This is a genomic window from Hyalangium ruber (assembly GCF_034259325.1).
Classification (GTDB): domain Bacteria; phylum Myxococcota; class Myxococcia; order Myxococcales; family Myxococcaceae; genus Hyalangium_A; species Hyalangium_A rubrum.
Window position 1 is genome coordinate 341,782 of the sequence record NZ_JAXIVS010000006.1, and the last position, 115,343, is coordinate 457,124.

Here is a 115,343-nt window from a genome sequence, read left to right on the forward strand (position 1 = left end):
GGAGGGCGTTCCGTTCCCGCCGTTCGAAGAGGCGGGAGGCGGGGGCGGAGTGCCACCGCCGGAGGAGGAAGGCTCGGTGCCGCCCGTGGGCTGCTGGGGCGGACGCTGGGACTGCTCACCCCGGCGCTCCTCGCCACGGCGGTCATCCCGGCGCTCGCCACCCCGGTTGCGGTCACCCCGGTTCTGGTCGCGGTCCGGGCGACGGCCCTCGCGCCGGTCACGGTCACCGCCCCGGTCACGCTCGCCGCGTTCCCCACGCTCGCCGCGCTCAGCCCGTTCACCGCGCTCACCGCGCTCACCGCGCTCGCGGTCGCCGCCCCGGTCACGCTCGCCGCCCCGGTCGCGGTCGCCGCCGCCCCGGTCACGGTCACCACCCCGGTCACGGTCGCCGCCCCGGTCACGGTCACCACCCCGGTCGCGGTCCCTGCCACCCCGGCGGCCCTGATCCTGACGGTAGCGATCGCCCTGGCCTCCGCCGCTCTCGGGCCGCCGCTGCATCGACAGCTCGCCGTCACCGGAGCCAGGAGACGAGGCCACCTTGTGCTCGGGGCCCAGGCCGGAGCGGCCGTAGATGTCGTACTGCTCGCGGTGGTAGTTCTGCTGCGCCTTGACCTGGATGGACTTGTTGTAGCGGTCCATCAGGTGACGAAGCTCCTGGCGCTCCTCGCCCTGGAGCAGCCGCGCCACCTCCGCGCTGCAGTTGATGACCAGCGTGGAGTCCTTGTAGCCCGGCGCCTCGCGGCGGATCTCCCGGAAGATCTCGTAGCAGACCGTGGTGGCGGTCTTCACGAAGCCCTTGCCGTCGCAGTACGGGCAGTCCTCGTGCAGCACGCGGCCGATGGACTCGCGCACGCGCTTGCGCGTCATCTCCACCAGGCCCAGCTCGGAGATGCGCAGCACGTTCGTCTTCGCCTTGTCGCGGCCCAGCGCCTCCTGCAGCGACTTGAAGACCTTGTCCCGGTTCTGCGCCTTCTCCATGTCGATGAAGTCGCAGATGATGATGCCGCCGATGTTGCGCAGCCGCAGCTGGTAGACGATCTCCTTGGCCGCCTCGACGTTGATCTTGGTGATCGTCTCCTCGAGGCTCTTCTTGCCGACGTAGCGGCCCGAGTTGACGTCGATGGCGGTGAGCGCCTCGGCCTGGTCGATGATCAGGTAGCCGCCGCTCTTGAGCCACACCTTGCGCTGGGTGGCGCGGTGCATCTCCTGCTCAATCCCGTAGGCGTCGAAGACGGGCTCGTCGCTCTCGTGCAGCACCACCCGGTCCTTGAGCGCCGGGTCCTGGGCGATGACGAAGGCCTGGATGCGCTCGTACTCCTCGCGGTCGTCGACGACGAGCTTCTCCACGTCGTGGGCGAACAAGTCGCGCGTGGCGCGCAGGATGAGGTCCAGGTCCGGGTGCAGCAGGCCCGGGCCGCCGCGCTTCTCATTGCGGCGCACCACCTGGTTCCACACCTCGATGAGGAAGCGGATGTCGGTCTCGAGCTTCTCCTGCGGGACGTTCTCCGCCACGGTGCGGACGATGAAGCCCGTTCCGGGTGGGCGCAGCCGGTCGACGATTTCACGCAGCCGCTTGCGCTCCTTCTCGTTGGAGATGCGGCGGCTGATGCCCACGTGGTCCACCGTGGGCATGAACACCAGGTGACGGCCGGGGATGGAGATGTGCGAGGTGAGGCGGGCGCCCTTGGTGCCGATGGGATCCTTGGAGATCTGGACCACCACCTCCTGGCCCACCTTGAGCAAGTCCTCGATGCGCGAGCTCTTGCGGACCTTGGACTTCTCCTCCTTGTCGCGGCGCTGCTGCTCATCGCGCTGGCGCCGGGCCTTGTCCTTGTCGCGCTGCTCCCGCTCCTTCTCGCGCTCCTTCTGGCGGGCCTCACGCGCCTCGCGGCCCTCGCGCGGGGCGCGGCGCTCACCGGTGGTGACCTCGGGACGCGGCGTCGCGGCGGAGGCCTCGGCCGACGGGGCAGGGATGATCTCGCCCAGCGCGGTGGCGGCGTGCGGCGGGGGCTCGGGCTGAGCGGTGAGGTCGGGCGTGGGCTCGGCGGTCTCCGTCGAGACAGCCGCCTCGGGAGCGACAGCCGAAGCCTCGGTCGAAGCGGGGGGAGCGGCCTCGGAAGCCGTGGCCACGGGAGCCGACTCCGTGGTGGGCTCGAACGCGGCGGCCGGAGGCGGGGGAGGCGTCACGGCCTCCGCCGCCGGAGCCGCGTCAACCACCGGGCTCTCCACGGCCGGAGCGGCGACGACACTCGGCGACTCGGTGGCCACGGCGGGCTCCGTGCTCGCGGGGGCCGCCACGGCGGCGGGCTCCTGGGAGGGCGCGGCGGCGGGCTCACCTTGGGGAGGAGCCAGCTCACCGGGGGCCAGCTCCTGCACTTCCAGCTCGACTTCGGCGGCGGCGACCGGACCGTCACCCGCCGCGGCCTCGGCGGCCTCGGCCTCCGTTTCGGAGGGGACGTCCGGGAAGTCCTCGTGCTCGCCCTCGGTCAGCTCGAACTGGGCGCGCGCGAAGTCCGGGTCGTAGACGACGTCGCTGACATAAAGGAAAGCGGCCTTTTCGAGCCCGATGTCCACGAAGGCCGCCTGCATGCCCGGGAGCACCCGGACGACGCGGCCCTTGTAGATGTTACCGACGACGCCTTTGTCCTTCTTACGCTCGAGATAGAACTCCGCGATGTGCCCACCCTCGACGAGGGCGACTCGGGTCTCTCGACCCGCGGAGTTGATGACAAGGATGCTGCCCATGGGCGAATCCTGGACGCGCGCGCGGACGGGCGTGCCCCACCGGACGGGAGGCGACGAGGCCTCGCGCTTCCACGCGCGCTGCGAGGGGAGAGGGGACCCAGGACCCTCCCGCATGGGCGGACCAGACTCTGGCTCGCGTCTCGCGGGTGGGGGTTGAGGGCACCGCCTGCTCCTCCGAGTTCATGACGCCTCGCGACCACCGGCACCGTGCCGGGCGAGGCCTTTAACCGACAGCGTTCAAGGTTCCCCCACTCGCGCGGGCCGCCCGCTCCTTCATTCCACACCCGGTCGGAGCCCATCCGCGGGCGCCTTGGGGGGGTGAAAGGAGACTCGGTGCAACCGGCACGCCCAGGGGAGCCTGGGAACGCAACCCGTCTCAAAAAGTCACCTGGACATGACGACCCACCAACGCGGGGCGTCATACAACTGCCCAGAAACACATGGAGTTTTTCACGCCTTTAACGGGCATGTAAAGGCGAGAAGTAGCGAATGTTGTCCCAACGTCAGAGATTGCCCCCCGCTTTCCTGGTTTCAGGCCTGGGCGGTAGGGGCTTGCTTGCGCGACTCGGGCTTGTCCAGGCGGCCGCGCGGCCGGCGCACCAGCCGCAGCCCGGTCCACGTCGGGTCGATGAGGCAGATCTTGTTGTCCACCATGCCGATGTCGAGCGCGGCCTGGCGGATGAAGTCCTCGGACAGCGAGCTCTTGATGCCCTCGCCGCTGGGCCAGCACACCCAGATGCCGCCGGTGAGCGCCATGGCGCGCGAGAGGGCAGGCAGGCGCTGGACGAGCTCGTGCGCATCCGAGGTGAAGAAGAGGATGACGTCCAACCCGGACTGGGCGGTGATGAGGAACTCCACGCCCTCGGGCAGCGGGTTGAGGCGCTGGACGAAGCCGCGCGGGGGGTTGATGACGGAGACCTTGTGACCGGCCCGGATGCCGAGCATCGCGGGCAGGGAGGCCATCGTGTACGGCGTCATGACGTGCGCTCCACGGTGAAGGTGCGGAACTCTCCGGTGGGCTCGCTGTCCGCGCGCTCGACGTCCGTCACGCGCGCGGAAACGGGGCCCCGGTGGCACCAGCGGATGAAGTCCTCGAGCGCGGCGGGCTCGCCCTCGGCCACGGCCTCCACGGAGCCGTCGTCGCGGTTGCGCACCCAGCCGGTGAGGCCCAGTCGGGCGGCCTCGACGCGGGTGCTCTCCCGGAAGAAGACGCCCTGCACCTTGCCCCGTATCCGCAGGCTCACGCGCTGGATGCCCATTGTGCCCGCCTCCTCGACTCTCAGCTCCGGGCCTCGCCCTTGAGCAGTGACAGGAAGGCCTGCTCGTCGAGGATCCTTACCCCGAGTTCCTGAGCCTTCTTCAGCTTGCTACCTGCGTCCTCGCCCGCCACCACGAAATCGGTCTTGCGCGAGACACTTCCCGCCACCTTGCCGCCCCGCCGTTCGATTTCCTCCTTGGCCTGCTCGCGGCTCATGCCGGACATGCCGCCGGTGAGCACCACCGTCTTGCCCGCGAAGGGGCCGCCCGTGGCCACCTGGGGAGGGGCGGGGGTGACGCCGGCGGAGAGCAGCGCGTCGATGGCGGCGCGGTTCTGCGGCTCCTGGAAGAAGGCGTAGATGACCTGGGCCATGGTGGGGCCCACGTCCTTGACGCGGGTGACGGAGTCCTGGTCGGCCGTGTAGAGCTGCCGCACGTCCGGGAAGGCCTCGGCCAGGGCCTTGGCCGTCGCTTCGCCCACGTGCCGGATGCCCAGCGCGTAGAGGAAGCGGCGCTGCGTGGTCTGCTTGGAGCGCTCGATGGCGGCCAGCAGGTTCTCGGCGCTCTTCTCGCCCATGCGCTCCAGGCTCATGAGCTTCGTCTTGTCGAGCGCGTACAGGTCCGCGAACGTCTTCACCAGCCCGCTGGAGACCAGCGCCGAGGCCAGCTTGTCGCCCACCCCGTCGACGTCCATGGCGGTGCGCGAGGCGAAGTGGCGGATCTTCTCCACGAGCTGCGCGGGACACGAGGCGCTGGTGCAGCGGATGATGGCGCCCTCCTCGTCCTTGGCCGTCTGGGCGCCGCACACCGGGCAGTTCTTGGGGAATTCGTAGGGCTTGGAGTCCGCCGGGCGCTTGGAGAGCACCACCGAGACGATTTCCGGGATGACGTCGCCCGCGCGGCGGACGAAGACGGTGTCGCCCTGGCGCACGTCCTTGCGGCGCAGCTCGTCCTCGTTGTGCAGGGTGGCGCGCGACACGGTGACGCCGCCGACCTTCACCGGCTTGAGGTGGGCCACGGGAGTCAGGGCGCCCGTGCGGCCCACCTGCACCTCGATGGCATCCACCCGGGTGGACTCCTCCTCGGGCGGGAACTTGTAGGCCACCGCCCAGCGGGGGCTCTTGGAGACCTGACCGAGCCGCAGGCGCAGGTCCTCGTCGTCCACCTTCACCACCATGCCGTCGACTTCGAAGGGCAGGGCGTGGCGGCCCTTCTGCGAGGCCTCGTACTGCTTGCGTACGCCGTCCAGGCCCTTGGCATGCTCGTGGCGGTTGACGGGCAGCCCGAGCTTCTTGAGGTACTCGAGCTTCTCGGTGTGCGTCTTGAAGGCGGGCAGGCCCTCGGTGGCCACGTACTCGTAGAGGTAGATGGAGAGCGGGCGGCTCGCGGTCATCTTCGGATCGAGCTGGCGCAGGCTGCCGGCCGCCGCGTTGCGCGGGTTGGCGAAGAGCGGCTCGCCCTCCTCCTCGCGCTTCTCATTGAGCTTCTTGAAGTCCTCCTTGCGGATGAAGACCTCGCCGCGCACCTCGAGCACGGGAGGCACCTTCACGCCGTCCTGGGGCAAGAGCTCCAGCGGCAGGCTGCGCACGGTGCGCAGGTTGCCCGTCACGTCCTCGCCCGTGGTGCCATCGCCACGCGTGGCGCCCTGGAGGAACTTGCCCTGCTCGTAGCGCAGGGTGATGGCCAGGCCGTCGAGCTTGGGCTCGCAGACGTAGGTGACCTCGGAGACGCCAGCCAGCTTGCGGATGCGCTCGTCGAAGTCGGAGAACTCCTCGTCATTGAAGACGTTGGCCAGCGAGAGCATGGGCGCCCGGTGGACGACCTTCTCGAACTTCTCGGCGGCCTCGCCGCCCACGCGCTGGGTGGGCGAGTCGGGAGTGGCCAGCTGGGGGTGCTTCGCCTCGAGCTCCTGCAGCTCGCGCATCAGCCGGTCGTACTGCGCGTCGCTCACCTCCGGCGAGTCGAGGACGTAGTAGCGATAGTTGTGGTGAGCCAGCTCCTGACGGAGCTCGCGGGCGCGTTTCTCGGCGGTCTTCAAATCCACGGATGGAGCCTCGCCGGGGGAGGGGAAGGGGATGTCCCCGGTCCGATCGGACGCGAGGATGGCGACCTTCCCCGACTCTCCGCAAGCCGGGCGTAGCGAGGTGAAACGCGAGGCGAGCGCCCGGGGGCGCTGAGAGGCAGGACGCTGGAGGTTGGAGAGAAGAGTCGCTGCCATCTGCACACCCGGCTCCGTGGTGGCGACTTCTCTATCACGGAGACGCCCTACCCATGAAGTAGTCCTCCAACTTCGACCCATCGGCGGAAGGGGAGCGGATTCGGGAAATGGGCCCGTTGTCGGGAAGGAACGGGTGGCCGGCGCGGTTCCTACCTCTTGAGAAGGGCCTGCCGGGCGACAGTTTCAGTGGGCAGGCAAGGCAGCGATGCCTTGACAGCCCTGGGGGTCGTCAATAACCTGCCCGGCGGTTCAAGGCGTCAGGGTTCCCCTGGTGCCCTTTCTTCCCAACCACCCCTTCGGCTCTGCCACGGTCCCGTGAGGGGACTTGGGCGGGTCGGCCAGTGTGTCGCCTGGGCGGTGCTCTCCGGCACCCCGCGAAATCTCCCGACAACAGACGCGCGCTCGGTCCACGGGCGCCCCAGCAACGCAATCACCCCCATCATGCGCAAAGCCCGTTCAACCAAAGAGAAGGCCCCGGACATCGAGGTCGAGGCCGAAGAGCGCCCCAAGCGCCGCCGCACCACCACCGCCAAGGCCGCCCCCGAGCGGGAGGAGCCCGAGAAGCCCGCTCGTCGCCGCACCCGCCGCGCGGACGAGGGCGAGGCCGAGGCCGCTGACGCCGGTGAGCAGGCCGCCGAGCCGCCTCGCCCCGTGCTCACGCCCATGCCGCGCCCCGTGCGCGACGAGGAGTTCCAGGAGGCCCGCGCCGTCGCCGCCGCCGAGCCCCCCGCCGCTCCCGCCGCTCCCGAGCCCGCCGAGACGCCCTCCATCACCGAGGTGACGCGCGATGGCGCCCCGATGCAGGTCATCAAGCTCAATGACCTGAAGCGGATGAAGATCACCGAGCTGTCGAAGATGGCCCACGACTTCAACATCGAGGGCTACCAGGGTCTGAAGAAGCAGGACCTCATCTTCGCGCTGCTGTCGGGCATCGCCGACAAGCGCTTCGAGGTCCACGCGGAAGGGGTGCTGGAACTGCTCAGCGACGGCTTCGGCTTCCTGCGCAGCTCCGACAGCGACTACCAGCCCAGCCCGGACGACATCTACGTGTCCCCCTCGCAGGTGCGCCGCTTCAACCTGCGCCCCGGCGATACGGTGACGGGCCCCATCCGCCAGCCCCGCGAGGGCGAGCGCTTCTTCGCGCTGCAGAAGGTGGACCGGGTCAACTTCGTGGATCCGCTGTCCGAGGCGGCGCGCGAGCGCATCCTCTTCGACAACCTCACGCCGCTCTACCCCACGCGCAAGCTGAAGCTGGAGCACGAGGGGTCGGAGATGACGACCCGCATCATCGACATGTTCTGCCCCATCGGCATGGGCCAGCGCTGCCTCATCGTGGCGCCTCCCAAGGCCGGTAAGACGGTGCTGCTGCAGAACATCGCCCACGCCATTGCCAAGAACCACCCGGATGTCTACCTCATGGTGCTGCTGGTGGATGAGCGCCCGGAAGAGGTGACGGACATGGAGCGCAGCGTGCGCGGCGAGGTGGTGTCCTCCACCTTCGACGAGCCGGCCACGCGCCACGTTCAGGTGGCGGAGATGGTCATCGACAAGGCCAAGCGCCTGGTCGAGCAGAAGTACGACGTCTGCATCCTCCTGGACTCCATCACCCGTCTGGCGCGCGCCTACAACACGGTGGTGCCGGCCTCCGGCAAGATTCTCTCCGGTGGTGTGGACGCCAACGCGCTGCACAAGCCCAAGCGCTTCTTCGGCGCCGCGCGCAACATCGAGGAGGGTGGCAGCCTCACCATCATCGGCACCGCGCTCATCGACACCGGCAGCCGCATGGACGAAGTGATTTTCGAGGAGTTCAAGGGCACCGGTAACTCGGAAATCGTCCTGGACCGCAAGCTCTTCGAGAAGCGCATCTTCCCGTGCCTCGACATCAACAAGTCGGGCACGCGCAAGGAAGAGCTGCTGCTGGGCCAGTCGGACCTCATCCGCATCACCGCGCTGCGCCAGGTGCTGCACCCCTTCACGCCGATCGACGCGATGGAGTTCGTGCTCAAGCACATGCGCCCCACCGCTTCCAACCCCGAGTTCCTCGGGTCGATGAACCGCTAGCAAGGAGCCCTGTATGCGCCGCACCCGCTTCGGACGACTGGCCACCCTCGCCTTGGGGGTGGTTTTGGGATTCGGAGTGGGGTGCGAGCCCATCGATCCAGAGCTCGGAGAGATCCCCATCGGGCTCTCCGACGCGATCTGCTACCGCGACAGCGACTGCGCCCCCAACGGGTGCTGCGGCGAGGCCACCAACCCCACGCATGTCTCCGAGGCGCCCAGCTGTGTCAACGTGCGCTGTGACGGGACCTGCACGCCCAACAGCATCGACTGCGGGCGCTGCATCGCCGTGTGCCGCGACTCGCGCTGCGCCGCGGCCTGCCAGTAGAACGTCTCAGGGGTTCGGCGGAGCGATGACCGGCGCCGGCTGGGCCTTGAGGCGCGCGTAGTCGAAGCACGCCACGAAGACGGCGGCGATGGGCACCGCGAACAGCGCGCCCACCAGCCCGAAGAGGCGCTCCCCGGCAATCAGGCTGAAGGCCACGATGACCGGGTGGATGCGCGCCGCCGAGCCCATGATCTTCGGGTTGAGGAAGTAGGCCTCCAGCGCGTGGATGCCGATGATCCACACCAGGATGGCAAACGCCTTCTGGAACCCGTCCGCCAGCGCGATGACGACGATGGGCACCGAGCTGAGGATGCTGCCAAAGATGGGGATGAGGCTCAGCAGCGTGGCGATGGTGGCCAGCAGGAAGGCGAACTTCACCCCGAACACCAGCAGGCCGATGCCCGTGAGCACCCCGTTCACCAGGCAGATGGTCACCTGGCCGCGGACGACACCCGACAGCGAGCGGTCGATGCGATCCACCAGCACGCGCGCGTCAGCGGCGTACTCGGGCGGGATGAGGGTGCCGAAGTAGCTGCGGATGCCCTGCGCGTCGATGGAGAAGAACGCGCCCACCATCAGGATGAAGAACACCATGAAGACGCCGGCGACCACGCCGCCGATGATGGTGCGGGAGATGGTGACGATGTTGCCCAGGTTCTCGCGCACCAGCACCGCCAGCCGGGCCGCGGAGTCCTTGAGCATCTGCGCCAGGTCCACCGCGAAGCTGAAGTGCGGCCCGCTCGCCGAAGGGTCGGCGCCCTCCACCGCCCGGTTGGACAGCGCGATGGGGATGCCGTAGCCGCTCAGCCACGCCTCGGCGCGCTGGGCGACCGACTGGAGGTACTCCGGGGTGAGCGAGTTGGCGAAGGCCAGCGCGTCACGGCTGATGCGCGCCAGCTCGCGGTAGAGCTGCGGCACCAGCGCGATGAAGAACAGGTACACGCCCACGAAGAACAGGGCGTAGATGAGCAGGATGGCCACCCACCGGGGGATTTGCCTGCCGCCTACGCGGAGGCGGGTGATGCGGGCCACCAATGGCTGCACGAGGTAGGCGATGAGGGCCGCGCCCGCGAAGGGCATCACCACCGAGCGGAAGGTGATGAGCACCGCCGCGATGGCCAACCACAGGCACGCGAGGATGATGAGTCGCTTGCGGCGCTCCTCGGGAGGCGTGATATCGGCGGGCTGCAACATGGCGCGGCTTATGGCAGAGCCGCCCCCCCGTCACAAGTCCTCTACCCCCCTTAGACGATGAGGCCGGAGGGCGGGGGCTGCACCAACCGCAGCTTCGCCTCCACCTTGTCGAGCACCTGGCTCATCAGCGGCCGCTTCACCCGGCCCTCGGTGGCCTCGCCCAATCCCAACATTTGCTCCACCAACCAGCGGTTGAGAAAGAGCAGCGTCAGCCGGTCCGTCGGCGCCAGCCCTCGCTCGAGGTAGCGCTTGTTGCGCATGTAGTCGTCATACGCGTCGAACTCGCGCGCCAGCTCCCAGCGCGAGAGCCGCAGCGCCTCGGTGTAGACGGCCGGGCCCGGCCGGGGCGTGGGCTCCAGGAAGAGCGGCGCGAAGGTGCCGCCCACGTCCAGGTCGATCTCCTGGATGGGCGGCGGCCACTGGGTCAGGTCCTTCGCCAGCAGCTTCGCCACCTCCTCCAGGAGGTGGTCCATCATGGGGATGGGCTTGGTCTCGAAGAGGTAGTCCCAGCGCGAAGGCATCGTGCCAACCTAGCTCAGCGTCCGCCGTCCGTGGAGGTGCCGCCGTCGGGAGTGGAGGTGCCCCCGTCCGGAGTGCCTCCATCCGTCGGCTCGCCCTGGCAGCAGGCGGTGTTGGAGAAGTAGAGGCCCGCCTGCGTACACGAGGCGCGGATGACGCGCTTGTACTCGCTGCAGCCGCTGATGATGCCCTGGGCCCCCTGGCCATCACAGGTGGGCGCGCCCGAGGTCGTCGGATCACACGAGGCGCTGCCCTCCTGCACGCACAGCGCGCGGGAGCGGAAGAAGCGCTGCGAGTTGATGTCTCCGGGGACGATGCTGCACATGGCGCTCTCGCCACACGGCAGGATGTTCGGGCCGTTGGAGCAGGGCCCCACGGTACAGGACGGCTCGCAGTTGACGGCGCGGTTCTCCTCGCAGAGGGGGGACTCGGCGCACAGGTCTCGGTCGTTGCAGGCCAGCAGCCACAGCAGGGGAGCAAGGGGAAGGAGGCGGTACACAGGGGGGCTCCAGTCAGGGAAAGCGTTCCAGGAAGTTCACCAGGATCTGTCGTCCGGCGGGAGTGGGAGCGATGGCCGACAGCAGCCGGGGCACGCGCTCTCCGGGCGGCACGCCGCGCGCGGTGGCCTCCGCCTCCAGCCGCTCCGCCCGCGCCTGGATGAGCGCCTGCATGGCGGCTGGCTGCACCTCCGGGTGGAACTGCACGCCGCGCGTATGCGGACGGAAGGCCAGCGCCTGCACCGCCGTGTTGGTGTTGCCCGCCAGCACCACCGCGCCCGCGGGAGGCTCCGGGACGATGTCCTCGTGGGTGGCCTGCACGGCGATGGTCTCGGACAAGCCCTGGAAGAGCGGGTCGGCTCGGCCGTGCTCCGTCAGGCGGACCTCCACCGTGCCAATCTCCCGGCCCTGGGGGTTTCGCACCACCCGGCCGCCATAGGCATGCGCCAGCAGTTGGTGGCCAAAGCACACCCCCAGCACCGGGATGCCCCGCTCCTCCGCGCCCACCATGAGCTCCGCGGCACGCTCCATCCACGGCTCCAGTCGGGTGACGGACAGTGGTGAGCCCGTCATCATCACCGCGTCATAGCCCGAGATGTCCGTCGGCAGCTTCGCTCCCTGGTGGGCGGCCACGATGTCGAATCGATAACCGGACAGTCCAAGCGTCTGGAGGAACCACCGGTCGTAGTCGCCCACCGAGAGGCGGACCGAGGCCGCGGCTTCTCCCGCTTTCAGCAACAGAACGTTCTTCACCGCACGCCTCCCGGCCCTGGGTTGCCGCACTCGGCGGGCATCCCTACCGTTTTACGCCGATCTTGATCGGCGCCCGAGCCCGCGAGTCCTCGCGTCCGGGCCCTCCTAGGAGTCTCCATGACCGACGCTCGTTCGCTCACGCCCCAGCTCCCCGCGGCCAAGCTGCTCATCGACGGCCAGCTTGTGGACCCCGTGGAAGCGGGAACCCTTACCGTGACGAACCCCGCTACCGGGGAGAAGATTTGTGACGTGCCCTCCGCCACGGGCGCCGATGTGGACAAGGCGGTGAAGGCCGCGCGCCGCGCGTTCGAGTCCGGACCGTGGAGCAAGATGAACCCCAGCGAGCGCGGCAAGCTCATCCGCAAGCTGTCGGATCTGCTCTGGCAGCGCCGCGAGGAGTTCGCCCTCGTCGAGTCGATGAACAACGGCAAGACGTTCCGTCAGGCCATCACCGGCGATGTGGCGCCCGGCGCCGCCACGCTGTCCTACTTCGCCGACTGGGCCAACAAGATCACCGGCGAGGTGCTGCCGGTGGACGGCCCCTTCCTCACCTACTGCCTCAAGGAGCCGGTGGGCGTGGTGGGCGCCATCGTTCCGTGGAACTACCCCACGTGCCTGCTGTGCTGGAAGCTGGGCCCGGCGCTCGCGTCCGGCTGCACCGTGGTGGTGAAGCCCTCGGAACTCACCCCGCTCACCGCCCTCAAGCTGGGCGCGCTCGCCCTGGAGGCGGGCTTCCCGCCGGGCGTGCTCAACGTGGTGACGGGCTACGGCGACCCCGCGGGCGAGGCGCTCGCGCGGCACCCGGACGTGGACAAGATCTCCTTCACCGGCTCGGGGCGCACCGCGCGCCGGCTGCTTCAGGCCTCGGCCAACAGCAACCTCAAGAAGCTGACGCTGGAGCTGGGCGGCAAGAGCCCGCAGATCGTCCTCCCGGACGCCGACTTCGCCACCGCCGTGGAGGCGTGCTTCTGGGGCATTTTCAGCAACAAGGGGGAGATCTGCAACGCGGGCAGCCGCGTGCTCGTGCATGAGAAGGCCTATGACGCGTTCGTCGGCCAGCTCACCGAGCGCGCCAAGAAGATGCGCGTGGGTGACCCGCTGGATGCCGCCACGGAGATGGGCGCGCAGATCAGCCCTCGCCAGCTCGAGACCATTCTCAGCTACGTGGACAGCGGCAAGCGCCAGGGCGCGAAGCTGCTGGTGGGCGGCGAGCGCGACACGCAGGGCACCAAGGCCAAGGGCCTCTTCATGCAGCCCACCATCTTCGGAGACGTGCAGCCGGAGATGAAGATCGCCCAGGAGGAGATCTTCGGTCCGGTGCTGAGCTGCATCCGCTTCCGGGACGAGGCACACGCGCTGGAGATCGCCAACGGCACCCAGTACGGCCTGGCCGCCTCCATCTGGACACGCGACGTGGCCAAGGCGCACGCCATGGCGCGCAAGGTGAAGAGCGGCGTGGTGTGGATCAACTGCTTCAACGAGTTCGACGATGCCGCGCCCTTCGGTGGCTACAAGGAGTCGGGCTGGGGCCGGGACCTTTCACATCACGCCCTGGAGGGTTACCTCCAGTACAAGGCCGTGTGGACGAAGCTGCCCGCGGACCTCTGATTTCTCTCAAGGACAAGGACGCGTACCGATGGCAATCCGTCCCAAGGCAAAGGTCATCTCCCACCCGGTCATGGCGCGTCGCGCGCGCGCCAAGGAGAAGGTGGATGCGGCGCGCACCGTCATGCGAGAGCCGGGCGGGGTGGACTTCCTTCGCAAGTGGTTCGAGGAGAAGGGCGTCCGCAAGGTGAAGCTGGGCGCGGTGGACATCGACGGGGTATGGCGCGGCAAGTACATCTCCCTCGACAAGTTCTTCTCCGCGGCCAAGGGCGGCCTGGGCTTCTGCGACGTCGTGTTCGGCTGGGACCTGGCCGACGAGCTGCTCGACAACACGCAGGTGACGGGCTGGCACACGGGCTACCCGGACGCGAACGCGCGGGTGGACGTGTCCACCGGCCGCATCATCCCCTGGGAGCCGGACACCGCGGCCTTCCTGCTCGACTTCGTCAACAAGGACGGCTCGCCCTTCGGCGCCAGCCCACGCCAGCTCCTGCAGAAGATCGGCCGGCGCGCGCGGGACATGGGGTACCTGCCCAAGTTCGGCGCCGAGTACGAGTTCTTCATCTTCAAGGAGACGCCGCAGTCGCTGAAGGAGAAGGGGTTCCAGAACCTCACCCCGCTCACCCCGGGCATGTTCGGCTACTCGTGGCTGCGTACCTCGCTCAGCGCTCCGCTGGTGCATGCCATCATCGACGGGTGCAACGCCTTCGGGGTGGACATCGAGGGCTTCCACACCGAGACGGGCCCCGGCGTGTTCGAGGCCGCCATCCGCTACGACGACCTGGAGAAGTCGGCGGACAAGGCGGTGCTCTTCAAGACGGTGGTGAAGGAGATCTGCGCCCGCCACGGGCTCACCGCCTGCTTCATGGCCAAGGTGAACGCGAAGCTGCCGGGATGCTCGGGGCACGTGCATCAGTCGCTGTGGAACATGAAGGGCGACCGGAACACCTTCCATGACGAGAGCGTGCCAGATGGCATGAGCCAGACGATGCGGCACTACATCGGCGGGCAGGTGTCGCTGATGCCGGAGTTCACCGCGCTCTACTGGCCCACGGTGAACAGCTACAAGCGCAGCGTGGAGAACACGTGGGCGCCCACCACCGCCACGTGGGGTCAGGAGAACCGCACCACGGCCATCCGCGTCATCGGCGACAGCCCCAAGTCCATGCGGCTGGAGTACCGCCAGCTCGCCGCGGACATGAACGCCTATATCGGCATGGCGGCGAGCCTCGCCGCGGGCCTGTGGGGCGTGGAGAACAAGGTGGAGCCGCCGCCCATGTGCTCGGGCAACGGCTACGAGGCCAACGCCCAGCCGCTGCCGCGCAACCTCAAGGAGGCGGTGGAGCTGCTGGAGCGCTCCGACCGGGCGCGCGAGCTGCTCGGCGAGGACTTCGTGGACCACTACGTGCGCACGCGCAAGTGGGAGGTGCGCCAGTACGAGCGCGCCGTCACCAACTGGGAGCTCGAACGCTACATGGAGCTCATCTGAGCCACACGGGAAGGACCGGGTCCATTACGATGCATCCATTCGATATGCCGACCGAAGCGCGCGTCACGGAGATGTCCTGGCCCACGAAGATCGTCTTCGGCGTGGGAGCCCTCAAGCGTCTGCCGGCGCAGGTCGAGCGGCTGAAGATGAAGCGCCCGCTCGTCGTCACCGACGCGGGCGTGGTGAAGGCGGGGCTCGCCCAGCGCATCTACGACGTGCTCAAGGGCGCGGGCGTGGAGTACGCGGTGTTCGACCGCGTGGAGCCCAACCCCACCGAGAAGGACGTCTTCGCCGGCCTGGAGGCGTACCGGCGCGGCGGGTGCGATGGAATCGTCGCGCTCGGGGGCGGCAGCCCGCTGGATGCGGCCAAGCTGGTGCAGTTGCTCACCACGCACGAGCCGCCGCTGTCGCGCTACGACGACGCCAAGGGCGGTGACCAGTACGTGCGCGACGACCTGCCGCCGCTCATCGCCATTCCCACCACGGCCGGGACGGGCTCGGAGGTGAGCCGCTCGGGCGTGGCCACGCTGGAGGACACGGGCCGCAAGACGGTCATCTTCAGCCCGCACCTGCTGCCCAAGGCGGCCATCTGCGATCCCGAGCTGACGCTGGGGCTGCCGCCGGGAGCCACCGCCGCCACGGGCATGGACGCCTTCACGCACTGCCTGGAGGCTTATCTCTCCAACGGCTTCCACCCACTGGCGGACGCGGTGGCCATCGACGGCATCATCCGCGTGGGGCGCTCGCTGCTCACCGCCGTGAAGGAGGGCAGCAACGTCTCGGCCCGCGCCGACATGATGGTGGCGGCGATGCAGGGCGCCATGGCCTTCCAGAAGGGCCTGGGCGCCTGCCACGCGCTGGCGCACGCGCTCACGCCCATCTCCGGGGTACACCACGGCCTGGCCAACGCCATCGTCCTGCCCGTGGTGATGGAGTTCAACCGCCCCATGTGTACCGCGCGGCTGGCGCGCGTGGCGGTGGCCATGGGCGAGTTCGCCAACATGCGCGAGGACGTGCTCGCCGGTAACGCCATCGAGCGGGTGCGCAAGCTCAACGCGGCCATCGGCATCCCCGCGCGGCTGCGCGACGCGGGCGTACAGGAGAAGGACTTGTCGCGCATCGCCGCCAAGGCCTTCGAGGACGCCTCGCACCTGAGCAACCCGCGCAAGTGTACCGAGGCGGATCTGCTCGCCATGGCGCGCGAGGCGTTCTGAGCACCTGAGTCCGTCACGCACTCGCGGAGAACCGACGCCGGTACTCCGCGGGCGTGACTCCGAGCGAGCGCCGGAACACGCGGTGCAGCGTCTCCAGCGTGCCGAAGCCGACCTCGGTGGCGATCTCCTTCACCGTCCGCCGCGTCGCCTCCAGGGAGGACCGAGCCGCCTCCACGCGCAGCTTCTCGACGTACTTCGCGGGCGTCAGCCCGACCTGCTCGCGGAACGCGCGCGCGAAGTTGCGGGGGCTCATCGCCGCGCGCCGGGAGAGCGACTCCACCGTCAGGTCCTCCCGCAGGTGCTCCGGCAGCCACTCCTGCACCTCGCGGATGGGCGCCCTGTCGGCCCACTGCGAGGCGAGCTGCACGCTGAACTGGCTCTGGCCTCCGGGGCGGTGGCGGTACATCACCAGCCAGCGCGCCACGCCGCGGGCCACCTCTCGGCCGAGGTCCTCTTCCACCAGCGCGAGGGCGAGGTCCATTCCGCTCGTCACTCCCGCCGAGCTCCAGGTGCGGCCGTCCTGGACGAAGATCCGATCCGCGAGCACCTCACAGCAGGGAAATTGTCGTTGCAGGTCCTCGCTGGCGGCCCAGTGGGTCGTGGCGCGCTTGCCATCCAGCAGCCCTGCCCGGGCCAGCAGGAAGCTGCCCGTGCAGACGGAGGTCACGCGTCGGCTGCGTCCGGCCAGTCGGCGCAGGTGCGGCGAGAGCGCGGGTTCCGCGTCGGGTGACGTGGCCACCAGTCCACCGGGGACCACCAGCGTATCCACCGGCTCGCGCACCCGGTCCAGCCGCGTGGTGGCGTGGAGCATCATGCCCCCCATCGTCGGCACCGGGCCCTTGCGGAGGGCCGCGATCTCGACGCGGTAGCCCCGCTGGTTCGGCCCCACCAGGGAGGCGGCGGTGGTGAACACCGAGGCCGGGCCCGTGATGTCGAGGATCTGCACCTCCGGGTACGCCACGATCAGCACCAGTCGGTCCCGCCGGCTTCGCGTGGGTCTTCTCAAGCGCTCATTCATGTCAGGACCCGACCTAGCCCGGGTTGGCGGAAATCGTCAAATCAATGGCAGTCCTGCCAGCGCCGCTCGCGCGTAGGGTGTCATCCGCAGCCCCCCTTCGTCGGAGGACACGCCATGGACATTGCCTTCCTGCTCTACGAGAACATGACCTCGCTGGACTTCATTGGCCCGTACCAGGTCTTCACGCTGGTCCCGGGAGCGCGCATCCACCTGGTCGCCGCCGAGCCGGGGCCGCTGCGGACGGACGCGGGCGTACGGATGCACGCGGACCGGCGGCTGGAGGAAGTACCCCGCGCCGACATCGTCGTCGTCCCCGGCAGCTCGGATCCTTCCAAGACGATGGGAGATGAGCGGGTGCTCGCGTGGCTGCGGGAGATGGACAGGTCCACGAAGTGGACGACATCCGTGTGTACCGGCGCGCTCATCCTGGGCGCGGCGGGCCTGCTCCAGGGCAAGCGCGCCACCACGCACTGGACGGCCACCGAGATGCTCCGGCAGTTCGGCGCCACGCCCGTGGCCGAGCGAGTCGTGTTCGACGGAAAGCTGGTGATCGCCGCCGGAGTGTCCGCGGGCATCGACATGGCGTTGACGCTGGTGGCGCGGGAGTTCGGCGAGCTGGTGTCTCAGTCCATCCAGCTCGGCATCGAGTACGACCCCGCGCCTCCCTTCGCCACCGGCTCGCTGCGCACCGCCTCGCCCGCCCTCATCGAGGCGTCCAAGGCCTTGCTCCAGGCGAGCCTTCAGCGCTGAGCACGCTCAGGGGCCGGCGTCCGTGGCAGGCACGCCCGCGTCCATGCCTTCGGGCATGGCGCCGGTCATGTCCAGGGTGGTGCCCTCCGGGGTCTCCTCGGTGGCCTCGGTCTCTCCGTTGGCCACCTCGCCCCCCGCGCCAATCACTCCGCCGGTGACGGGGGCGCCTCCCTCCTCGGGAGTGAACTCCAACTGCTCGATGAACGCCTGGCCCGGCAGTCGGAAGTCCATGCCGGTGACGCGCGGCCGGTCTCGCAGCTCATAGAGCTGCTGCGCCACCGAGCCCGCCTGGATGCGCTCGTTCGAGAAGATGACGTACACCTTCACCGTGCCTTCTATATATGTAGGAGAATGTTCAACGTATAGGCTTAATTCCTCCTTTGCGCTTCAAGCCAAATCCGACACGATAAACGTCTGGCATGTTAATACGCCCATCGGGCATTTGCTCGAATACGCCGAGTTCGAGCAAGTCTTCACGCACTCCTGCAAAGCCACGATCAAGCCTCTTGGGGCGAATATCGCGATGCCGCTGAAGTTCTGAGATGACATCTGCTTCTTTCCACCGCCGGTACACGTCAGTGAAGTCACAAGGAATGACCAAGTCCCTGAGTGGCTTCATTGCTATACCAATCCACTTGTGATCTTCCTGGATCTCCTTGACGCGAATTTTGGAGGCTTCTTGGACTCCAAGTTTGATAGCTTCGTAGAAGATGGGAACGTCCTTGTTAGAATTGGTATCGCTTAATGCTGCTGTGCGAATGGCCGATAGAAAACTTCGTGGGCTGACTTTTTTATGTGCGTCAGCGAGATGGTTGGGAAGCCAAGTGTAGGCTGCCCCGCGCCTCTGATCTTTACCCATGTAGGGACTTGCAATGGCATGAAATACAGAACGCTGGGTTTCTTCATTCTTCCGAAGTTCGGAAGGAACCCGCCATACTCCCATGAATTCTCGCCATGTTAATCCAAAGATGTTGTTGCAACGGTCGCGAAACGCGCGGCCAAATCTTTGTCCATTAGAGAGATGTTGCCAGAGTAGCCCATAAAGATCGGCTCTTGGCCAGTCCAAGCTTACTCGGCTCGATAGGACTTTAGAGGCATCAGGAAAGCTACTGACCTCCGGATCGTCTAGCATGTCTGGACGGACAAATGCTTTGGCTCGTAGTGAATAGAACGATCTGAAGTCGAGCGCAGCTTGTAATAGCCCGCGCAGAAGAGACTTGAGATCATTCCAAGTGCTTGCAGTGCGGTCCAGTGCATCAAATACGATGAGGTGCTGCTGCTTCTTATCGGCGAGTTTTCGATCAGCATCAAAAAGTGCATGAGAAGTTTCTTCGGGGTGCTGGAGAATCCACCCAACGCGCTCTTCCCATGCTTTCGTGTGTCTCAATAGGCCGTCTTCCTTGCCGGTGACGTGCCAAGTGATGATGGTGCGCCAAATAAGTTCTGGCTCGTAGATTCCAATAAGCTTCCGGAAAATTTCCTTGTCGGGGTAGTCGCGGGGATTCTTCCGAACACCAAAGCCAGGGCTAACGATGGTGTTGTCATCAAAAGGTGCTGTGCGAGTAGTCTGAGCAACAACCAGTTTGCGGTAGTCGGGATCTTGTAGTGCTGCCCACCATACACTCTTCCCGGCACCACGTGTGCCTACTACAAGCATGCTGTCAGGATGTAGCGCACGGACATGAGCAGTAGGAACATAGAGAAAGCCATATTTGGGAGGCTCACCATGAGTGTCGGTTTCCTCAGGCAGGGTCTCCTGAATAAGCCTTCTGATTTCTCTTGGAGGGAAAAAGTTGGTTTGGACCCTACGCTGAATCATGCTTCTTCTCCGAGAAGCAATCTGCTTGCCTCGGCTAAGAAGTGGCCAAAAGCTGCATCGACTTGTTCTTGGCCCAGCGTTTCTACTCCTCGAACTGGGTCAAATTCGAGGAATGCACGAGACCAGCGAATACGAATAGGGTGGTGCGGGGCATCTTCATCCCCAATATCGTAATTGAAGGCGTCGAGATCGGTTGCTTCCGCTTCTTCATAAAGAAAGTCCTGGAAGAGGCGATAAGCAGAAAGGCTGAATCGCTCTATGTATGCATCAGCCCCAATCTCTGGAATAAGAGCAGCAACCATTTTTAGGTTTTCCCGAATCGCTACAGCACGTTCAGGATGTGCTCTCCACTTTTGGAATAGCAGTTCGTAGTCAGCCCAGGTTTGGCGGCTGTTTCCTGCGAAGAGTAGACACAGTGCGCCGAGTCGAGTAATGGCGGCTGCCGCGATGTCGTGCATCCCGGCTCTGCTGTCAATAATGGTTACGTCGGGCTTGTATGTATCCTCTGCTTGAGAGACGAATCGCTCTATGCGATCTCCAAACTCTAGCATTCGTTTCTCGGTTTGGATTGGCATGTAGGCGCGAGATAGTTTTGCGAGGTAGTCGTAACTGGCTCGGGCACGCCCTCCTGCTGGGACAACGAGTACTTCGCCTTGAGTTCCTTCGGCGAGCGTGCTTCTTGCGACCATGTCTTGGAACAGAAGCCGGTCTGATTGCCCCACCGCATCCTCAACTAGCCAGTCAATGACGCCGAAGTCGGGATGGGATTCATGTGGCAACAAAGAGGATCCAACTCCTGGCGACTCCAAGTCTAGATCTATGACGAGAACACGCCTGTCTTTCTGCGCTAGGTGTCGTGCCCACACAGCTGTGGCAGTTGAGCGGCCGACTCCTCCCTTGATACCGAACATGGTTGCTCGGTGCGTCTGCGCAGGAGTTGCCGTACTGGGCTGACGCAGCCAGTCTGAGCCGATAACCTGACGTTCAACAAGATGGATATAGGTAGGCTCAGTGCTCAGCAGAAGGTTGTCAGGGGAGTCGAAAAGGGATTTCGGATCAATAAGATTCGATGCAAGCAGGAGGTCTGTCTCTGGATCTGGGGCAAACGCACCAAGCTCTGTGCCCAATGCTTGGAGAAGCTTCTTGATAGTGTCTTCTGGCGGTGCTGCATATGGAGGTCTGTCGTCAAGTGCTAGGTGAATGCGACCATAGAGATCGCGGATCAGCACTATTCGTGAATTCGGCAGTTCGGTGCGACGGATGATTGCCACCGCAAGGTTGAGTGCTTGATCAAAGCGAACGGCATGCTTGGTTGGTGTGGCGTTCACTTGAGAATCCCGTCTTGGATGGCCAGTTGGAAAACTTCTTTGGCTTTAAAAGCCCCTGCGCGATGAGCTTGAACTGTTGCTGCCGTAAAGTGCTCATCACCGAAATATCGCTGGATGACGTGCCAGTCTTTAAAAGGATTGATGCTGCCCAACTTGGCGGCGTATCTAGCCCCATGGGGGCCTTGGGCAAATATGCGGAAATTAGACCATAGCGTGTTGATGTGTTTTTGATGGTCTGCGTTGCTCAGATCACCGTCGCTATTGGTCGGTGCGCCGAGAGCGATCATAACGGCCTTAAGCGCGCACTCTGCTGAGATGCCGAAAAGATGGTCTGCATTGGCTAGTCGTTTGGCTCGGTCTAAACTGTCTGCGTCGGTCCAATGACGATCAAGTGCTTTTCGAAAATTGATAGCCATGTGCTGCCTTTGCAGATTGCGCGAAGAAGCTTCTTCCTGCCGAATATGGGTGCATTTGGGTCCGCCATGCGAGCGAAAATGCTAACCGGAATGAAACTATTGCTACTTTCTAGTGGGTCATGTTGGCCTGTGTGAAGTAGAAAAATGAAGCCCGATGGCGCTTACTCAAGAGTGGAGAAAGCGCCTACGCAAGAAGCGACCTTAGCCCTGTAGTGCAGTTCAGGTTAGTGGAAGCCGAGAATAGGCTGCACGCTCAGGGGCCGGCGTCCGTGGCAGGCACGCCCGCGTCCATGCCTTCGGGCATGGCGCCCGTCATGTCCAGGGTGGTGCCCTCCGGGGTCTCCTCGGTGGCCTCGGTCTCTCCGTTGGCCACCTCGCCCCCCGCGCCAATCACTCCGCCGGTGACGGGGGCGCCTCCCTCCTCGGGAGTGAACTCCAACTGCTCGATGAACGCCTGGCCCGGCAGTCGGAAGTCCATGCCAGTGACGCGCGGCCGGTCTCGCAGCTCATAGAGCTGCTGCGCCACCGAGCCCGCCTGGATGCGCTCGTTCGAGAAGATGACGTACACCTTCACCGTGCCTTCCTGCACCGGCACGCGGAAGCTCGTGTTGGCCACGGGCCGGCCCGCGTCGCATTTGATGGACCGGTTCTCCCGAGTCATCGTCAGCTGCCGGATGATGCCCTTCTGCGACACCGTGTAGAGCAGGCAGTAGGGCAGCTGTCCCTCGCTGGGGACGACCTCCATCGTGGAGCCGCTGACCTTGCGTACCTGCGCCCGACGTGGCGCCTCGTCCTTGTCTCCCTTGGTACAGCCCGCTCCCAGCGCCAGCACCGCCACGGCCCATGGCCACCGCGTCATGTGTCCTCCCTCAGGCGTGAAACGTACGTCTGCCCGGCCAGCCTAGCCGGCCCTTACACGTGGGGGCAGTCGGTTCGTCCGCTGGAGAACGGTGCGGTGCTCAGTAGGCGCCACTGCGCCGCAGCACGGCGGGCACCGTCTTGAGGAGGATCTCCAGGTCCAGCCATAGCGACCAGCGGTGGATGTACTCGGTGTCCAGCCGCACCACCTCCTCGAAGTCGGTGATGGAGCTGCGGCCGCTGACCTGCCACAGGCCGGTGATGCCCGGGCGGGCGCCCAGCCGGCCGAAGTGGTGCTCGCGGTAGGTGGCCAGGTCCGCCTCGAAGAAGGGGCGCGGCCCCACCAGCGACATCTCTCCGATGAACACGTTCCAGAGCTGGGGCAGCTCGTCCAGGCTCCACTTGCGCAGGAAGGTGCCCACGCGGGTGACGCGCGGATCATTCGGAATCTTGAACAGGCGCGCGTCGCCGCTGGCGTTGAGGTGGGCCAGATGCGCCTTCTCCGCGTCCGCGCCCACGCGCATGGTGCGGAACTTGAGCATGCGGAAGGTACGGCCCCCGAGCCCCGCGCGCTCCTGGGCGAAGAAGACGGGCCCGCGCGAGTCCAGCTTGATGAGCAGCGCCAGGAACCCCAGCAGGGGAGAGATGGCCAGCAGGCCCATGCCCGCGCCCAGCAGGTCCACCGCGCGCTTGACCCACAGCTGCTGCCCGCGCAGCGAGGGCACCGTCAGCTCCATGAAGGAGATGGGGTGGTAGGAGACCTCCGAGGGACGGATCCACCCCATGCGCTCGTAGCGGGACACGGCCAGCAGCCGGCCGCCGCCCGAGACCACCGCCTCCATCAGCGTCTGGAGCTGGGCATCGCCCACGTAGCCACTGAGCACCACGGTGTCCACCGACTGGCCCTGCATCACCTTCCAGAGATCCTCCAGGGAGCCGAGGACCCCCTTCTGAGCAGGCGCGGACGCCGGGGTCGGCTGGAGCGTGACCCACCCCAGCACCTCCATGGTGTCCAGGTGCGAGAGGCGCTCGAAGACCTTCTGGGAGGCCGGGTCGTCCGGATTGCCCAGCAGCAGCACGCGCTCACGCGTCTGGATGAGGTGTCGCAGGGGAATGGAGAGCCGCTCGAGCGCGACCCGCGCGAACAGGGTGGTGACGCCCAGGCCGACGATGGCCGGCGCGGCGTAGAACAGCACCGGGAGCAGGCCGCGTATCCACATGTCGTTCCAGAGCATGAGGCTCACGGCCAGGGTGACGCCGCTGAGGATGTGCCGGGGCGAGCGCCACGCGTCTCCCGAGTGATAGGCGCCCGCGACCACCAGCCCCACCAGCAGGGCGACCGCCATCTCCCACTCGGAGTAGATGCTGGAGCTGGCGCCTCGCCAGCCGGTCATGTCGGCCAGGCGCTCCAGCCAGCTCACATCTCGCAAGAGGGACAGGATGGTGCGGCTGAGGACGAAGGCGGTGGCATCCGCGGCAAACAACGCCAGCACGCGACCGATGCCGCGCAGGGCATGCTGGCTCAAAGTACGGGAGGCGCGACGCTGTAGGATGACTCGGGGAGAGCTCAGCCACACAAGCTTGCCCGCGGGAGCGCTCTCCGGTGCGGAGGACGCCTCCGGGGAGGGCGGCAGAGGGGTGGCGGGTTGACTCACCTGCCCAGTTTGACAGCCCCCGTATCCATGAGTCCATGCCCCGCCAAAAGCCGGAATACCGGCTCTGGCGCCCATCAACTATCCTCTGGCACCCGAGGAGGATGGAGGATGACGGGCAACCCTGCCCCTACCCTGGAAGCCCGAGCGCGGGGCTTCCTCACGCTGCACGAGCGCATTCGTTGCGTCGATGACGCGAGCGCTCAGGAGGCCCTCCTGGAGGAGCTGAAGCACCCCTCGCGTCCCTACATTGTCTCCTTCGTCAACGCGCACGCCGCCAACCTGGGGTGGAATACACCCAGCATGCTGGAGAGCCTGCTGCGCTCGGATCTGCTGTTGCGGGACGGTATCGGCGTGAAGTTGGGGCTCCGGGCCTTCGGCCGACCGCAGGGGCTGAACATGGTCGGCACCGACTTCATCCCCAAGATTGCCCGCGCCTACCGAGGCCGCCGGGTGGCCCTGTTCGGCACGCGCTCGCCCTGGCTGGACACCGCCCGCCAGAGGCTGGAGGCGGACGGGCTGCAGGTGGTGGCCTGCCATGACGGCTTCGCCCCGCCCGAGACGTACCTGGAGCTGGCCGCCGAGGCGAAGCCGGAGCTCATCCTCCTGGCCATGGGCATGCCCAAGCAGGAGGAGGTGGCGGTGCGGTTGCGCGAGCGGCTCTCCCATCCCGTGCTCATCGTCAACGGCGGCGCCATCCTGGACTACCTCGGGGACAAGGTGACGCGCGCCCCCGAGTTCATGCGCAACCACGGCATGGAGTGGGTGTACCGCCTCTATCTGGAGCCCAAGCGCCTGGCCAGCCGCTACCTTGTCGGCATCCCCGCCTTCTTCTCTCATGTCGCGGTTGCTCGGCTGGTGAGCCCTCGGGGAAGCGCCGGAGGCTCCGAGCCCTTGTGAGTGGCGGGGCGCTACGCGTTTCGCATGCGCCGCGCGAACACCAGGTCCAGCAGGCTGACGCCGAGGACCATGCCGAGGGAGAAGACCACCCGGTCCCGTCGCAGGTTCTTGGCCAGCGCCACCCCGAGCAGGCCGATGTCGATGACGTCACCGGCGACGCGCGCCCAGAGCGAGGCCTTGGGCTTGTCCTCGGTGAGCACGCCGATGCCGGACACCAGCTCCCGAGCCCCCATCATCCGCATCAGGACAGGGTGCTCCCCCGTGCCCGTCTTCTGCCCCAGCCAGTTCGGAGCCACGAGCTGCGTCAGCCCCAGCGCCACGCTGAAGACACCCAGGCCCCTGGCCACTTGCACATCGGTCATGACACTCCTCCTGTGCTCAGAAGCTGGGCGCGCGCCCGGAGCCGGGCGAGGGCAGGGCCAGGGCCCCTCCTAGGGGGAGCGAGGAGTCGTCCGCTTGCTCAGCGGATCCGGCACACCCCGTCCACCAGCCGGGGCTGAGGCTTGCGCGTCAGGCCGCAGTTGGACATGACCCCGGCTTCCCGCTGCCAGGACTGCTCGGCTTGCTGGAGCGCGGCGAGCTTGCTCTCGAGCGCTGGCACATCCGTCGTCCGCGAGCAGTAGGCGATGTACTCGCGCGGCCCGCCACAGGCCTTGTTGCCGAACCCGGCGACCGCGCACTCCTCCTGCTGCTCGCAGCCTTCCGTCTTCGCCAGCGCCCGCGCCTCTTGAGCGAGCCGCTCGGCCTGCTGCTTCAGCGCCTGCTCCTTCTTGGCCGGGCCCGCCGACAACAACAGCGCCGCCGTCCACGCGCCCAGGTGTCCTGGCAGGAACGTCATTGGGTGCCTCCTCCATAAAAGAAACGCGCCGGCGGGAGAGCTCCACGCCGGCGCGTTCTTGTCAGTTGCTCGACTCCGAAGCGAGCGGGCGGAATGCGCTTCTCCGCCCGTTCCAACCCGGGGGACTGGCTTCAGTCCCCCGGAGTCACGTCAGCCTTCAGGCCGCCTTCGCCCGACGCCGACGGTGCGCGTACCGCGCCAGGGCGAGCAGGCCGAAGTAGATGCTGGCATCCGCACCGGAGGTGGCGCCGCAGCCGCAGCCGCTGTCGCCGCCGCCGTCGCCATCACCGTCGCCATCGCCGTCGCCGTCGCCGTCACCGTTGGTCTGCGTGGTGACGCTCACCGCGGCGGAGGTGGCCGTGTTGCCCGCGCCATCGGTGATGATGGCGGTGATGGTGTGCGCCGAGCCGGGGGCAACCTTCGTGCTGTCCCAGCTGACCGTCAGCGGCGACTGGGTGCCGCTGCCGATCTCCGTGCCGTCCACGAGGATGGCGATCTTCACCAGCGTGGTGCCGGAGGCCACCGCGCCCGCGGCGGTGATGCTCACCGTCCCGGAGACAGTGTTGCCGTTGACCGGGCTGACCACCGCCACCGTCGGCTGAGCGAACGCCGAGACGTTGGTCTCCGCCGAGCCCGTAACGGTCGCGTTGGCCGCGTCCGTCAGGGTGATGCTCTTCTGGCCCTGCGTCTTGAACGTCACCGCGAAGCCCTGGAGCCGGCCCTCCGCGAACGTCGCGGTAGGCTCGAAGGTCGCCGCCGAGTCCGAGCTCGTCACATTGACCGTGCCGGTGTAGGGCGAGGCCAGGTTGCCGTAGCCGTCGAAGGCCTCGGCCGAGAGCGTCGTCTCCTGACCCGCGGACACGCTCTCCGGCAGCACCACCGCGAAGAGGGTGGCCGGGCCCGGCGTCACCGCGAACGCCGCGCTCGTCGCACCCGCGGCGCCCTGGATGCTCGCCGCCAGCGTGTAGCCATTGCCCGCCTTGCGCAGGGTCAGGCCGGTGAACGTCGCCACGCCGTTGACCGAGGCGGCCGTGGTGGTGCCCTGCAGCGTGCCGTTCGCCGGGTTCGTGGCAAGCACCAGCGTCACGTCACCCGTGCCGGTGGGGATGCGCACGCCCAGGGAGTCCTGCAGCTCCACTTCGATGGTGGGCAGCGACTCGCTGGCCTGGACGCTGGTGGGCAGGGCGCGGAAGGCCAGCCGAGCCACCGGGCCCTGGGCGATGTCGAACGCCGTGCTCGTCGCCGAGGTGAGCGCGCCCGCGCTGGCCTGGAGCGTGTAGCCCACGCCCGCGGGGCTGACGCTCAGGTCCGCGAAGGAGGCGATGCCACCGACCGCCGCCGCCGTGGTGGTACCCGAGAGCGTACCGTTGGAGGGGTTGTTGCCCAGGGCGAGCGTGATGGCGTTCGTGGCGTTGGTGACGAGGTTGCCGAAGGCATCCTCCACCGCGACCTGGATCGCCGGGGTAATCGTCGTGCCCTGCTGAGCGGTGGACGGCTGGACTCGGAAGGCCAGCGCCGTCGCGGCGGCAGGAGAGACGTCGAACGCGTCGCTGGTGGCATCCGTCAGCCCGTCCGTGTGAGCCGTCAGCCGGTAGCCCACCGCCGCGCGGGCGATGGACAGGTCGGTGAAGGTCGCCACGCCGTTGACGGCGGCCACCGTGGTGGTGCCGGCCAGCGCGCCACCCAGGCTCTGCAGAGACAGGGTGATGCTGGCGGTGGAGCTCGTCCGGTTGCCGTTGGCGTCGCGGATCTCCACGGAGACGGTGCCCAGGCTGGCGCCCGCCGTGGTGGAGGTGGGCTGCTGCGAGAAGGCCAGCTGGGTGGGAGCACCCGTGCTGACGTCGAACGCAGCGCTGGTCGCGCCCTGGAGCGTGCCGGAGGTCGCGGTCAGCGTGTAGCCCACGCCTGTGTGGCTGATGCTCAGGTTGGCGAAGGAGGCGATGCCGCCGACCGCCGCCACCGTCGTCGTGCCCGAGAGCGTGCCGTTGGAGGGGTTGTTGCCCAGGGCGAGCGTGATGGTGTTCGTGGCGTTGGTGACGAGGTTACCGAAGGCATCCTCCACCGCGACCTGGATCGCCGGGGTGATGGTCGTGCCCTGCTGAGCGGTGGACGGCTGGACCCGGAAGGCCAGCGCCGACGCGGCGGCAGGAGAGACGTCGAACGCGTCACTGGTGGCATCCGTCAGCCCGTTCGTGTGAGCCGTCAGCCGGTAGCCCACCGCCGCGCGGGCGATGGACAGGTCGGTGAAGGTCGCCACACCGTCGACGGCGGCCACCGTGGTGGTGCCGGCCAGCGCGCCGCTCTGCAGAGACAGGGTGATGCTGGCGGTGGAGCCCGTCCGGTCGCCGTTGGCGTCGCGGATCTCCACGGAGACGGTGCCCAGGCTGGCGCCCGCCGTGGTGGAGGTAGGCTGCTGCGAGAAGGCCAGCTGGGTGGCGGCACCCGTGCGGACGTTGAACGCAGCGCTGGTCGCGCCCTGGAGCGTGCCGGAGGTCGCGGCCAGCGTGTAGCCCGTGCCAGCGCGGCTGACGCTCAGGTTGGTGAAGGTGGCCACGCCACTGACGGCGGCCACCGTGGTGGTGCCGCCCAGCGTGGCTCCCGTCGGGTTGGCGCCGAGGGCCAGGGTGATGCTGTTCGTGGCGGTCGTGACCGTGTTGCCCTGGGCATCCAGGACGGTCACCTTGACCGCCGGAGAGATGTTCGTGCCCGCGGCGGCCTCGCTCGGCTGGACGGTGAAGGACAGCCGCGCCGGAGCACCCGCGCCGACGTTGAAGCTGGAGCTGGTCGCGCTCAGCAGATCGGTCGCGCTCAGCACCAGGGTGTAGCCGGTGCCCACGCGATCGATCGACAGATCCGCGAAGTCAGCCACGCCGTTCACCGCGTTGACGGTGGTGGTGCCACTCAGCGTGGCGCCGCTCGGGTTGTTGCCGAACGCCACCGACACCGCCGTGGTGGCCCCCGTCACCGTGTTCCCGCCCTGGTCGACGATGGTGGCCTGGAGGGACGGGGTGATGGTGCCGCCAGCCGAGGTGTTGGTCGGCTGCCGGGTGATGGTCACGCGGTAGGGAGGACCCGCGACGATGTTGAACGCGTTGCTGACCACCGCGGTGAGCGTGCCCGACGTGCTCCTCAGCGTGTAGCCCGTGCCGGGACGGTTGATCGACAGGTTGCTGAAGGTGGCCACACCGGCGACGGCCGCCACCGTGGTGGTGCCCGTCAGCGTGCCGCCCGAGGGGTTGGTGCCCAGCGCCATGACGACGTTGGACGTGGAGGTCGTCTGGTTGCCGAACCGGTCCTGGATGGCCACTCGCACCGCGGGGGCGAGGGGCGTGCCTGCCGTGCCGTTGGCGGGCTGGGTGAGGATGGCCAGCCTGTTGGCCGCGGCCGGGTTGATCTGGAACGCCGAGCTGGTGGCGCCCGTGAGGCCCGTGGAGCTGGCGGTCAGGGTGTAACCCGCGCTGGTCTTGTCGAGGGACAGGTTGGTGAAGCTGGCCACACCGTTGACGGCGGCCACCGTGGTGGTGCCGGACAGCGTGCTGCCACCCGGGTTGTTGCCCAGGGCGACGGTGATGCTGTTGGTGCCCGTCGTCACCGGGTTGCCAAAGGCGTCCACCAGACCCACGCGCACGGCCGGGGTGAGGGAGGCGCCCGCGACGGCGGTAGCGGGGGGCTGCACGGTGAAGGTGAGGCTGGCGGCGGGGCCCGCGGTGACCGTGGTGCTGGCGCTCGCGTTCATGCTCGCGTCCGTGGTGTCCGTCGCGGTGACCGACTGCGCGCCCAGGGTGCGGAAGGTGATGGGCACGTTGTTCGCCACACCCGCCGTGAACGTCGTGCTGGGAGGCAGCGTGGCCTGCGCGTCCGTGCTGGTGAACGTCGCGGTGCCGTTGTAGCTGGTCGCCGTCGCGCCGATGGCGTCCACCGCCGTGACGGTGAAGGTGACCGGCGAGCCGGCAGCCGCCGAGGCGGGCAGCCCCGTGACGCGGTAGGCGACGGCCGGGCCGGGCGGAGGCGTCTGCGTGGTGCAGCTGGCGAACGAGTCCGCGGTGATGCGGACGTCGTCCACGTAGAAGCCTTCCACGACGTCGCTGCTGTCGGTGTGGATGCGGAACCCGAACCACACCTTCTGGCCGGCCAGGGCACCCAGGTTGACGGTGACGGGCTTCAGCGAGCCGTTGGCGCCCAGGTTCGCGCTGGTCCAGATGCGCGTGGTGGCGCTGCTGACCAGCGTGTTGTCGTAGCCGCCCGACGAGATGTACGGCTGCGTCGTCGAGACCACATCGCCCACGTTGGTCCAAGGACCGGTGGCGCTCGTGGTGCTGTAGACCAGCCAGGCACCGTCGTAGCGGGGCTCGATGTTGTACCAGACGTTGAACGTCATCTGCGGGCCGATGGTGGAGGCCGGCAGGGTGAAGCCGTTGATGGCGGAGGACACCGAGCCGTTACCGCCCAGCGAGAGGACGAGCTGCTGGCTGCTGGGGTAGGTGCCGCCGCAGGTGGTGTTGGCCGCGCCGAAGCGGTACGACTTGTTGGGCGACTGGTAGTGGCAGCCGGTGACGATGTTCAGCGTGTTCGCGTTGCCCGCCTGCGCCGTGGGGATCCAGTACGCGGCGGCGTCCGCCGGCCGGTTGGCGTCCAGGTCATCGAAGTAATTCAGGCCCGGCGTGACCGCGCCGGTGGCCCGCGAGGAACGCTGGACGGTGTTCGACTCCTGGAGGGTGGCGTTGCTCGTCTCGGTGGCGCGGACCACGTAGTAGTACGCGGCACCCGAGGTCAGGTTCAGGTCATCCGAGAAGCTGGTGCCCGTCACGCCCGTGGCGATGCGGTTGCTCGCCGACGGGGTGAAGCCCGGGGCGGTGCTCCGGTAGATGGAGTAGCTCAGGGTGCCCGCGCAGCTCGGGGTGGCCGCGGACCAGGCCAGGTTGTTGGCGCAGGTGGAGGCCTGGGAGTTGCTGGCGGTGGTGAGGCCCGCGAAGGTGGGCGCCAGCGTACACGTGCCGGAGGTCGCCGCGGAAACCTCGGTGGACGGCGCCGACTCGGCGCAGTCCACGGCGCGCACCACGTAGTAGTACGTCGTGATGCCAGACACGCCGCTGTTCACGAACGGCGGGGCCGCCGCCGAGCCCACGCGCTCGTACGGACCGCCCGGGGTGATGGCGCGGTAGATGTTGTACGAGGGGGCGCCGGTGGGCGTCCAGCTCACGTCGATGCGGTTGTCGCCATTGGCCGCGGCGGTGATGCCGGTGGGCGCCGTGGGCGCCGACGCGCAGCTGTTGTAGGCGACGAGCGCGAAGTCCTGGTCGAGCGCGGTGCCGCTGTTCGGCACGCCGTCCGAGTTGATGTTGGTGGCCGTCACCGTGACGGTGTACGCACCCTCGGCGCCCGCGGGCAGGAAGACGCTCTCCACGTTGTTGGCCGCGTCCGCCGAGCCGCCGGTGACGGAGTTGGCGCCGGTGAAGACGTTGCCGCGGTAGGTGTTCGCGCCCAGGGTGACCGTGAGGTCCAGGTTGTTGCGCCAGGCGTTGCCCGAGGTGGAGCCGGGCGCGTCCGTCCACGCCAGCGTCACGCGGAAGGGCTTGGTCGAGTCGGACACCACGCCGCTGAAGGTCCGCGTCTGGCCGGTGGCGGTGAAGAGGCTGGCCGGGCTCTGGTCATCCAGCAGGCGCCGGGCGCCGTCGAACGCCATGCCCAGGTCCATCAGGCCCATGCCCTGGTTGTTGGAGAAGAGCGAGTCGTTGGCCCCCACGCCCGTCATGTAGCGGGTGGAGTTCATCAGGTAGGCCTTCGTCATCGCCGCGCTGGGCGGAGTGAAGCCCTGGTTGATGAAGTACTGGCGCACGAGCGCCGCGCCACCAGCCACCGCCGGGGTGGAGTGGCTGGTACCGGAGGAGGCCGTGAACCACTGCTGGCCGACCGGGTAGAAGTTGTTGTTGGGACCGCCGCACACGCCGTCGGCGTTGAAGCACGAGAGCGCCTGCCCGGTGGGGTTGCCCGGGGTGGGGCTGCGCTGGCCGGCTGCCTGGGCCACGCCGCCGGAGACGTGCGTGCCGGGCGCCATGATGTCCGGCTTCTTGCGACCGTCGGAGGCGGGGCCGCGGCTGGAGAAGGCGACGATGTCGTAGAGGCTGTTGGCCTCGGTGTCCGTGGTGTTGCAGAGGTCCGGCGCGCCGAAGGCCCGCACGTTCTCGGAGGCGCCCACGGTGATGATGTTCTTCGCCGTGCCGGGAGTGCCCACCGTGTTCGCGCTCGCGCCGTCGTTGCCCGCCGCGAAGAGGATGACCATCTCCTGGTTGCCCGCGTTGGGCACCGCGGAGCCCGTGGGCTGCGCGTCACGCACCAGCGCGTCGTAGCGCTGCGCGTCGGCGTCATAGAGGTTGGAGGAGGCGCCCCAGCTGTTGGAGCTGATGCGCATGCTGTCGCGGTACGCGCGCGACTGCAGGTCCTCGTAGTCCGGGTCGGTGAAGCTGGCGGGGTCGAACACCACCGAGGAGCCCACCTTCACGAAGGGCGCCACGCCCAGGCCGTGGGTGAAGCCCGACTCGTCCGTGAAGGGCGCGCCGGTCTGGTTGGCATAGCCCGCGACGATGTGGGCGTTCAGGGTGCCGTGGCCATCGCAGCCCTGGATGGTGCTGCCGGAGTTGGCCGTACCCTCGAGGCGGGCGTAGGCCACGCGGCTGGTGCCGGTGACGTCGCCGCCCACGTAGAGGCCGAAGTGGTTGGGCGCCAGCGTGGCGTTGTCCAGGCCGCTGTCGCTCACGTCCACGCCGAAGTTGGAGGCGGTGAACTGCGCCTGGGTGAAGCCCTTGGAGGCCAGCCACCCGAGGTAGCCCGGCCCGGTGGGGCCGTTGCCGGTGATCTGCCCGGCGAGGATGACGTTCTGCCGCTCGTCGACCTTCTTCGGGGCGAGGCGCGGCATGATGGAGACCACGTCCGGACGGGTGGCGATCTCGTAGAGCTGCTCGCGCGTCAGGTGCGCCACTACGTTGATGTAGCCCAGGGCCTCCTGGAGGGTGCCGTCGCGCGACTGCAGGGTGCGGATGAGCGCCAGCGTCTCCGCGTTGGCCTCGGCATCCTGGATGAGCTGGATGGCGTAGGTCGGCGTCTTGACGGTCTGGATGGCCCGGTGCAGCTTGTAGTCATCCAGGAAGTCGCTGTTCCACTGGATGCTCGCGGTGGCAGCGGAGATGTGGTTGCGCAGCGCGCTCAGCTCGGTGGCGCTGCCGTAGACGAGATAGGCGTTGTTGGGGATGTACGTGACCACCTTGACGCCAGTGGCCTCGAGCGCCTGGTACCACTCGGTCTTGATGGGACCGGCGAACTGCACCAGGTGCAGGCGCTTGCCGCTGGAGGGCAGCTTCATGCCGCGCAGCGACTGGCCGTGCTCCGAGGCGGTGTTGATGACGCCCGCGTTCAGCAGCAGGTCGTCATAGTCATCGCGCAGCTCCACGCCGGCCTCTTCCGGCAGGGAGGCCAGCGCCTTGTCATCGACCTGAACCAGCTTGTAGGCGCCGTAGTCGGCGATCAGCTGGACGCTGGCGCCGCGCTGCTCGAGCTGCGCGGCCTGCTCCGCGGTGAGCTGCACCTTGTGAGAGGCCGGGTTCGGGCGGTAGCCCTCGGGCTCCGGAGTCCCGGACGCGCTGCCCGAGCCCTCGCAAGCCACCATCGCCAATAGCCAAAGCGCCCCGAGCACACGCGTGCCCATGGCGCGACCGCCCGTTCCGGGAGGCCGGGTCGAAGAAATCCTCATCTATGTCCCCGAGTTGCGAACGCTCCTCCGCGTGCGGGAGAAGAGCGCTGCTGTGAATTCGGCGCCGTGGGAGATCTCGGAAAGAGAAATCCGCAAGGTCGCACGCAAAAAACCAGTAACACGAAAAGCGTCGAATTTTCAAATGGTCAACATTTGCCAGCAACATCAAATCGCGCAGCGCGGCATGGCTTGAAAAAGGAAAAACATGTCTTGGCTGATAACCCTGTCACCTAAGCGGTTGAACTCGCTCAACCTCACGGGTTTTGCTGGGATGAACGAGTGGGCAGTCGGGTGCATTCGGGCATCGACGCCACGGGGCTGAAGCGCCTATGCATCGAGGCATGAAGCCCGTCGGCGCGCACTTGCGCGGCCCATACCTCGCCTGGGGGCTTGGCCTGGCGCTGCTGGGAGTGGTGGCCGGCGCCGCGCTCCGGGCCACCGTCGCCGAGGTGCGTACGCCCGTGGCGCTCGCGGACGTGGCGTATACGGGCTCCGCGTCGTGCCGGCCGTGCCACCCGGACCACTACGCGAGCTGGCGGCGCACCTTCCACCGGACGATGACGCAGGAGGCCTCGCCCACCGCGGTGCTGGGGGACTTCAGCGGCGTGAGCTTCACGTACGCGGGGGTCACCTCGCGCTTCCTGCGCGAGGGCGAGGGCTTCGTCATCGAGACGCTGGACGGGCAGGGCCAGCTGCGCCGGCAGGCCGTGGCGCGTACCGTGGGCTCCCGGCGCGTGCAGCAGTACCTGGTACGTGAGGACGACCGCTTCATCCGCCTGCCGGTGGCCTGGGACATCGCGCAGCGGCGTTGGTTCCACCTCACGGGTGGTTTCCTGGATCCAGATGGCACGGACTTCAACGCGCACCGCGCGCTGTGGAATGCCAACTGTATCTTCTGTCACAACGTGAAGGCGCAGCCCGGCTACGACTGGGAGCGATCCCGGTTCGACAGCCACGTGGCGGAGCTCGGCATCGCCTGTGAGGCCTGCCATGGGCCCGGCACCGAGCACGTGGCCCGCAACGCCTCGCCGCTGCGCCGTTATTACCTGCATGCCTCCGAGAAGGAGGACCGGTCGATCGTCAACCCGCTGCGCCTGGATGCGCTGCGGCGCATTCAGGTCTGTGGCCACTGCCACGGCCAGCGCCTGCCGTCTCCGGTCAGTCGCATCCGCCAGTTTCTCTCCGAGGGCGATCCGTACACCGCGGGGGAGGACCTCTCCACGTACACCCGGCCGCTCTACCGCGAGAGCCACTTGGAGGGAGTGAATGTGGCGCTGCGCTTCTGGAAGGACGGGACGCCGCGACTCACCGCCTATGAGTACCAGGGGCTGCTGCTGACCAAGGACTTCCAGCGCGGCGGGCTGACGTGCCAGCACTGCCACACCATGCATGGAGGCGACCCCAAGGGGATGATCACCCAGGCCATGCGCGGGCCCGCGGCCTGCCAGAGCTGTCATCCGGCCATCGTCGCGCGCGCCGCCGAGCACAGCCGGCACCGCGAGGGCTCCTCGGGCACGGACTGCTACGCCTGTCACATGCCGAAGGTGACCTACGGAATCCTGGAGGTGCATCCCACGCATCGGATCCAGGTGCCGGACCCCGCGCGCGCCTGGTGGCACGAGATGCCGGAGGCCTGCACGCTCTGCCACACCGACCGGAGCGCGCGGTGGGCGGAGCAGACCCTGCGCGAGCAGCAGGGGCGGGCGCCCGCCGAGGATCTGCCGACGGATCCAGCCTTCGAGGTGGCCGAGAGCGTGCGCACGCTCCTCTCGGGGGATGTGGTGCAGCGCGCGGTGGCGGCGTCGGCGCTCGGGGATGAGCGCAGCGCCATGACGCAGCCGGTGGCGCGGCTGTGGGCCGTTCCGTTCCTCGTGCAGGCGCTCGAAGACAACTATCCCTCGATCCGCCGCATGGCGTGGCGCTCGATCGAGACGCTCGTGGCCCGCGCCGGAGAGGCACGGCCCGAGCTCACGAGCTCCGCCGCGCGGCTTCCGCGCTTCGATCCCCAGGCCTCCGCCGAGGAGCGCGCCCGCGTGGTGCAAGCCTGGCGGCAGTGGTGGGCGGCACTGGACACGCGTGATATTCCGCGCCCCGATGCGGCGGTCCCACTGGATGCCTCGTTGGAGCCGCTCCCCACGGTCATCGAGCAGCTCCTGCGCAGGCGCGCGGCGCAACCTCCCATCCAGATAGGCGAGTGACGTGACTCCTCAGACAAAGACGGAGGCTCCCCAAGTCGAGGGCCGCGCCCGAATCCACGCCCGCTTCGGCTGGACGCTGCTGCTCCTCTCGCTGGTGTTCGGCACTGGCCTGGAAGGGCTGGAGGGCTTTCGCTGGGCGCCGCTGGTGGGCGACGCGTTGACGCAGCGGCTGTGGTCGCTCGCCCACTTCCACGGGGCGGCGCTGGGGCTGCTCAATCTCATCTATGTGCAGTGGGCGGATACGCAGGCGCTCGGAGCGGCGACCCTTACGCGGGCATCCCGGACGCTGTTGCTGGGCAGCGCCGCGCTGCCGCTGGGCTTCCTGCTCGGAGGCTTCGCCCATCCCGAGGGAGACCCTTCCTTCGGCATCTTCCTGGCGCCGGTGGGGGCCTTGCTCGTGCTCTACACCGTGGCCGCACAGACCGTGGCGGCGTGGCGCGGCCCTCAGGGGCGCTGATAGACGATGATCTGCGGCGTCTCGTCCAGGTAGAGCCCTGTCACGGGCGTCCGCGTGCCGAACGCCTGCCAGATGTTCATCTCGTGCTCGCGGAACTCCTGGTGGTACTGGTACGCCACGAGGTCCGCGTCGGCGGGGCTCCACACCATCCGCAGGTCCTTCCGCAGCATGCCGTTCTGCTGGTAGTGCCCGAAGGAGTGGCCCGTCACCTCGTGCAGGTACACGCGCGAGTTGGGCTTCGCGTGCTCGTTGATCCACGGCAGCACGCCCGTCACGTGGCTGGACCAGAACTGTCGCTGCATCCCTAGGGACGCCGCGCCGGGAATCCCGCCCGCCAGCTCCGAGTAGAACGCGGTGCCGTAGGGGAAGCTGCGCACCAGCCCGATGAGCGCTGGCGCCATCAGCAGCGCGAACACCGGCGCCGCCACCGCCGCGAAGGGCAGGGTGGGGCGATGGACGCGCAGGCGCTCCACCACCGCCGCGCAGCCGCGCGTCACCGCCACTCCCGCGAGGATTCCCAGGAAGGGCATGGACGGCAGCCAGTGCTTCACCCCTCCGAAGTGGGGCACCTGGGGGTGGCTGATGATGAGGATCGACGCCACCGCGTTCACCGCCACCAGCACCTCGACCATGGACGGTCTGCTCACCCACGCGCGCGTGCGCGCCGGCAGGCTCAGCAACCCGCGCCCCACCAGGGCGAGCCAGCCCGTCACCATGGGGACGAAGAGGCTCGTGGGCACCGTGAGCGCCGTCTTCACCACCACGTAGGACCAGGGGAACGGTGGCGCCCGCATGAGATCGCCCAGGTAGAACCAGGCGTAGTGCTCGTGCTTGGCGTGGAAGGCCAGGTACCACGCCACCCGCTCCACCGGGTGGTGCCAGAGGTAGGGCCAGTGCAGATAGAAGAGCACCGGTCCGAATACCGCCATCGTCGCCACCGGAGTCAGCGCCCGTGCCGTGGGCTCGCTGGCGCGCCGCAGCTCCCCGAGTACCCAGTAGGCGCCCGCCGCGAGCCCCACGAAGAGCAGCACGTGCGGGCTGAGCAGCAGGAACTTCCGCTGGAACTTCTCCGGCCCCAGCGCCACGAAGAGCAGCCCGTAGAGGAGCGACACCGCCGCGAACAGGCCCACGAAGCGCCACAGCCCCTCGCGCGCCGCGGGCTGCCCGACGCTCTCCTTCCACGCGCGCCACAGCGCGAAGGGCACGAGCACGAAGGGCATGAAGAGCGCGTTGTGCTTGGTGGCGATGGCCACTCCGAACGCCACGCCGCACAGCACGCCCCAGCGCCGCTCCTCCATCGCCCGCCAGAAGGCGTAGACGACGAGCAGCCACATGGCCGCCACCGGCATGTCGAAGGCGGCCAGCTCCGCGTTGAAGGAGTGGCGCGGCACCAGCAAGAAGGAGAGGGCGGCGAAGAGGCCCACCGCGCGCCCGTAGAGCGCGCTGCCCAGCAGGAACGTCAGCGCCGGCACCAGCGCCGCCATCAGCAGGGCCGGGAGCCGCAGGGCCGAAGCCGGCCGCAGCCACCCCAGCCCCTTGTGGAACAGCAGGTGCGAGAGCCCGTAGAGCTCCTTCATCAACGCCGGGTGCTCGTGGTTGACGTCGTACGCGCGGACGATGGCAGCGTCCGTGAGCGCCGTCGCGGGCGACCGGAAGAGCTGCTGGAACCAGCCCGCGTAGCTCTCCGCGGCGACGAAGTAGATGCCCTCGTCCCGCACGAAGCCCACCGCCGGCTCGGTGAGGAAGAGCGCGACGAATGCGAGAATCGCCAGCGCCCACGCGATGCGCCGCTCGTCCCGTGTCGGGGCTCTCCCGCGCATCACGCTCCCTCTCCCGGCGCCCCGAGCGCGAACACGTCCAGGCACACGTGCCGCGCCTCCGAGTTGTCCGCCTGCGTCCACACCTTCACCGTGCGCGGCGCTCCTGGCGGTAGCGGGCGCTCCGCCTTCTGCCACCCGCTCAGCCCCTGCGGCACTGCCACGTCCAGCAGCCGCTCGCCGGTGCTCGCATCGTCCACGCCCATGTGGACGGTGCTCAGGTGGGGGCGCCCGAAGGCGTACTCGAAGGTGATGCCGCCCTCGAGCCGCAGCCCCGTCCCGCCGGGCACTCCGTCGAACTCCGCCACCAGGCGCTCGTTTCCTCCCGGTGGGTGCATCCACAGGCAGCGGCGCGGCTCATAGAGGCTCTCGTGCCACTCCGGCGCCATATAAAGGTGCGGGGGGCCCGGGCACCGGTGCGCCGTCCCATCGAAGGGGCAGGGCCGCCGAACGCCCTCCGGAGACTCCAGGTAGACGCGGGCGCGCGCATACGCCTCGGAGGCCACGAAGCGGTGCGGGCGGTAGCGACCGTTCTGGTACAGCGTGAGCGTGAGCGTGCCCGCCCGCAGCGGAGCTCCCTGCACGGTCCGGTACGGCAGGAAGGCCGAGAGGAACTCCGCCTCGTGCGCGTTGGGCAGCTCCGGCTGGCCCAGCACCCAGACGCGCGGGTGCGCCTTCAGGTCGTCCCGGTCCGAGCCGTAGTAGCCGTAGATGGGGACCTGGGGCGGCAGGAGCAGCCGCGCGCGCTCCGTCCACCAGGGGAAGAGCAGCACCGCGTCCCCTGGCCGAAGCTGCGCCTGGAGGTGCTCCCGGACGGCCTGGTAGTTCGCCTCCGTAGGCAGGCGCCCCGGCAGCCGCAGGTAGAAGACGAGGCACAGCAGCGCCACGAGGAGCAGCAGCCCCAGTTCGACGAAGGGCAGGGCGCGCGGGAGCGGACTGGGAGCACCGTGCTCGGGCTTCAGGTGCTCCACGGCCAGCTCCTCAACGGCTCAGGACTTGGCCAGGCGGATCTTCTGCTCGCTCTTCTCACGGCAGAACGTACAGAAGGTGGGCTCTCCCCCGGCGAACGAGGGCGTCCACGGCGGGTACATGGAGCAGCGCGGATCCAGGCAGTGGTGCAGCTCCCACAGGTGGCCGAGCTGGTGCAGCGCCAGCCGCGCCACGTGCTTGTAGCCCGTCTCCAGGTCCTTGTACGGGTTGCTGGAGATGATCGCCTTGTCCTTGCCGAAGCGCGAGAAGCCGTTGGTGGGCGCCTTCCCACTGGGCAGCTCCCGCTCCTTCAGCTTGCGCGATGTCAGGTAGAGGACCTTGTCGTCCTTGTAGGCCCGCACGGCCTTCACCTGGTCCAGCACCTTCTCACTGTCCAGCGGCTCGGAGAAGCCCGCGGGCAGCTCCGCGCTGCCCGAGTGCTCGCTGCCCACGCCGAACGCCGTGTAGAGCGTCCGGCTGAACTTGGCCAGCTGCTTGTCGTCGTACTCGTCCAGCGTCACCACGCGAATCACGGGGCATCACCTCGGTCGGCTCGGGCTACTCGGTCTCTCCCTCGGGCTTCTTCTTGGGCGGACGGCCCCGCTTCTTCGGCGCCGCCGGTGCCGCGGCCTCACCCTCGGGCTTCGGCTTGGGCGGGCGGCCTCGCTTCTTCGGTGCCGCCGGCGCCGCCGCGGCCTCACCCTCGGGCTTCGGCTTGGGCGGACGGCCGCGCTTGCGCTTCGGGGCCTCGCCCTCCGCGCCTGCCTCCGCGGCCGGGGCCTCGTCCGACTTGGCGGCCTTCTTGCGACCCTTGGGCGCACCTTCCTCGTCGCCGCCCTCCTCCTCGCCACCCTCCTCCTCGGCGGGAGCCTCTTCCTCTTCGGCGGGAGCCTCCTCGTCCGGCGGCAGGTCCAGGTCGCCGTCGAGCCCGAGCAGGTCGCCCTCCAGGCCCAGGTCCTCGTCCTCGCCGCGCTGCTTGAACTCCTCCGCGGTGCGCTTGGGCCGCTCGCGGCCCGGCGGGAAGAGGACGATGTCGATCGAGTCCTCGGCGTTGACCTCGGGGATGTTCAGCGCGGCGGCCACCTCGGACACCAGCAGGTGGCGCGCGTTGTCGTACAGCTCGCGCTCCTTGGTGGGCAGCGGCCGCAGCTCGCTGAGCACCTGCAGGCCCTTGACGACCTCGGCCAGGCCGAGGATTCCGCCAGCGGTCATCCGGTCCTGGTTGGTGCGCGCGCGCAGCTTCCAGTCCAGGTCCGCCTTGTCACTGTCGGAGCGGAGGAACGAGTAGATGGCCTCCACCTCCTCGGCGGTGGCGACCTTGCGCACCCCGATGGCCGTCACCTTGGCCTGGGGCACCATCACCACCGCGCCATCTTCTTCCCGGCGCATGGTGACGAAGGTCAGCTTCTGACCCGCCACCTCCTTCACATCGATGGCAGAGACGAGGCAGACACCCTGGTTGGGGTAGACCACCCGGTCGCCGACCGCGAGCTGGAGTCCTTCTGGCATGTCCCCCTCGTGAGCGAGAGCAACGAGCGCGAGCGCCGGTCGTAGCACGAGCGGCGCCAGAAGCCACGAGATTACCTGCCAAGTGCCGCCGTGCGCGCATCCGCGGCCTGGGCCTTCAGCAAGCTATGCATCACTTCGGCGAGCCGCGAGTCCACGTGGGCGTTGACCTCGGAGTCGCTCGGCACGCTCTCCGGCTGGGCCGCCACGCGAGAGGACAACCCCACCGTCGCCGCCACCGCCACCCCGAGCACCATGAGCGTCAGCCACTTCTTCATGTGAAGTCTCCCGTCGCGCCGCGCCAAGGGGCGGGCCTCATGCGCGACAGGGTAGGGAAGCTGCGGGGTTGATCAATTTTTCGGCTACAGGATGCGCCATGGCGCTACAGGCGGCCACACGACTGCCTGGGTGCTTCAGCAGCCTTCCGGACGAGGGCCAGCCACCAGGCGCACCTCGACCGGGAGGCCCCCGGCATTGTCCTCCAGGTCATCATCCGGGAAGGTGAAGCGCAGCGAAGTCACCCCGCTGAAGCGGGTGGCCCGCCCCGTCTCCACCACCTGCGCCGGAGGCCCCTTCTTCCAGGCCCCCCCTTCCGGCGCGACGCACCCCTTGTCCTGGAGGACGAGCACCCGGCCCACGGCCTCTCCTTCCACGCCTCGGGTCTGCGCGGGGCGCGCCGTGTCGCGCAGGCGGACCTCATAGGTGGTGGCGGCATCCAGGCCGGTCAGGGTGAAGCTCTCCTCGAGGCGCGGCGTCACCGCGTGCTGGCGCGCGTCCACCATCACGGTGACGCCCGTGTCGCTCTGCGTCTCGCGCACGTGGACGCGGATGCTGCCCGTGTTGTCCGCCGTGGTGGCGTCCGGCACGAAGAGGTAGAGGGCGAACGCGTTGCGCACGCGGATCTCCTCGGGCCCCACGAGGCCGAAGGACTCTCGCGCCCGCAGCGCGGTGCCGCCCTCCAGGTAATAGGCCACCGTGGAGAGGGTGGCCCCCGCCGGGTGGCCATGCTTCAGCGTCCCCTCGGTGCGCAGCGAGTACGTGCGCGAGGGGTCCAGGCGCAGCCGGGCGGCGGAGGAGGGTGGCACGCGGAAGGCGTGCCCCGCCGCGCGGAGCTCGAAGTTGGGCAGGGGGAAGCGGCCCTCGTAGGCCAGGCGCTGGGCGGAGGCCTGGGTGGTGGTGCCCGTGGAGGACTTCAGGGAGGCGGGAGGCCGCGCGGGGCGAAGCTGGGCGCGCACGGCCAGGGTGGTGCCCTCTTCGGCCTGGACGCGCTGGCTCCAGGACTCCATGCCGATGGCGTGAACCTCCAGCAGGTGCTCGCGGTCCGCCGACAGGGGGATGAGCGTGGGCGTGTGGGCGGGCTGCAACTGGCCATCCACCCAGACGGAGGCCCCTTGGGGCGTGGAGGTGATCTCCACGTCGAACGTCGCATCCTCCTCATTCGAGAGGAGGATGCCCGTGGCCACCAGCAGGGCGAGGGCGGGAACGCCCAGCACCACCCAGGGCGGCAGCCAGGAGCGCTTGCGGGGGGGCTCTGGCCGCACAGGGGGCGGCGGCGCGAGCGTGGGGATGCGCGAGAGCGAGGGCGGCCGGGGCGGGGGCTCGAGCGGGCCCTTGCCCCACAGGTCGAGCTGCGCCAGGAAGTCAGGCGGCAGGCGGATGGGCCGACCCTCGGACACGAGCTCCGACTCGAAGAGGTAGGCCATGAAGTGCGCCAGGGCGCTGCCGGGGAAGTCTGGCACCACCGTGTGCAGGTACTTCTCGAGCGCCTCGCTGAAGGCCTGCGCCGTGGGGTAGCGCTGCTCGCGCTCCACCGCCATGGCCGTGAGGATGATGCGCTCCAGCTCCACGGGCAGGCCCGGGTTCACGGCGCGTGGGGGCGGAAAGTCACCCCGGGCGATGCGCTCGAGCACCTCCATGCGCTCGCCCTGCCAGGGCAGCTTCCCGCAGAGCATCTCGTAGAGCACCACGCCCGCGGCGAAGATGTCGGTGCGCGAGTCCAGCTCGCGGCCTCGCGCCTGCTCCGGCGCGAAGTACAGGTACTTGCCCTGGGCGGCCGTCTCCTCGGACTCGAGCCGGCTGGCCATCCGCGCCCGGGCGATGCCGAAGTCCACCAGCTTGACCTGGCCCTCGTAGCCGAGCAGCACGTTCTGCGGGCTGACGTCCCGGTGGATGATGTGGAGCGGTCGCCCGCTCTCGTCCAGCCGGTTGTGCGCGTACGCCAGGCCCTGGAGCATGTCGATGGCCACGCGCAGCGCCAGCGGCACCGGCAGCACCCGCAGCTCCTTGTTCCGCGCGCGGCGCATGACGCGCGACAGCGTCTGGCCGTGCACGAACTCCAGGGCCAGGTAGTACTCGCCGTCCACCTCTCCGAAGTCGAGCACCTGGGCGATGTTGCCGTGGCTCAGCCCCACGGCGATGCGCGCCTCGTTGATGAACATCGAGACGAAGTCGCTGTTGCCCGCGTAGTGGGGGAGGATCTTCTTGATGACCACGTGCCGGGTGACGCCGGCGGCCGCCGTCATTCGCGCACGGTAGAGCTCCGCCATCCCGCCCACCGCGATGCGGTCGAGCAGTTGGTACTTGCCGAACTCCTGGCCCTCGGCCGGCAGCAGCACGTTCTTCCTGGCTCCTTTGGGGACCCCCCCCGGGGTACTCCGCCCACTGGATGCCATCACATGGGCGGGCAGAAGGTATCATGCGGAGACGAACGTTCTGTCCCGAGAGCTTCCTTGAACTTGCCTGCTCGCTGTCTCGCCCTCGCCGCCCTGCTCACGTCCTCCCTGGCCTTGGCGGGTCCCGCCGTCCTCCTGTCTCCCGTCATCGGACGGACTGACAGTGTGGTGCTCCAAGGACGGGTATTGAAGGAGGCGCCCACGAAGGGCAGCTCCGTGCTCTCGCGCAACCTGCGCCGCCTCACCGCGCCCAACTGGAAGGGTGCCAAGGTGGAGGTGTCCTTCCTGGGGGTCACCACCGTGGTGACGAGCGGGCACGACGGCGCCTTCGAGGTGAACCTCCAGCCGCCCCAGGGCACCCCGTTCCCCTCTGGCTTCTATGTGGCGGAGGCGAAGGTGGCCGGCGCCAGCGCCCGCGCGCGCGTGGAGGTCGTCGCCGACACTGCCCCGTTCCTCGTCATCTCCGACTTCGATGACACGCTGGCCATCAGCCATGTCATCCGGCCGACGAAGCTGATGGAGAACGCGCTTCTCAAGGACTCGGACACGCAGGAGGTGGTGCCCGGCATGTCGGCCTTCTACGGGTGCTTGAAGGCTCCGACGTCGCCCTCCTTCGCCCTGGTGAGCGGCTCGCCCGTGCAGTACGGCGCGCGCATCGGTGATTTCCTCGGTCGCCACAGCTTCCCCGCCTTCGGCCTGTACTTGAGGGATCTGGGCCCGAGCACGTTGTCCAACTACAAGCAGCCCGTCATCCGCCGGCTGCTGCGCCAGTTCTCCCAGCCCGTGGTGCTGGTGGGAGACTCGGGCGAGAAGGACCCGGAGATCTACGCGCAGATCCGCGAGGAGTTCCCCGGGCGCGTGAAGGCCATCTACATCCGCAACGCCGGCCGCACGGAGAACGCGAGCCGCTTCACGGACATGATCCTCTTCGGAGAGGCGCGCGAGGCCGCCGAGCACGCCGCGAAGAACGGGCTGGCCGACGCCGCCTGTGTCGCCGGGGCCTTCCCCGCGCCGGTGCCCTCCACCGCCGAGAGCACCACGCCATGAGGAGGGCCGCGCCGGGGCTGCTCCTGGCGGGGATGCTCCTGGGGGCCGGGTGTCGGGAGGAGAAGCCGGCCGAACCGCTCTCCTCGCTGGCGCCTCCTCCGCTGGCTCCGCTCACCGCGAGCCCGAACGACGCGGGGAGCGAGGACGATGCCCTGTTCCGCGTGGCGCACGCGGAGGTGTTCGGCGAGGAGGTGCCGAAGGAGGCGCTGCGGCTGGAACTGGCGGGAGAGTCCGCCCGGCTCGCCGCGGAGGACTTCACGGCCTCCAAGCCCGAGGAGGCCGCGCGGCTGGCCGAGCGCGTGAAGGACAAGGCCGTGCTCGTGGTGCCGGACGCGGACACCTTCCTCGCGCAGACCTCGGAGCTGCTGCAGGCCCTGAGGGACTCGGCGGGCGAGGTGTGGCTGAAGCACCCGGACGCGCCGGTGGCCTACCGGCTCGTGCTGCGAGATGAGGAGGGCTTCCGCGAGTGGCTCGCCGAGGTGGCGCCCGGAAAGCTGCGCATCATCCAGCGCGCAGACGGCTTCGAGCTGTCCACCAGCGTGGGCAAGCTGCCCGGAGGAGACCCCAACGGGCCCTCCGTGCCCGTGCGCGGCGGCAAGCAGGACATCGCCACGCTGCGCCGAGGGCTGGAGCGGCTCAAGGGGCGCTTCAAGACGGCCGAGGACATCTGCCTGGTGCCCTCCTTCGGCACCGAGGTGGCTCAAGCGGCGCGGGCACTCAGCGGCGTGTACACCGCGCCCGGCGAGCCCCTCTTCGAGACGCTCTGTCTGGTGTACCCCACGCCCCCACACCGCTGAGGCACAGGGGAGGAGGCGAGGGCTCCTCCGGCCAAGGGTTGGGTTGTGAAGGGGCGGGGTAGCCGGTACTACCGCTATGCCGCGACGCGCCGTACCTTGCCCGCGCCAGGGAGGTTGAATTCGATGGTTGCCATTCCCGAGTCCTCGCCGTCGTCGGAGCTGCCCACGGGCGGAGCGTTCCTCCTGCAGGAGGTGGGCTCCACCCGCATCGTCAGCCCGGAGACGTTCACCGAGGAGCAGCGCCTCTATCTGAAGACGGCCCTGCAATTCAGCCGCGAGCAGGTGATGCCCCAGTCGGACCGCATCGAGGCGAAGGACAACGCGCTCCTCAGGGAGCTGCTGCGGCGCGCCGGGGAGCTGGGGCTGTTGATGACCGACATCCCCGAGGCCTACGGGGGCATGGGGCTCGACAAGACGACGTCCCTGCTGCTGGCCGAGTGCATGAGCCTGCAGGGCTCGTGGTCGGTCACCTTCGGTGCGCACGTGGGCATCGGCACGCTGCCCATCGTCTGGTTCGGCAACGAGGCGCAGAAGGCGAAGTACCTGCCGCAGCTCGCCACGGGAGAGAAGGTGGCGGCGTACGCCCTCACCGAGCAGGGCAGCGGCAGCGACGCGCTGGGGGCGAAGACCAAGGCGGTGCTGTCGGCGGACGGCACGCATTACGTGCTCAACGGCTCGAAGCTCTACATCACCAACGCGGGCTTCGCGGACGTGTTCGTGGTGTTCGCCAAGGTGAACGGCGACAAGTTCACCGGCTTCATCGTGGAGCGCGACACGCCTGGGTTCACCGTGGGGCCCGAGGAGCACAAGATGGGCATCCGCGGCTCCTCCACGTGCCCGCTCTTCTTCGAGGACGCGCGTGTGCCGGTGGAGAACGTGCTGGGCGAGGTGGGGCGCGGGCACAAGATCGCCTTCAACATCCTCAACTACGGGCGGCTGAAGCTGGGCGCGGGCGTAGTGGGCGGGATGAAGCTCGCCATCGAGGACACGGTGCGCTTCGCCCAGGAGCGCAAGCAGTTCAACACGCCCATCGTGCGCTTCCCGCTCTTGCGGGAGAAGTTCGCGCGCATGGCCACGCTCACCTACGCGCTGGAGTCGATGACGTACCGCACTGCGGGCCTGGTGGACGCGAAGCTGTCCGGGAAGGAGCGGCAGGCGAAGGACTACGACGCGCACGTCATCGCCGCCATCGAGGAGTACGCCATCGAGTCGTCCATCATGAAGGTGTTCGGCTCGGAGGCGCTCGGCCACGTGGTGGACGACGCGGTGCAGATCCACGGCGGCGCGGGCTACATCGAGGAGTACCCCATCGAGCGTGCCTACCGCGACGCGCGCATCAACCGCATCTTCGAGGGCACCAACGAGATCAACCGCATGTTGATCAGCGGGCTGCTGCTCAAGCGCGCGGTGAAGGGCGAGCTGCCGCTGCTCGCGGTGGCGCAGTCGGTGGAGGACGAGCTCACCCACGGCACGTTGCCCCGGGCGCGGCACGAGGACGCGCTGTCGGCGGAGGAGCGGGCCGCCGAGTGCCTCAAGCGCATGGCCCTCTACGGCCTGAAGACGGCGGCGGAGACGTTCGGCACCGAGCTGGAGCAGCACCAGGAGGTGCTCGCGGGGCTCTCGGACGTGGTGATGGACGCGTTCGCGCTCGACACGATGGTGACGCGCACGCGCCAGGGCGTCGATGCCAAGGGGGCGATGGACCCGGCCCGGGTGGCGATGACACGGCTGTTCGGCATGGAGGCGATGACGCGCTCGTTCGATCGGACCCGGCGGGCGCTGTGCGCCTCGGCGCAGGGCGAGGCGCTCCAGGCACACCTGGCGAAGCTGGCCCCGCTGCAGGTCTTCACCCCGTACAACCCCGCGGAGCTGCGCGAGGCGGTGGTGACGGCGGTGGAGCAGGCCGGCGGCTATCCGCGTTCGGCGGCCTAGCGGTCCACCTCAGGGCATGCGCGAGAGGGCTTCCTGGCCGAAGCTCACCCGGGCCCACCAGGGGCCCGGCGGCAGCGCGTCCAGGGACAGCAGCGCCTCCAGCCGCTCAGCGGAGTCCTTCGGCAGATCCTTGAAGCTGACCCCGAAGACGGGCGTGACCGGCGAGTGCGCCCGGAACGCCGTGGACGTCCACATCACCTCGCCCGGCAGCAGCAGCGGCCCCGGCGCCAGCTCCATCTCCAGCAGGAACGGCGTGCCCACCTTCACCATGGCGGGCAGGGCCGGCGCATCCACCTCCATGCCCACGCCGCCGCGCGAGATGTCCCGCACATAGAAGGCCGGCGAGAAGGGCGTGGCCTCGATGGCGCGCACGTTGAGCGGCACGCGCGGGTGGCGACGCAGCTTCTCGTGCTCCTGCGCGAAGATGCGCTGCAGCACCGCGTCCAGGGCCGCCCGGTCCACGCTCGTGGCGTACTTCACCGTCAGGTGGTAGCGCCCGCCGGGGCGCGGGGTGACATTCACCACCTCGCCCACCACCTCCACGGACTCGGCTACCCCCTCGGCCTGCATCTCGAACACGAAGCGCGTGCCCCGCGTCAGGCTGCGCCGCGTCTCCAGGGTGACGCTGCCCTGCCCGACACTTCGGGTGTACTCATCGATGAGGGCCTCGGGCGTCTTGTAGGACACCTTCAGGCGAACGCTGGAGTCGTGCGGCGAAATCTGCATGTGTGGGCTCGCTCGATACTCTCTGGCGGGTCGCCAAAAAAAACAAGGCCGGGCCCCCCTCACGGGTAGCCCGGCCTTTTCCTGTTGGGCCGTCAGGCCCGGTTCATCACGAGTTACCGTCGTCCTCTTCGGCCACGGGCAGCTCCGCGCCCGCGGTGATGGTGATGGACTCGTTGGCGTAGGCGTAGCTGCCGGAGCCGGTGGAGATCTTGCCGTCGAGCTTGATCGTCACCGAGCCCGAGGTGGCGTTCGTGGCCGACACGTCGATGGTCTGGGTCACGTCCGCGTCGAGGAAGTCGTCGATCTCACCGCTGATCTCGATCTTGCCCTTCATCTTCAGCTCGACCTTGGCGGAGGTGAAGCCATCGGAGACGGCCTTGAACTCCATGGTCATCTTGCCGTCGAACTCGTTGACGCCGTCCTCGTTGCAGCTGTTGTACTCGAGGTCGTACTTGAAGCTGAGGTCGGTGCCGCCGCCCGTGCCGTTCGTGTCCAGGTCGAGCTTGAGCTTGACCGAGCCGCTCTTGGCGCAGTCGACCTCGACCTCGGCGTTGATGGTGTCCGCGGCGCTGGCGAGCGCGCGCAGCAGGTTGCCGTTACCGCCCTGGGCGGCCGGCTGGCTGGCCTCGAACAGGGCCTGGGCGGCGCCCTGCTTGCCGCCACCGATCTTGGCGCCGCTACCACCACAAGCCACCAGGGCCGTGGTGGCCGCGGCGAGAAGCGAAAGACGAATGAAGCGCGTCATGTACTGAGCCTCCTGAAGGGGCGGTGCGCTGGCACGGCCCCGGTCGACTCGCCCCCCCGGCGGGACGAGATTCCTGCCCACCCAATGGGCGGGTGTTGACGGGTTAGCAGAGCGTGCGACCCAGGGTCAACGCGTACACCGCTCCCGGTGTGCCCACTCGGGCCGCGCGTCAGCTCGTTCCATGCCTGTTGCATTTCTTGACCCGGTGGGAGGCGGCGCGTATTTTCCGCGGCCCGGTGGCAAGAAGTGGCAAGCAGTGGCGAGAAATCCCATGCCGGGGTGGGGCGGTGGCTCGCTCTGAGGGGAAGCGCTCCGCGTGTTCCGAGGCGTCTATGAGCACCAGATCGACGCGAAGGGGCGCACCAGCCTCCCGGCCCGGCTGCGCGAGACGCTGGTGGGCGCCTACGACGAGCGGCTCATCCTCACCACGGCGTTGGATCCGTGCCTGCACGCCTACCCGGTGCGGGAGTGGGAGGCGCTGGAGAACGCGCTGGGCAAGCGCAACCCCATGGAGCCAGGGGTGAAGACGCTGATGCGCCTCTACGTGGCCAGCGCCCAGGAGTGCCCGCTCGACAAGATGGGGCGGGTGCTCATCCCGCCGCCGCTGCGCTCGCACGCGGGGCTGGAGAAGGACGTGGTGTGGGTGGGGATGGTGAAGGTGATGGAGGTTTGGAGCCGCGCTGGCTGGGCCAAGGCCCAGGAAGACGCGCGTGCCGCGGTGGACTCGGCGGACGTGGCGCGAGTGCTCGCGGAGCTTCGGCAGTAGCCAATTTCTCGACGGCGCAAGGAAAACCCGTGAGGGTGGGGACAGTATGAACTGGATGTCGGAGGCAAGGCAGAGCACCGAAGTGGTCGCCAGCGGCGACCGCGTGGAGACGTTGATGCTGGAGGGCGAGTTGGGCGAGCGGGAGCTGGCACAAGTGTCCGAGGAGCTCTTCCGCCGGCTGCAGCGCGGGCTGCGGCAGATGGTGCTCGACTTCAGCGAGGTGCCGCACCTGAACTACCGCGGCGTGAAGCTGCTGGTGGGCAGCGCCGAGTCGTTCCGCCGGGCCGGTGGCGACGTGAAGCTGGCGGGCCTCTCGCCGTACCTGGCCGCCATCTTCCGCGCGGCGGGCGCGCACGCCAGCTTCGAGATGTATCCGCACATGAACGATGCGCGAGCCGCCTTCGCGCTCTCTCGGGCGCCGTTCGTCTAGGACGCGCTTCCTTGGCCTTCAGCCACCAGACCGTCCTGCTGGAAGAGACGGTGCAGCTGCTGCAACCCGGAGCGGGCAAGGTGATCATCGACGGCACACTGGGTGGCGGTGGCCATACGGAGGCGCTCCTGGCTCGGGGCGCCACCGTCATTGGCGTGGACCGCGATCCGGTGGCGCTCGCCGCCGCCACCTCCCGGCTCGGTGCCCAGGAGCGCTTCCAGGCGCGCCAGGGCAACTTCGGGGAGCTGCTCCGGGTGGCCGCGGATGTGTTGCCGGTGGACGGGGTGCTGGTGGATCTGGGTGTGTCCTCGCCCCAGCTGGACGAGGCCGAGCGCGGCTTCTCCTTCAACAAGGACGGGCCGCTGGACATGCGCATGGGCGCCGAGGGGCGCACCGCCGCGGAGCTGATCGCCGAGGAGGACGAGCGAGAGCTGGCCCGCATCATCTATGAGCTGGGCGAGGAGTCCTTCTCGCGGCCCATCGCCCGCGAGCTCAAGCGCGCCCTGCCCACGCGCACGCTGGAGGCCGCCGAGGTCGTCAAGCGCGCGGTGCCGCGCAAGGCCTGGCCCAAGCGCATCCACGTGGCGACCAAGACGTTCCAGGCGCTGCGCATGGCCGTCAACGGCGAGCTGGAGGCGCTGGATGCGCTGCTGTCCGCGCTGCCCACGCTGCTCAAGGTGGGCGGGCGCGCGGCGGTCATCTCCTTCCACTCGCTCGAGGATCGCAAGGTGAAGGAGGCGTTCCGCGCGCTGGTGGGCGCCTGCCGCTGCCCGCCGGGCCTGCCGGTGTGCGCCTGCGGTGGCCAGGGCGACTTCGCCGCGGTCACGAAGAAGGCCGTCTCCGCCTCGGAGGTCGAGCTGGAGGCCAACCCCCGTTCTCGTAGCGCGCACCTGCGCGTAGTGGAGAAGATCCGATGACCCAGGTGAATTCGCGCAATGCCGTGTCGGTGGGTCGCGTGCTGGTACATCTGTTGCCGGCGGTGCTGCTCTTCGCCCTGTTCGCCGCGGTGGGCATCCTCCACGTCACCAGCCGGGTGCTGGTGGTGGACATGGGCTACCGGCTGTCCAAGGCCGAGACCGAGAGCCGCACGCTGACGCGCGAGAACGATCGGCTCAAGCTGGAGCTGGCCACGCTCAAGGCGCCCACGCGGCTGGAGAAGCTGGCCCGGGAGCAGCTCGGCATGGCGATGCCCGCGGGCTCGGCGGTGGTGGCGCTGCCTCCGGAGCTGCCCGGCGCCAAGCGCAATGGCCGGCCCGAGGCGCGCACCCCGGCTACCGTGCGCGTGGCCGAGCGGGGGAACGCTCGGTGAAGGATCTCAAGGCCTCGCGGGCTCCGGAGTCCAACACTCGCTGGCTGAAGCTGCGGGTGATGCTGCTGGGAGGGCTCTTCCTGAGCCTCCTGGCGCTGGCCTTCGGTCGCGCCGCGTACCTGCAGATCCACCAGGGTGACAAGCTGAAGGATCTCGCCCGGGACCAGTACGTCCGGCAGATCGAAATCCCCGCCCGTCGCGGCGACATCTTCGACCGGCGCGGTACGCCGCTGGCTCAGAGCGTGGAGGTGGACTCCATCTGGGTGGACCCCTCGATGCTGGAGGACGTGCGCAAGGCCTCGCGCGCGATGGCCAAGGCGCTGAAGCTCAACGCCGGGGAGAGCGAGGACCTGCAGGCGCGGCTTCAGCGGGGCAAGCGCTTCGCGTGGGTGAAGCGCCAGGCGAAGCCTCAAGAGGTGGAGGCGGTGAAGGCCCTCGGGCTGTCAGGGCTGGGCTTCACCAAGGAGCCCAAGCGCTTCTACCCGCAGCGGGAGCTGGCCGCGCAGGTGGTGGGCATGGTGGGCACCGACGGGCGCGGCCTGGAGGGGCTGGAGCTGGCCTTCAACGACGAGCTGTCCGGGCAGAACTCGCGCCTGTCGGGCTTCCGCGACGCCAAGGGGCGCAAGCTGCTGGTACAGGGCTCCTCGGACCCCATCGAGCAGGAGGGCGCCTCCGTCACGCTGACGCTGGACCGGCACCTGCAATACGTGGCCGAGAAGGCGCTGGGGCGCGCGGTGGAGGACGCCAAGGCGGTGGCAGGCACCGTGGTGGTGCTCGATCCGAAGACGGGCGAGCTGCTCGCGCTGGCCAACAACCCGCGCTTCAACCCCAACACGCCCGAGTCCCTGCAGCGCGACACCCTGCGCAACCGCGCCGCGCTGGACGCCTTCGAGCCAGGCTCGACGATGAAGGCCTTCGTCGTCGCCGCCGCGCTGGAGGAGAACGCCATCCGCGCCGATGAGCCCTTCTTCTGTGAGAACGGGGCGTGGAAGATCGGCCGCCACACCATCAACGACACCCACTCCTACGCCTGGCTCACGGCCAAGAGCATCCTCCAGGTCTCCTCCAACATCTGCTCGGCCAAGATTGGCCAGGCGCTGGGGCGCGAGCGGCTGGTGCGCTACTACCAGGCGTTCGGCTTCACCGAGCGCACGGGCCTCGCGCTGCCCGGCGAGGGCAAGGGCGTCATTCCCTTCCCCAAGGCCGAGGTGGCGCTGGCCACCCAGTCCTTCGGCCAGGGCATGACGGCCACCGCGGTGCAGATCGCCGCCGGCTACGGCGCCCTCGCCAATGACGGCGTGCTGATGCGGCCCTATCTCGTCTCCAAGGTGGTGGACCCAGACGGGGTGGTGCTGCTCGAGAACCGCCCCACCGAGATACGCCGCGCCGTGTCATCCAAGGTGGCACGTCAGGTGGTGAACATGCTCGAGAGCGTGGTGCTCAAGGAAGGAACCGCTCCGAAGGCGGCCATGGAGGAATACCGCGTCGCTGGAAAGACGGGCACGGCGCAGAAGGCGGATCCCGTTGCTCGGGGGTACTCCGACAAGCGGATCGCTTCCTTCATTGGTGTTGTACCAGCCGAGAATCCGCGCGCCGTCATACTCGTAGTGGTGGACGAGCCGAAGACGGACGTGTACGGGGGACTCGTGGCTGCCCCCGCCTTCAAGGAAATCGCTACCGCCGCCATGGCGCACCTGGCCGTGCCGCCATCGCGCACGGTCACGCCAGAAGTGGCGGTAGCGCCGGTCGCGCCCCCGGTGGTGAAGGCCTCTCCCAACCCCAAGCCCGCCCCCGCAAGGCCCGTCGTGGCCGAGCAGGCGGTGGAGGGGGACGGCACGGTGCGAGTGCCGGATGTTCAGGGACAGGCTGGGCGCGAGGCCGTGGTGAAACTGCTCGCCGCGGCGCTGGAGCCACAGTTGTTGGGCAGTGGACGCGTGGTATCGCAGACCCCCGCCGCCGGTGCGCTGGTGGAAAAGGGGGCACGGGTGACGCTGGAGCTGGCGGCGCGGCCATGAGACCGCACCAGCCCAGGCCCCGGGCTTGCAGTTGCGTGTGAAGGGGAAAAGATGAAGCTGACGGATGTCCTCGCAGGGTGTGGAGCCGAGCAGATCTCGGGCGGTCGTTCCTCGGTGGATGTCACTGGGGTGACGCAGGACTCGCGGCGCGTGAAGGCCGGCGACCTCTTCGTGGCCGTGCCGGGGACGAAGGAAGACGGGGCCCAGTACGTGGGGGAGGCGGTTTCCCGCGGCGCGGTGGCCGTGCTCTCCGAGAAGCCGGTGCCCTCCTCGCAGGTGCCATTCTTCAAGGTGAGCAGCTCTCGCAAGGCGCTGGCGCTCATCGCGGCGAACTTCTACGGGCGGCCCGCGCAGCAGCTCACGCTGCTGGGCGTCACCGGTACCAACGGCAAGACGACGACCAGCTACCTGCTGGAGGCGATCAGCACCGCGGCCTACTCGTCCACGGGCGTCATCGGCACGCTGGGCTACAAGGTCGCCGGGCGCACGGTGGAGCTGGCCAACACCACGCCGGACGCGCTGGAGCTGCACCGCATCCTTCGGGAGATGGTGGACTCGGGCGTGGAGACGGTGGTGATGGAGGTGTCGAGCCACGCCCTGGTGCAGGAGCGGGTACACGGGCTGACCTTCAAGGCGGCGGCGTTCACCAACCTGAGCCGGGACCACCTCGACTACCACAAGGACATCGAGGAGTACTTCCAGGCCAAGCGCCGGCTGTTCGGCGAGCACCTGTCGCCCACGGGCGTCGCGGTGGTGAACGGGGACGACACGTACGCCGCTCGCATCTACAACGAGCTGCGCGGCCAGAAGCGCATGGCGTGGAAGTTCAGCCGCCTGGGCGCTGGGGAGATCTCCGCCACGGACGTCTCCTACTCGCTGCAGGGCATCAAGGCGACGCTGAAGACGCCCGCCGGTGACATCCCGGTGAAGAGCCGGCTGGTGGGGCCGCACAACCTGGAGAACATCCTGGCGGCCGCGGGCGTGGCGCTGGGAGCGGGCATCGCCCGGCGCGATGTGCAGACGGGCATCGAGCGCATGGGCAAGGTGGCCGGCCGCATGGAGCGCGTGGAGAACTACATGCCGGGGCCCGCGCCCGCGGTGCTGGTGGACTACGCGCACACGGACGACGCGCTCAAGCGCGCGCTGGAGGCCTCGCGCTCGCTGGCCAAGGGCCGCGTCATCGTCGTGTTCGGCTGCGGCGGGGACCGGGACAAGGGCAAGCGCCCGCTGATGGGCACGGCGGCGGCCGAGGGGGCAGACCTGGTCGTCGTGACCAGCGACAACCCGCGCACCGAGGATCCGGAGGAGATCATCTCGCAGGTGACGCCGGGCCTGGAGAAGGGCGGCCTGCGCCGCATCTCCGCGGGCAAGGCCAAGAGCGGCGAGAAGGGCTACCTGGTGGACGCGGATCGCCGCGCCGCCATCGAGTCGGCCATCGGCCTGGCGACCGCGGACGACGTGGTGCTCATCGCGGGCAAGGGCCACGAGACGTACCAGATCATCGGCTCCGAGAAGCGGCAGTTCGATGACCGGGAAGCGGCGACCAAGGCCCTGGCGAGCCGTCCTCCCGCCTAAGCGAAGCGCGACGCGCCGGACTGCTCATGGCCGCTCAATTCTCCGACGAAGAGGTGGTGAAGGCGACCGGCGCGAGCCGGCGCCTCGGCAACGCTCCGACGGTGTACTCGGCGGTCTGCACGGACACGCGAGCGCTGACGCCGGGCTGCCTCTTCGTGGCACTGCAGGGTGAGCGCTTCGACGCGCACACCTTCCTGTCGCAGGCTCGGGCGGGTGGAGCGGCCGGCGCGGTGGTGCGGGATGACCGCACGCTGCCGCCGTTGCCGGGGACCTTTCCCCTCTACGCGGTGGAGGACACGCAGGCGGCCCTGGGCGCGCTGGCGCGCTTCCACCGTCAGCGCTTCCGCATCCCCGTGGCGGCGGTGGGCGGCTCCAACGGGAAGACGACGACCAAGGAGATGGTGGGCGCCATCCTCGCCACGCGCGGGTCGGCGCTGAAGACGGAGGGCAACCTCAACAACGAGGTGGGCGTACCGCTCACGCTCTTCCGTCTGGAGCCCACGCACGTGGCGGCCGTCATCGAGGTGGGGATGAACCACCCCGGTGAAATCACGCGCCTGACGCGCGTCGTCCAGCCAGACGCGGGCCTCATCACCGTGGTGCAGCCCGAGCACCTCGAGGGGCTGGGCAGCATCCAGGGCGTGGCGGAGGCGGAGGGCGAGCTGTTCCGCGAGCTGAGCCCCGAGGCGGTGGCGGTGGTGAACCTGGATGACCCGCTCATCCCGGGGCAGGCGACGCGCTCGAAGGCGCGCAAGCTCACCTTCGGCCGGGCGGAGGACGCGGACGTGCGGCTGGTGAAGGTGGCGACGCTGGGGCGCGAGGGCCTCATCGCCATGGTGCGCCACGCGGGCAAGGACTGGCCGGTGCGGCTGCACTTCATCGGCGAGCACAACGCGCTCAACGCCACCGGGGCCTTCGCCACGGCGCTGGCGCTGGGCTACTCGCCCGAGGAGTGCGTGAAGGGCCTGGAGACGGCGCGGCCGTACTCGCGGCGCCTCAATGTGGTGGACGGGCTGTACGGAATCACGGTGGTGGACGACTGCTACAACGCCAACCCCGCGTCGATGACGGCGGCGCTGGACACGTTGCACACGCTGGTGCCGGCGGGTGGGCGCGCGGTGGCGGTGCTCGGGGACATGTTGGAGCTGGGCCCCGGCGAGCTGAGCGAGCATGAGGCGCTGGGCACGGAGGCGTCCGGCAAGGCGCAGCTCGTGGCCTTTTTCGGCCCGCGCTCGAAAGAGGGTTTCCAGGCGGCCAAGAGCCTGGGTGACGCGGCGGCGCACTTCGTGGACGTGGCGCCGCTGCTGGACTGGCTGAAGCCCCGGCTGAAGGCAGGAGATGTGGTCCTGGTGAAGGGCAGCCGAGGCATGAAGCTGGAGCGGGTGGTGGCGGCCCTCACGGGCGCCGCGGCACCCGGAGGTGCTCACTAGTGCTGTTCCTGCTGTACGAGTGGATCAAGGACACGGAAGCGGGCCGGATCCTCAACTTCCTGCGCTACCCCACCTTCCGCATCGTCGCGGCGGGGATGTTCGCGCTGGTGATGGGGATGCTGATTGGCCCCAAGCTCATCGCGCGCCTGCGCCTGAAGCAGCATGGCCAGAGCAACGTGCGCGAGGACACGCCGGACTCGCACCAGAAGAAGAAGGGCACGCCCACCATGGGCGGCCAGCTCATCCTGCTGTGCATCGGCACGGGCACGCTCCTGTTCGCGGACCTGAAGAGCCGCGCCGTGTGGGTGATGCTGCTGCTGACCTTCGGCTACGGCTTCATCGGCTTCCTGGATGACTGGCTCAAGCTGTCCAAGCGCAACTCCAAGGGGTTGGCCGGGCGTAAGAAGATGCTGCTGCAGACCTTCTTCTACCTGGTCGCCATCTTCGGGTTGATGTGTACGTGGACGAAGGCGGACGGCTCCTTCGGCCCCACGCTGCTCATCAGCACCAAGTTGACGCTGCCCTTCATCCCGTCGCACTGGTTCAGCCCGGACCTGGGCTGGCTCTACGTGGTGTTCGGCTGGTTCGTGATTGTGGGCACCTCCAACGCGGTGAACCTCACCGACGGTCTGGACGGCCTGGCGATTGTGCCCACCATCATCGCCGCCACCACCTTCGCCATCCTCTGCTACGTGGCGGGCACCACGCTGCACATCGCCGACTCGCAGACGGTGAACGGGGTGTCGCGCATCGTCGCCACGCCGCTGTACCAGTACCTGGGCATCCTCCAGGTGCCGGGCGGCGCGGAGCTGGCCGTGTTCTGCGCCAGCATCGTGGGCGCGGGCATCTCCTTCCTCTGGTTCAACACCTACCCGGCCTCGGTGTTCATGGGCGACGTGGGCTCGCTGGCGCTGGGTGGCGCGCTGGGCGGGCTGGCGGTGCTCTCGAAGAACGAAGTGGTATCGGCCATCATCCACGGCATCTTCTTCGCCGAGGCCCTGAGCGTGATGATTCAGGTCATCTCGTTCAAGACGACGGGCAAGCGCGTCTTCAAGATGGCCCCGGTGCATCACCACTTCGAGCTCAAGGGCATGGCCGAGCCGAAGATCATCGTCCGTTTCTGGATCGTCGCCATCTTGTGTGGCGCCGTGGCGCTGCTGTCCCTGAAGCTGCGCTAGGAGTTTCAGCCATGTCGGTTTCGCTGTCCGGTCAGAAGGTGGGGGTGTTCGGGCTTGCGAAGAGTGGGGTGGCGGCCATCCGGCTGCTGCTCGCGCACGGAGCCCAGGTCACCGCGATCGACGCGCGCGACGAGGCCGCGCTGGGCGAGGTGGCCCGCGAGCTCGCGTCGAAGGGCGTCACGCTGGCGTTGGGGCCCACGCCGCCCGGGTTGCTGGAGGCGCAGTCCCTGCTGGTGGTGAGCCCCGGTGTGCCGCTGACGCTGCCGGAGCTGAAGGCCGCGCGCGCCGCGGGCATCCCCATGTGGGGCGAGATCGAGCTGGCCTGGCGCCTGCTCTCGCACGTGCCGCTCATCGGCATCACCGGCACCAACGGCAAGAGCACCACCACGGCGCTCACCGCAGAGCTGTTCGCCAAGGGCGGAGGCCGCACCTTCGTGGGCGGCAACCTCGGGCGACCGCTGGCCGAAGGCGCGCTGACTCCGAAGGACTGGGACACGCTGGTGGTGGAGCTGTCGAGCTTCCAGCTCGAGGGCATCGACCAGATGCGCCCCAAGGGCGCGGCCATCCTCAACCTCACGCCGGACCACCTGGACCGGTACGAGAGCCACGAGGCCTATGGCGCCGCCAAGGCGCGCATCTTCCTCAACCAGCGCGAGGGGGACTTCGCGGTGGTGAACGCGGACGACCCGCACGTCATGCGGCTGGCGCTCCAGGCGAAGGTGCCCGTGTACGGCTTCAGCCTCATGGGGCTGCCGGAGCCGGGAGGCCCGAAGCTTGCGGGGCTCGCGGTGGCGCGGCCGGGCGGCTTCCGCCTGGACTTCCTGGGCGAGGCGTTCGCGCTGACCAACCGGGCGCTGCGAGGCTCGCACAACGTGCAGAACGCCATGGCGGCGGCGATGCTGGCGCGGCTGGGCGGCGTGCCTCGCGAGGCGGTGCAGGCCGGGCTCGACAGCTACCCGGGCCTGCCCCACCGCTTGGAGAGCGTGCGGATGCTCGATGGCGTGGAGTGGGTGAACGACTCCAAGGCCACCAACGTGGACTCGGTGCTGGTGGCGTTGCGGACCTTCGCGGGCAACCTGCTGCTCATCGCGGGAGGCAAGGGGAAGGGCGCACCCTATGAGCCCATGGTGGAGGAGAGCCGGGGCAAGGTGAAGACGGTGCTCACCATCGGCCAGGACGCGCCCACCCTCGCCACCGCCTATGAGGGCGAGGTGACGGTGGAGGCGTGCGGCACGCTGGAGGCGGCCGTGCGCAGGGCACACGAGCTGGCGAAGCCCGGAGACACGGTGCTGCTGTCGCCGGCGTGCGCGTCGTACGATCAGTTCAAGAACTTCGAGGACCGGGGCGACACGTTCAAACGCCTCGTGCAGGCGCTCTGAGGGACAGGCCATGAAGACAACCTCCGCGGCGCCTGTCCGGTTCGATCCTCTCTTGCTGTGCGCCGTGCTGGCGCTCGTGGCGCTGGGGCTGGTGATGGTGTACTCGGCCAGCGCCATCCTCGCGCAGGACAAGCAGGGCGACAGCCTCTACTTCCTCAAGCGCCAGCTCATGGCCGCCGGCATGGGCGTGGTGGCCATGGCGGTGGCGATGAAGGTGGGCTGGCGGCGACTGGCGCGCCTGGCCTGGCCGCTACTCATTGTCACCCTCATCCTGCTGGTGCTGGTGCTGATTCCGGGAATCGGCACCACGGCGGGCGGCGCGCGGCGCTGGATTCGCTTCCCTGGCTTCGGCCTGCAGCCGGCCGAAGTGGCCAAGTTCGCCTGGGTCGTCTACCTCTCCTATTCGCTGGCCAAGAAGCGCGAAAAGGTGGCCACCTTCTCCGTGGGCTTCCTGCCCCACCTGCTGCTGTGTGGCGTGCTGGTGGCCCTGTGCATGCGCCAGCCGGACTTCGGCAGCTCCGTGCTGCTCGTGTTCCTGCTCTTCGTGCTGCTGTTCGCGGCGGGCACCAAGCTGAGCTACCTGGTGGGCTCGGTGCTGCTGGCGCTGCCGCTGGCGTACGTGGCCATCGCCTCCAGCCCCTACCGCATGAAGCGCGTGACGGCCTTCCTGGACCCATGGGCCCACCGGCATGACGTGGGCTACCAGGTGGCCGAGTCGCTCATGTCCATCGGCTCGGGTGGGCTCACCGGCCTGGGGTTGGGAGACGGGCGACAGAAGCTCTTCTTCCTGCCCGAGGCGCACACCGACTTCATCTTCGCCATCATCGGCGAGGAGCTGGGGCTCATCGGCGTGACGCTGCTGGTGGCGCTCTACGCCGTCGTCATCTGGCGCGGGGTGCGCATCAGCCTGGCGGCGCCGGAGACTTTCGGCACGTACCTGGGGCTGGGCCTCACCTCCATCATCGCCTTCCAGGCGGCGGTGAACATGTGCGTGGCCATGGGGCTGCTGCCCACGAAGGGGCTGACGCTTCCATTCGTCTCTTACGGAGGCACCTCGCTGCTGGTGCTGATGGGGGCGGCGGGGGTGCTGTTGTCACTGAGCGCGAACACACAGGGCGCGGGCAATCGAGCTACCCGCGTAGGCAGCGAGATGCGGGAGGTCACGGCGTGAAGGTCCTCATCGCCGGTGGAGGAACGGGCGGGCACCTCTTTCCAGGCATCGCCTTGGCGGAAGAGGTGGTGACGCGCCACCACCGCAACGAGGTGGTCTTCGTGGGCACCGAGCGGGGCCTCGAGGCGAAGGTGGTGCCGCAGGCGGGCTTCCCGCTGGAGTTCATCCGGGCGCGCGGCCTCAAGGGCAAGGGCCTGGGTCAGCTCATCAAGGGCCTGCTGGCGCTGCCGCTGGCCTTCATCGAGTCCTTTCGCATCCTCCAGAAGCACAAGCCGGACGTGGTGGTGGGCGTGGGCGGCTATGCCAGCGGGCCGGTGGTGATGGCCGCTTGGCTGCTGGGCATCCCCACGGCGGTGCAGGAGCAGAACGCGCTGCCGGGGCTCACCAACAAGCTGCTCGGCAAGGTGGTGAAGGTGGTGTTCACCGCCTTCGATGAGGCGCGGCGCTTCTTCCCCGAGGGCAAGGTGCAGCTCGTGGGCAACCCCATCCGCCGCAAGCTGATGGACAACTACCTGCGCTCGCACGTGGCGCACGAGCGCTTCGCCATCCTCGTCTTCGGCGGCAGCCTGGGCGCCAAGGGCGTCAACCAGCGCGTGGTGGAGGCGCTGGAGCACCTCGTGGACCTGAAGGACCAGATCCACTTCCTGCACCAGACGGGCAAGAACGACCTGGAGATGGTGCGCAAGGGCTACGCGGACAAGGGCTTCCAGGCCGAGGTGGTGGAGTTCATCGACGATATGTCCGACGCCTACGCCAGGGCGGATCTCGTCGTGTGCCGGGCGGGCGCCACCACGCTGGCGGAGCTCACCGTGTGCAAGAAGGCCAGCATCCTCGTGCCCTTCCCGTACGCCACGGACAACCACCAGGAAGTGAACGCCCGGGCGCTGGTGGAGGCGGGCGCGGCGGTGATGTTCCGCGAGTCCGAGCTCACCGGGCAGAAGCTGGCCGAGCAGATCCGCCTCCTCAAGCAGGAGCCGGCGCGCCTCAAGCAGATGGAGAAGAAGGCGGGCCTGCTAGGCCGGCCCGAGGCGTCCAAGGAGCTGGCGGACGTGTGTGTGGACCTGATGGTGCATGCCTACGGGCCCAACGGGCGGGATCGTCCGGCGAAGGCCGAGACGCAGAAGGATCCAGGAGCGAGTAAGCCATGACGAAGGCCGGCGGTAAGCCCCAGAGCCTCTTCAAGACGCGCCACGCGGCGCAGGTACACTTCGTGGGCATCGGCGGCATCGGCATGAGCGGCATCGCCGAGGTGCTGCTCAACCTGGGCTACCGGGTGTCGGGCTCCGACCTGAAGGGCAGTGAAATCACCAAGCGCCTGGCGGCCATGGGCGCCACCATCTACGAGGGCCACAAGGCGCAGAACCTCGTGCAGGCCGACGTGGTGGTCATCTCCTCGGCGGTGAAGAAGGACAACCCCGAGGTGGTGACGGCGCGCCAGCGGAAGATCCCCGTCATTCCGCGCGCGGAGATGCTCGCCGAGCTGATGCGCCTGAAGTACGCGGTGGCGGTGGCCGGCAGCCACGGGAAGACGACGACCACCTCCATGGTGGCCACGGTGCTCTCGGCGGCGGGGCTGGACCCGACGGCGGTGGTGGGCGGCAAGGTGAACGTGCTCGACTCCAACGCCAAGCTCGGCAAGAGCGAGCTGATGGTGGTGGAGGCGGACGAGAGCGACGGCAGCTTCCTCAAGCTGCACCCCGCCATCGCCGTGGTGACGAACATCGACCCGGAGCACATGGACCACTACGGGACGCTGGACGTGCTGCAGACGGCCTTCGTGGAGTTCTGCAACCGCGTGCCCTTCTACGGGCTCAACGTCCTGTGCCTGGACCACCCCAACGTGCAGAACCTGCTGCCCCGGCTGGAGAAGCGCGTCGTCACCTACGGCAGCTCGCACATGGCGGACTACCGGCTGGAGGGCATCACCCTCGAGGGCTTCACCACGCGCTTCACCGCCTTCCGGCGCGACGAGCCGCTGGGCGAGTTCCGCGTGCGCATGGTGGGCGCGCACAACGCGCTCAACGCGCTGGCCGTCATCGCCGTGGCCGAGGAGATGGAAATCCCCCTGGACACCGTGCGCGGGGCGCTGGCGGAGTTCGGCGGCGTGCAGCGGCGCTTCACCGTGCGCGGCGAGGTGAACGGCATCACCGTGGTGGATGACTACGGGCACCACCCCACCGAGGTGATGGCCACGCTTGCGGGCGCGCGGCGGGCCTTCGGGCGGCGCGTGGTGGTGGCCTTCCAGCCCCACCGCTACACGCGCACGCATGACCTGATGAAGGAGTTCGCCACCGCGTTCAACGACGCGGACGTGCTCTTTGTCACCAGCGTCTACGCGGCGGGCGAGGAGCGCATCCCCGGCGCCACGGGCGACGCGCTGGCCGAGGCCATCCGCGCCCACGGTCACAGGGACGTGACGTACGTGGAAAAGCGCGTGGACGTGCCCGCCGCAGTAGCGCCGCGCCTGCGCGAGGGCGACATCGTCCTCACGCTGGGCGCTGGCGACATCACCCAGGTGGGCCCGGACCTGCTGACCCTGCTGGGCAAGAGCGGAGTGGCCAAGGGCGGGTGAGAAGGGTATGGCCGCGCTCATGACATCCTCCCTTCCGGAGCGGGTCGCGCTTTTGGGCGGCTGTGAGGTGAAGGCGAGCGAGCCGCTCGCGCCCCTCACCAGCGTCCGGGTGGGCGGCCCTGCGGAGGCGCTCGTTCGTCCGCGCAGCCCCGAGGCGCTCGTGGCGCTGCTGAAGCTGGCGCGTGAGGAGGGTGTCCCCGTCACCATCCTCGGCGGCGGAGCCAACACGCTGGTGGGCGACGGCGGCGTGAAGGGCCTCACCCTTCGCCTGCCAGGAGACCTCTTTCCCGAGGTGGTCGAGGTCGGCGCGGAGGAGGGGAGGCTCACGCTCGGTGCGGGCGCGGCCATCGTCCGGCTCATCAACCTGATGCGGGCCAACGGCCTGGTGGGCGCGGAGTTCCTCGCCGGCATCCCCGGCACGCTCGGCGGCGCGGTGTCCATGAACGCCGGCACCAAGAACGGCGAGTGCTTCCGTGTCGTGGAGGCCGTGGAGGTCGCCACCGCGGGCGGGGTGGAGTGGCTGGAGAAGGCGCGGATTCCGCATGCCTATCGGCACTCGGAGCTGCCCCCGGGCAGCGTGGTGACGCGGGTGCGCTTCCGACTGCCCAAGGGGGACCTGGTGGCCTCCAAGCAGGCCATGGACAAGGACCTGGGCTACCGCAAGAGCACCCAGCCCCTGAGCCAGCCCAACTTCGGCAGCGTCTTCACCAACCCGCCGGGTGACTTCGCCGGGCGCCTCATTGAGTTGGTAAACCTCAAGGGCCACACCTTGGGGCGCGCGCAGGTGTCCACGCTGCACGCCAATTGGATCGTCAACCTGGGCGGAGCCACCGCCCGCGACGTCCTCGGGCTCATCACCCTGATGCAGGAGCGGGTGCGGACCGAGACGGGCGTCGAGCTCAAACCCGAAGTCAAGCGAGTGGGAGAGTTCCTTCCGTGACCCAGACCGAGCTGAAGAACAAGCGCATTGGTGTCCTCATGGGCGGCCTGTCCGAGGAGCGCGACGTCTCCCTGCGCACCGGCGCCGCGGTGTCCAAGGCGCTGCGCTCGCTCGGGTATGACGTGGTGGACGTCGACGTGGGCAAGGACCTGCCCGCGAAGCTCGCGGCCGAGAAGGTGGAGGTGGCCTGGCTGGCGCTCCACGGCCGCTACGGCGAGGACGGCTGCATCCAGGGCCTGCTCGAGTCCCTCTTCGTTCCCTACACCGGCAGCGGTGTGCTCGCCTCGGCGCTGGGCATGGAGAAGGTCTTCGCCAAGCAGATGTTCACCACCCACGGCATCCCCACGCCTCCTTATAAGGTGTTCACCGAGGCCCAGGCCGCCCGTGCGGCGGTCGACTCCCTGCCGTTCCCGTTCCCGGTGGTCGTGAAGCCCAGCCGCGAGGGCAGCAGCGTGGGCGTTCACGTCTGCAAGACGAAGGAGGCCTACCTGGCCGCCGTGGATGACGCCTCCAAGTACGCGGGCTTCCTCCTCGTCGAGCGCTTCATCAAGGGGCGCGAGGTGCAGGGCGCCGTGCTGGATGACGAGGCCCTGGGCGTCATCGAAGTGGTCGTCGCGCGGGAGTTCTACGACCAGGAGGCCAAGTACAAGGCCGGAAGTGGAACGCAGTATCTCTTCCCAGCACCCCTGCCCGCAGATCAGTATGCGCGGGTGAACGAGGTGTGCCTCGGCGCCCACAAGGCGCTGGGGTGCCGAGGGGCGTCGCGCTCCGACGTCATCGTCACCGAGGGAGGAGAAGTATTCGTGCTGGAGACCAACACGTTGCCGGGCATGACCGAGACCAGCCTGCTGCCGAAGATCGCCGCGGGGCGGGGTATCGACTTCCCAACGTTGTGCGAGCGGATTCTCCTCGGGGCCGCGCTCAAGGCCTGAGCAGCGCCAACCGCCCGATTTTCCTCCCACCCCTGGGGTTTTCCCCCAGCCCGGCAGATACAGCGACGTACCTGTAGCCAAAAACTGGCGCGGCGATCCAACCGCGCGCAGCATGCGGACCTCTTTTCCATGGCCTTTGGCAAGTCCCGAAATCGCCGCCGTCAGGACACCGCCCAGAAGAAGGACGCGGTGAAGGGCGCCGTGCGCACGCACGGGGCCTCGGTGGGCAAGGGGCTGTTGGCGGCGGTGCTGACCGCCGGGCTGGTGTGGGGTGGGGTGGAAGTGCGCAGCTGGGCGCTGTCGTCTCCGCGCTTCCAGCTTCAGGAGGTGAGCTTCACCGGCCTGTCGCGCGCCTCGCGCGCGGAGCTGGTGCGCCTGTCCGGCCTGGCGCCGGGACAGAACCTGTTCGCCATGGACGTGGCGACGCTCGAGCGGGCCATGCTCCAGCACCCGTGGGTGCGGGGCGTGGAGGTGACGCGGCACTTCCCGGCCACCGTCTCGGTGCAGGTGGTGGAGCACGCGCCGGCGGCGCTGGTGGTGCTGGGGGATTTGTACGTGCTGGACGATGAGGGCGAGCCCTTCAAGCGGGTGACTCCGGGCGATGGGTTGGACCTGCCGCTCGTCACCGGCGTGGAGCGCGACGCCTACGTGAAGGATCCCGACGGGGTGCGCGAGCGGATGCGCGCGGCGCTGGCGGTGGCGCACTCCTACGCGGCGCTCAAGCCGGGCCGCCACGAGCGGCTGTCCGAGGTGCGGCTGGAGGGCGCGGCGCTGGCGCTGGTGACGATGGCGGGGCAGGAAGTGCGGATGGGCGAGGGGGATGCGGACGCCAAGCTCTCGCGGCTGGCGCGCGTGCGGCGCGAGCTGAGCACGCGGGGACTGAGCGCGGATGTGATTCACCTGGACAACCGGGCTCGGCCCGGCTGGGTGGCAGTGAAGCTTTCGAACTCCGCCTCCGAGAGGAGCGGGGTCTCGACGCGGTAAGGGCACGCCCTTTCACGAGAGTGGGGGCACCGGGGAGGCAGTGGTCATGGCGAAGCAGAAGTCTGGGGAGATCATCGTCGGCCTCGACATCGGCACGACGAAGATCTGCGCGATCGTCGGGGAGCTCACCGACAGCGGCATCGACATCATCGGGATCGGCACCCACCCCTCCAAGGGATTGCGCAAGGGCGTCGTGGTCAACATCGAGGCGACCGTGGCCTCCATCCGCCGCGCGGTGGAGGAGGCCGAGCTGATGGCCGGCGCGGAGATCTCCCACGTGTACACCGGCATCGCCGGTGGCCACATCAAGGGCTTCAACTCCCAGGGCATCGTCGCGGTGAAGGACAAGGAGGTCCGCGAGGCGGACATCGCCCGCGTCATCGACGCGGCCAAGGCGGTGGCCATTCCCCTGGACCGCGAGGTGATTCACGTCCTGCCCCAGGAGTTCATCATCGACGACCAGGGCGGAATCAAAGAGCCGCTCGGCATGGCGGGCGTGCGCCTGGAGGCCAAGGTCCACATCGTCACGGGCGCCGTCTCCAGCGCGCAGAACATCGTGAAGTGCGCCAACCGCACCGGCCTCAACGTCTCCGACATCGTCCTGCAGCCGCTGGCCTCCGCCGAGGCGGTGCTGGGCGAGGAGGAGAAGGAGCTGGGCGTGTGCCTGGTGGACATCGGCGGCGGCACCACCGACATCGCCATCTTCGTGGGCGGCTCCATCGTCCACACCGCCGTCATCGCCCTGGGCGGCAACAACCTCACCAGTGACATCGCCATCGGCCTGCGCACCCCGGCGCACGAGGCAGAGCGCATCAAGCAGAAGTTCGGGTGCGCGCTCTCTTCCATGGTGAACAAGGATGAGACCATCGAGGTGCCGAGCGTGGGCGGCCGCCAGCCGCGCGTGCTCGGCCGGCAGATCCTCTGCGAGATCCTCGAGCCGCGCGTGGAGGAGATCTTCCAGCTCGTCCACCGCGAGATCCAGAAGTGCGGCTACGAGGATCTGCTCGCCTCGGGCGTGGTGATCACCGGTGGCTCGACGCTGCTGGCGGGCATGCCGGAGCTGGCCGAAGAGGTGCTCGGACTGCCAGTGCGCCGCGGTATGCCTCGCGGTATCGGCGGCCTGGTAGACGTGGTGAAGAGCCCCATGTACGCGACCGGCGTGGGCCTGGTCGTCTACGGCGCTCGCCACCTCGACCGCCGCATGTTCCGGATTCGCGAAGAGAACGTGTACAAGAAGGTCAAAGGCCGCATGCGTGAGTGGCTGGAGGAAATTTTCTAGTCCCGCTGCGCACCAAAACCCGGAAGTCAAGAAGAGGGATCCCCAAGTGGGATCCCTCTTTTTTTTGATCAACATTTCCCGAGTACAATCTTTGACGAAACGCTTCAGGTAGGAAGCTCTCATCCCACTTCCTACGTCGGTACCCATCTTCGATCGACTTCGGATACGAGCAGGCCAGTCGGGGACGCTCCATCCGGTCTTGGTACATCCAACTATGACGGTTTCCCTCACGTCTCCTCTTCGCTCCACTCACCGCCGCGTACTGGCGTCCGTGCTCCTGCTGGGAGTGCTGGGCATCGCCTGCGGCCAGGAGCCTCAGAACCCTGGTGCCGCCGCCGAGCAGCAGGAGGCACAGCCCGCTGCTCGCGCGGACACGTTGAAGGGCGCCTGGCTGGTGGCGCCGGACAAGAACGTGGCGTGGATGGTGGCGCCGGACGCGAACCTCCAGTTGGAGATCACCGAGTCGGCCGATCCGATCGTGGAGGGCGCGAACGTCACCTACAGCCTCAACATCGTGAACCTGGGGCCGAACGCGGCGACCAGCCCGTCGGTGGCGGTGAACCTGCCCGCCGGCTCGTTCTTCGGCAACGTCGATGCGGGGGGCTGGAACTGCAGCACCCCGGGGAACATCTACGTCTGGACCTGCACGCTGTCGTCGCTGGCGGTGAACGTCCCGCAGCTCATCAAGTTCACCATGCAGGCGCCCTTCCAGGACGACGTGCTGCTCAGCATGAACGCCACGATCTCCTCGCAGACGACGGACCCCATTCCGGGCAACAACACCGACGCGGAGGAGACGGTCGTCGGCGCGAACGATGCGCCGGTGAACACGTCGCCCATGACGCAGTCGACCCCCGAGGACGTGCCGATCATCTTCTCGACCGCCAACGGCAACCGCGTCTTCACCGCCGACCCCGATGTCTTCAATCGCAAGTTGCGGACGACCGTGCAGATCACCGGGGGAACCGCCCGCGGCACGCTGACGCTCAGCCGGACCACGGGACTGACGTTCCTGAATGGCGACGGCACCAACGATCCTTCTCAGCAGTTCGAGGCAACGCTGGCCGATACCAACGCCGCGCTGGAGGGAATGCGCTTCACTCCGGCCCAGGACTACTACGGCAACACGTCCATGGTCTTCTCGGTGTTGGACCTGGGCAACAGCGGTCTGGGAGGCGTCAAGACGGCCACTCGGTTCACCGAGATCAACGTCACGCCCAACGTGCCGGATCCGCCGAACGCGAACGATGACACCTTCGCGGTGCCCGGCGAGGCGGTGAACTACCCGCTGGACGTGCTGGCCAACGACACGTACCTGCCGGATCCACCCGAGCCGCTGGCCGTCACCGCCGTCACCCAGCCGGCCAACGGCACGGTGACCTTCACGGCGACGGGGGTGCTCTTCACTCCGGCACCGGGTTTCCGGGGCCCCACGACGTTCACGTACACGATCACCGATTCGACCAACCTGACGGACACCGCCACGGTCACCGTGACGGTGGGCAGCCCCAACAACCCGCCCACGGCCACCGACGACGCCTTCACGGTGGCCGAGGACAGCCCGGCCACCCCGTTCAACGTGCTGGCCAACGACACGTTCGCGCCGGACACGGGTGAGACGTTGACGGTGACGGCGGTGACCCAGCCGGCCAACGGCTCGGTGACCTTCACGCCGGCCAACGTCAGCTTCACGCCGGCGCCCAACTTCACGGGCACCACGACGTTCACGTACACGATCTCCGATGGCCGGGGCGGCACGGCGACGGCCACGGTGACGGTGACGGTGACGAACGTGAATGACCCGCCGGTGGCCACCAACGACACCTTCACGGTGGCCGAGGACAGTGGCGCCACGGTGCTCAACGTGTTGGCCAACGACTCCTTCGCGCCGGACCCGAGCGAGACGCTGACGGTGACGGCGGTGACCCAGCCGGCCAACGGCACGGTGACGCTCACGGGTGGCGTGGTGAGTTTCTCGCCAGCGCCCGAGTTCAGCGGCACCACGAGCTTCACGTACACGATCTCCGACGGCAACGGTGGCACGGCGACGGCGACGGTGACGGTGACGGTGACGCCGGTGAACGACCCGCCGGTGGCCAACCCCGACAACTACACGGTGGCCGAGGACAGCCCGGCCACTCCGTTCAACGTGCTGGCCAACGACACCACGGGACCGGAGACGGGCGAGACGCTGAGCATCACCGGCGTCACCCAGCCGGCCAACGGCACGGTGACCTTCACGGCCACCAACGTCAGCTTCACGCCGGCGCCCAACTTCTTTGGCACCACGACGTTCACGTACACCCTGGCCGACAACCACGGCGCCACGGCACCTGGCACGGTGACGGTGACGGTGACGCCGGTGAACGACCCGCCCGATGCGGTGAATGACACCTTCACCGTGGGCGCCAACAGCGGCGCCACGGTGCTGGACGTGCTGGCCAACGACTCCTTCGCGCCGGACTCGGGTGAGACGCTGACGGTGACGGCGGTGACCCAGCCGGCCAACGCCTCGGTGACGCTGACCGGCGGCGTGGTGCGCTTCACGCCGAACGCGGGCTTCCGCGGTAACACGAACTTCACGTACACGATCTCCGACGGCAACGGCGGCACGGATACGGCCACCGTCGTCGTCTCGGTGTCGAACAACCCGCCGGTGGCCAACGCCGACACCCTCACGGTGGCCGAGGACAGCGGGAACACGCCGCTGGACGTGCTGGCCAACGACAGCACGGCGCCGGATGTCGGGGAGACGCTCTCCATCACGGCCGTGACCCAGCCGGCCAACGGTACGGTCATCTTCACGCCTTCGAGCCTGACCTTCCGGCCCGCGCTCAACTTCAACGGCACCACGACGTTCACCTATACGGTGTCCGACGGCAGCGGCGGCACGGCGACGGCGACGGTGACGGTGACGGTGACGCCGGTGAACGACCCGCCCGACGCCCAGAACGACAGCTTCTCGGTGCCGCGCAACAGCGGTGCCACGCCGCTCAACGTGCTGGCCAACGACACCTCGGCGCCGGACGGCCCGGAGACGCTGACGGTGACGGCGGTGACCCAGCCGGCCAACGGCACGGTGACCTTCACGCCGACCGGCGTCAGCTTCACGCCCGCGGCGAACTTCACGGGCACCACGACGTTCACGTACACGATCTCCGACGGCAACGGTGGCACGGATACGGCCACGGTGACGATGACGGTCACCACCGTGAACGCTCCGCCCGAGGCCAACGACGACAGCTTCACGGTGGCCGAGGACAGCGGCCAGACGACGTTCAACGTGCTGGCCAACGACACCACGGGGCCGGATGCGGGCGAGACGCTCACCATCTCCGCGGTGACCCAGCCGGCCAACGGCACGGTGACCTTCACGGGCATCAACGTGCGCTTCACGCCCACGGCCAACTTCAACGGCACCACGGCGTTCACGTACACGATCTCCGACGGTAACGGCGGCACGGACACGGCGAACGTCACGGTGACGGTGACGCCGGTCAATGACCCGCCCGACGCGGTGAATGACGCCTTCACGGTGAACGAGGACAGCGGGGCCACGGTGCTCGACGTGCTGGCCAACGACAGCACGGCGCCGGACACGGGCGAGACGCTGACGGTGACGGCGGTGACGCAGCCTGCCAACGGCACGGTGACGCTGACCGGTGGCGTGGTGCGCTTCACGCCGGCCGATGGCTACAGCGGCACGACGAACTTCAACTACACGGTGTCCGACGGCACCAGCACGGACACGGCAACGGTGACGGTGACGGTGACGCCGGTCAATGACCCGCCCACCGCCAACAACGACAACTTCACGGTGGCCGAGGACAGCACCGCCACCACGCTCAACGTGCTGGCCAACGACTCGTCGGCGCCGGACACGGGCGAGACGCTGACGGTGACGGCGGTGACCCAGCCGGCCAACGGTACGGTGACCTTCACCGCCTCCAACGTCAGCTTCACCCCCACGGCCAACTTCCATGGCACCACGACGTTCACGTACACGATCTCGGATGGGAACGGCGGCACGGCGACGGCGACAGTGACGGTGACGGTGACGTCGGTGAACGACGCGCCCGATGCGGTCAATGACACCTTCTCGGTGGCCGAGGACAGCGGGGCCACGGTGCTGGCGGTACTGACCAACGACACCATCTCGCCGGACACGGGCGAGACGCTGACGGTGACGGCGGTGACCCAGCCGGCCAATGGCTCGGTGACGCTGACCGGTGGCGTGGTGCGCTTCACGCCGGCTCTCAACTTCAACGGCACCACGACGTTCACGTACACCATCTCCGACGGCAACGGCGGCACCGATACGGCGACGGTGACGGTGACGGTGACGCCGGTGAACGACGCGCCCGACGCGGTGAACGACATCTTCACGGTGGCCGAGAACAGCCCTGCCACTCCGTTCAACGTGTTGGCCAACGACACCACGGCGCCGGATACGGGCGAGACGCTCACCATCACCGAGGTGACCCAGCCGGCCAACGGCACGGTGACCTTCACGGCCACCAACGTCAGCTTCACCCCCGAGGCGAGCTTCAGCGGCACCACGACGTTCACGTACACGGTGTCCGACGGTAACGGCGGCACGGATACGGCGACGGTGACGGTGACGGTGACGCCGGTGAACGACCCGCCGACGGCCAACGACGACAGCTACACGGTGGCCGAGGACAGCGGGACCACGACGTTCGACGTCCTGGTCAACGACAGCACGGAGCCGGACGTGGGCGAGACGCTCACCATCACGGCGGTGACCCAGCCGGCCAACGGCTCGGTGGTCTTCAACGCCGCCAACGTGCGCTTCACTCCGGCCGCCAACTTCCATGGCACCACGAGCTTCACGTACACGGTGTCAGACGGCACCAGCACGGATACGGCGACGGTGACGGTGTCGGTGACCCCGGTCAACGACCCGCCTGACGCGGTGAACGATGCCTTCACGGTGGGTGAGGACAGCGCGGCCACGATGCTGGATGTGCTGGCCAACGACACGTCCGCGCCGGACACGGGCGAGACGCTCACGGTCACGCAGGTGACTCAGCCGGCGGACGGCACGGTGACCTTCACGGCCGACGGCGTCACCTTCACGCCCAACGCCAACTTCAACGGTACGACGAGCTTCACGTACCGGATCGTCGACGGTAACGGCGGCACGGACACGGCGACCGTCACGGTGACGGTGACGCCGGTGAACGACCCGCCCGACGCGGTGAACGACACCCGCACGGTGGCCGAGGACAGCGCCCCCACGGTGGTCAACGTGCTGGCCAATGACACGAGCGCGCCCGACGTGGGCGAGACGTTGACGGTGACGGCGGTGACGCAGCCGGCCAACGGCACGGTGACGCTCACGGGCGGCGTGGTGAGCTTCCAGCCCGCGCCCAACTTCAACGGTACGACGAGCTTCACGTACACCATCTCCGATGGAAACGGCGGCACGGACACTGCGACGGTGACAGTGACGGTGACGCCGGTGAACGATCCGCCCGACGCGGTGGACGACAGCTACTCGGTGCTCGAGGACAGCCCCGCCACGACGTTCAACGTGCTGGCCAACGACAGCATTGCGCCGGACACGGGCGAGACGCTCACCATCACCTCGGTGACTCAGCCGGCCAACGGCTCGGCTTCGTTCACCGGGACCACCGTGAGCTTCACCCCGGCGCCGGGCTTTACCGGCATCACGACGTTCACGTACACGGTGTCGGACGGCCACGGTGGCACCGACACGGCCACGGTGACCGTCGACGTCGGCAACGAGAACGATCCGCCGGACGCGCTGGACGACACGTACACGGTGGCCGAGGACAGCGGCGAGACGACGTTCGCGGTGCTGAACAACGACACCACGGCGCCAGACACGGGCGAGACGCTGACCATCATCGCGGTGACGCAGCCTGCCAACGGCACGGTGACCTTCACGGGCACCAACGTGAGCTTCACGCCTGCGGCCAACTTCAACGGCACCACGACGTTCACGTACACGGTGTCGGACGGTAACGGCGGCACGGACACGGCCCAGGTGACGGTGACGGTGACCCCGGTCAACGACCCGCCCGAGGCCAACGACGACAGCTTCTCGGTGGCCGAGGACAGCGCGGCCACGGTGCTCAACGTGCTGGCCAACGACACCACGGGGCCCGAGACGACCGAGACGTTGACGGTGACGGCGGTGACCCAGCCGGCCAACGGCACGGTGACCTTCACGGCCTTCAACGTGAGCTTCACGCCGACGGCCAACTTCGCGGGCACCACGACGTTCACGTACACGGTGTCCGACGGCACCAACACGGATACGGCGACCGTCACGGTGACGGTGACGCCGGTGAACGATCCGCCCGATGCGGTGAACGACACCTTCACGGTGGCCGAGAGCAGCGGCGCCACGCCGCTCACCGTGCTGGCCAATGACAGCATCGCGCCAGACATGGGCGAGACGCTCACCATCACCTCGGTGACCCAGCCGACCCACGCCACGGTGACCATCACCGGCTCCACCATCACCTTCACGCCGGCGCCCAGCTACTTCGGCATCGTGACGTTCACGTACACGGTGTCGGACGGCAATGGCGGCAGCGACACGGCGACCGTCACGGTGACGGTGACGCCGGTCAATGACCCGCCGACGGCCAACGACGACAGCTTCACGGTGGCCGAGGACAGTGTCGACGTGGTGCTCAACGTGCTGGCCAACGACAGCACGGCGCCGGACACGGGCGAGACGCTCACCATCACGGCGGTGAGCACGCCGGCCAACGGCACGGTGACCTTCACGGCCAACGCCGTGCGCTTCACGCCCACGGCCAACTTCAACGGCACCACGACGTTCACGTACACGGTGTCCGACGGCAACGGCGGCACGGACACGGCGACCGTCACGGTGACGGTGACGCCGGTCAACGATCTGCCCACCGCCAATGACGACAGCTTCTCGGTAGCGGAGGACAGCGGGGCCACGTCGTTCGACGTGCTGGCCAACGACACCACGGTGCCGGATACGGGCGAGACGCTCACCATCACCTCGGTGACGCAGCCGGCCAGCGGCACGGTGACCATCACCGGAGCCACCCTCAGCTTCACGCCGGCGCCCAACTTCAACGGCACCGTGACGTTCACGTACGCGGTCTCGGACGGGAACGTCGGTACGGACACGGCGACGGTGACGGTGACGGTGACGCCGGAGAACGACGCGCCGACCGCGGATGACGACAGCTTCACGGTGGCGGAGGACAGCGGGGCCACGTCGCTCAACGTGCTGCTCAACGACACCACGGCGCCGGACACGGGCGAGACGCTCATCATCACGGCGGTGACTCAGCCGGCCAACGGCACGGTGACCTTCACGGACACCAGCGTCGTCTTCACGCCTGCGCCCAACTTCTTCGGCACCGCGTTCTTCAGCTACACGGTGTCCGATGGGACCAGCACGGACACGGCCACGGTGACGGTGACGGTGACGCCGGAGAACGATGCGCCCAACGCCAACAACGACAGCTTCACGGTGGCCCAGGACAGTGGGGCCACGGTGCTGGATGTGCTGGCCAACGACACGGCGGCGCCAGACGTGGGCGAGACGCTCATCGTCACGGCGGTGACCCAGTCGGCCAACGGCACGGTGACCTTCACCGGCTCCAACGTGAGCTTCACGCCGGCGGCAGGCTTCAACGGCCCCACGACCTTCACGTATACGATCTCCGACGGCAACGGGGGCAGCGACACGGCCACCGTGACGGTGCTGGTCGGCAGCTCGAACAACGCGCCGACGGCCAACAACGACAGCTACACGGTGGACGAGGACAGCGGCGCCACGGCGCTCGACGTGCTGGCCAACGACAGCACCGCGCCGGATACGGGCGAGACGCTCTCCATCACGGCGGTGACCCAGCCGCTCAATGGCACGGTGACCTTCACCGCCTCCACCCTCAGCTTCACGCCGGCGGCCAACTTCAACGGCACCGTGACGTTCACGTACACGGTGTCCGATGGCAATGGCGGCAGCGACACGGCCCAGGTGACGGTGACGGTGCGTCCGGTGAACGATGCGCCGACGGCCAACGACGACAGCTTCTCGGTGGCCGAGGACAGCGTGGCCACGGTGCTCAACGTGCTGGGCAACGACTCCGTGGTTCCGGATACGGGGGAGACGCTGACGGTGACGGCGGTGACTCAGCCCGCCAACGGCACGGTGACGCTGGCCAGCGGCGTGGTGCGCTTCGCTCCGGCGGCCAACTTCAACGGCACCACGACGTTCACGTACACGGTGTCCGATGGAAACGGCGGCACGGCGACGGCGACGGTGACGGTGACGGTGACGCCGGTCAACGATGCGCCGACGGCGATCAACGACACCTTCGTGGTGGCCGAGGACAGCCCGGCCACTCCGTTCAACGTGCTGGCCAACGACAGCACGGCGCCGGACACGGGTGAGACGCTCACCATCACGGCGGTGACGCAGCCGGCCAACGGCGTGGTGACCTTCACGGGCACCAACGTGAGCTTCACGCCGGCGCCCAACTTCAACGGCTCCACGACGTTCACCTACACGGTGTCCGACGGCAACGGCGGCACGGCGACGGCGACGGTGGGGGTGACGGTGACGCCGGTCAACGATCCGCCGACGGCCACCGACGACACCTTCACGGTGGCGGTGAACAGCGGAGCCACGGTGCTCGACGTGCTCATCAACGACACGATCGCGCCGGACACGGGCGAGACGCTGACGGTGACGGCGGTGACGCAGCCTGCCAACGGCACGGTGACGCTGACCGGCGGCCTGGTGCGCTTCACGCCGAACACGGGCTTCACCGGCAGCACGACGTTCACGTACACCATCTCCGACGGCAACGGCGGCACGGCGACGGCGACCGTCACGGTGACCATCTCCGGCACGAACAACCCGCCGGTGGCCAACGACGACAGCTTCACGGTCGCCGAGGACAGCACGGTCACGGAGTTCGACGTGCTGGCCAACGACACCACGACGCCTGACACGGGGGAGACGCTCACCATCACGGCGGTGACGCAGCCGACGGGCGGCACGGTGACCTTCACGGGCACCAACGTGAGCTTCACGCCGACGGCCAACTTCAGCGGCACCACGACGTTCACGTACACGGTGTCCGACGGCAACGGCGGTACGGACTCGGCCGTGGTGACGGTGACGGTGACGCCGGTGAATGACGCGCCGACCGCCAACGACGACAGCTACACGGTGGACGAGGACAGTACGCCCACGGTGCTGGATGTGCTGGCCAACGACACGATCGCGCCGGACACGGGCGAGACGCTCACGGTCCTCTCGGTGACCCAGCCTGCCAACGGCACGGTGACGCTCACGGGAGGCCTGGTGCGCTTCGCCCCCGCGGCCAACTTCTTTGGCACGGCGACCTTCACCTACCGGATCTCCGATGGCAACGGTGGCGAGGACGAGGCGACCGTCACGGTCACGGTCACTCCGACCAACGATGCGCCCAATGCGGTGGATGACGTCCTCACGGTGAGCGAGGACCGCCCGCCCACGGTGGTCAACGTGCTGGGCAACGACACGGCGGCCCCGGACGTGGGCGAGACGCTGACGGTGGTGGCGGTGACTCAGCCTGCCAACGGCACGGTGACGCTGATCGGCGGCGTGGTGCGCTTCACGCCCGCGCCCAACTTCTTCGGCACCACGAGCTTCACGTACACCATCTCCGACGGCAACGGCGGCACGGACACGGCCACGGTGACGGTGACGGTGACGCCGGTCGCCGATCCGCCCAACGCCAACGACGACAGCTTCACGGTGGCGGTGAACAGCGTGGGCAACGTGCTCGACGTGCTGGTCAACGACACGATCGCGCCGGACGTGGGGGAGACGCTGACGGTGACGGCGGTGAGCCAGCCTGCCAACGGCACGGTGACACTGGTCGGCGGAGTAGTGCGCTTCACGCCGAACGCGGGCTTCGCCGGGACCACGACGTTCACGTACACCATCTCCGATGGCAGCGAGTTCACCGATACGGCGACGGTGACGGTGACGGTCTCTGGCACGAACAACCCGCCGCATGCCAACGACGACAGCTTCACGGTGGCCGAGAACAGCCCGGCCACGGTGCTGGACGTGCTGGCCAACGACACCACGACGCCGGACGTGGGCGAGACGCTGACGGTGGTGGCGGTGACGCAGCCGACGGGCGGTACGGTGACGCTGACCGGTGGCGTGGTGCGCTTCACGCCCAACCCGGGCTTCAGCGGCATCACGACGTTCTCGTACACGGTGTCCGACGGCAATGGCGGCACGGACTCCGCCACGGTGACGGTGAACGTCACGGGTGACAACGACCCGCCGGTGGCCAACGACGACAACTACACGGTGGCTGAGGACAGCCTGGCCACGACGTTCAACGTGCTGGTCAACGACACCACCGCTCCGGACGTGGGCGAGACGCTGACCATCACAGGGGTGACGCAGCCTGCCAACGGCACGGTGACCTTCACGGGCACCAACGTCAGCTTCAGGCCTGCGGCCAACTTCAACGGCACCACGACGTTCACGTACACAGTGTCCGACGGCAACGGCCTCGAGGACTCGGCCGTGGTGACGGTGACGGTGACGCCGGTGAACGATGCGCCGACGGCCAATGACGACACCTTCACGGTGGCGGTGAACAGCGGAGCCACGGTGCTCGACGTGCTCCTCAACGACACGATCGCGCCGGACACGGGTGAGACGCTGACGGTGACGGCGGTGACGCAGCCGGCGGGCGGCACGGTGACGCTGACCGGTGGCGTGGTGCGCTTCACGCCGAACACGGGCTTCAGTGGTCCCACGACGTTCACGTACACGGTGTCCGACGGCAATGGCGGCACGGACGTCGCCACGGTGACGGTGAACGTCACTGGCTCCAACAACCCGCCGGTGGCCAACGACGACAGCTACACGGTGGCCGAGGACAGCCCGGCCACGACGTTCGAGGTGCTGGCCAACGACACCACGCCGGACGTCGGCGAGACGCTGACCATCATCGCGGTGACGCAGCCGGCGAACGGCACGGTGACCTTCACGGGCACCAACGTGCGCTTCACGCCGGCAGCCAACTTCAACGGCACCACGACGTTCACGTACACGGTGTCCGACGGCAACGGCCTCGAGGACTCGGCCGTGGTGACGGTGACGGTGACGCCGGTGAACGATGCGCCGGTGGCCAACGACGACACCTTCACGGTGGCCGAGGACAGCGCGGCCACGGTGTTGGACGTGCTGGCCAACGACACGTTCGCGCCGGACACGGGTGAGACGCTGACGGTGACGGAGGTCACCCAGCCGGCCGAGGGCGGTACGGTGACGCTGACGGCTGACGAGGTGAGCTTCACGCCGGCGGCCAACTACAGTGGCACCGTGACCTTCACGTACACGGTCTCCGACGGCAACGGCCTCGAGGACACGGCCGAGGTCACGGTGACGGTGACGGAGGTGAACGACAACCCCGACGCCGTGGACGATGCCTTCACGGTGGCCGAGAACAGCAGCGCCACGGTGCTGGACGTGCTGGCCAACGACACGTTCGCGCCGGACACGGGCGAGACGCTGACGGTGACGGCGGTGACGCAGCCTGCCAATGGCACGGTGACGTTGACGGCGGGCGTGGTGCGCTTCACGCCGGCCACTGACTTCGTGGGCACCACGACGTTCACGTACACCATCTCCGATGGCCGAGGCGGCACGGACACGGCCACGGTGACGGTGAACGTCACCGGCGACGGCAACCTTCCGCCGGTGGCCAACGACGACAGCTTCACGGTGGCCGAGAACAGCGGGCCGACGGTGCTCGATGTGCTGGCCAACGACACCACGCCGGACGTGGGCGAGACGCTGACGGTGACGGCGGTGAGCCAGCCTGCCAATGGCACGGTGACGTTGACGGCGGGCGTGGTGCGCTTCACGCCGGCCACCGACTTCGTGGGTACCACGACGTTCACGTACACCCTCTCCGATGGCCGAGGCGGCACGGACACGGCCACGGTGACGGTGACGGTCATCGATGGCGATGGTCCGCCGGCGGCCAACGACGACAGCTTTACGGTGGCCGAGGACAGCGGGCCGACGGTGCTCGATGTGCTGGCCAACGACACCGCGCCAGACGCGGGCGAGACGCTGACGGTGACGGCGGTGACCCAGCCGGCCAATGGCACGGTGACGCTGACCGCGGGTGTGGTGACCTTCACGCCTGCGGCCAACTTCAACGGCACCACGACGTTCACGTACACGGTGTCCGACGGCAGCGGTGGCACGGATACGGCCGTGGTGACCGTGACGGTGACGCCGGTGAACGACCCGCCGACGGCCAACGACGACACCTTCACGGTGGACCCGAACGGCGGGGCGACGGAGCTCGACGTGCTGGCCAACGACACGATCGCGCCGGACACGGGCGAAACGCTGACGGTGACGGCGGTGACGCAGCCGAGCGAGGGTGGCTCGGTAGCCATCGCCACGGATGGCTCGGCCGTGGTGTTCACGCCGGTCCCGGGCTTCACCGACCCCGTGACGTTCACGTACACGGTGTCCGACGGCAACGGCGGCACGGACACGGCCACCGTAACCGTGAACATGTCCTCGGACACGGAGGATACCGATGGCGACGGTCTGCCTGACGACCTCGAGACGGGGACCGGCACGGATCCGAACGACGACGACACGGACAACGATGGCCTGCTGGATGGCAACGAGGACGCCAACCACAACGGTGTCGTCGATGAGGGGGAGACGGATCCGCGCAAGTTCGACACGGACGAGGATGGTCTCAGCGATGGTCTGGAGCGCGGCCTGGCCCAGCCCGAGGGCGAGGACACCGACCCGGCGATCTTCACGCCGGACGCGGACCCGAGCACGGAGACTGATCCGCTCGTCGCGGACACCGATGAGGATGGCCTCTCCGATGGGGAGGAGGACAAGAACCACAACGGCCGTGTTGACTCGGGCGAGACGGATCCGAACAACCCGGACACCGACGGTGGTGGTGCGAATGACGGCATCGAAGTCGACGGCGGCACCGATCCGCTGGATGACACCGATGACTTCATCATTGGTGGTGGCGGCTGCGCCTCGACGGGGGCCTCCAGCCTCCTGCCGCTGGCGCTGCTGCTCGGCCTGCCGCTGCTGAGGCGGCGTCGGGCCGCCAGCGGCTCCCACCCGGTCTCGCGGTTCGGGGCCGGGGGGATGCTGGTGCTGCTCGCCGTCTTCCTGGCGGTGCCTGCCCACGCGCAGCCCACGACCAGCCCGGTCTCCCGGAAGATCGACGTGCAGCAGTACAAGCCGGCTCCTGGCTCCCAGGACCTGCTGGGCCTGCACAGCGCGAAGGTGGGGCAGCACCTGGGCTGGAACGTGGGCGCCTCGGTGAACTACGCGACCGATCCGCTCACCGCCACCGACCCGCGCTCGGACGAGGTGTACAAGCTGGTGTCCAGCCAGCTCACGGTCGATCTGCTGGGCGCCATCGCCCTCTTCGATCGCTTCGAGCTGGGGGTGGGCCTGCCCATCACCTCGCAGTCCGCCGGGACGCCTCCTCCGGGGCTGCCGTTCACGGGTGATGACGTGAGCGGGACGGGCGTGGGCAACCTGCGCCTGGTGCCCAAGGCCCACCTGTTCTCCTCGGGTGGAGTACACGTGGGCGCGGCGCTGCCCCTGGTCCTGCCCACGGGCTCGGACTTCCGTGGCGGCGCCTTCACCGTCCAGCCGCGGGTGCTCGGTGAGTGGAACAGCTCCGGCGGCCTGCGCGTGCTGGCCAACCTGGGCCTCAACCTCCGGCCCAAGGAGCAGCTGCGCAACCTGGTCGTCTCCAACGAGCTCGCCTACGGCGTGGGCGCCGAGGTGCCCTTCAGCCGCCAGCTCGCCGCCGGCGGCATGCTGGTCGGCGCCATGGGGCTCGGACAGGAGGGCTCCGAGGAGAGTCCGCTGGAGCTGCTGGCCACGGTGAAGTACCGCATCTCGGATGCGCTCTCCGCGCACCTGGGCGGCGGCCGGGGCCTCAGCAGCGGTTATGGCTCGCCGGGCTTCCGCGCCTTCGCGGGGGTGACCTGGGTGGCTCCGGGAGGAAGCTCCCAGGCCGCTCCCAAGGTCGAGCCGAAGCCCGAGGCCCCGCCGCAGCCCAAGGCGCCGGTGGACACGGACGGCGATGGGCTCCCGGACGACAAGGACCTCTGCCCTCAGGAGGCCGAGGACAAGGACGGCTTCGAGGACGAGAACGGCTGTCCCGACCCGGACAATGACAAGGACGGCCTGTTGGACGCGGCGGACGCGTGCGTGAACGAGCCGGAGACGAAGAACGGCTACGAGGACGCGGACGGCTGCCCCGACACGGTCCCGGACACGGACGGTGATGGGCTCACGGACGACAAGGACCGCTGCCCGCGCGAGCCCGAGGACAAGGATGGCTTCGAGGACGAGGACGGTTGCGCCGATCCGGACAACGACCGGGACGGTGTCGCCGACGCGGCCGACAAGTGCCCCAACGAGCCGGAGACCATCAACGGCGTGAAGGACGAGGACGGCTGCCCGGACAAGGGCAAGGTGAAGGTGCTCGTCGAGGGCGAGAAGGTCGTCATCCTCGAGAAGGTCTTCTTCGCCAACAGCAAGGCCACCATCCTCCCGAAGTCCTTCCCCCTGCTGAAGCAGGTGGCGCAGGTGCTGCGCGCCAACCCGCAGATCGAGAAGCTGCGGGTGGAGGGGCACACCGACGACAAGGGCGATGACGGGCAGAACCTGACCCTCTCCAAGAGCCGCGCGGAGGCCGTGCGCGAGCGCCTCATCCTGGAGGGCATCGAGGCGGACCGCCTGGAGGCGGTGGGCTTCGGCGAGGCCCGCCCGATCGCCAGCAACAAGACCGCCAAGGGCCGCGAGGACAACCGCCGCGTCGAGTTCTCCGTCACCAAGATCAAGGCCAAGGAGGTCGAGGTCGAGCAGCCCTGATGGACTCAGCTCACAGGGGAATGTCAGACCCCTGACCGAGACTGTCTTCGCCGACCGCCCTGCGGTTCGCGCTTCGGGGTGGATCTCCGGGGCGCTGCCGTCAGGGCGGTCGCGTTCCGGGGGCAGGGCAGGTGTCGCGCCGGGCTGAGATGAAGTCGCGATCCTGAGTCAAGATGGCGCGTGGGATCTCCGCGCCATACGGAGCAGATGTTCAGGTCGCGCGTAAGTCCCTGTCAGGACTCGGGGCTACAACGTCGTGCTACAGGCGAGTAGCGGAATACTTGCCAAAGATCCCGACTTGCTGATGATTGGTGGCCTTGGCGAACGCGTGCGGCGGTGCGCGCTTTCCGCCGAAAGGATCACCATGGACCAGTTCGAGCAGAACAAGCAGGCCGCGAAGATCCGTGTTGTTGGCGTGGGCGGGGCGGGGTGCAACGCGGTCAACACGATGATCATGGCCAAGCTGGAACGGGTCGACTTCATCGCCGCCAACACCGACGTCCAGGCGCTGGCCGCCAACAACGCTCCGACGCGGCTGCAGCTCGGACAGACGCTGACCAAGGGCCTGGGCGCGGGCGCCAACCCGGAGATGGGTCGCGAGGCCGCCCTGGAGTCCAAGGAGCAGATCGCCGCCGTGCTCGAGGGCGCGGACATGGTGTTCGTCACCGCCGGTATGGGCGGTGGCACCGGCACGGGGGCCGCCCCCATCATCGCCGACATCGCCAAGAGCCTGGGTTGCCTCACGGTGGGCGTGGTGACCAAGCCCTTCCTGTTCGAGGGCAACAAGCGCCGCAAGCAGGCCGAGCAGGGCCTCGTGGAGCTCAAGGCCGCGGTGGACACCCTCATCACCATCCCCAACCAGCGGCTGCTGACGCTCTCCACCGAGCCCATGCCGCTCCTGGAGACGTTCAAGCGCGCCGATGAGGTGCTGCTCAACGCCGTTCAGGGCATCTCGGACCTCATCCAGTACCACGGCTACATCAACGTGGACTTCGCGGATGTGAAGACCATCATGAGCGACAAGGGCCTGGCGCTCATGGGCACCGGCCGCTCCTCGGGCAACCAGCGCGCGCTCAACGCCATGCAGCAGGCCATCTCCAGCCCGCTGCTGGAGGACATCTCCATCGACGGCGCCACCGGCCTGCTCATCAATATTACTGGCGGCCGCGACATGACCCTGCAGGAGGTCAACGAGGCCCTCACGCTGGTGCATGACGCCGCCGACGGCGAGGCGGAGATCATCTTCGGCTCGCTCATCGACGAGGACATCAAGGACGAGGTGAAGATCACCATCATCGCCACGGGCTTCGTCCACCGCGAGGCGGCGCGTCAGCAGGCCCGTTCGGTGGCGGTAACGCCCACGCCGGTGCCGCTCGTCACCCGCCCGGCGCCCTCGGTGCTCAGCGCCGCCCGCGAGGAAGTGGCCAGCCTGGTCCCCGCCAAGGCCGGCAGCCGCTCCATGTCCTCCACGGAGAACAAGGCCCTCAGCACCCGCACGGCGGTGGTGAAGGACGCGGCGCTGCCGCTGGACGAGGATCAGTTCGACATCCCCACCTTCCTGCGTCGGCAGGGGCAGACGGAGATGCCGTAAGGGAGTAGGGCTGCGCTAGCCGCGGGGGAGGCGGGCCACGCTCGCCTCATCCCGGCCGGAGAGCGCGTCACTGCGCGAGAAGAGGGTGTCGAGCTCCTCGTACACCTCTTCGATGCGCTCGGGCAGGCGCGGGGGAGGCACCACGCCCTCACCGGCCAGCAGGTCCACCAGGGTGGTGGCGCGCTGCAGCAACTGCCGCGCCTTGAGCAGGGCTCGGCCCATCTGCGTGCCTTGCGGCGAGAAGAGCGTACCGCCCTGGTAGAGAGTCTCCAGCGCCACGCGGTTGGCCGCCATGCGGTCCGCCAGCCGAGCGCGGTACAGCTCCAGCCGCCGCTCGCGCCGAGCACCCAGGAGATCCAGCACCGTTCCCGCACCTGTGTCGTTCTGCTTCACGGGGCGCAAGGTACGCCAGGGCCGAGGGCCGCCGCAACGGTGCGACGGAGCTGTGCGGGCCTGTACGAAGGTGTGACGAGCCCTCGCCTGCTCGCTTGTCAGGCCTGGGGGCGGGGATTAGGTTGGCCGGCCTTCCGAGCCCAGGGTGCCAGCCATGTTCAAGAAGCTGCTCATCGCCAACCGGGGTGAGATCTCCCGCCGAATCGGTGCCGTGGCCCGAGGCATGGGGATCTCCACCGTCGCCATCTACTCCGACGCCGACGCGGAGCTGCCCTTCGTGAAGGAGGCGGACGAGGCGGTGCGCATCGGCCCCGCGCCCGCCAAGGACAGCTACCTGAACATCCCCGCCATCCTCGAGGCGGCGAAGAAGACGGGCGCCGAGGCGGTACACCCCGGCTACGGCTTCGTCTCGGAGAACGCCGAGTTCGCCACCGCGTGCAAGGAGGCCGGCATCGTCTTCGTGGGCCCTCCGCCCGAGGCCATGCTGCGGATGAAGGACAAGAGCCAGGCGCGCAAGCTGGTGGCGGCCGCGGGCGTGCCCGTGGTGCCCGGCAGCGAGGACGTGGTGCCGGACGTGCAGAGCGCGCTCGCGGGCGCCGAGCGCATCGGCTACCCGGTGCTCTGCAAGGCGGCGGGCGGCGGCGGTGGCATCGGCATGGCCGCGGCGAAGGATCCGGCCGAGCTGGAGAAGGTCTACCGCCAGTGTACGGACCGGGCGAAGGCAGCCTTCGGCCGCGAGGGCGTCTACCTGGAGCGCTACTTCCCGGCGCCGCGTCACATCGAGGTGCAGATCCTCGGCGACCACCACGGCCACCTCATCCACTGCCTGGAGCGCGAGTGCTCCATCCAGCGGCGCCACCAGAAGGTGGTGGAGGAGGCGCCCTCGCCGCTGTTCGCGGGCGGCAAGAACGCGGAGCTGACCGAGAAGCTGTTCACCGCGGCGGTGACAGCGGCCAAGGCGTTCGGCTACGCCAACGCCGGCACGGTGGAGTTCCTCTACTCTGAGGGCAACGTCTACTTCATCGAGATGAACGCCCGGCTCCAGGTGGAGCACCCGGTGACGGAGCTGACCACGGGGCTGGACCTGATCGGCTGGCAGCTGCGCATCGCCTCCGGAGAGCGCCTCACGGTGCGCCAGGAGGACGTGAAGCGGCGCGGGGCGGCGCTCGAGTTCCGCATCTACGCGGAGGATCCGGTGAAGTTCTTCCCGTCCCCAGGGCCGCTCAAGGTGTTCGTGCCGCCCACGGGCGAGGGTGTGCGCCTGGACTCGGGCTACGCCGAGGGCAACACCGTCACGCCGAACTACGATCCGATGATCGCCAAGCTCATCGTCTCGGGTGACACGCGGGAGCAGGCCATCGAGCGCTCCATCCGGGCGCTGGAGTCCTTCCGCATCGAAGGCATCAAGACGAACATCCCGCTGCACCTGCGCATCCTCAAGGATCCGGCCTTCCGCGCCGGCGAGCTGGATACGCGCTTCCTGGAGCACCACGCGAAGCCTTAGGCTGCGCGCGGCAGAGCGGACCCTTCCAACACTTCGGCGCCGTGAGGGCGCGCGAGGAGGCAACAGCACATGGCGGACGTGGCGGCGCACATCACGGGCACGGTGTGGAAGATCGAGGTGAAGGTGGGCCAGAAGGTCTCCTCCGGGGAAACCCTCGTCATCCTCGAGTCGATGAAGATGGAGATGCCGGTGGAGGCCACCGAGGACGGCACCGTGAAGGAGATCCGCTGCAAGGAGTCCCAGCCGGTCAACGAGGGCGATGTCCTCGTGGTGCTCGGCTAGGCCCGCGCGCGGGGGGAGCATGGAGTCGACTGTCGAAGTAGAGGACCGGGAGGACGGCATCCGCGTCCTGACGCTCGTCAACCCGACGCGCCGCAACGCGCTGGATGACGAGATGCTGGACCAGCTGGATGCGGCGCTCTCGGTGCCTTCCCACGTGCGCGCCTTCCTGGTGCGAGGGGCGGGCGGCACCTTCTGCTCCGGCTATGACCTGACGGTGCTCGGGCCGCCCACGGGCGACGGGCGGCTGCCGGACGACACGCTGATGGGGTTCCTCTCCCGCCTGGAGCGGCACCCGCTGCCCAGCGTGGCCCAGGTGCAGGGGGCTGCCTTCGGCGCGGGCTTCGACCTGGCCTCGGCGTGCGACTTCCGGGTGGGCACGCCGCAGACCGTCTTCTGCATGCCTCCAGCGCGGCTGGGCGTCGTCTACTCGGTGGAGGGCATGTCGCGCGTGGCGCGGCTGGTGGGCGTGGCCCGCGCCAAGGCCATCTTCCTCACCGCGCAGAAGGTGGATGGGGAGACGGCGCTCGCCTGGGGGCTGCTGGACGAGTGCTACGCGGCCGACCGGGTCGAGGACGGCGCCCTGGAGCTGTGCCGCACGCTGGCCGCCAACGCGCCCCTGGCCGTGTCCGGGATGAAGGAAGTGCTGGGGCTGATGAGCCAGCACACGCTCTCGCAGGAGCAGCTGTCGCGGGCCAGGGCCTTGCGCACGGCGGCCTTCCAGAGTGAAGACCTCAAGGAGGGTAAGGCGGCGTTCCTCGAGAAACGCTCGCCTCGCTTCCAGGGCCGCTGAGGCGCCCCGCTCAGGTGTCGCCGAACAGCTCGCCCATGCGCAGCTGGAGCGCGGAGGCGATCTTGTACAGCGACGAGATGGAGGCCGAGGACTCGGCGCGCTCGATCTGCGACAGCAGCGAGACGGACAGGCCGGTGCGCCGCGCCAGCTGCTTGAGCGTGAGCTCCTGCGTCTTGCGCGCGTCGCGGATGACGCGGCCGATGGCGCGGTGCAGGTCCGCCTCGGGGTCCTGCGACAGACCCTTCTTCTGCAGGGCGTTGCGGACCGCGGTGATGAACTGGTCCGGCTCCATCGGCTTCTTCACGTAGTCGGACGCCTGCGCCTTGAGCGAGGCGACCGCCGTGTCCACCGTGGGGTAGGCCGTGGCGACGATGACCGCGATGTCCGTGTCGTACTTGCGGATCAGCTCGAGCACCTCGGTGCCGGACATCTGCGGCATCATCATGTCGAGGATGACGAGGTGGAAGTCCGACCCACGCAGGATGTCCACCGTCTGGGTGGGATCCGTGGTGGTGATGACCTCGTAGCCCTCGCGGGTCAGCACCAGCTTCAGGTAGTCGCAGTTGTCCTGCTCGTCATCGACCACCAGGATGCGAATCTGCACAGCGTCTCCTCGCCTGAGGTTGAAAGACTCGGTTGAAGGTCCGGGCCAAAGCCGGGACCCACGGTACTACGGAGGGGTCGTTTTGGACGTCTCGTAGTTGCTCAGGATTTCGCGAACCCTCGGCGCGCTGGGGTCGTTGGGGGCCAGCTGCAGGAACTTGCGGTAGTGCTCGGCCGCCTTGTCCGGCTTGGAGAGGCGGGCGTACAGGGCCGCCAGCAGCTTGTGGCACTTGGGATTCTTGTCATCCAGCTCCGCGCACTTGGAGGCCAGCACCAGGGACTGGTCGTACTGCTTGGCGTTCCAGAGCTTCAGCGCGTCTTCCTGCGCGGTCTTGGCCTGCTCCTCCGCCGAGGGCCCCAGGGGCGGCTTGGGCGGAGTCGGCGTCGGAGGCTTGGGCGCCTCGACCACCTTGGGGGGAGTCGCCTTGCGCGCCGCCTCGATGTCGGCGCGGAGCTGATCGCGCTTGGCGACGAACACCGTGGTGGCCGCGGCGCGACTCAGCGCCTGCTCGGCCTCGTCGAGCTTCTTGGCCTCGAGCGCCTTGCGAGCCGCGGTGAGCTCCTGGTCGACCTTCTTCTCGGCCTCGATGCGGGTCAGCAGGGGCTGGACCTCTTCGGGCCACGAGCCGTCCGGCTTCTTGACGGGGCTGAGGTCGTCCTCGGCCTGGTCGAGCTTGCCTTCGGACAGGGCTGCCTCGGCGCTCTGAATCCGCGCCTGCAGCGCCTTGGCGGCGTTGGCTGCCGCGGTGGCGGCGGCATTGGCGGGGGGCGGCTCGGTGGGCGGAGGCTGATCCGGCTGCCGAGGCTCGTCCGGAGGGGGCTCCGGCTGCGGATCCCGCTGGACGGTCTCGGGAGGCTGAGGCGGCTGGGGCGTCGTGCTGGAGCCCTTGAAGAGCTCGGGCTTGAGGACGAAGGCGATGGCGCCGCCACCGAGCAGCAGCAGGCCCACCAGGCCCAGCACCATCGGCAGCTTCGAGCGGCCTCCGGAAGCGATCGCTCCGGCTGCCTCTCCTGCCGCCACGAAGCGCAGCTTCACATGGCCCAGCTCGACGACGTCCCCATTGGACAGCGAGGCCTGGGCGTAGCTCTCACCGTTGACGGTCAGCCCGTTGGCCGACTGCATGTCGATGACGCGCCACTCGCCGTTGTCCTCGCGGACGATCTTCGCGTGGGTGCGCGACAGCGATCGGTGGTCGATGACGATGTCGTTGTCATCGGTACGGCCGATCCGCATCTCCGTGCGGATGCAGGCGAACTCCTGGCCCTTGAGTTCGGCGCTCACCACCACGAGCCGGGGCGCGTCCTCGGCCTCCAGTTCCTGGACCTTGCGCGTCCGGGTGGACTCCACCTGGTCCATGCGGATGATGGAGGTGGAGTGCCGACGTGCGTCCCCAGGGGCGCCCGCGGCGGCGGGCTCTTCCTCCTGGACGGGCGTCTCCAGCTCCGTCTCCGGCTCGGAGCCGTGAGGATCGCTGGGCTCGTCATTGGCAGCCGGGCGACGGGAGGCGCTCGCGGCGGCGGCCGCTTCGCTCTGCAGGGCCAGATCGTAATCACCGATCTGGATCAGATCGCCGTCCTTGACGGTCGACTGCCCGCTGATGCGCTCGCCGTTGATGCGCGTCCCATTGGAACTGCCTAGATCCTCCACCACGACATGCCCGTTGACTCGCAGCAGGCGTGCGTGGCGGCGGGACACGTTTCGGTCCGACAGGCGGATGGTGTTGCCTTCCTGTCGGCCGATCGTGATCTCTTCGCGGGCGAAGGGAACAACGGTCTTGCGCCCCTCGTCGTCTTCGATGATGAGCTTCAGCACGGGTCGGATCCGCTTACAGCTATAGCAGAAGGGGCTGAACCGTTACAAGGCATGCATCCCCTCCAAACGAAAGGGCTTTTTCGGATTGTTGATGGGAAGTCGGCACCGTTGTCCATCCGACAGGTGGCCGAACTGCCCGGCTCCTTGGGAGGGCAGCAGGAGATCCAACCCGCGTGAGTCCCCCAGCGTCAACTCCCCCGTTCGGCAAAGTCGAGGCCGGGCCCGATGACAGAGGGCTGCTGGCGCGGCTGCCGTGGGTGACGCTGGGCCTGGCGCTGATCAACCTGGCCGCTTACGCCTTCACCGCCGCCGCGGGCCCGCTCGATGTAGACGCCATGGTGCGGTTTGGCGCCAAGGTAGGTCCGCTCATTACAGAGGCGGGGCAGCCGTGGCGGTTGTTGACGGCGAACCTGCTGCACCGGGATGGGGCGCACCTGGGGCTCAACGTGCTGGTGCTGGTGGCGGTGGGCGCGGTGCTGGAGAGCGCGTACCGGCGGCTGGACTACGCGGCGCTGCTGCTGGCCTCGGGGCTGGCGACGATGACCAGCTCGTTGCTGTGGGCCGAAGAGGTGAGCGTGGGCGCCTCGGGTATGGCGTACGGGTGCGTGGGGGCGCTCATCGTCCTGGGGCGTCGGCACCGCGCGCTGCTGTCTCCGCTGGCCCGGCGCATGGCGGGGGAGGGCGTGCTGCCCACGGTGCTGGTCTTCCTCTGGATGGGGTGGACCTCGGTGGGCGTGGACAACGCGGGGCACCTGGGCGGCTTCGCGGCGGGCCTGCTGGTGGGGCTCTTCCTGGTGCCTCGGAAGCTCTTGGTGGAGGAGACGCGGAGGACAGGGCTGCTGCGCGCGGGGAGCGTGGCCGTCGTGGCGCTGGTCCTCTCGGGAGTGGGGGTGCTCGGGCGCTCCTCGTGGCGGGTGGAGCGGGATGATGTGTTCGGCGTCTCGGTGGCGATGCCGGGGAGCTGGCGCCAGGGCGCCGATCGCCTGGGGCGGCTGGCCTTCTCCAACGGGCTGCCGGGCCTGGGGCGCGCCAGCTTCGCCGCGGAGGCCATCGAGGCGGGCGAGCCGGGGGACGGAGAGCTGCAGGCCCGGCGCTTCATGGAGACGACCCTCTCGCCTCAAGGCTCCCTTCCGGAGGGACAGCCTCGGGACGTGAGGGGGCCGGAGCCCGCCTGGGTGCATGGGAGACGGGCGCAGCGGGTGCGCGGGCGGCTGCACGGGCCCGAGGGCTCCTTTCAGGTGATGGCGCTCTTCGTGCCGCGCGGGGAGTTCGTCTACCAGCTCGTCTTCACCTGGCCGGAGGCCTTTCCCCGCTATGACCGGGTGGTGGCGCGGATGGCGGCGGAGCTGCGGCTGGAGGAGCCCGCCACGCTGCGGGAGGCGCGGGCGCGTGCGCTGCTCGTGCCGGGAGTGGGGGAGCCGCTTCATACGTTGGGCGCGGCGCTGCGGCGGTGGGGGCGACCGGCGGAGGCCGTGGAGCCGCTCCTGGCCTCCGTGAAGCTGGCCCCCTCGCGCGTGGAGACGCGGGTGGAGCTGGCGCGGGCCTTCTTCGAGTCGGGGCATGTGGAGGAGGGCTGCCACGCCTCGGAGGAGGCGCTGGTGTACGGGCCGACGGTGACGGTGGCGCTCGAGGCGGGGGTGCGGTGCGAGCTGGCGCGAGGAGATATGGCGCGGGCACTGCAACGGTTGGAGGAGGCTCGGCGCGTGGATCCGTTGGATCCGCGGCTGCGCGCGGCGGAGGCCGCTCTTCGCGCGACGGTGGAGGCGGGAGGCCGTTAGAGTCAGGGGCATGCGCAAGGCCTCACTTCCCCTGTGCCGTCTGACCCTGGTGCTGGCGCTGCTCGCGTTCCTGCCAGCGCGCGCCGAGGAGTCCGCGGCGGACATCGCCCGCAAGAGCCGCGAGCGCGGTGCTCTCAACCTGTTGGGCCTGAGCGCCCAGCTCAAGCTCACCACCGCGAGCAAGGGGGGCAAGAGCAAGGAGCAGGTGCTGACCACCACGGCGCGGAAGATCGGCGAGCGCACCCATTCGCTCGTGCGCTTCCAGCAGCCCGCGGGGGTGGCGGGCGTGGCCGTCCTCACCGTGGAGGGTGCCAAGGGCGAGGCGTCGGAGATCTCCCTGTACCTGCCGAAGCTCAAGCGGGTGCGGAAGGTGGCGCGCACGCAGCGCGGCCAGTCTTTCATGGACACGGACTTTTCCTACGCGGACCTCGGCGGCACGGGCGGCGAGACGGATGACGCGATGAAGAAGGTGGGCGAGTCCAAGGTGCTGGATCGCCTGGCCTGGGTGCTCGTTGGCAAGGCGGGGCCGGACTCTCCCTATGGAGAGGTGAAGGTCTACGTGGACCAGGAGACCTATGTCCCCACTCAGGTGGAGTACACCGACAAGGAGGGCAAGCCCTTCAAGGTGTACCGGGCCGCCCAGCTCAAGAAGTTCAAGGACCGCGTCATCGCCTCCCGCTCCTCCATGGAGAACCTGCAGACGGGCTCGGTGACGACCCTCGAGGTGCTCCAACTGGAGGAGGCGCAGCTGGGGGAGGAGGCCTTCACCGAGCGGGCGCTGGAGCGCGGTTGAGTCGCACGCTCGCGCTCGTGCTCGTGCTCCTGTCCGCGAGCGCGCTGGCCACCGAAGAGGACGCTGGGACGCCAGGGGCCATCGAGGACTTCGAGCCCGCTCCGCCACCCCTGGAAGAGGTTGCCTCCACGCCGGTGGCGGGCCCCACGGTTCAGGTGAGTGGGAGCCTGCGCCTCCAGGCCGGTGTGGATACCGGCTTCGAGCCTCAGCGGAGCGATGGGCTCTCCGAGCGTGTGGTGGATGGGCGGGGACGGGCGGCGCTCGCCACGGACGTGAAGCTCAGCCCCTCGCTGCGGCTGCTCGTCGAAGGGCGAGCCCTCTGGCGCGCGAACGCGGAAGACGGGCTGGAGCGCGCCAAGGCCTTCTTCGAGCCCACGCTAGGAGAGGCGTTCCTCGACCTCTACACGCCGCGCGTGGACTTCCGGGTGGGGCAGCAGACGCTGGCCTTTGGCGCGAACGCGGCCTTTGCTCCCACCGACGTGCTCAACCCGAGAGACCTGCGCGAGAGCCTCGCGCTCACCGAGCCGGAGGACACGAAGCTGCCCGTCTTCGCGGCGCGGGCGCTGGGCTCGGTGGGGCCGCTCTCCCTCACCGTGGCCTGGGTGCCCTTCTTCACCCCGCACCGCTACAACGTCTTCGGCCAGGACGAGGCTCTGGTTCAACCGGGCCTCGGCCAGGGACTGCCCCTCTCGGTGGACTCCTCCATCGAGGATGCGCTGCAGCCCCGCCTCTTGGAGACGGAACGGCCGCAGGCGTTCCCGTACCTCGGGGACGTGGGCCTGCGGGTGACCTCCGACCTGGGCGGTGTCCGCGTGGGCGGCTCCTGGGTGTGGGGGAACGAGAAGCTGCCGCAGGTGGAGCTGGATCCAGAGCTGGAGGCCCTGCTGCGCGCCCAGGAGCGTGGCGAGACCCCCGATACCGCGCTCCTGCTGTCCGTGCAGGAGCGGCTGCGCTCGGGAGAGACGCTCGTCACCGGGCGCTACGCGCGACAGCACGTATTCGGGGTGGAGGCCACGGCCCTGCTGGAGACGGTCCAGCTCGATCTCGACGTGGGCTTCAGCCCCGCGCAGACCTTCACCGACGAGCGGCTGCGCCCGCTGCGCAAGCCCTCGGTGACCTGGGTATTGGGCGTGTCCCAGGCGGAGGACTCCGATCTCGTCTACTCCGTCACCTACCTGGGCCTGGCGGTGCCGCGCGTGGCGGCGGGCGAGCTGCTCGTGCTGCTGGAGCCGGGCACCGCGCGCGGGCAGCCCCGGACCACCTTCTTCCACTTGCTGGTGGCGGACGCGACCTACACCCTGAGCGGCGGCGACTGGGAGCTGGGGCTTCGCGGCACCTTCGAGCCGGTGCAGCGCTCCTTCACGCTCGCGCCTCGGGTGAACTGGCGCGTCACCGAGCGGCTGAGCGTGGGGCTCGCGGCGGAGGTCTATGCCGGCAAGCCCTACAGCCCCCTGGGGTACTTCGGGCGGAACGATCAGCTCCTCGGCTCGGTCCGGCTGACGCTGTAGCCCGCCTCAGAGCGAGCTGAAGGTCCGCACCAGCAGCCGGGCGCCCACGGCCCACTCCGTCCGCCGCGCGAGCCCCGCATCCTTATATGTGTAGGTGCCATAGGCCTGCAGCCACAGGGGCTGGTCGTTCACGGCGAACAGGATGCGCTCCAGGCTCGCGTCCGCGCGGACACGGAAGCGTCGCCCTCCCTCGAAGCTGTTGATCCATCCCCCCAGGCCCGAGGCGCGCACCGTCCACCAGCCGTCCTCCGTCTCGTACCCCGTCTCGACCAGCGCGGAGGTGAAGGGCGACAGCTCCTGCTCCAGCTCACCGTCCGGCATGCGCCGCAGCGAGTGGCTCGCCGCGGGGCCGAAGCCCAGCCACAGCCTGCCCGTCACTGAGCGGATGGGGTCCAGCAGCAGCGCCGCCCGCCCGGTCTCCACCGTCAGCCCCGGCCCTTCCCACGTGCGCCGCTCCAGGTGCCCCGCGCGCACCGCGAGCGTGACGTCGAACGGGAAGGGGATGCGAATGGGCTTCGAGGTGGGAATGAGGATGAAGCCCTCCTCCAGGTGACGGCGGAACGTGCCCTCATACAAGGTGGTGGTGAGCCCCCTCCGCGTGGAGTTCGGCGTGGCCTCGGTGACGAGGAGGCGATGGGTGTTGAACCAGAGCATGCCCTTGCTCCGGCTGGTCCGCTCGGTGCGCAGGAGGATGCCCGCGTGCAGCGTGGGGTCCGCCCGCCCATCCCATACCCGCAGCCCCGTGCCCAGCAGCAGGGCATTGCCTGGGTCGAAGCAGGTGGGGAAGGGCCGCCCCTCGTCGTCCATCCCAGAGCAAGGGTCCACCTCGGCCCGCGCGGGGACCTGCGGCGCGGAGGCCGCCGTCCCCCCGGGAGCCGGGGGCAGGGCGAGCAGCAGGGTGGCGAGGCCGAGCGCGAGCATGCCGTCGAGTTCCTAGCGAGCGCTGGCCAGCGGTGCGCTGCGACGTGCCGGCGCCCACAGCGAGACACGCAGGCCCGCCTGGCCGGACCACTCCCACGTCGGGTCCAGGTTGGGGAAGTCGTTGCGCCAACCGCCCCGCCCATCCACCACCAGGCTCACCGGCTGGTCGTTGATGGCCAGGAGGATGAGCTCGTAGCCCGCGCGGAACTTCAGGCGCTCGGGGCGCAGCGGACGGCCCTCCACCCGGTCGGCCAGCAGTACCTTCTCCGCCTCGACGGAGAAGAGCAGGTGGTGGAAGCCATCCGTGTCCAGGGTGATGTCACCCTCCAGCGCGGCGGTGGGCACCAGGGTGGTGATGCCGTGCGTCCGGTCTCGCTCGATGCCGGGGCCCACGCGCAGCCGCACATAGGAGACCAAGTCGCGCGAGTGCCACAGGTCCAACGTGCCGTGCATGGCGCCCCAGGTGAGCAGGCTCAGCTCGGCGTCTCCGCGCTCGATGCTCTCCTGGTGCAGCAGTTCGACCCAGGCCCCCAGGTTGAGCCCCAGGTCCCAGCGGCGCGGCTTGCCGAAGAACGTGGTGACGCGGAAGAGCGGCACCCGGCGCTCGACGTTGAAGTCGTAGCGCAGCAGCGTCACGTCCAGGCTCGGCTCTCCGAGGTACAGCTCGGTCTCCAGGAAGGTGAACCGGTGCAGCCGGTGGTCCTCCTCTCCGCCGGGGATCTCGGTCTGGATGCCGAAGTCCACCCGGATGCGGTCCCGGGTGACGTCGTCGCCGCGGAAGAGGGGCGCCCAGGCGCCGCCGAGCCAGATGCGCCGGTGCAGGTCGAAGTTGAACTGCATCACCCGGCCCTGCTCGTCGCGGTACCAGCCCGGCGGGGCCTCGGCGATGGAGGGGACGAAGCGGTAGCCCTCCCGGGTGCGCGTGGCGGCGCTGGTCTCGTAGCGCTCGCAGAAGGAGGCGCGCAGCAGGGGCCGGTCCGTCTCCACGCCGTCCGGGTCCAGCTCGGAGTTGGGGGCGATGAGGCACCGCCGCGTCATCGGGTCGCACTGCATCCGGTACTCCCCGGAGGGAACCTCCTTGGTGGGAGGCAGCCGGGTACACACCACCGGCTGGTCATAGCGCAGCGAGGGACGTGGCTCCTCCGGAGTCATCGTGAAACCCGGTGGGTCGTCCTCCGAGAGGTCGGGAGCCGACGTGGAGGGTAGGTCCGGCGTCTGCCCGGTGGGGCTCTGCTCCTGCTGAGGTGTCTCTGCCTGGGGTGTGTCCGTCGTGCCCTCGACCTGCGAGAGCAGCAGGGCACAGCCCAGCGCTGCTACCTGGATGAACATCACGCCTCCCACGTCTCGGCCCCGGCTCGGGCGAGGCCAGCCCCGGGGGGACCCTTCAAACGGCGTGCCCTTGCCTGGACAACGGGCTTTCGCGGGGTTGGTGCCCTGGTGCTGTGCAGCCCTCGGCACACTGCACGCCAACCGTGACGCGGTGAGCACACACTCGGCAGAGGTCGACCCGGGACGGGGCGGGGGATATAAGTCCGCGGCCCGTCGTTCGCGGGCTGGATCCAGACGGAGGCATTCTTTTCCGTGGCGAATGACGGAGAGCAACAGCAGCAGTCGGCGCAGCCGCCGCAGCCGGTAGACCCGCCGCAGCCGGCAGAGCCGTCCCCGCCTGCGGAGCCTCAGCAGGCCGCGCCACCCGCGCCGGCCGAGGCGCCCCCGTCCGCCGAGGCCCAGCCGCCCGCGGCGCCGCAGCCGCCCGTCTCGGCCCAGCAGGCCCCCACGCCAAAAGGAGAGTCGTTCGTCGAGACGCTCCTCGGCAAGAACCTCTACGAGGAGGGCTGGGTCAAGCGCTGGATGCAGGTGCCGGTGACGCTGCGCGTGGTGAGCCTGATGGCGGCGTTCTCCTCGTTCCTGTTCCTGCCCTACCTGGGCGCGGTGGGGCTGTGGGACCCCTGGGAGACGCACTACGGCGAAGTGGCGCGGATGATGGTGGAGCGCAACGACTACGTGTTCCCCTGGTGGGAGAACGCGTGGTTCTTCTCCAAGCCGCCGCTGACGATGTGGCTACAGGCGCTGGGGATGAAGGTGGTGGGCTCGGTGCGCCACGCGGGCGAGCTGGCCCGCTACACCGAGTGGGGCATGCGAGTGCCGTTCGCCCTGCTGAGCATCGCCGCGGTGACGCTGCTGTCGCTGGCGGTGTCGCGGGTGGTGAGCCGGCGCGCGGGGCTGGCCACGGGCTTCGTGCTGGCCACCATGCCGCTCTACTTCCTGCTCACCCGGCAGACGGTGACGGACACGCCCTTCGTCACCACCATGGTGTGCGCCATGGCGTGCGCGCTCATCGGCCAGCTGGACGAGACGACGCGGCACCGCACGGCCTGGTGGTACGCCTTCTACGTCTTCATGGGCCTGTCCGTGCTGGCCAAGGGCCTTTTGGGCGTCCTGCCGGCCGTCATCCTCGCGCTCTACGCGGTGCTGGCCGTCATCCCCTGGAGCTGGGAGGCCGGCCGGATCCACCTGCGCTGGCTGCTGCGGCGCAAGTTCCGCCGGGAGGTGCGCGAGGGCAATGCGCCCATGCCCGTGCTGTGGGGCCAGCTCCTGCGGATGCGGCTGGGCACCGGCTTCCTGGTGTTCCTCGCGGTGGCCGTGCCCTGGTACCTCACCCTGAGCCTCTTCGACGGGGTGGATGACGAGGGCAAGGGCTTCTTCTACCGCTTCTTCATCCACGACCACCTGAACCGGCTGACCGCGGGCGTACACACCACCACGCCGGGCGGCACCTTCATCTACTTCATCGAGCAGGGCGGCTACGCCATCTTCCCGTGGGTGGCGCTGCTGCCGGGCGCCTTCGCGGTGGTGGCGCGGCTCAAGCTGCGCTCCGACTCCAAGGCGGACCACCTGGCGCTCATCGCCGTGCTGTGGGTGGCCTTCACCTTCTGGCTGCTGGCCTCCAGCGCCACCAAGTTCCACCACTACGTGTTCCCCATCCTGCCGGGGCTGGCCGTCCTCATCGCGCTGTTCATCGATCGGCTGTGGCAGGACGGGCCCGCCGAGCACGCGGTGAGCCTCATCTTCGGGCTGGTGCTCTTCGTCCTGGTCGGCAAGGACCTGGCGGAGACCCCGAAGAACTTCACCGACCTCTTCGTCTACAACTACGACCGGGCCTACCCGGTGGACCTCATCAACAAGCCCATCACGATGTTCCGCTCCCGCCCGCTGTGGATGGGCGACATGGTGGGGGTGGTGCTGGCGGGGTTGGCGCTCATCCTTGGCGTGGACGCGCTCGGCGCGAAGGACCGCACCCGGACCTCGAGCCTGGCGGCGGTCATGCTGGTGGCCGCGGCGGCCGTCACCCTGGGCGTGGTCATCCTCGATGGGCGCGTGTCCGCCCTGGGGCTCACGGGTGTGGGCCTGCTGGCCGTGGCGGGCTGGTCCGCGTGGCTGGCTCTTCGCGCGAAGCCCGAGGATCGCCTGTGGGACTGGCTGCTGGCGGGCGGCTGGGTGGTGGCGGGCGGCTATCTGGCCTGGCGTGGCTTCACCAAGCCGGTGAGCACCGACGCGCTGCTAAGGGTGCTGAGCGAGCCGGTGAACGTGCGCAAGGGCCTGGGCTTCGCCTTCACCGTGGCCGGCACGCTGTGCGTGCTCGCGGCGCTCAAGCGCGCCAAGGGCATGCTCTTTGGCAGCTTCTGGCTGTTCGCGGCCGGCTTCGCGATCTGGTTCGGCTGGAACCACTGGGTGGACCTGTCCCACCACTGGACGCAGCGTGACCTGTTCTGGCGCTACTGGCGCCAGCACCAGGAGGGCGAGCCCATCGCCGCGTTCATGATGAACTGGCGCGGGGAGACGTTCTACTCGCGCAACCAGGTGGAGCAGTTCCGCGGCGGAGACGCCAACACGCGCATGCGCAACTACGCCGCCCAGCCCGGCCGCGAGTGGGCCCTGGTGGAGCACAACCGCCTCAACCTGCTGATCAGCGCCGTGGGCTCGGACAAGAAGGTCAACGTCATCGACCGCGACATCAACAACAAGTTCATCCTGGTGACCATCGATTGAGTGGCATTCGCGTCCAAGGGCTCGCCAAGCGCTTCGGTTCGCGCACGGCGGTGGAGGGCCTCTCGTTCGAGGTCCACCCCGGCGAGGTGTTCGGGCTGCTGGGCCCCAATGGCGCCGGGAAGACGACGACGGTGCGGATGCTCACGGGGCTGCTCCAGCCCTCCGAGGGCGAGGCCTCGGTGTGGGGCTTCTCGGTGCGGACCCAGGGTGAGCAACTGCGGCGCACGGTGGGGCTGCTCACCGAGCAGCCCGGGCTGTATGACCGGCTGACGGCGCGCGAGAACCTGCGCTTCTTCATCAAGCTGCACGAGCTGGAGGAGTCCGCGGCGTGGCCGCGCGCCCAGATCTACTTGCGGCGCTTCGGGCTGGAGGGGCGCGAGGACGAGCCCGTGGGCAGCTTCTCCAAGGGTATGCGCCAGAAGCTGGCCATCGTCCGCACGCTGGTCCACGACCCGAAGGTCATCTTCCTGGACGAGCCCACCTCGGGGCTGGATCCGGAGTCGGCGCGCACGGTGCGCGACGCGGTGGCGGAGCTGGCCACCGAGGGGCGCACCATCGTGCTGTGCTCGCACAACCTCGCGGAGGTGGAGCGGCTCTGCTCGCGGGTGGCCGTCATCCAGGGCCGGCTGCTGGCGCTGGCCCCGCTGGGCGAGCTGCGCCACGCGGGGCTGGCCCTGGACATCCGCGTGGAAGGGGAGGCCGAGCGCTTCCGTCCGGCGCTGGCGCAGCTGCCCTTCGCCCTCAACGTGCTCACCGAAGGAAGCCAGCTCAAGGTGATGCTCACCGAGAGCGCCCAGGCGCCGGATGTGCTGGCCTGTCTGGTGACGGCGGGGGCGCGGGTCCACAGCGCGGTGCCCGCGCACCGGCCGCTCGAAGAGGTCTACCTGGAACTCATCCGCCAGGGGAGGGTGTGAGCATGTCGTTCCGACCGAAGCGGGCGCTGGCCGTCTTCTGGAAGGACTTCCTGGACCTGCGCAAGAACGTGGGGCTCTTGCTGTCCATGATGGTGCTGCCCCTGGTGTTCGTGCTGGTGCCCATCGGCGTGGTGTGGGCGTACGCGGTGCGGCCGGACGACCCCAACCTGCGCGTCATCGCCCTCTACTACTCGAAGGACCTGCCGCTGGGCACCAGCAGCGCGCGCTTCCTCATCGACAAGACGCTCACCGACTGGTTCGGCATGTTCCTGGTCATGCCCGTCTTCGTCCCCATCCTCATCTCCTCCCAGAGCGTGGCGGGGGAGAAGGAGCGGCGCACCCTGGAGCCGCTGCTGGCCTCGCCGGTGACGGCCGCGGAGCTGGTGGCCGGCAAGAGCCTGGCTTCGCTGGTGCCCGCGGTAGGCATCTCCTGGTTCGCCTTCCTCGTCTTCTGCATCGGCGTGGACATCGTCGCCTGGCCGCTGGTGAAGGGGCCGCTGATGCCCAACACGCTGTGGACGTTCGGCGTCTTCGTGCTGGCGCCGCTGTTCGCCTTCTTCGGCAACGGGGTGGCGGTGCTCATCTCCGCGCGCGTGTCCGAGGCGCGCACCGCCCAGCAGTTCTCCGCCATCGTGGTGCTGCCGCTGGTGGGGCTCGTGGGAGGCCAGGTGGCCGGCTGGCTCACCGCCGGTTTTGTCTACTACGCGGTGCAGGGCGCGGTGGTGCTCCTGCTGGATGTCATCCTGCTGGTGGCCAGCATCCGCCTGCTGGATCGCGAGCGGCTCCTCAGCCGGTGGGGCTGATCGCGGCCCGGGCCGGCCACAGGGGACGTGCGCCTGCTCGGTCGGCTAGGCAATTCCCAGTGAAACTGGCATGTTGCGGGCAGAGACAGTCCCACCGAAGGGCGAGCGTGTAATCGCCCTGGCCGCTATTCGTATGGAATACGCGGCGGCGTGGGTTCTTTGGGTGACGCGGTCCGAACGGAGGCGAAGCGAATACGATGGGTCTTTTCGACACGATCAAAGGCGAAGCCAAGCGCAACTTCATTGCCCGCGCGGACGAAGCCAAGGGTGAGATCATCTACAAGTATCCGGAGAAGAACATCCGGATGCTCACCCAGCTCACTGTCGATGCCGACGAGATCGCTCTCTTCGTCAAGGACGGCAAGGTCGAGGGCAAGCTCGGGCCCGGGCGGCACACGCTGGACACCAGCAACATCCCGTTCCTCTCCCGCCTGCTGGAGAAGTTCACCGGCGGCAACCTCTTCATCTCCGAGGTCTTCTTCGTCTCCACGCGCGAGCACCCGGGCGTGAAGTTCGGCGGCCCCATCGGTGACGTGCGCGACCCGGAGACGGGCCTGGGCATCGGCACCATGGTGTACGGCGACTTCTCCATCCGCGTCACCGAGCCGGAGAAGCTGGTGGTGGGCCTGGTAGGCATGGGCCGCTCCAGCAACGACGACTTCCTGGGCTGGTTCAAGAACCAGGTCCTCAAGGTGATGCGCGACCGCATCGCCGAGCTGCTGGTGAAGAAGCGCTGGCCGCTGCTGGACGTGACGAGCGGCGCGTACACCGAGGAGATCGAAGCCGAGGTGCTCACCGGCCTCAAGCCGCACGTGGACAACTACGGCCTCACCGTGGTGCGCATGGGCAACTTCCATGTGAGCATCAAGGAGGAGGACGAGGCGACGCTGAAGAAGTTCTCCAAGGACGCGGCCTACTCGCGCATGGCGGGCGGCTTCCAGCAGTACGCGCAGGGCCAGGCGATGCTGGGCGCCTCCGAGGGCATGGCCAAGGGCGGTGGCGGCACCGACGGCGCGCTGCAGGGCATGGGCATGGGCATGGGCATGGGCATGGCCCAGATGTTCATGAACCAGAACCAGCAGATGCAGCAGCAGCGTCCCCCGGCGCCGGCGGCCGAGCCCGCTCCCGCTGGCGGCGGCGACACGCGCACCCCGGCGCAGCGCCTCAAGGAACTGCACGAGCTGCACAAGGCGGGCGTCCTCTCCGACGACGAGTACAACGCCAAGCGCGCGGAGCTGATGAAGCTGCTCTAGCCCGCTGACCCTCTCCACCCGCGAGAGCCCGGAGGCCTTCACCGTGAGTGCGGTGAGGGCCTCTGTCGTTTCGGGTCAGGGGTGACCCCGCGGAAAATGTGGGGAAAAAACACCCGTATACGCAACTGGTGGGACTCAGGTTTCGAGAATCCGTACGAAAGCTTCAACGCTCTCTCTTCGGAACGGCCCCCATGAACTACCAGATCAAGTCCGGCGACACCCTCTCCCGCATCGCTCAGCAGTACAAGACCTCGGTGAGCGAGCTGATGAAGGCCAACCCGGAGATCAAGAACGCCGATCTGATCTACTCGGGCAAGTCGCTGAACATCCCGGGCTCGCGCGACGAGTTCGTGCCGGGCACGAGCGGCAGCAACGGCCCGTCGCTGACTGGCGGGCCCTCGCAGGCCTCGGGCCCCAGCGCTCCCACGGGCGCCACCGGCGGCGTGAACGGCCCGCGCGGCAACCCCTTCGAGATCGCCCAGCAGCACCTGAACAAGAACGCCGGCTCACTGAAGCTCGAGGGCAGCGGCGTGGGCGCGGACATGGAGGACTGGGTCCCCAACAACGTCAACTGCGCCAACTTCGTCTCCGCGTGCCTGGAGCAGGCGGGGATGATCACCAACGGCCAGCACCACAACTCGGTGATGGGCCTTCAGGCCAACCTGGACCGTGACCCGAACTTCCAGCGCGTGGACCTGAGCCAGGCCAAGCCGGGCGACGTGGTGAGCATGAAGACGCCGGGCGGTCAGCACGTGGTGATGTTCGCCGGCTGGAAGGACGGCAAGCCCCAGTTCATCGGCTCCAACAACGTGAACTCGGATGGTTCGCAGCGCATCACCATCTCGTCGATGAACTACCCCATCATGTCCGTGCACCAGTATCGCGGCTGATATCACTCCTGTTGCTACACGCCCGGGGCTCCTGCTGCGACGCAGCAGGGGCCCTGTCCGTTTTGACCCTGCCCAAAATATCACATTTACAATGAAACGTTCCTAAGCTCACGATCTCCGAAGATCCGTGGTCCTTCGTTTGACTCAATGAGAACGAACGGCGCGCGACTTCGAGGGAGACACCATGAGTGCCAGGGGCAGGGAAGTGTACCGTCACCTTTCGAGAGCAATCCTCGCCGCGTTGCTGCTCGCGGGGCTCGTCGCTGGAGGTGAGGCGTCCGCGGCGCCGTATGTGCTCTTCGAGAGTGGGCAGGTCCGCCCGCTGGCGCTCTCTCCGAACGGTCAGCTCCTCTTCGCCGTCAACACGCCGGACAACCGCTTGGAGATCTTCCAGGTCGGCTCCAGCGGCCTCATCCACCGCTCCTCGGTACCCGTGGGCCTCGAGCCCGTCGCGGTCTCGGCGCGGAGCAACGACGAGGTCTGGGTCGTCAATCACCTGTCCGACAGCGTGAGCGTCGTGAAGCTCGGGCCGCTGGGCTTTCACGGCACCGTGGTGCGGACCCTGCTCGTGGGCGATGAGCCGCGAGACGTCGTCTTCGCCGGGCCGGGCAAGAGCCGCGCCTTCATCACCGCGGCCCACCGCGGGCAGAACGCCCCCTTTGATCCGCAGCTCACCACGCCGGGCGTGGGCCGGGCCGACGTCTGGGTCTTCGATGCGAACAACCTGGGCAGCTCGCTCGGGGGCAACCCGCTCAACATCATCACCCTCTTCAGCGACACCCCGCGCGCGCTGGCGGTGACGCCCGATGGCTCGCGCGTCTACGCGGCCGCGTTCCACTCCGGCAACCGCAGCACGGTGGTGCATGAGAGCCTCGTGCCCAATGGCGGCGAGGCGGTAGGCGGCGTTCCGGGGCCGAACACCAACTTCGAGGGCGTGCCGGGCACCGAGGTCAGCGTCATCGTCCGCTTCAACGGCCAGGACTGGGTGGACGTGCTCAACCGCCCGTGGACGGACAAGGTCCGCTTCTCGCTGCCGGACAAGGACGTGTTCGTCATCGACGCCGTGGCCAACCCGCCGGCGCAGCTCGCGGGCAACTCCGGCTTCTACACCGATGTGGGCACCATCCTGTTCAACATGGCCGTCAACCCGGTGAACGGGAAGGTGTACGTGAGCAACACCGAGGCCCGGAATGATCTGCGCTTCGAGGGGCCTGGCACCTTCGCCGGCACCACCCTCCGGGGGCACCTGCACGAGAGCCGCATCACCGTGCTGAGCCCCTCGGGCGTCGCGCCCCGGCACCTCAACAAGCACATCGACTACAACTCCTGTTGCGCGCCGACCCCCAACCCCGAGAGCGAGAGGAGCCTGGCGCAGCCGCTCGGCATGGCGGTGAGCTCCAACGGCGCCACCCTGTACGTGGCCGCGTTCGGCTCTTCGAAGGTTGGCATCTACTCCACCGCCGCGCTCGAGGCCGACACGTTCGTGCCCAGCACGACGAACCAGATTCCGCTGAGCGGCGGCGGCCCCACCGGCATGGTGTTGGATGAGGCGCGCGGGCGCATGTATGTGCTGACGCGCTTCGACAACGCCATCTCCGTCGTCAACACCGCCACACGCCAGGAGATTGCCCACCTGCCGATGTACAACCCCGAGCCGCCGAGCGTGGTGCAGGGCCGTCCCTTCCTCTACGACGCGCGCACCAGCTCGAGCCACGGCGACTCGTCCTGCGGCAGCTGTCACATCTTCGGCGACTTCGACAGCATCACGTGGGACCTGGGCAACCCGGATGGCCGCGTGAAGACCAACCCGAGCCCCATCGTGCCGGTGCTCCCCGAGTTCGGTCCGGATCCCACCTTCGGCCAGAACACCGACTTCCACCCGCTCAAGGGGCCGCTGTCGACCCAGAGCCTGCGCGGCATGGCGAACCACGGGCCGATGCATTGGCGCGGAGACCGCAACGGGGGCTACGACGCCTCGAACGCTCAGCCCAACTCCGGCGCGTTCGATGAAGTCGCGGCCTTCAAGCAGTTCAACCCGGCGTTCATGGATCTGCTCGGGCGCAGCGCGCAGCTCAGCCCCGCGGAGATGCAGAAGTTCAGCGACTTCATCCTCCAGGTCGTCTACCCGCCCAACCCCATCCGCAACCTGGACAACTCGCTCACGCCGAACCAGCAGGCGGGCAAGGACTTCTTCGTCAACGTCACCAGCTTCTTCCAGGGCTCGTGCGAGGCCTGCCACCGGCTGGACCCCAACGCCAACCCGCAGGAGGGCCTCTTCAAGGGCTTCTTCGGAACCGACGGCCTCTCGTCCTTCGACGCCGAGCCGCTGTTCCCCAAGGTCCCCCACCTGCGCAACATGTACCAGAAGGTCGGCATGTTCGGCGCCGGCTTCGCCTTCGGCGTTGTCGAGCCTGATCCGTTCATGGGAGACCAGGTGCGCGGCATCGGCTTCAACAGCGATGGCGCCATCCCCACGCTGTTCCTCTTCAACAGCGGCTTCGACGCGCACCCGATCTTCAACCCCGTGGGCATTCCGAACACGCCCGAGGGTGACAAGGCGAAGCGGGACATGGAGGAGTTCATGTTCGCCTTCGACACCAACCTGGCGCCCATCGTCGGCCAGCAGGTGACCCTCACGGCCTCCAACCACGCGGTGGCGGGCCCGCGCATCAACCTCTTGAGGGCGCGCGCGGAGGCCGGGGAGTGCGAGCTGGTGGCGAAGGGCCGGATCGCGCTCCTGGAGGTGGGCTTCCTCTACGCGGGAGGAGGGCAGTTCGCGAGGGACCGGCAGGCCCTGCCCAACCTCCACGACATCGCCCTGCGCGCGGCGGTCATCTCGGGGGGCGGTGTGCTGACGTACACCTGCGCGCCTCCGGGCACGGGCCGCCGCATCGGCATCGACCGCGACCTCGACGGCTTCCTCGATGGTGACGAGCGCGCGGCGGGGAGCAACCCGGCAGATCCTCTCAGTACCCCCTGAAGTTGATGGCCATGCAGCCAGCTTCGTCTCCCCGGGCACCCTCTTCCCTGGCGCGGTCCACCCTCATCAAGATGGGGGTGCGCATCGCGGTGGTCATCGCCCTGACCACCCTCTTCAGCTACCTCCACATCCTCACCTCCTTCCGCTCGGAGGCGCTGCTGCAGATCGAGCGGAGCGCCGCCGGGCGCAGCCAGCGCGAAGAGGCCATCTTCGTGCTGGCGGAGGACAACCACGCGGTCCTCAAGAAGGAGGTAGAGGAGCACTTCCGCGCCTGGAGCCAGAGAGACCCCACGGAGCGCTTCGAAGCCTGGTTCGCGCATCTGCCGGATGGGTCGATCCGCAACAACCCTCGGGGCTTCGATGGCACGAAGATGCCGGGCGTCATCGTCCCCAAGGGGGTGAAGGACGACATCGACTTCCGTCGCCGGCTCGTCGCCTCCTACGAGGTGATCTCCCAGTACGGGCCCGCCTTCCACGTCCGCTTCATGAACACCGGCGTCATGCTGCCGGAGGGCGCGCTGGTGGGGTACTGGCCCGAGGGAGCCACCTGGTTCCAGGACGTGGAGGCCACCTTCTCGGTCGCGCCCCTGGAGTACTTCACCATCTCCACGCCCGAGAACAACCCACGGCGGGAGTCCGCCTGGACCGGCATCTACGAGGACACGACCAGCCAGACCTGGCTGGTCACGGTCGCCACCCCGCTGGACATGGATGGCCGCCATGTGGCGACCGTCTCCCATGACGTGCTGCTGGATGACTTGATGCGCCGCACCCGGGAGAACACCATCCCCGGGACGTACAACATCCTCTTCCGCGGCGATGGTCAGCTCATCGCCCACCCCGAGCTGCGGGTGAAGAGCGGGGCGGGCACCTACAACATCGTGGAGGCCGCCACGAATCCGGACGAGGCCGCCGCCCAGGTGGGCACCCCCGCGCAGCGAACCCACCTGCGCGACATCTTCGAGCGGGTCAAGGCCGCGCCTCTCGACCAGCCCGTGCTGGAGCTCTCCGAGCATGGCGAGTACCTGGCCGTGGCACACCTGGAGGGCCCGGACTGGATCTTCGTCACGGTGCTGCCCGAGCAGGTGGTGTCCTCGGCCGCATTCGAGGCGGCGCGCTATGTGCTGGCGTTCGGCGTGGCCTCGCTCCTGTTGGAGCTCGCCATCATGTACTGGGTGCTGAGGCAGCAGATCACCCGCCCGCTGCTCTCCTTCACCCAGGCCACGGCGCAGGTGGCGGCCGGCGACTTCAAGGTCGGGCTGGACACCCGGCGCGGCGACGAGCTGGGGCAGCTGGCGCGCTCCTTCCAGCTGATGGCCGGGGAGGTCCAGCGGCGCGAGGAGGCGCTGCGGCAGGCCAACGAGGGGCTGGAGCAGCGGGTGGAGGAGCGCACCCAGGAGCTCCAGCAGGTCCACAAGCAGCTCTTGGAGACAGCGCGGCAGGTGGGCCGGGCGGAGATCGCCACCAACGTGCTGCACAACGTCGGCAACGTGCTCAACAGCGTTCACACCTCGGCGCAGATCGCCGCGGAGCGGCTGGCCGCGCTGAAGATCGACAGCGTGGAGCGCGTGGCGAGCCTGTTCGACGAGCACCAGGGCGATCTCGTGACCTTCCTCACGCAGGACGAGCGCGGGCGCAAGTCGCTCTCCTTCCTGAGCCGGCTGGCGAAGTTCATGCAGGTCGAGCGCCAGGAGATCCAGATACTGCTCGGCGATGTCGGCCGGCACACCGAGCACATCGGCGCCATCGTCAAGCTGCAGCAGCAGTACGCCCGGGTGCCTCAGCGGCTCGTCGAGCCCGTGCTGCTGTCGGAGCTGGTGGAGGATGCGCTGCGCATCAACCAGGCAGCGCTCGGCCGTCACTCTGTTAAGGTGGCGCGCGATTTGGTGAACGTGCCGCCCGTGCTGACTGAGAAGCACAAGGTGCTGATGATCCTGGTCAACCTGATCAGCAATGCCAAGTATGCGATGGACTCCGTATCCGAGGACGAGCGGCTGCTGACCGTGGCGCTGACGCCTACCGGTGACGATCGCATCCGCATCGAGGTTCGGGACAACGGCATGGGCATCGCGCCGGAGATGCTCACCCGCATCTTCCAATATGGGTTCACCACCCGCCAGGAGGGCCACGGCTTCGGCCTGCACTCCAGCGCCCTGGCGGCCCAGGAGCTGGGCGGCTCGCTCCTGGCGCACAGCGATGGGCCGGGCAAAGGGGCCACGTTCACCCTGGAGCTGCCCTCCGCCCCCGAGCACCGGAGTGAGCAAGCGAATGCGTAAGCGGCGCATCCTGGTCATCGACGACTCCGAGGCCATCCACCAGGATGTCGCGCGGATCCTCTGCCCCCAGCCGCCCGGGGGGAAGGAGGAGCTGGAGGAGCTGGAGGAGGAGATCTTCGGTCCCCTGGCGCCCAGCAAGAGCCCCTCTCGACATGTCTTCGAGCTGGACTCGGCCTACCAGGGACAGGAGGGGCTCGAGAAGGTGCGGCAGGCCCTGGCCGCTGGCCGTCCGTACGCGCTGGTCTTGTTGGACTACCGCATGCCGCCGGGCTGGAACGGCTTCGAGACGCTGCAGCGCCTGCTGGAGGTGGCTCCCTCGTTGCCCATCGTGCTGTGCTCGGCCTACTCCGACTATTCCTGGGAGGAGATCGTCCGGGAGCTGGGCTGGCCCCAGCAATTGATCGAGCTGAGGAAGCCCTTCAACCAGAAGGAGCTGTACCAGCTGGTGGTCACCCTCACCGAGCCCCACGGCGTCATCTCCCTGGACTGACCGCGCCGCGACTTTGAGGTAGAGGGGCCCGCATGGGCAGCACGCACGTATCGAAGGCAGGCACCAAGAGCCAGCGGGTCCGCGTCATGAAGGCGACGAAGGGGCGGTGGTCCCTGCGCCGGCTGTTCTGGCTCGCGCTGCTGGGGCTGCTGGGCTTCCTCGCCTTCGAGTATCTGAGACTCCCGAGCGCCGAGCCGCTGCTGAAGCAGAACCCGGAGACCACGGCGCTCATCGAGCAGCGGGCGGAAGAGGCTCGCGCCGAGGGACGCAAGCCGCGGCGCCGGCAGTCCTGGGTCGGGCTGTCGAGCGTGTCCAAGCACGCCATCGACGCGGTGCTGCTCTCGGAGGACGCGAGCTTCTACCTCCACGAGGGCGTGGACAAGGTGGAGCTGGAGAAGGCCCTGGAGGAGGCGGTCCGCAAGGGCAAGCTGGGCCGGGGCGCCTCCACCATCACCCAGCAGCTCGCCAAGAACCTGTGGCTGTCGACGGACCGCAGCCTCCTGCGCAAGGCGAAGGAGCTGGTGCTGGCCCATCGCCTGGAAGAGGCGCTGCCGAAGAACCGCATCCTCGCGCTGTACCTGAACGTGGTGGAGTGGGGAAACGGGGTGTACGGCATCGAAGCCGGCGCTCGTGAGCACTTCGGCGTGTCGGCCGTGAGCCTGACGGTGGCGCAGGGCGCCATCCTCGCGGCGATGCTGCCGGCGCCGAGGAAGCGCTCTCCCTCCTCGGGCTCGAAGGCGCTCAAGCGGCGCGCCCACTGGATCGTCGAGCAGATGCAGGCCGTCAGGCGCATCTCCTCCGAGCAGGCTCAGGCGGCCCGGGCCGACATCGACCGGATCCTCGGCGCCAAATCGGCGGCCGAGGACGCGGACGACGGGGACGGCGCCTGAGCCTGGGAGGCGGTGCTACTGCGTCCAGACGGCGTAGTTGGTGCCGGAGGTGACCAGCGTCCAACCGGTGCCGGGAGACCAGGAGTTCGGGCCGATCTTCACCGCCAGCTTCTTGGTGTTGCCGGTGATGATGGCGGCGTACTTGGAGGTGTCGGCCACCTGGATGCTCACCGTCGAGGTGCTGGTGACGCCCGCGTTCTTCCGGGCGGTGATGAGCGCCTTGATGGCGTTCTGGTTGGCGGTGCCCCAGTCGAAGTAATGCACCCAGTACACGGTGGGGATGCCCGGGTGGGACAGGATGTAGGCGTAGCCCTGGAGCACCTTGTCGCTGGGGAAGGGCCAGTGGTTCTGCCCGCCGCTGGGGGTGCTGGGGCCCGTGTCGTGGTTGTCGATGAAGGTGACGGACTTGGCCGGCCACCAACCGATGGCGCCCTGGGGCTTGCCCTCGCTGTCACGCAGCCGCCAGAACTCGTTGTACTGCACCGCCTGCTGGAGGATGCCCTTGGTGGTGAAGTCGAAGGCGCCCGAGCGCCCCGCGGTGGCGTCGATCCAGTTCATGATGAGCTGGCGGTGCGGGTTCACGTCATTGAGGTTGAGGTCCGTCCACAGCTCGCCCACCGAGAAGTAAGGAGCGGTGGCGCCCACGTAGGTGCCCACGTACGAGCCGCCAAAGCCCTTCACGTAGTCCCAGCGCCAGCCGTCGTAGCCCAGGGTGTTCTTCTTGTAATTGAGCCAGGTGGTGAGGCTCGTCCGCACGTAGGCCTTGGTGTGGTCGATGTCGCGCCCGGCGTTGAAGCCGCTGCCGGTGTCCGCCGCGCCCGTGGCGTCCGTCCACTCGTCACCCTGGCACACCGAGTCGGCGCCCCAGGTGGGGTTGGTGAAGTCGGCCCAGTTGCTGGTGCCCACGCGGTGGTTGACCACCACGTCCGCGATGGCCTTCACCCCGTTGGAGTGCAGCGCGGCGATGGCCGACTTCAGGTCCGCCTCGCTGCCGTAGGCGCTGTTGAACACGTTGAGCTGCCGGGGCAGGTAGCCCTCCACGGCGGCGGAGTCGCTGGCCGGAGGCAGCCACACCATGGTGAAGCCGGCGTTCTTGATGTTCGTCGCGTTGTTGCGGATGACGCCCCACCAGGGCTTCGTCTCCTGGGAGCGCCAGTGGAAGCCCTGCAGCATGACGTCGCTGCTGTTGCCGTCGAGGACGCCCGCGCTGGACAGCGGGGCGATGAGGACGAGCGCCAGCAGGCCCGTCAGGATGCGCAGGTGCTTCGAGAGTTGCTTCCCCATGGTGTGTCTCCTGAGTCCTGGGGGCGCTTACGAGCCGGAGACTTCCACCTGGAAGTTGGAGGAGCCGAGTTCGGTGCCGTCCGGACCCAGGACCTTCACCGTCCAGGCGCCGCTGTCGCCCGCGCGCATCGTCTTGTAGCCATGGGTGCGGTAGGGCGTGCGGGGGACCTTCAGCTCGACCTTGGAGGCCTCCTTGCCGTCCTTCAAGAAGACCATCGTCACCTTGTCGTTCTCCACGCCGGAGATGCGGGTTGCGGCGTAGATGCGGGTGTCCGGGGCCACCTTGAAGGTGTCGGAGGTGCCGACGACCTCGTACTTCTCGACACCGGTGCCGAGCTTCAGCTCGGCCTTGGCCTGAGCGAAGGCGGTGGTGGCCAGCAGCATCATCGGCAGCAGGAACTTCCAGGCAGTCTTGGGCATGCGTGTCTCCTCGGTGGGGGAGCCGCGCACGCTACCACCCCTGCCTGTCACCGCAGCCAGGGGCGGGGCAGGGCCTCCTGAGCAGGTTCTGCTGCTGTTCGCTGGGTGATGGGTGGAGGGCCGCGATGGGACTCGGTGGTGGGGGTGGGCTGCTGCCTCATCCGGCGCATCGAGGTGCCGCACAGCATGATCGGGAAGGGCGTACGCCCAGTGATGTAGCGGTCGAGGGATTGGAGCGCGAAGCCTCCCAGTACGTCCGTCGATCGGGCGTGTTGGGTCTCGCGCTCCTTCTCAGCGGGCTCGACCCGGCCTCGGATGAGGTAGGCGGCCGCGAGCATCTCCGGCGGGAGCGTCTTCAAGCGCTCCGTCACCTCTCCGCGCAGGGCGTAGGCCTCCAGCGGCGCGCGGGCCAGCAACAGCGCCAGTTGTGAGCCGAAGACGCGGTCCGCTTCCTTTGGCTCTCCCTGCCATGCGAGCTCCAGGGCGAGCAGCGCCGCGGCGCCTGGGTCGAGCTGACCCAGCACCGCGTCGTTCGCCTTGGAGACCAGCCTCGCGGCCTGTTTCAGGTTCTCACGGGTGGCCTGGGTGAGCTCGAGCAGCGTGCGGGTGTTGGCGTCCGAGATGGCCTTGATCTCCGGGTCTCCCAGGCCCCGCTCGTGGGTGAGGAGGGTGAAGAGGCTCAAGTCCTCCGGGGAGGAGCGCTTGGGGGGCAGCAGCTTGCGCGAGATGTAGGGGGTGTGCTCCGGGCCGACCACGCGTGACAGGCGACCTGCCAGCAGCGCCAGCTCCCAGCTTCGGTGCTCGGGGGCCTGCGCGAACTGGACGACTGCCTGGGTGGCCTGCTCGATCTCCCGGAGGGAGAGCAGCACGCGCACGCGCAGATCCAGGTCCTCCACCGAGGATTCGGCGCTCTCATCCCGCGCCTGGTCGAGCAGTGTCAGCGCATGCTGGGGAAAGCCCTCGGCGAGGCGGACGCGGGCGAGGGCGCGAAGAGCCTGGGCGGACAGCGGAGTGCGGGACAGCACGGCGCCGTAGGCGTTCTCGCGGTCCGCGGGCTCCTGGGCGCGGATGGACAGGAGGGCTACATCCATGGAGTCCGGGTGCTTGCGCAGCAGGGCGGCGGCGTTCTCGCGTGCCTGCTGCCCCTTGCCCGCGGCGAGGAGCACTTCCTGGGCGAGCTGGTGCGCGGCGAATTCATCCGGGTACGTCTCGACGAGCCGCTGGACGAAGGTCACGGCCTGCTCCGGTGCGGTCCGCCACAGGTTGCGCGCGGCCTCCTCCCGGGCCTTCGAGGCGGTGGGGTCCACCAGGCTGATGCGCGCGGCGAGCTCCCCGGCCTTCTTCCACCGCCCCGCCTGGAGGTGGTCTCGGAGCTGGCGCTCCCAGCCTCCGGGGCGTGGCTCCAGCGTCTGATGGGCGTCGAGGCTTCCCGTGGAGCCCTCCGGCGCATCGGCGAGCGCCAGGGAGCTCCCCGCCGCGTTGAGCACCGCCAGCGAGCTGGCGCCCAGCACGTTGTAGATGGAGCGGGGGGCGGCCTCCAGGGAGTACACCTCGAAGGGCTTGGACTGGCCCGGCCAGGAAGCGGAGACGGACAGGGGACCCCAGAGACGGAACACCTGCTTCTTCACCAGCACGTCGGGCTCGAGCTGCTGGCGCTCTCCGTCCAGGACCACCTCCACGGGCCGAGAGAAGCCGTTGACCAGCAGCACCTCGCGCTGGCCCAGGGAGAAGACGCCCAGGCCGAGCCCCGCGAACGTCAGGGCCACGGCCCCGGTGGCCACGGCCCACCGCACGGCTCCGAGTGCCGAAGCGCGGGGCACACGGCCCAGCACCTGCGGTGTCCCTTCGCGGTTCCGTTGGGCGAGGTGCTGGCTCAGCGGCCAGAGTGGCACCCCGAGGAGGCGAACGACGCGGGTGGCGATGAACGGGGCCTTCGGCTCCCCGGAGGGAGGCGCGCCCAGGAGCGAGACGCCCGTCCCCAGCACGGAGCCGAGCCATGGGGCGGGCTCGGCCACGGCGAAGAGGGCGCGGTTGGCGAGCAGGGCCTGGAGGGTGTCACGTGCCTCACCCCGAGGCTCCCGGCCCAGGCGGGCAGTGAGCACGGCGCGCACGGCCAATGTGTCTCCCCGGGAGAGCGCGGAGGAGAGGGGCTCGTCCGGCAGCAGCGTGGCGAGCGCCGGAGCCCGCTCCATGAGCCCGCTGGGGTCCATGCTGGCGGCCAGCACGGAGGGGAAGGCCTGCTCCTGAGGCCCGCCTGGGTCCAATGGCCGGGATTGCTCCATCATCCCATTATTGAACACGCAGTCGGGGGGATCAGCACAAGCCCCCGGGGCGTCGCTCGGGGCAGGAGGGCGAGCAAGGCGGGAGGGGCCGCCCCGGGCGGGCTCTGGCTGAACCTGTCTGACATCAGACAGGTTTGTTCGGACCGCCGTCGGGAGGCCCTCGAATCGGAGCGGAGCCCTGGGCCCGAAAGGGGTCAGGTCCCCGCGTCGGGAGTGCTGCTGGGAGCCGGCGCCTCAGGGGGAGGGGCGGGAGCGGGAGCCGGAGCGGGAGGAGCGGGTGGCTCCTCCGTCGTCTGCGCGTCCAGGGTGATGGGGACCTGGAGCGTGGTGCCCAGGCGCAGCAGGAGCACGTCCGGAGCGATGCCCCGCTCTCCGATGGCCTCCGCGACCTCTCGGGCGGACAGGGCGTTGCCCTGCGCCCACAGCCCCTTGAGGAAGGCGCCCGCCTCCGGGCTGCGCCACCACGCCGGGCCGAAGCGGGCCTTGAGCTGGCCCTGGAGTTGGCCGGCGAGGAACCACCCCCGGAAGTTGTCCGCGGACTGGAAGAAGTCCTCCTGGTCCACCAGGTAGCGCGCCGTGTCCTCGGGCGTCATCGGCATGGCGTCGGTGCGCTCCATGATGGCGCGGTAGAGCTCCTTCGCGTCGGTGCCCTCGCGGTGTACCCCGAGCTGGTACAGCAGCCGCCCGGCGGCGCGTCGAATGAGGAACAGCTTGTGGGCGCTGGAGGCCGCCAGGTACTGCGCGCGCTGGTCCCCGCGCACCCCCGCGTGCTCCTCCAGCCACACCGGGTCCTCCAGCAGGTCCTCGAAGAGCGCCGAGTACGCCTCGCCCACGGTGGGGTTGCCCAGCCGGGCCAGCTCGAAGCGCTGCTCGCGGGTGAAGCCGTAGTGCAGCGCGTGCCCGTACTCGTGCAGCACACGCGCCTGATGCAGCACCCCCGAGGCGGGCTTCACCGACAGCCGCACGTCCTTGGGCACCTCGATGGCCAGGGTGAGCGGGCGCGGGTTCTTGCGCGGCAGATCCCTCGCATCGATATAGATGTTGGGCATCTCCGTCAGGTCGATGCCCAGGCCCTGCACCGAGGCGTGCGCGCGCAGGAGCGACTCCTCCTTGGGGAAGGCGTCCTCCACCTCGCGCGAGCGGAACAGCCGGGGGATGTCGGCGCGGGTGAGCGAGGCGAAGGGCAGGGCCAGCTCGCGCTGCGCCAGACGCTCCATGACGACGCGGTAGGGCTCCTGGGTGGCCTGGAGGATCTCCTCGGCCAGGAGGCTCAGCCGGCTCAGGTCCGTCTGGCGCAGCTCGCTGCTGAAGGCCTCGTAGGAGGCATAGCCCAGCTCCTTCACTAGCTCCTCGGTGCGCTCCTCGCGGCGGCGCAGCGACTGGCTGAGCCGTTCGATGGCGGGCACGGCGGCGGCGTAGAGGGCGCGCCGCTTCACCGCGCTCTTCTCGTTGGCCAGCAGGCGCTCCAAATCCCGGTAGCGCACCTCGCGCCCGTCCACGCTGAAGGTGAGTGAGGCCTCCAGGTTGGCGATGGCGTCGTTGTACTCGGCGAGCTGCTGGGCCAGGTACTCGCCGGCGAAGTGGGACTGGAGCGCGGTGAGGGCGCGCAGCTCGCGCGCGTCCTGGGTGAGCTGGCGCAGCCGGTCCATCTTCCGGATGTTCTCCACGGAGAAGAGCGACTCGGTGCCCGTGTAGGTGGCGGCGATGTTCACCGGCTTGCCTTCCGTCCAGTGCTCCCAGATGAGGCGGTTCTGCGTCTCGAGCAGGGCCTGGGCCTGCTCGGCGAGCCCCTTCACCTCGTTGACGAGGCGCTGCTGCTCGGTGGGCGCGGCCGCCGGCAGGGGGGGAGGCGCCTTGGGACAGGCGCTGATGCAAAAGGCAACAGCGAGGAAGAGAAGGACCCTTGGGTGCATGTGGGGGGCAATGTAACTTCCTGTGAGCCCATGCCCAATCAAGTCCGTTGGCGGGCGGCCACGGGCCGCCAGGCCCTCTACAGTGCGCTCCGGGGATTCTTCGCCGGCCAGGGATACCTGGAGGTGGAGACCCCCCTGCTGGTGCCCACCCCCGGCATGGAGCCGCACATCACCGCCTTCGAGGCGCCCTTCGTGCCGGAGACGGACGTGGGGCAGGCCCGCCCGCTCTACCTGCACACCAGCCCCGAGTACGCCATGAAGCGCCTGCTGGCCGAGGGCGCGGGGCCGCTGTTCCAAATCTGCAAGGTCTTCCGCAACGGGGAGGTGTCGCCCACGCACAACCCCGAGTTCACGATGCTGGAGTTCTACCGGCCGAACGCGGACTACCACGCCATCATGGAGGACTTGGAGCAGGCGCTGGCGGAGGCGGGGCGCAAGGCGACGGCTGGCGAGCCCGGAGCGGACCCGGCCTTCTTCACCCGGCTGCCCTACGAACGGCTCACGGTGCGGGACGCGGTGCTGCGGGCCACGGGGGTGGACCTGCGCGTCTGCGCGGATGGCCCGTCCCTCAAGCGCGCCGCCGAGGCGATCGGGGTGCGCACCGGAGACGCGACGAGCTTCGACGACGTCTTCTTCCACCTGTTCCTGCAGCGGGTGGAGCGGGGGTTGGGGCACGAGCGGCCCACCTTCCTCATCGAGTACCCGGCCTCCATGGCGGCGCTGTCGCGGCTGAAGCCGGGGGAGCCGGCGGTGGCCGAGCGCGTGGAGCTGTACGCCAAGGGGCTGGAGCTGGCCAACGGCTTCTCGGAGCTGACGGACCCGGTGGAGCAGCGCACCCGTCTCTTAGAGGAGCAGACCCTGCGGCGCCAGCTGGGCCGGACCGTGTACCCGCTGGATGAGCGCTTCCTCGAGGCGGTGGGCCGCATGCCTCCCTCGGCGGGCATCGCCGTGGGGCTCGACCGGATCCTCATGCTCCTGATGGGGGCTGAGAGCATCACCGACGTCCTCCTCTTTCCTGCCCACGAGTTCGTGTGATTCCCAACTTCCTCAAGACCGCGTGGGCGGACACCGCCGCGCTGAGCCTGACGGCCTTCACCTCGCCGATGACGTCGCTGTTGTCGCTGCGCAGCCCGCGCGACGCGGACGGGCTGCTGTACCACTGGGGCCGGGGGATGATGCGGGCCGCGGGGGCGACCCACACCTCGAAGGGCCTGGAGCACCTGCCCGAGGGCAACGTCGTCTTCGTGTGCAACCACCAGTCGAACTACGACGTCATCCTCTTCTTCGCGCACGTGCGGAAGCACACGCGCTGGGTGGCCAAGCGCGAGCTGTTCAAGGTGCCCGTGTTCGGCACGACGATGCGGCTTGCGGGCAACATCCCCGTGGACCGGGACGGGAGCGAGTCGGACAAGAGCCGGCTGTCGGAGGCGGTGGTGGCGGTGCGCGAGCGGGTGAGCGTCATGTTCTTCCCCGAGGGCACGCGCAACTCGGACGGGAAGCTCAAGCCGTTCAAGAAGGGCGCGGCGGTGTTCGGCATCCAGGCCGGTGTGCCCATCGTGCCCATGGCGGTATCGGGCACGCGGAACATCCTGCCCAAGGGGAGCCTGGCCATTCGTTATGGGCAGAAGGCGGCCCTGGTGGTAGGCGAGCCCATCCACACGCAGGGCCTCACGCTGGATGACCGCGAGGCGCTGACCCACCAATTGGAGCAGACCGTGGCCCGGCTCTACGCCGAGGCGTGCGAGCTCTCGGGAGACAAGCCATGAAGAAGAAGGCCCCGCAGCATTCGTTCCAGGCCCACCCGTGGCACGGCGTGGATCCCGGCGAGGACGCGCCGGCCACCGTCACCGCGTTCATCGAGTTGGTGCCCACGGACGCGGTGAAGTACGAGCTGGACAAGGAGACGGGCATCCTGCGGCTGGACCGGCCCCAGCAGT

General features: G+C 68.7%; 84 protein-coding genes (2 of these 84 only partly in view). 49 read left to right on the forward strand and 35 right to left on the reverse strand.

The features are described from left to right. The 4 genes from SYV04_RS19530 to ligA all read right to left on the reverse strand — a co-directional run. Positions 1–2,745, reverse strand: the 5' portion of a protein-coding gene (locus SYV04_RS19530) for an Rne/Rng family ribonuclease (RefSeq protein ID WP_321547344.1). It extends 18 nt beyond the left edge of the window; only the first 2,745 of its 2,763 coding nucleotides appear in the window; its start codon is at positions 2,743–2,745; the stop codon falls past the left edge of the window. A 531-nt stretch (positions 2,746–3,276) separates the two neighbouring features. After that, entirely contained in the window at positions 3,277–3,723 is a 447-nt protein-coding gene (locus SYV04_RS19535) for a DUF3052 family protein (protein WP_321547345.1), read from the reverse strand. After that, a complete protein-coding gene (locus SYV04_RS19540; protein WP_321547346.1) occupies positions 3,720–4,004 on the reverse strand; it encodes an acylphosphatase in 285 nt (94 codons plus the stop codon). The genes SYV04_RS19535 and SYV04_RS19540 overlap by 4 nt, the downstream gene beginning before the upstream one ends. A gap of 20 nt (positions 4,005–4,024) precedes the next feature. After that, positions 4,025–6,040, reverse strand: coding sequence for an NAD-dependent DNA ligase LigA (gene ligA, locus SYV04_RS19545; protein WP_321547545.1), 2,016 nt, complete (start codon positions 6,038–6,040; stop codon positions 4,025–4,027). Between the two features lie 621 nt (positions 6,041–6,661). Between ligA and rho the strand changes: the two genes are divergently transcribed. Together rho and SYV04_RS19555 are read left to right on the forward strand one after the other, a co-directional pair. Further along, entirely contained in the window at positions 6,662–8,281 is a 1,620-nt protein-coding gene (gene rho, locus SYV04_RS19550; protein ID WP_321547347.1) for a transcription termination factor Rho, read from the forward strand. 13 nt (positions 8,282–8,294) lie between these two features. Beyond that, the gene (locus tag SYV04_RS19555) at positions 8,295–8,606 is read left to right on the forward strand and encodes a hypothetical protein (protein ID WP_321547348.1); all 312 of its coding nucleotides are present in this window, start codon (positions 8,295–8,297) and stop codon (positions 8,604–8,606) included. 6 nt (positions 8,607–8,612) lie between these two features. Here the strand turns inward: SYV04_RS19555 and SYV04_RS19560 are convergent, their stop codons facing one another. The 4 genes from SYV04_RS19560 to SYV04_RS19575 are packed head-to-tail and all read right to left on the reverse strand — an operon-like array spanning position 8,613 to position 11,569. Continuing rightward, complete coding sequence (locus SYV04_RS19560) at positions 8,613–9,800, reverse strand: AI-2E family transporter (protein WP_321547349.1); 1,188 nt, start codon at positions 9,798–9,800, stop codon at positions 8,613–8,615. Between the two features lie 50 nt (positions 9,801–9,850). Then, positions 9,851–10,321, reverse strand: a complete 471-nt coding sequence (locus SYV04_RS19565; RefSeq protein ID WP_321547350.1) for a hypothetical protein — start codon at positions 10,319–10,321, stop codon at positions 9,851–9,853. A 14-nt stretch (positions 10,322–10,335) separates the two neighbouring features. Continuing rightward, on the reverse strand, positions 10,336–10,818 hold the full coding sequence (locus SYV04_RS19570) for a hypothetical protein (RefSeq protein WP_321547351.1): 483 nt from the start codon (positions 10,816–10,818) through the stop codon (positions 10,336–10,338). Positions 10,819–10,831: 13 nt separating this feature from the next. After that, positions 10,832–11,569, reverse strand: a complete 738-nt coding sequence (locus tag SYV04_RS19575; protein WP_321547352.1) for a glutamine amidotransferase — start codon at positions 11,567–11,569, stop codon at positions 10,832–10,834. A 117-nt stretch (positions 11,570–11,686) separates the two neighbouring features. On the opposite strand from SYV04_RS19575, the gene SYV04_RS19580 reads away from it, so the two are divergent. The 3 genes from SYV04_RS19580 to SYV04_RS19590 are packed head-to-tail and all read left to right on the forward strand — an operon-like array spanning position 11,687 to position 15,877. Next, positions 11,687–13,177: an aldehyde dehydrogenase family protein gene (locus tag SYV04_RS19580; RefSeq protein ID WP_321547353.1), complete on the forward strand. Its 1,491-nt coding sequence runs from the start codon at positions 11,687–11,689 to the stop codon at positions 13,175–13,177. A gap of 28 nt (positions 13,178–13,205) precedes the next feature. Continuing rightward, positions 13,206–14,663, forward strand: coding sequence for a glutamine synthetase family protein (locus tag SYV04_RS19585; RefSeq protein ID WP_321547354.1), 1,458 nt, complete (start codon positions 13,206–13,208; stop codon positions 14,661–14,663). Positions 14,664–14,692: 29 nt separating this feature from the next. Then, positions 14,693–15,877 carry an iron-containing alcohol dehydrogenase gene (locus tag SYV04_RS19590; protein ID WP_321547355.1) on the forward strand — a complete coding sequence of 395 codons (1,185 nt, stop codon included), beginning with the start codon at positions 14,693–14,695 and terminating at the stop codon, positions 15,875–15,877. 13 nt (positions 15,878–15,890) lie between these two features. Here SYV04_RS19590 and SYV04_RS19595 read toward each other — a convergent pair whose 3' ends face one another. After that, positions 15,891–16,883, reverse strand: coding sequence for a GlxA family transcriptional regulator (locus SYV04_RS19595; RefSeq protein WP_321547356.1), 993 nt, complete (start codon positions 16,881–16,883; stop codon positions 15,891–15,893). A 126-nt stretch (positions 16,884–17,009) separates the two neighbouring features. Between SYV04_RS19595 and SYV04_RS19600 the strand changes: the two genes are divergently transcribed. After that, positions 17,010–17,645 carry a DJ-1/PfpI family protein gene (locus SYV04_RS19600; protein WP_321547357.1) on the forward strand — a complete coding sequence of 212 codons (636 nt, stop codon included), beginning with the start codon at positions 17,010–17,012 and terminating at the stop codon, positions 17,643–17,645. A 6-nt stretch (positions 17,646–17,651) separates the two neighbouring features. Here SYV04_RS19600 and SYV04_RS19605 read toward each other — a convergent pair whose 3' ends face one another. The 6 genes from SYV04_RS19605 to SYV04_RS19630 form a co-directional block, all read right to left on the reverse strand. Continuing rightward, complete coding sequence (locus SYV04_RS19605) at positions 17,652–17,972, reverse strand: hypothetical protein (protein ID WP_321547358.1); 321 nt, start codon at positions 17,970–17,972, stop codon at positions 17,652–17,654. Positions 17,973–18,000: 28 nt separating this feature from the next. After that, positions 18,001–19,464, reverse strand: coding sequence for a hypothetical protein (locus tag SYV04_RS19610; protein WP_321547359.1), 1,464 nt, complete (start codon positions 19,462–19,464; stop codon positions 18,001–18,003). Beyond that, positions 19,461–20,792: a KGGVGR-motif variant AAA ATPase gene (locus tag SYV04_RS19615; protein WP_321547360.1), complete on the reverse strand. Its 1,332-nt coding sequence runs from the start codon at positions 20,790–20,792 to the stop codon at positions 19,461–19,463. The genes SYV04_RS19610 and SYV04_RS19615 overlap by 4 nt, the downstream gene beginning before the upstream one ends. Then, a complete protein-coding gene (locus SYV04_RS19620) occupies positions 20,789–21,208 on the reverse strand; it encodes a hypothetical protein (RefSeq protein WP_321547361.1) in 420 nt (139 codons plus the stop codon). Before SYV04_RS19620 ends, SYV04_RS19615 begins: the two co-directional genes overlap by 4 nt. Positions 21,209–21,461: 253 nt before the next feature. Then, positions 21,462–22,067, reverse strand: a complete 606-nt coding sequence (locus SYV04_RS19625) for a hypothetical protein (protein WP_321547362.1) — start codon at positions 22,065–22,067, stop codon at positions 21,462–21,464. 100 nt (positions 22,068–22,167) lie between these two features. After that, positions 22,168–23,592: a sugar transferase gene (locus SYV04_RS19630; RefSeq protein WP_321547363.1), complete on the reverse strand. Its 1,425-nt coding sequence runs from the start codon at positions 23,590–23,592 to the stop codon at positions 22,168–22,170. Positions 23,593–23,829: 237 nt separating this feature from the next. On the opposite strand from SYV04_RS19630, the gene SYV04_RS19635 reads away from it, so the two are divergent. Further along, entirely contained in the window at positions 23,830–24,618 is a 789-nt protein-coding gene (locus SYV04_RS19635) for a WecB/TagA/CpsF family glycosyltransferase (RefSeq protein ID WP_321547364.1), read from the forward strand. An 11-nt stretch (positions 24,619–24,629) separates the two neighbouring features. On the opposite strand, the gene SYV04_RS19640 is transcribed toward SYV04_RS19635, so the two are convergent. The 3 genes from SYV04_RS19640 to SYV04_RS19650 all read right to left on the reverse strand — a co-directional run bounded on the left by SYV04_RS19640 (position 24,630) and on the right by SYV04_RS19650 (position 33,155). After that, entirely contained in the window at positions 24,630–24,980 is a 351-nt protein-coding gene (locus SYV04_RS19640; protein WP_321547365.1) for a hypothetical protein, read from the reverse strand. A 98-nt stretch (positions 24,981–25,078) separates the two neighbouring features. Next, positions 25,079–25,456 carry a hypothetical protein gene (locus SYV04_RS19645; protein ID WP_321547366.1) on the reverse strand — a complete coding sequence of 126 codons (378 nt, stop codon included), beginning with the start codon at positions 25,454–25,456 and terminating at the stop codon, positions 25,079–25,081. Positions 25,457–25,613: 157 nt separating this feature from the next. Continuing rightward, positions 25,614–33,155 carry a S8 family serine peptidase gene (locus SYV04_RS19650; protein ID WP_321547367.1) on the reverse strand — a complete coding sequence of 2,514 codons (7,542 nt, stop codon included), beginning with the start codon at positions 33,153–33,155 and terminating at the stop codon, positions 25,614–25,616. Here SYV04_RS19650 and SYV04_RS19655 point away from each other — a divergent pair. The 3 genes from SYV04_RS19655 (at position 33,154) to SYV04_RS19665 (ending at position 35,855) form a co-directional block, all read left to right on the forward strand. After that, positions 33,154–33,393 (forward strand): hypothetical protein, encoded by a 240-nt coding sequence (locus tag SYV04_RS19655; protein WP_321547368.1) that lies wholly within the window; start codon positions 33,154–33,156, stop codon positions 33,391–33,393. The two genes, SYV04_RS19650 and SYV04_RS19655, sit on opposite strands and share 2 nt — an antisense overlap. A 148-nt stretch (positions 33,394–33,541) precedes the next feature. Further along, complete coding sequence (locus tag SYV04_RS19660; RefSeq protein ID WP_321547369.1) at positions 33,542–35,398, forward strand: cytochrome c3 family protein; 1,857 nt, start codon at positions 33,542–33,544, stop codon at positions 35,396–35,398. Position 35,399: 1 nt separating this feature from the next. Continuing rightward, complete coding sequence (locus tag SYV04_RS19665) at positions 35,400–35,855, forward strand: hypothetical protein (RefSeq protein WP_321547370.1); 456 nt, start codon at positions 35,400–35,402, stop codon at positions 35,853–35,855. Here SYV04_RS19665 and SYV04_RS19670 read toward each other — a convergent pair. The 6 genes from SYV04_RS19670 to SYV04_RS19695 all read right to left on the reverse strand — a co-directional run bounded on the left by SYV04_RS19670 (position 35,843) and on the right by SYV04_RS19695 (position 42,762). Further along, on the reverse strand, positions 35,843–37,675 hold the full coding sequence (locus tag SYV04_RS19670) for an ArnT family glycosyltransferase (RefSeq protein WP_321547371.1): 1,833 nt from the start codon (positions 37,673–37,675) through the stop codon (positions 35,843–35,845). The genes SYV04_RS19665 and SYV04_RS19670 overlap by 13 nt on opposite strands. Continuing rightward, complete coding sequence (locus SYV04_RS19675) at positions 37,675–38,643, reverse strand: hypothetical protein (RefSeq protein WP_321547372.1); 969 nt, start codon at positions 38,641–38,643, stop codon at positions 37,675–37,677. The genes SYV04_RS19670 and SYV04_RS19675 overlap by 1 nt, the downstream gene beginning before the upstream one ends. Before the next feature lie 18 nt (positions 38,644–38,661). Beyond that, a complete protein-coding gene (locus SYV04_RS19680) occupies positions 38,662–39,174 on the reverse strand; it encodes a hypothetical protein (RefSeq protein WP_321547373.1) in 513 nt (170 codons plus the stop codon). A 25-nt stretch (positions 39,175–39,199) separates the two neighbouring features. Then, positions 39,200–40,150 (reverse strand): CarD family transcriptional regulator, encoded by a 951-nt coding sequence (locus tag SYV04_RS19685; protein WP_321547374.1) that lies wholly within the window; start codon positions 40,148–40,150, stop codon positions 39,200–39,202. 71 nt (positions 40,151–40,221) lie between these two features. After that, positions 40,222–40,425 (reverse strand): hypothetical protein, encoded by a 204-nt coding sequence (locus tag SYV04_RS19690; protein ID WP_321547375.1) that lies wholly within the window; start codon positions 40,423–40,425, stop codon positions 40,222–40,224. A 135-nt stretch (positions 40,426–40,560) separates the two neighbouring features. Continuing rightward, positions 40,561–42,762, reverse strand: a complete 2,202-nt coding sequence (locus SYV04_RS19695) for a serine/threonine-protein kinase (RefSeq protein WP_321547376.1) — start codon at positions 42,760–42,762, stop codon at positions 40,561–40,563. A 114-nt stretch (positions 42,763–42,876) separates the two neighbouring features. Between SYV04_RS19695 and SYV04_RS19700 the strand changes: the two genes are divergently transcribed. The 3 genes from SYV04_RS19700 to SYV04_RS19710 all read left to right on the forward strand — a co-directional run bounded on the left by SYV04_RS19700 (position 42,877) and on the right by SYV04_RS19710 (position 46,595). Beyond that, positions 42,877–43,866 (forward strand): phosphatidate phosphatase App1 family protein, encoded by a 990-nt coding sequence (locus SYV04_RS19700; RefSeq protein WP_321547377.1) that lies wholly within the window; start codon positions 42,877–42,879, stop codon positions 43,864–43,866. After that, positions 43,863–44,663: a hypothetical protein gene (locus SYV04_RS19705; protein WP_321547378.1), complete on the forward strand. Its 801-nt coding sequence runs from the start codon at positions 43,863–43,865 to the stop codon at positions 44,661–44,663. The genes SYV04_RS19700 and SYV04_RS19705 overlap by 4 nt, the downstream gene beginning before the upstream one ends. A 123-nt stretch (positions 44,664–44,786) precedes the next feature. Beyond that, positions 44,787–46,595, forward strand: coding sequence for an acyl-CoA dehydrogenase family protein (locus tag SYV04_RS19710; protein ID WP_321547379.1), 1,809 nt, complete (start codon positions 44,787–44,789; stop codon positions 46,593–46,595). 9 nt (positions 46,596–46,604) lie between these two features. On the opposite strand, the gene SYV04_RS19715 is transcribed toward SYV04_RS19710, so the two are convergent. Then, positions 46,605–47,321 carry a PilZ domain-containing protein gene (locus SYV04_RS19715; protein ID WP_321547380.1) on the reverse strand — a complete coding sequence of 239 codons (717 nt, stop codon included), beginning with the start codon at positions 47,319–47,321 and terminating at the stop codon, positions 46,605–46,607. Positions 47,322–47,427: 106 nt separating this feature from the next. Beyond that, on the reverse strand, positions 47,428–48,066 hold the full coding sequence (locus tag SYV04_RS19720; RefSeq protein ID WP_321547381.1) for a hypothetical protein: 639 nt from the start codon (positions 48,064–48,066) through the stop codon (positions 47,428–47,430). A gap of 316 nt (positions 48,067–48,382) precedes the next feature. Between SYV04_RS19720 and mraZ the strand changes: the two genes are divergently transcribed. From mraZ to ftsZ, 18 genes are all read left to right on the forward strand, one after another. Continuing rightward, positions 48,383–48,832 (forward strand): division/cell wall cluster transcriptional repressor MraZ, encoded by a 450-nt coding sequence (mraZ, locus tag SYV04_RS19725; RefSeq protein ID WP_321547382.1) that lies wholly within the window; start codon positions 48,383–48,385, stop codon positions 48,830–48,832. Positions 48,833–48,878: 46 nt separating this feature from the next. Continuing rightward, a complete protein-coding gene (locus tag SYV04_RS19730) occupies positions 48,879–49,262 on the forward strand; it encodes an STAS domain-containing protein (RefSeq protein WP_321547383.1) in 384 nt (127 codons plus the stop codon). An 11-nt stretch (positions 49,263–49,273) separates the two neighbouring features. Beyond that, complete coding sequence (rsmH, locus tag SYV04_RS19735; protein WP_321547384.1) at positions 49,274–50,179, forward strand: 16S rRNA (cytosine(1402)-N(4))-methyltransferase RsmH; 906 nt, start codon at positions 49,274–49,276, stop codon at positions 50,177–50,179. Continuing rightward, entirely contained in the window at positions 50,176–50,571 is a 396-nt protein-coding gene (gene ftsL, locus SYV04_RS19740) for a cell division protein FtsL (protein WP_321547385.1), read from the forward strand. Before rsmH ends, ftsL begins: the two co-directional genes overlap by 4 nt. Further along, positions 50,568–52,586 carry a penicillin-binding protein gene (locus tag SYV04_RS19745; protein WP_321547386.1) on the forward strand — a complete coding sequence of 673 codons (2,019 nt, stop codon included), beginning with the start codon at positions 50,568–50,570 and terminating at the stop codon, positions 52,584–52,586. The genes ftsL and SYV04_RS19745 overlap by 4 nt, the downstream gene beginning before the upstream one ends. 51 nt (positions 52,587–52,637) lie before the next feature. Beyond that, on the forward strand, positions 52,638–54,161 hold the full coding sequence (locus tag SYV04_RS19750; protein ID WP_321547387.1) for a UDP-N-acetylmuramoyl-L-alanyl-D-glutamate--2,6-diaminopimelate ligase: 1,524 nt from the start codon (positions 52,638–52,640) through the stop codon (positions 54,159–54,161). 26 nt (positions 54,162–54,187) lie between these two features. Then, complete coding sequence (locus tag SYV04_RS19755; protein WP_321547388.1) at positions 54,188–55,591, forward strand: UDP-N-acetylmuramoyl-tripeptide--D-alanyl-D-alanine ligase; 1,404 nt, start codon at positions 54,188–54,190, stop codon at positions 55,589–55,591. A 95-nt stretch (positions 55,592–55,686) separates the two neighbouring features. Further along, positions 55,687–56,769, forward strand: coding sequence for a phospho-N-acetylmuramoyl-pentapeptide-transferase (mraY, locus tag SYV04_RS19760; protein ID WP_479691444.1), 1,083 nt, complete (start codon positions 55,687–55,689; stop codon positions 56,767–56,769). 11 nt (positions 56,770–56,780) lie between these two features. Then, a complete protein-coding gene (gene murD, locus SYV04_RS19765; protein WP_321547390.1) occupies positions 56,781–58,148 on the forward strand; it encodes a UDP-N-acetylmuramoyl-L-alanine--D-glutamate ligase in 1,368 nt (455 codons plus the stop codon). A gap of 10 nt (positions 58,149–58,158) precedes the next feature. Beyond that, positions 58,159–59,319 (forward strand): putative lipid II flippase FtsW, encoded by a 1,161-nt coding sequence (gene ftsW / locus SYV04_RS19770; protein WP_321547391.1) that lies wholly within the window; start codon positions 58,159–58,161, stop codon positions 59,317–59,319. Beyond that, entirely contained in the window at positions 59,316–60,467 is a 1,152-nt protein-coding gene (gene murG, locus SYV04_RS19775; protein WP_321547392.1) for an undecaprenyldiphospho-muramoylpentapeptide beta-N-acetylglucosaminyltransferase, read from the forward strand. The genes ftsW and murG overlap by 4 nt, the downstream gene beginning before the upstream one ends. Then, on the forward strand, positions 60,464–61,891 hold the full coding sequence (gene murC / locus SYV04_RS19780) for a UDP-N-acetylmuramate--L-alanine ligase (RefSeq protein ID WP_321547393.1): 1,428 nt from the start codon (positions 60,464–60,466) through the stop codon (positions 61,889–61,891). The genes murG and murC overlap by 4 nt, the downstream gene beginning before the upstream one ends. Before the next feature lie 19 nt (positions 61,892–61,910). Continuing rightward, positions 61,911–62,831: a UDP-N-acetylmuramate dehydrogenase gene (gene murB / locus SYV04_RS19785; protein WP_321547394.1), complete on the forward strand. Its 921-nt coding sequence runs from the start codon at positions 61,911–61,913 to the stop codon at positions 62,829–62,831. A 38-nt stretch (positions 62,832–62,869) separates the two neighbouring features. Next, positions 62,870–63,763: a D-alanine--D-alanine ligase gene (locus tag SYV04_RS19790; protein WP_422723957.1), complete on the forward strand. Its 894-nt coding sequence runs from the start codon at positions 62,870–62,872 to the stop codon at positions 63,761–63,763. A 129-nt stretch (positions 63,764–63,892) separates the two neighbouring features. Beyond that, the gene (locus tag SYV04_RS19795) at positions 63,893–64,747 is read left to right on the forward strand and encodes a cell division protein FtsQ/DivIB (RefSeq protein WP_321547396.1); all 855 of its coding nucleotides are present in this window, start codon (positions 63,893–63,895) and stop codon (positions 64,745–64,747) included. 46 nt (positions 64,748–64,793) lie between these two features. Further along, positions 64,794–66,026: a cell division protein FtsA gene (gene ftsA, locus SYV04_RS19800; RefSeq protein WP_321547397.1), complete on the forward strand. Its 1,233-nt coding sequence runs from the start codon at positions 64,794–64,796 to the stop codon at positions 66,024–66,026. Positions 66,027–66,297: 271 nt separating this feature from the next. After that, positions 66,298–80,985, forward strand: coding sequence for an Ig-like domain-containing protein (locus SYV04_RS19805; RefSeq protein WP_321547398.1), 14,688 nt, complete (start codon positions 66,298–66,300; stop codon positions 80,983–80,985). Positions 80,986–81,349: 364 nt separating this feature from the next. Continuing rightward, positions 81,350–82,576 carry a cell division protein FtsZ gene (gene ftsZ, locus SYV04_RS19810; RefSeq protein WP_321547399.1) on the forward strand — a complete coding sequence of 409 codons (1,227 nt, stop codon included), beginning with the start codon at positions 81,350–81,352 and terminating at the stop codon, positions 82,574–82,576. A 15-nt stretch (positions 82,577–82,591) separates the two neighbouring features. Here ftsZ and SYV04_RS19815 read toward each other — a convergent pair whose 3' ends face one another. Continuing rightward, entirely contained in the window at positions 82,592–82,939 is a 348-nt protein-coding gene (locus tag SYV04_RS19815; protein ID WP_321547546.1) for a hypothetical protein, read from the reverse strand. 184 nt (positions 82,940–83,123) lie between these two features. Here SYV04_RS19815 and SYV04_RS19820 point away from each other — a divergent pair, with 184 nt between their 5' ends. The 3 genes from SYV04_RS19820 to SYV04_RS19830 all read left to right on the forward strand — a co-directional run bounded on the left by SYV04_RS19820 (position 83,124) and on the right by SYV04_RS19830 (position 85,545). Further along, positions 83,124–84,473, forward strand: coding sequence for an acetyl-CoA carboxylase biotin carboxylase subunit (locus SYV04_RS19820; protein WP_321547400.1), 1,350 nt, complete (start codon positions 83,124–83,126; stop codon positions 84,471–84,473). A gap of 69 nt (positions 84,474–84,542) precedes the next feature. After that, complete coding sequence (locus SYV04_RS19825) at positions 84,543–84,755, forward strand: biotin/lipoyl-binding carrier protein (protein WP_321547401.1); 213 nt, start codon at positions 84,543–84,545, stop codon at positions 84,753–84,755. A 19-nt stretch (positions 84,756–84,774) separates the two neighbouring features. After that, positions 84,775–85,545: an enoyl-CoA hydratase/isomerase family protein gene (locus SYV04_RS19830; protein WP_321547402.1), complete on the forward strand. Its 771-nt coding sequence runs from the start codon at positions 84,775–84,777 to the stop codon at positions 85,543–85,545. Between the two features lie 10 nt (positions 85,546–85,555). Here SYV04_RS19830 and SYV04_RS19835 read toward each other — a convergent pair whose 3' ends face one another. Together SYV04_RS19835 and SYV04_RS19840 are read right to left on the reverse strand one after the other, a co-directional pair. Further along, positions 85,556–86,149, reverse strand: coding sequence for a response regulator (locus SYV04_RS19835; RefSeq protein WP_321547403.1), 594 nt, complete (start codon positions 86,147–86,149; stop codon positions 85,556–85,558). Positions 86,150–86,215: 66 nt separating this feature from the next. Continuing rightward, positions 86,216–87,961, reverse strand: a complete 1,746-nt coding sequence (locus SYV04_RS19840; RefSeq protein ID WP_321547404.1) for an FHA domain-containing protein — start codon at positions 87,959–87,961, stop codon at positions 86,216–86,218. Between the two features lie 173 nt (positions 87,962–88,134). On the opposite strand from SYV04_RS19840, the gene SYV04_RS19845 reads away from it, so the two are divergent. Genes SYV04_RS19845 through SYV04_RS19855 form a run of 3 tightly spaced genes read left to right on the forward strand, consistent with a single transcriptional unit; the run spans position 88,135 to position 92,040 of the window. Further along, positions 88,135–89,739 (forward strand): rhomboid family intramembrane serine protease, encoded by a 1,605-nt coding sequence (locus SYV04_RS19845; RefSeq protein WP_321547405.1) that lies wholly within the window; start codon positions 88,135–88,137, stop codon positions 89,737–89,739. 10 nt (positions 89,740–89,749) lie between these two features. Continuing rightward, entirely contained in the window at positions 89,750–90,532 is a 783-nt protein-coding gene (locus SYV04_RS19850) for an outer membrane lipoprotein-sorting protein (RefSeq protein ID WP_321547406.1), read from the forward strand. Continuing rightward, a complete protein-coding gene (locus tag SYV04_RS19855; protein ID WP_321547407.1) occupies positions 90,529–92,040 on the forward strand; it encodes a hypothetical protein in 1,512 nt (503 codons plus the stop codon). Before SYV04_RS19850 ends, SYV04_RS19855 begins: the two co-directional genes overlap by 4 nt. 6 nt (positions 92,041–92,046) lie before the next feature. Here SYV04_RS19855 and SYV04_RS19860 read toward each other — a convergent pair whose 3' ends face one another. Together SYV04_RS19860 and SYV04_RS19865 are read right to left on the reverse strand one after the other, a co-directional pair. Continuing rightward, positions 92,047–92,961, reverse strand: coding sequence for a hypothetical protein (locus SYV04_RS19860; RefSeq protein WP_321547408.1), 915 nt, complete (start codon positions 92,959–92,961; stop codon positions 92,047–92,049). A gap of 12 nt (positions 92,962–92,973) precedes the next feature. Next, positions 92,974–94,290, reverse strand: a complete 1,317-nt coding sequence (locus SYV04_RS19865) for a hypothetical protein (RefSeq protein WP_321547409.1) — start codon at positions 94,288–94,290, stop codon at positions 92,974–92,976. A gap of 522 nt (positions 94,291–94,812) precedes the next feature. Between SYV04_RS19865 and SYV04_RS19870 the strand changes: the two genes are divergently transcribed. The 9 genes from SYV04_RS19870 to mtgA all read left to right on the forward strand — a co-directional run bounded on the left by SYV04_RS19870 (position 94,813) and on the right by mtgA (position 107,507). Then, positions 94,813–97,011 carry an ArnT family glycosyltransferase gene (locus SYV04_RS19870; protein WP_321547547.1) on the forward strand — a complete coding sequence of 733 codons (2,199 nt, stop codon included), beginning with the start codon at positions 94,813–94,815 and terminating at the stop codon, positions 97,009–97,011. Then, positions 97,008–97,925 (forward strand): ABC transporter ATP-binding protein, encoded by a 918-nt coding sequence (locus tag SYV04_RS19875; protein ID WP_321547410.1) that lies wholly within the window; start codon positions 97,008–97,010, stop codon positions 97,923–97,925. Before SYV04_RS19870 ends, SYV04_RS19875 begins: the two co-directional genes overlap by 4 nt. Positions 97,926–97,927: 2 nt before the next feature. After that, positions 97,928–98,728: an ABC transporter permease subunit gene (locus SYV04_RS19880; protein ID WP_321547411.1), complete on the forward strand. Its 801-nt coding sequence runs from the start codon at positions 97,928–97,930 to the stop codon at positions 98,726–98,728. Positions 98,729–98,925: 197 nt separating this feature from the next. Next, positions 98,926–99,981: an SPFH domain-containing protein gene (locus tag SYV04_RS19885; RefSeq protein ID WP_321547412.1), complete on the forward strand. Its 1,056-nt coding sequence runs from the start codon at positions 98,926–98,928 to the stop codon at positions 99,979–99,981. A gap of 191 nt (positions 99,982–100,172) precedes the next feature. Continuing rightward, positions 100,173–100,871, forward strand: coding sequence for a C40 family peptidase (locus tag SYV04_RS19890; protein WP_321547413.1), 699 nt, complete (start codon positions 100,173–100,175; stop codon positions 100,869–100,871). 205 nt (positions 100,872–101,076) lie between these two features. Then, positions 101,077–103,851: a YncE family protein gene (locus SYV04_RS19895; protein WP_422723952.1), complete on the forward strand. Its 2,775-nt coding sequence runs from the start codon at positions 101,077–101,079 to the stop codon at positions 103,849–103,851. A gap of 11 nt (positions 103,852–103,862) precedes the next feature. Continuing rightward, positions 103,863–106,127: an ATP-binding protein gene (locus SYV04_RS19900; RefSeq protein WP_321547415.1), complete on the forward strand. Its 2,265-nt coding sequence runs from the start codon at positions 103,863–103,865 to the stop codon at positions 106,125–106,127. Further along, a complete protein-coding gene (locus SYV04_RS19905; protein WP_321547416.1) occupies positions 106,120–106,617 on the forward strand; it encodes a response regulator in 498 nt (165 codons plus the stop codon). Before SYV04_RS19900 ends, SYV04_RS19905 begins: the two co-directional genes overlap by 8 nt. Before the next feature lie 32 nt (positions 106,618–106,649). Next, positions 106,650–107,507 (forward strand): monofunctional biosynthetic peptidoglycan transglycosylase, encoded by an 858-nt coding sequence (mtgA, locus tag SYV04_RS19910; RefSeq protein WP_321547417.1) that lies wholly within the window; start codon positions 106,650–106,652, stop codon positions 107,505–107,507. A gap of 15 nt (positions 107,508–107,522) precedes the next feature. On the opposite strand, the gene SYV04_RS19915 is transcribed toward mtgA, so the two are convergent. The 4 genes from SYV04_RS19915 to SYV04_RS19930 all read right to left on the reverse strand — a co-directional run bounded on the left by SYV04_RS19915 (position 107,523) and on the right by SYV04_RS19930 (position 113,406). Further along, positions 107,523–108,791, reverse strand: coding sequence for a glucan 1,4-alpha-maltotetraohydrolase domain-containing protein (locus tag SYV04_RS19915; protein ID WP_321547418.1), 1,269 nt, complete (start codon positions 108,789–108,791; stop codon positions 107,523–107,525). A 27-nt stretch (positions 108,792–108,818) separates the two neighbouring features. Further along, the gene (locus SYV04_RS19920) at positions 108,819–109,211 is read right to left on the reverse strand and encodes a DUF2914 domain-containing protein (protein WP_321547419.1); all 393 of its coding nucleotides are present in this window, start codon (positions 109,209–109,211) and stop codon (positions 108,819–108,821) included. 47 nt (positions 109,212–109,258) lie between these two features. Then, positions 109,259–111,496 (reverse strand): tetratricopeptide repeat protein, encoded by a 2,238-nt coding sequence (locus tag SYV04_RS19925; protein WP_321547420.1) that lies wholly within the window; start codon positions 111,494–111,496, stop codon positions 109,259–109,261. Positions 111,497–111,687: 191 nt separating this feature from the next. After that, positions 111,688–113,406 (reverse strand): chromosome segregation protein SMC, encoded by a 1,719-nt coding sequence (locus tag SYV04_RS19930; protein ID WP_321547421.1) that lies wholly within the window; start codon positions 113,404–113,406, stop codon positions 111,688–111,690. A 30-nt stretch (positions 113,407–113,436) separates the two neighbouring features. On the opposite strand from SYV04_RS19930, the gene epmA reads away from it, so the two are divergent. The 3 genes in view from epmA to SYV04_RS19945 are tightly spaced (each overlapping or abutting the next) and all read left to right on the forward strand, a layout consistent with a single transcriptional unit that may run on beyond the window. Then, complete coding sequence (gene epmA, locus SYV04_RS19935) at positions 113,437–114,441, forward strand: EF-P lysine aminoacylase EpmA (RefSeq protein WP_321547422.1); 1,005 nt, start codon at positions 113,437–113,439, stop codon at positions 114,439–114,441. After that, complete coding sequence (locus tag SYV04_RS19940) at positions 114,438–115,172, forward strand: lysophospholipid acyltransferase family protein (protein ID WP_321547423.1); 735 nt, start codon at positions 114,438–114,440, stop codon at positions 115,170–115,172. The genes epmA and SYV04_RS19940 overlap by 4 nt, the downstream gene beginning before the upstream one ends. Beyond that, a protein-coding gene (locus tag SYV04_RS19945) for an inorganic pyrophosphatase (RefSeq protein ID WP_321547424.1) crosses the window boundary here: on the forward strand, positions 115,169–115,343 show its 5' end (the start). It continues 506 nt past the right edge of the window; only the first 175 of its 681 coding nucleotides appear in the window; the start codon lies at positions 115,169–115,171; the stop codon falls past the right edge of the window. Before SYV04_RS19940 ends, SYV04_RS19945 begins: the two co-directional genes overlap by 4 nt.

Excerpts from the sequence above, each read along its gene's own strand:
- murC (WP_321547393.1), top strand. The coding sequence starts at position 60,464 with ATGACGAAGGCCGGCGGTAAGCCCCAGAGCCTCTTCAAGACGCGCCAC.
- SYV04_RS19580 (WP_321547353.1), top strand. The coding sequence starts at position 11,687 with ATGACCGACGCTCGTTCGCTCACGCCCCAGCTCCCCGCGGCCAAGCTG.
- SYV04_RS19625 (WP_321547362.1), bottom strand. The coding sequence starts at position 22,067 with ATGACGCGGTGGCCATGGGCCGTGGCGGTGCTGGCGCTGGGAGCGGGC.
- SYV04_RS19705 (WP_321547378.1), top strand. The coding sequence starts at position 43,863 with ATGAGGAGGGCCGCGCCGGGGCTGCTCCTGGCGGGGATGCTCCTGGGG.
- SYV04_RS19535 (WP_321547345.1), bottom strand. The coding sequence starts at position 3,723 with ATGACGCCGTACACGATGGCCTCCCTGCCCGCGATGCTCGGCATCCGG.
- SYV04_RS19900 (WP_321547415.1), top strand. The coding sequence starts at position 103,863 with ATGCAGCCAGCTTCGTCTCCCCGGGCACCCTCTTCCCTGGCGCGGTCC.
- SYV04_RS19645 (WP_321547366.1), bottom strand. The coding sequence starts at position 25,456 with ATGACGTTCCTGCCAGGACACCTGGGCGCGTGGACGGCGGCGCTGTTG.
- SYV04_RS19825 (WP_321547401.1), top strand. The coding sequence starts at position 84,543 with ATGGCGGACGTGGCGGCGCACATCACGGGCACGGTGTGGAAGATCGAG.
- SYV04_RS19890 (WP_321547413.1), top strand. The coding sequence starts at position 100,173 with ATGAACTACCAGATCAAGTCCGGCGACACCCTCTCCCGCATCGCTCAG.
- SYV04_RS19925 (WP_321547420.1), bottom strand. The coding sequence starts at position 111,496 with ATGATGGAGCAATCCCGGCCATTGGACCCAGGCGGGCCTCAGGAGCAG.
- SYV04_RS19620 (WP_321547361.1), bottom strand. The coding sequence starts at position 21,208 with ATGGCTATCAATTTTCGAAAAGCACTTGATCGTCATTGGACCGACGCA.
- mraY (WP_479691444.1), top strand. The coding sequence starts at position 55,687 with ATGTTCGCGCTGGTGATGGGGATGCTGATTGGCCCCAAGCTCATCGCG.
- SYV04_RS19750 (WP_321547387.1), top strand. The coding sequence starts at position 52,638 with ATGAAGCTGACGGATGTCCTCGCAGGGTGTGGAGCCGAGCAGATCTCG.
- SYV04_RS19710 (WP_321547379.1), top strand. The coding sequence starts at position 44,787 with ATGGTTGCCATTCCCGAGTCCTCGCCGTCGTCGGAGCTGCCCACGGGC.
- ftsL (WP_321547385.1), top strand. The coding sequence starts at position 50,176 with ATGACCCAGGTGAATTCGCGCAATGCCGTGTCGGTGGGTCGCGTGCTG.
- SYV04_RS19610 (WP_321547359.1), bottom strand. The coding sequence starts at position 19,464 with ATGATTCAGCGTAGGGTCCAAACCAACTTTTTCCCTCCAAGAGAAATC.
- SYV04_RS19660 (WP_321547369.1), top strand. The coding sequence starts at position 33,542 with ATGAAGCCCGTCGGCGCGCACTTGCGCGGCCCATACCTCGCCTGGGGG.
- SYV04_RS19795 (WP_321547396.1), top strand. The coding sequence starts at position 63,893 with ATGGCCTTTGGCAAGTCCCGAAATCGCCGCCGTCAGGACACCGCCCAG.
- SYV04_RS19715 (WP_321547380.1), bottom strand. The coding sequence starts at position 47,321 with ATGCAGATTTCGCCGCACGACTCCAGCGTTCGCCTGAAGGTGTCCTAC.
- SYV04_RS19555 (WP_321547348.1), top strand. The coding sequence starts at position 8,295 with ATGCGCCGCACCCGCTTCGGACGACTGGCCACCCTCGCCTTGGGGGTG.
- SYV04_RS19865 (WP_321547409.1), bottom strand. The coding sequence starts at position 94,290 with ATGTTCATCCAGGTAGCAGCGCTGGGCTGTGCCCTGCTGCTCTCGCAG.
- SYV04_RS19885 (WP_321547412.1), top strand. The coding sequence starts at position 98,926 with ATGGGTCTTTTCGACACGATCAAAGGCGAAGCCAAGCGCAACTTCATT.
- SYV04_RS19930 (WP_321547421.1), bottom strand. The coding sequence starts at position 113,406 with ATGCACCCAAGGGTCCTTCTCTTCCTCGCTGTTGCCTTTTGCATCAGC.
- SYV04_RS19880 (WP_321547411.1), top strand. The coding sequence starts at position 97,928 with ATGTCGTTCCGACCGAAGCGGGCGCTGGCCGTCTTCTGGAAGGACTTC.
- SYV04_RS19655 (WP_321547368.1), top strand. The coding sequence starts at position 33,154 with ATGGCGCGACCGCCCGTTCCGGGAGGCCGGGTCGAAGAAATCCTCATC.
- SYV04_RS19685 (WP_321547374.1), bottom strand. The coding sequence starts at position 40,150 with ATGCCAGAAGGACTCCAGCTCGCGGTCGGCGACCGGGTGGTCTACCCC.
- SYV04_RS19540 (WP_321547346.1), bottom strand. The coding sequence starts at position 4,004 with ATGGGCATCCAGCGCGTGAGCCTGCGGATACGGGGCAAGGTGCAGGGC.
- mtgA (WP_321547417.1), top strand. The coding sequence starts at position 106,650 with ATGGGCAGCACGCACGTATCGAAGGCAGGCACCAAGAGCCAGCGGGTC.
- rho (WP_321547347.1), top strand. The coding sequence starts at position 6,662 with ATGCGCAAAGCCCGTTCAACCAAAGAGAAGGCCCCGGACATCGAGGTC.
- SYV04_RS19915 (WP_321547418.1), bottom strand. The coding sequence starts at position 108,791 with ATGGGGAAGCAACTCTCGAAGCACCTGCGCATCCTGACGGGCCTGCTG.
- ftsW (WP_321547391.1), top strand. The coding sequence starts at position 58,159 with ATGAAGACAACCTCCGCGGCGCCTGTCCGGTTCGATCCTCTCTTGCTG.
- SYV04_RS19860 (WP_321547408.1), bottom strand. The coding sequence starts at position 92,961 with ATGCTCGCGCTCGGCCTCGCCACCCTGCTGCTCGCCCTGCCCCCGGCT.
- SYV04_RS19635 (WP_321547364.1), top strand. The coding sequence starts at position 23,830 with ATGACGGGCAACCCTGCCCCTACCCTGGAAGCCCGAGCGCGGGGCTTC.
- SYV04_RS19905 (WP_321547416.1), top strand. The coding sequence starts at position 106,120 with ATGCGTAAGCGGCGCATCCTGGTCATCGACGACTCCGAGGCCATCCAC.
- SYV04_RS19820 (WP_321547400.1), top strand. The coding sequence starts at position 83,124 with ATGTTCAAGAAGCTGCTCATCGCCAACCGGGGTGAGATCTCCCGCCGA.
- ftsZ (WP_321547399.1), top strand. The coding sequence starts at position 81,350 with ATGGACCAGTTCGAGCAGAACAAGCAGGCCGCGAAGATCCGTGTTGTT.
- SYV04_RS19830 (WP_321547402.1), top strand. The coding sequence starts at position 84,775 with ATGGAGTCGACTGTCGAAGTAGAGGACCGGGAGGACGGCATCCGCGTC.
- SYV04_RS19585 (WP_321547354.1), top strand. The coding sequence starts at position 13,206 with ATGGCAATCCGTCCCAAGGCAAAGGTCATCTCCCACCCGGTCATGGCG.
- murB (WP_321547394.1), top strand. The coding sequence starts at position 61,911 with ATGACATCCTCCCTTCCGGAGCGGGTCGCGCTTTTGGGCGGCTGTGAG.
- SYV04_RS19850 (WP_321547406.1), top strand. The coding sequence starts at position 89,750 with ATGCGCAAGGCCTCACTTCCCCTGTGCCGTCTGACCCTGGTGCTGGCG.
- SYV04_RS19600 (WP_321547357.1), top strand. The coding sequence starts at position 17,010 with ATGGACATTGCCTTCCTGCTCTACGAGAACATGACCTCGCTGGACTTC.
- SYV04_RS19565 (WP_321547350.1), bottom strand. The coding sequence starts at position 10,321 with ATGCCTTCGCGCTGGGACTACCTCTTCGAGACCAAGCCCATCCCCATG.
- SYV04_RS19640 (WP_321547365.1), bottom strand. The coding sequence starts at position 24,980 with ATGACCGATGTGCAAGTGGCCAGGGGCCTGGGTGTCTTCAGCGTGGCG.
- epmA (WP_321547422.1), top strand. The coding sequence starts at position 113,437 with ATGCCCAATCAAGTCCGTTGGCGGGCGGCCACGGGCCGCCAGGCCCTC.
- SYV04_RS19650 (WP_321547367.1), bottom strand. The coding sequence starts at position 33,155 with ATGGGCACGCGTGTGCTCGGGGCGCTTTGGCTATTGGCGATGGTGGCT.
- SYV04_RS19870 (WP_321547547.1), top strand. The coding sequence starts at position 94,813 with ATGCAGGTGCCGGTGACGCTGCGCGTGGTGAGCCTGATGGCGGCGTTC.
- SYV04_RS19730 (WP_321547383.1), top strand. The coding sequence starts at position 48,879 with ATGAACTGGATGTCGGAGGCAAGGCAGAGCACCGAAGTGGTCGCCAGC.
- SYV04_RS19920 (WP_321547419.1), bottom strand. The coding sequence starts at position 109,211 with ATGCCCAAGACTGCCTGGAAGTTCCTGCTGCCGATGATGCTGCTGGCC.
- ftsA (WP_321547397.1), top strand. The coding sequence starts at position 64,794 with ATGGCGAAGCAGAAGTCTGGGGAGATCATCGTCGGCCTCGACATCGGC.
- SYV04_RS19590 (WP_321547355.1), top strand. The coding sequence starts at position 14,693 with ATGCATCCATTCGATATGCCGACCGAAGCGCGCGTCACGGAGATGTCC.
- SYV04_RS19560 (WP_321547349.1), bottom strand. The coding sequence starts at position 9,800 with ATGTTGCAGCCCGCCGATATCACGCCTCCCGAGGAGCGCCGCAAGCGA.
- SYV04_RS19720 (WP_321547381.1), bottom strand. The coding sequence starts at position 48,066 with ATGACGCGCTTCATTCGTCTTTCGCTTCTCGCCGCGGCCACCACGGCC.
- SYV04_RS19690 (WP_321547375.1), bottom strand. The coding sequence starts at position 40,425 with ATGAAGAAGTGGCTGACGCTCATGGTGCTCGGGGTGGCGGTGGCGGCG.
- murD (WP_321547390.1), top strand. The coding sequence starts at position 56,781 with ATGTCGGTTTCGCTGTCCGGTCAGAAGGTGGGGGTGTTCGGGCTTGCG.
- SYV04_RS19790 (WP_422723957.1), top strand. The coding sequence starts at position 62,870 with ATGGGCGGCCTGTCCGAGGAGCGCGACGTCTCCCTGCGCACCGGCGCC.
- SYV04_RS19670 (WP_321547371.1), bottom strand. The coding sequence starts at position 37,675 with ATGCGCGGGAGAGCCCCGACACGGGACGAGCGGCGCATCGCGTGGGCG.
- SYV04_RS19755 (WP_321547388.1), top strand. The coding sequence starts at position 54,188 with ATGGCCGCTCAATTCTCCGACGAAGAGGTGGTGAAGGCGACCGGCGCG.